The organism is Brevibacillus sp. HB1.4B, assembly GCF_013284285.1.
Taxonomy (GTDB): domain Bacteria; phylum Bacillota; class Bacilli; order Brevibacillales; family Brevibacillaceae; genus Brevibacillus; species Brevibacillus porteri.
In genome coordinates this window covers 173015-288357 of sequence record NZ_JABSUT010000006.1, presented here as the reverse complement: position 1 = coordinate 288357, position 115343 = coordinate 173015, and the positions used below count along the sequence as shown (strand labels likewise).

General features: G+C 47.8%; 118 protein-coding genes and 1 riboswitch (2 of these 119 running past the window's edge). Of the genes, 86 read left to right on the top strand and 32 right to left on the bottom strand.

The genetic code is table 11. The annotated features are described in order from the left end of the window. A protein-coding gene (locus HP398_RS17110) for a bis-aminopropyl spermidine synthase family protein (protein WP_173623210.1) crosses the window boundary here: on the top strand, positions 1-170 show its 3' end. It extends 1003 nt beyond the left edge of the window; only the last 170 of its 1173 coding nucleotides appear in the window; its start codon lies off the left edge, out of view; it ends in the stop codon at positions 168-170. Between the two features lie 53 nt (positions 171-223). Continuing rightward, on the top strand, positions 224-562 hold the full coding sequence (locus tag HP398_RS17105) for a DoxX family protein (RefSeq protein WP_017252007.1): 339 nt from the start codon (positions 224-226) through the stop codon (positions 560-562). 46 nt (positions 563-608) lie between these two features. Here HP398_RS17105 and helD read toward each other — a convergent pair whose 3' ends face one another. From helD to HP398_RS17090, 3 genes are all read right to left on the bottom strand, one after another. Next, entirely contained in the window at positions 609-2969 is a 2361-nt protein-coding gene (helD, locus tag HP398_RS17100) for an RNA polymerase recycling motor HelD (RefSeq protein ID WP_173623209.1), read from the bottom strand. A gap of 253 nt (positions 2970-3222) precedes the next feature. Then, positions 3223-3846, bottom strand: coding sequence for a DUF6143 family protein (locus HP398_RS17095; protein WP_017252009.1), 624 nt, complete (start codon positions 3844-3846; stop codon positions 3223-3225). A gap of 172 nt (positions 3847-4018) precedes the next feature. Continuing rightward, positions 4019-4393 carry a DUF423 domain-containing protein gene (locus HP398_RS17090; protein WP_012684886.1) on the bottom strand — a complete coding sequence of 125 codons (375 nt, stop codon included), beginning with the start codon at positions 4391-4393 and terminating at the stop codon, positions 4019-4021. A gap of 242 nt (positions 4394-4635) precedes the next feature. On the opposite strand from HP398_RS17090, the gene HP398_RS17085 reads away from it, so the two are divergent. Together HP398_RS17085 and HP398_RS17080 are read left to right on the top strand one after the other, a co-directional pair. After that, positions 4636-4818 carry a hypothetical protein gene (locus HP398_RS17085; RefSeq protein ID WP_017252010.1) on the top strand — a complete coding sequence of 61 codons (183 nt, stop codon included), beginning with the start codon at positions 4636-4638 and terminating at the stop codon, positions 4816-4818. A 559-nt stretch (positions 4819-5377) separates the two neighbouring features. After that, positions 5378-6799 carry a SpoVR family protein gene (locus HP398_RS17080; protein ID WP_173623208.1) on the top strand — a complete coding sequence of 474 codons (1422 nt, stop codon included), beginning with the start codon at positions 5378-5380 and terminating at the stop codon, positions 6797-6799. Positions 6800-6863: 64 nt separating this feature from the next. On the opposite strand, the gene HP398_RS17075 is transcribed toward HP398_RS17080, so the two are convergent. Continuing rightward, on the bottom strand, positions 6864-7631 hold the full coding sequence (locus HP398_RS17075; RefSeq protein WP_173623207.1) for an SDR family NAD(P)-dependent oxidoreductase: 768 nt from the start codon (positions 7629-7631) through the stop codon (positions 6864-6866). Positions 7632-7659: 28 nt separating this feature from the next. Then, positions 7660-8361, bottom strand: a complete 702-nt coding sequence (locus HP398_RS17070) for an SDR family oxidoreductase (protein ID WP_017247299.1) — start codon at positions 8359-8361, stop codon at positions 7660-7662. 200 nt (positions 8362-8561) lie between these two features. Here HP398_RS17070 and HP398_RS17065 point away from each other — a divergent pair, with 200 nt between their 5' ends. The 5 genes from HP398_RS17065 to HP398_RS17045 all read left to right on the top strand — a co-directional run bounded on the left by HP398_RS17065 (position 8562) and on the right by HP398_RS17045 (position 14940). Continuing rightward, positions 8562-9494, top strand: a complete 933-nt coding sequence (locus HP398_RS17065) for a 3-hydroxyacyl-CoA dehydrogenase family protein (protein ID WP_173623206.1) — start codon at positions 8562-8564, stop codon at positions 9492-9494. A gap of 131 nt (positions 9495-9625) precedes the next feature. Next, positions 9626-11608 carry a methyl-accepting chemotaxis protein gene (locus HP398_RS17060; RefSeq protein ID WP_173623205.1) on the top strand — a complete coding sequence of 661 codons (1983 nt, stop codon included), beginning with the start codon at positions 9626-9628 and terminating at the stop codon, positions 11606-11608. A 215-nt stretch (positions 11609-11823) separates the two neighbouring features. Next, entirely contained in the window at positions 11824-13803 is a 1980-nt protein-coding gene (locus HP398_RS17055) for a methyl-accepting chemotaxis protein (RefSeq protein WP_017247302.1), read from the top strand. 118 nt (positions 13804-13921) lie between these two features. Then, on the top strand, positions 13922-14458 hold the full coding sequence (locus HP398_RS17050) for a GNAT family N-acetyltransferase (RefSeq protein WP_173623204.1): 537 nt from the start codon (positions 13922-13924) through the stop codon (positions 14456-14458). Positions 14459-14574: 116 nt separating this feature from the next. Then, entirely contained in the window at positions 14575-14940 is a 366-nt protein-coding gene (locus HP398_RS17045; RefSeq protein WP_371736758.1) for a GRAM domain-containing protein, read from the top strand. Between the two features lie 61 nt (positions 14941-15001). Here the strand turns inward: HP398_RS17045 and HP398_RS17040 are convergent, their stop codons facing one another. After that, entirely contained in the window at positions 15002-15271 is a 270-nt protein-coding gene (locus HP398_RS17040; RefSeq protein WP_173623202.1) for a hypothetical protein, read from the bottom strand. A gap of 168 nt (positions 15272-15439) precedes the next feature. Here HP398_RS17040 and HP398_RS17035 point away from each other — a divergent pair, with 168 nt between their 5' ends. The 11 genes from HP398_RS17035 to HP398_RS16985 all read left to right on the top strand — a co-directional run bounded on the left by HP398_RS17035 (position 15440) and on the right by HP398_RS16985 (position 24723). After that, entirely contained in the window at positions 15440-15661 is a 222-nt protein-coding gene (locus HP398_RS17035) for a hypothetical protein (protein WP_017247306.1), read from the top strand. A 37-nt stretch (positions 15662-15698) separates the two neighbouring features. Beyond that, complete coding sequence (locus HP398_RS17030) at positions 15699-15995, top strand: hypothetical protein (protein ID WP_238144674.1); 297 nt, start codon at positions 15699-15701, stop codon at positions 15993-15995. A 103-nt stretch (positions 15996-16098) separates the two neighbouring features. Further along, positions 16099-16800 carry a TerC family protein gene (locus tag HP398_RS17025; protein WP_173623201.1) on the top strand — a complete coding sequence of 234 codons (702 nt, stop codon included), beginning with the start codon at positions 16099-16101 and terminating at the stop codon, positions 16798-16800. A 2-nt stretch (positions 16801-16802) separates the two neighbouring features. After that, the gene (locus HP398_RS17020) at positions 16803-17675 is read left to right on the top strand and encodes a LysR family transcriptional regulator (RefSeq protein ID WP_173623200.1); all 873 of its coding nucleotides are present in this window, start codon (positions 16803-16805) and stop codon (positions 17673-17675) included. Positions 17676-17857: 182 nt separating this feature from the next. Further along, positions 17858-18925 (top strand): AbrB family transcriptional regulator, encoded by a 1068-nt coding sequence (locus tag HP398_RS17015; RefSeq protein WP_017247310.1) that lies wholly within the window; start codon positions 17858-17860, stop codon positions 18923-18925. 202 nt (positions 18926-19127) lie between these two features. Further along, complete coding sequence (locus HP398_RS17010) at positions 19128-20162, top strand: Bug family tripartite tricarboxylate transporter substrate binding protein (protein ID WP_017247311.1); 1035 nt, start codon at positions 19128-19130, stop codon at positions 20160-20162. Positions 20163-20243: 81 nt separating this feature from the next. Further along, complete coding sequence (locus HP398_RS17005; RefSeq protein WP_017247312.1) at positions 20244-20705, top strand: tripartite tricarboxylate transporter TctB family protein; 462 nt, start codon at positions 20244-20246, stop codon at positions 20703-20705. Between the two features lie 12 nt (positions 20706-20717). Then, a complete protein-coding gene (locus HP398_RS17000) occupies positions 20718-22241 on the top strand; it encodes a tripartite tricarboxylate transporter permease (RefSeq protein ID WP_106836398.1) in 1524 nt (507 codons plus the stop codon). A gap of 23 nt (positions 22242-22264) precedes the next feature. Continuing rightward, the gene (locus HP398_RS16995; protein WP_173623199.1) at positions 22265-23050 is read left to right on the top strand and encodes a class I SAM-dependent methyltransferase; all 786 of its coding nucleotides are present in this window, start codon (positions 22265-22267) and stop codon (positions 23048-23050) included. A 235-nt stretch (positions 23051-23285) separates the two neighbouring features. After that, a complete protein-coding gene (locus tag HP398_RS16990; RefSeq protein WP_017247315.1) occupies positions 23286-23738 on the top strand; it encodes an Lrp/AsnC family transcriptional regulator in 453 nt (150 codons plus the stop codon). Positions 23739-23757: 19 nt separating this feature from the next. Next, positions 23758-24723, top strand: coding sequence for an EamA family transporter (locus HP398_RS16985; RefSeq protein WP_017247316.1), 966 nt, complete (start codon positions 23758-23760; stop codon positions 24721-24723). Positions 24724-24751: 28 nt separating this feature from the next. On the opposite strand, the gene HP398_RS16980 is transcribed toward HP398_RS16985, so the two are convergent. Together HP398_RS16980 and HP398_RS16975 are read right to left on the bottom strand one after the other, a co-directional pair. After that, positions 24752-25471: a response regulator gene (locus HP398_RS16980; protein ID WP_017247317.1), complete on the bottom strand. Its 720-nt coding sequence runs from the start codon at positions 25469-25471 to the stop codon at positions 24752-24754. Further along, positions 25464-27092 carry an ATP-binding protein gene (locus HP398_RS16975; RefSeq protein ID WP_254476173.1) on the bottom strand — a complete coding sequence of 543 codons (1629 nt, stop codon included), beginning with the start codon at positions 27090-27092 and terminating at the stop codon, positions 25464-25466. Before HP398_RS16975 ends, HP398_RS16980 begins: the two co-directional genes overlap by 8 nt. Before the next feature lie 266 nt (positions 27093-27358). Here HP398_RS16975 and HP398_RS16970 point away from each other — a divergent pair, with 266 nt between their 5' ends. From HP398_RS16970 to HP398_RS16945, 6 genes are all read left to right on the top strand, one after another. Continuing rightward, entirely contained in the window at positions 27359-27571 is a 213-nt protein-coding gene (locus tag HP398_RS16970; RefSeq protein ID WP_069846390.1) for a hypothetical protein, read from the top strand. Between the two features lie 546 nt (positions 27572-28117). After that, positions 28118-29104 (top strand): cytochrome aa3 quinol oxidase subunit II, encoded by a 987-nt coding sequence (qoxA, locus tag HP398_RS16965; RefSeq protein WP_017247320.1) that lies wholly within the window; start codon positions 28118-28120, stop codon positions 29102-29104. A 23-nt stretch (positions 29105-29127) separates the two neighbouring features. After that, the gene (locus HP398_RS16960) at positions 29128-31098 is read left to right on the top strand and encodes a cbb3-type cytochrome c oxidase subunit I (RefSeq protein ID WP_017247321.1); all 1971 of its coding nucleotides are present in this window, start codon (positions 29128-29130) and stop codon (positions 31096-31098) included. 2 nt (positions 31099-31100) lie between these two features. Next, on the top strand, positions 31101-31709 hold the full coding sequence (cyoC, locus tag HP398_RS16955) for a cytochrome o ubiquinol oxidase subunit III (RefSeq protein ID WP_069846385.1): 609 nt from the start codon (positions 31101-31103) through the stop codon (positions 31707-31709). A 1-nt stretch (position 31710) separates the two neighbouring features. Next, complete coding sequence (gene cyoD, locus HP398_RS16950; RefSeq protein WP_100169655.1) at positions 31711-32028, top strand: cytochrome o ubiquinol oxidase subunit IV; 318 nt, start codon at positions 31711-31713, stop codon at positions 32026-32028. 405 nt (positions 32029-32433) lie between these two features. After that, complete coding sequence (locus tag HP398_RS16945) at positions 32434-32964, top strand: GNAT family N-acetyltransferase (protein ID WP_173623197.1); 531 nt, start codon at positions 32434-32436, stop codon at positions 32962-32964. A gap of 54 nt (positions 32965-33018) precedes the next feature. On the opposite strand, the gene HP398_RS16940 is transcribed toward HP398_RS16945, so the two are convergent. The 4 genes from HP398_RS16940 to HP398_RS16930 form a co-directional block, all read right to left on the bottom strand. After that, the gene (locus HP398_RS16940; protein ID WP_173623196.1) at positions 33019-33555 is read right to left on the bottom strand and encodes a hypothetical protein; all 537 of its coding nucleotides are present in this window, start codon (positions 33553-33555) and stop codon (positions 33019-33021) included. A gap of 184 nt (positions 33556-33739) precedes the next feature. Next, the gene (locus tag HP398_RS16935; RefSeq protein WP_173623195.1) at positions 33740-34270 is read right to left on the bottom strand and encodes a hypothetical protein; all 531 of its coding nucleotides are present in this window, start codon (positions 34268-34270) and stop codon (positions 33740-33742) included. A gap of 50 nt (positions 34271-34320) precedes the next feature. Continuing rightward, positions 34321-34464 (bottom strand): YpjP family protein, encoded by a 144-nt coding sequence (locus tag HP398_RS30960; RefSeq protein ID WP_254476171.1) that lies wholly within the window; start codon positions 34462-34464, stop codon positions 34321-34323. A gap of 7 nt (positions 34465-34471) precedes the next feature. After that, complete coding sequence (locus tag HP398_RS16930) at positions 34472-34852, bottom strand: hypothetical protein (protein ID WP_254476169.1); 381 nt, start codon at positions 34850-34852, stop codon at positions 34472-34474. 190 nt (positions 34853-35042) lie between these two features. Between HP398_RS16930 and HP398_RS16925 the strand changes: the two genes are divergently transcribed. The 12 genes from HP398_RS16925 (at position 35043) to HP398_RS16870 (ending at position 45381) form a co-directional block, all read left to right on the top strand. Next, on the top strand, positions 35043-35612 hold the full coding sequence (locus HP398_RS16925) for an FAD-dependent oxidoreductase (protein WP_007722324.1): 570 nt from the start codon (positions 35043-35045) through the stop codon (positions 35610-35612). Between the two features lie 228 nt (positions 35613-35840). Further along, positions 35841-37610, top strand: a complete 1770-nt coding sequence (locus HP398_RS16920; protein WP_173623194.1) for a BlaR1 family beta-lactam sensor/signal transducer — start codon at positions 35841-35843, stop codon at positions 37608-37610. A 42-nt stretch (positions 37611-37652) separates the two neighbouring features. Further along, on the top strand, positions 37653-38051 hold the full coding sequence (gene blaI, locus HP398_RS16915; RefSeq protein WP_017247434.1) for a penicillinase repressor BlaI: 399 nt from the start codon (positions 37653-37655) through the stop codon (positions 38049-38051). Positions 38052-38291: 240 nt separating this feature from the next. Beyond that, a complete protein-coding gene (gene blaBBI / locus HP398_RS16910; protein WP_173623193.1) occupies positions 38292-39206 on the top strand; it encodes a BBI family class A beta-lactamase in 915 nt (304 codons plus the stop codon). A gap of 27 nt (positions 39207-39233) precedes the next feature. Further along, positions 39234-39917: an FHA domain-containing protein gene (locus HP398_RS16905; RefSeq protein ID WP_017247432.1), complete on the top strand. Its 684-nt coding sequence runs from the start codon at positions 39234-39236 to the stop codon at positions 39915-39917. An 84-nt stretch (positions 39918-40001) separates the two neighbouring features. Beyond that, entirely contained in the window at positions 40002-40796 is a 795-nt protein-coding gene (gene bla, locus HP398_RS16900) for a subclass B1 metallo-beta-lactamase (RefSeq protein ID WP_254476167.1), read from the top strand. Between the two features lie 116 nt (positions 40797-40912). Next, positions 40913-41566 (top strand): hypothetical protein, encoded by a 654-nt coding sequence (locus HP398_RS16895; RefSeq protein ID WP_173623191.1) that lies wholly within the window; start codon positions 40913-40915, stop codon positions 41564-41566. Positions 41567-41677: 111 nt separating this feature from the next. After that, a complete protein-coding gene (locus HP398_RS16890; RefSeq protein ID WP_173623190.1) occupies positions 41678-43195 on the top strand; it encodes an MDR family MFS transporter in 1518 nt (505 codons plus the stop codon). A 12-nt stretch (positions 43196-43207) separates the two neighbouring features. After that, entirely contained in the window at positions 43208-43735 is a 528-nt protein-coding gene (locus HP398_RS16885) for a PadR family transcriptional regulator (protein ID WP_173623189.1), read from the top strand. 96 nt (positions 43736-43831) lie between these two features. Further along, complete coding sequence (locus tag HP398_RS16880) at positions 43832-44122, top strand: DUF3817 domain-containing protein (RefSeq protein WP_017247427.1); 291 nt, start codon at positions 43832-43834, stop codon at positions 44120-44122. Positions 44123-44218: 96 nt separating this feature from the next. Then, on the top strand, positions 44219-44416 hold the full coding sequence (locus tag HP398_RS16875) for a hypothetical protein (RefSeq protein ID WP_238144675.1): 198 nt from the start codon (positions 44219-44221) through the stop codon (positions 44414-44416). A 38-nt stretch (positions 44417-44454) separates the two neighbouring features. Then, positions 44455-45381 carry an ADP-ribosylglycohydrolase family protein gene (locus HP398_RS16870; RefSeq protein WP_173623188.1) on the top strand — a complete coding sequence of 309 codons (927 nt, stop codon included), beginning with the start codon at positions 44455-44457 and terminating at the stop codon, positions 45379-45381. A gap of 66 nt (positions 45382-45447) precedes the next feature. On the opposite strand, the gene HP398_RS16865 is transcribed toward HP398_RS16870, so the two are convergent. Then, the gene (locus HP398_RS16865) at positions 45448-45966 is read right to left on the bottom strand and encodes a DUF3231 family protein (RefSeq protein ID WP_017247424.1); all 519 of its coding nucleotides are present in this window, start codon (positions 45964-45966) and stop codon (positions 45448-45450) included. A 122-nt stretch (positions 45967-46088) separates the two neighbouring features. Then, positions 46089-46445, bottom strand: a complete 357-nt coding sequence (locus tag HP398_RS16860) for a DUF2512 family protein (protein WP_173623187.1) — start codon at positions 46443-46445, stop codon at positions 46089-46091. A gap of 285 nt (positions 46446-46730) precedes the next feature. Here HP398_RS16860 and HP398_RS16855 point away from each other — a divergent pair, with 285 nt between their 5' ends. Further along, a complete protein-coding gene (locus HP398_RS16855) occupies positions 46731-47249 on the top strand; it encodes a DUF2179 domain-containing protein (RefSeq protein WP_017247422.1) in 519 nt (172 codons plus the stop codon). A 78-nt stretch (positions 47250-47327) separates the two neighbouring features. Here the strand turns inward: HP398_RS16855 and HP398_RS16850 are convergent, their stop codons facing one another. Both HP398_RS16850 and HP398_RS16845 read right to left on the bottom strand, forming a co-directional pair. Further along, entirely contained in the window at positions 47328-48314 is a 987-nt protein-coding gene (locus HP398_RS16850; RefSeq protein ID WP_173623186.1) for a hypothetical protein, read from the bottom strand. Further along, entirely contained in the window at positions 48304-48882 is a 579-nt protein-coding gene (locus tag HP398_RS16845) for a sigma-70 family RNA polymerase sigma factor (RefSeq protein ID WP_173623185.1), read from the bottom strand. The genes HP398_RS16850 and HP398_RS16845 overlap by 11 nt, the downstream gene beginning before the upstream one ends. Positions 48883-49070: 188 nt before the next feature. Between HP398_RS16845 and HP398_RS16840 the strand changes: the two genes are divergently transcribed. The 6 genes from HP398_RS16840 (at position 49071) to HP398_RS16815 (ending at position 54366) form a co-directional block, all read left to right on the top strand. Then, positions 49071-49799, top strand: coding sequence for an amino acid ABC transporter ATP-binding protein (locus HP398_RS16840; RefSeq protein ID WP_017247419.1), 729 nt, complete (start codon positions 49071-49073; stop codon positions 49797-49799). 33 nt (positions 49800-49832) lie between these two features. Then, positions 49833-50684 carry a transporter substrate-binding domain-containing protein gene (locus HP398_RS16835; RefSeq protein WP_017247418.1) on the top strand — a complete coding sequence of 284 codons (852 nt, stop codon included), beginning with the start codon at positions 49833-49835 and terminating at the stop codon, positions 50682-50684. Between the two features lie 96 nt (positions 50685-50780). Further along, positions 50781-51434, top strand: coding sequence for an amino acid ABC transporter permease (locus HP398_RS16830; RefSeq protein ID WP_017247417.1), 654 nt, complete (start codon positions 50781-50783; stop codon positions 51432-51434). Between the two features lie 15 nt (positions 51435-51449). After that, positions 51450-52100, top strand: coding sequence for an amino acid ABC transporter permease (locus HP398_RS16825; protein ID WP_017247416.1), 651 nt, complete (start codon positions 51450-51452; stop codon positions 52098-52100). A gap of 76 nt (positions 52101-52176) precedes the next feature. Further along, positions 52177-53445: a sensor histidine kinase gene (locus tag HP398_RS16820; protein ID WP_017247415.1), complete on the top strand. Its 1269-nt coding sequence runs from the start codon at positions 52177-52179 to the stop codon at positions 53443-53445. A 3-nt stretch (positions 53446-53448) separates the two neighbouring features. Continuing rightward, the gene (locus HP398_RS16815; protein ID WP_173623184.1) at positions 53449-54366 is read left to right on the top strand and encodes a response regulator; all 918 of its coding nucleotides are present in this window, start codon (positions 53449-53451) and stop codon (positions 54364-54366) included. Positions 54367-54418: 52 nt separating this feature from the next. Here HP398_RS16815 and HP398_RS16810 read toward each other — a convergent pair whose 3' ends face one another. Genes HP398_RS16810 through HP398_RS16795 form a run of 4 tightly spaced genes read right to left on the bottom strand, consistent with a single transcriptional unit; the run spans position 54419 to position 57843 of the window. After that, positions 54419-55144, bottom strand: a complete 726-nt coding sequence (locus tag HP398_RS16810; RefSeq protein WP_017247413.1) for an ABC transporter ATP-binding protein — start codon at positions 55142-55144, stop codon at positions 54419-54421. Between the two features lie 4 nt (positions 55145-55148). After that, positions 55149-55955: an ABC transporter permease gene (locus HP398_RS16805; protein WP_017247412.1), complete on the bottom strand. Its 807-nt coding sequence runs from the start codon at positions 55953-55955 to the stop codon at positions 55149-55151. 17 nt (positions 55956-55972) lie between these two features. After that, positions 55973-56554: a nitrous oxide reductase accessory protein NosL gene (locus HP398_RS16800; protein WP_017247411.1), complete on the bottom strand. Its 582-nt coding sequence runs from the start codon at positions 56552-56554 to the stop codon at positions 55973-55975. Continuing rightward, positions 56551-57843, bottom strand: a complete 1293-nt coding sequence (locus HP398_RS16795) for a right-handed parallel beta-helix repeat-containing protein (protein WP_173623253.1) — start codon at positions 57841-57843, stop codon at positions 56551-56553. The genes HP398_RS16800 and HP398_RS16795 overlap by 4 nt, the downstream gene beginning before the upstream one ends. 370 nt (positions 57844-58213) lie before the next feature. Here HP398_RS16795 and HP398_RS16790 point away from each other — a divergent pair, with 370 nt between their 5' ends. Then, positions 58214-58525: a hypothetical protein gene (locus HP398_RS16790; protein ID WP_017247409.1), complete on the top strand. Its 312-nt coding sequence runs from the start codon at positions 58214-58216 to the stop codon at positions 58523-58525. 73 nt (positions 58526-58598) lie between these two features. Next, positions 58599-60173 (top strand): FMN-binding glutamate synthase family protein, encoded by a 1575-nt coding sequence (locus tag HP398_RS16785; RefSeq protein ID WP_017247408.1) that lies wholly within the window; start codon positions 58599-58601, stop codon positions 60171-60173. Between the two features lie 180 nt (positions 60174-60353). Here the strand turns inward: HP398_RS16785 and HP398_RS16780 are convergent, their stop codons facing one another. Further along, a complete protein-coding gene (locus HP398_RS16780; protein WP_017247407.1) occupies positions 60354-60884 on the bottom strand; it encodes a peroxiredoxin in 531 nt (176 codons plus the stop codon). A gap of 75 nt (positions 60885-60959) precedes the next feature. Further along, positions 60960-61844, bottom strand: a complete 885-nt coding sequence (locus tag HP398_RS16775) for a hypothetical protein (protein WP_173623183.1) — start codon at positions 61842-61844, stop codon at positions 60960-60962. Positions 61845-62124: 280 nt separating this feature from the next. Here HP398_RS16775 and HP398_RS16770 point away from each other — a divergent pair, with 280 nt between their 5' ends. From HP398_RS16770 to HP398_RS16745, 6 genes are all read left to right on the top strand, one after another. Further along, the gene (locus HP398_RS16770; RefSeq protein ID WP_173623182.1) at positions 62125-64215 is read left to right on the top strand and encodes a TerD family protein; all 2091 of its coding nucleotides are present in this window, start codon (positions 62125-62127) and stop codon (positions 64213-64215) included. Positions 64216-64428: 213 nt separating this feature from the next. Further along, a complete protein-coding gene (locus HP398_RS16765) occupies positions 64429-65277 on the top strand; it encodes a HesA/MoeB/ThiF family protein (protein WP_069846325.1) in 849 nt (282 codons plus the stop codon). Positions 65278-65307: 30 nt separating this feature from the next. After that, complete coding sequence (locus HP398_RS16760; protein ID WP_173623181.1) at positions 65308-66168, top strand: HesA/MoeB/ThiF family protein; 861 nt, start codon at positions 65308-65310, stop codon at positions 66166-66168. Positions 66169-66176: 8 nt separating this feature from the next. Continuing rightward, positions 66177-66626 (top strand): DUF441 domain-containing protein, encoded by a 450-nt coding sequence (locus HP398_RS16755; RefSeq protein ID WP_017247402.1) that lies wholly within the window; start codon positions 66177-66179, stop codon positions 66624-66626. A 36-nt stretch (positions 66627-66662) separates the two neighbouring features. After that, positions 66663-67766: an alpha/beta hydrolase gene (locus HP398_RS16750; protein ID WP_173623180.1), complete on the top strand. Its 1104-nt coding sequence runs from the start codon at positions 66663-66665 to the stop codon at positions 67764-67766. A 13-nt stretch (positions 67767-67779) separates the two neighbouring features. Continuing rightward, positions 67780-69198 (top strand): LeuA family protein, encoded by a 1419-nt coding sequence (locus tag HP398_RS16745; RefSeq protein WP_173623179.1) that lies wholly within the window; start codon positions 67780-67782, stop codon positions 69196-69198. Between the two features lie 94 nt (positions 69199-69292). Here HP398_RS16745 and HP398_RS16740 read toward each other — a convergent pair whose 3' ends face one another. Continuing rightward, on the bottom strand, positions 69293-69985 hold the full coding sequence (locus HP398_RS16740) for a M15 family metallopeptidase (protein WP_173623178.1): 693 nt from the start codon (positions 69983-69985) through the stop codon (positions 69293-69295). A 183-nt stretch (positions 69986-70168) separates the two neighbouring features. Then, positions 70169-70384, top strand: a riboswitch (cobalamin riboswitch). Between the two features lie 164 nt (positions 70385-70548). Here HP398_RS16740 and cobO point away from each other — a divergent pair. The 20 genes from cobO to HP398_RS16640 are packed head-to-tail and all read left to right on the top strand — an operon-like array spanning position 70549 to position 89611. Then, a complete protein-coding gene (cobO, locus tag HP398_RS16735) occupies positions 70549-71097 on the top strand; it encodes a cob(I)yrinic acid a,c-diamide adenosyltransferase (protein WP_017247397.1) in 549 nt (182 codons plus the stop codon). Further along, complete coding sequence (gene cobD / locus HP398_RS16730; RefSeq protein ID WP_173623177.1) at positions 71094-72209, top strand: threonine-phosphate decarboxylase CobD; 1116 nt, start codon at positions 71094-71096, stop codon at positions 72207-72209. Before cobO ends, cobD begins: the two co-directional genes overlap by 4 nt. Continuing rightward, a complete protein-coding gene (gene cobU / locus HP398_RS16725) occupies positions 72206-72745 on the top strand; it encodes a bifunctional adenosylcobinamide kinase/adenosylcobinamide-phosphate guanylyltransferase (protein ID WP_017247395.1) in 540 nt (179 codons plus the stop codon). The genes cobD and cobU overlap by 4 nt, the downstream gene beginning before the upstream one ends. Then, positions 72742-73482 carry an adenosylcobinamide-GDP ribazoletransferase gene (gene cobS, locus HP398_RS16720; RefSeq protein ID WP_017247394.1) on the top strand — a complete coding sequence of 247 codons (741 nt, stop codon included), beginning with the start codon at positions 72742-72744 and terminating at the stop codon, positions 73480-73482. Before cobU ends, cobS begins: the two co-directional genes overlap by 4 nt. Then, positions 73479-74111, top strand: coding sequence for a histidine phosphatase family protein (locus HP398_RS16715; RefSeq protein WP_173623176.1), 633 nt, complete (start codon positions 73479-73481; stop codon positions 74109-74111). The genes cobS and HP398_RS16715 overlap by 4 nt, the downstream gene beginning before the upstream one ends. Next, positions 74108-75058, top strand: coding sequence for an adenosylcobinamide-phosphate synthase CbiB (gene cbiB / locus HP398_RS16710; protein ID WP_173623175.1), 951 nt, complete (start codon positions 74108-74110; stop codon positions 75056-75058). The genes HP398_RS16715 and cbiB overlap by 4 nt, the downstream gene beginning before the upstream one ends. Positions 75059-75085: 27 nt before the next feature. Next, complete coding sequence (gene cobJ, locus HP398_RS16705; RefSeq protein ID WP_173623174.1) at positions 75086-76846, top strand: precorrin-3B C(17)-methyltransferase; 1761 nt, start codon at positions 75086-75088, stop codon at positions 76844-76846. A gap of 37 nt (positions 76847-76883) precedes the next feature. Beyond that, positions 76884-77837, top strand: coding sequence for a sirohydrochlorin chelatase (locus HP398_RS16700; RefSeq protein ID WP_173623173.1), 954 nt, complete (start codon positions 76884-76886; stop codon positions 77835-77837). Between the two features lie 12 nt (positions 77838-77849). Continuing rightward, positions 77850-78623: a precorrin-6A reductase gene (cobK, locus tag HP398_RS16695; RefSeq protein WP_173623172.1), complete on the top strand. Its 774-nt coding sequence runs from the start codon at positions 77850-77852 to the stop codon at positions 78621-78623. A 2-nt stretch (positions 78624-78625) separates the two neighbouring features. Next, on the top strand, positions 78626-79276 hold the full coding sequence (locus HP398_RS16690; RefSeq protein ID WP_017247388.1) for a precorrin-8X methylmutase: 651 nt from the start codon (positions 78626-78628) through the stop codon (positions 79274-79276). 4 nt (positions 79277-79280) lie between these two features. Further along, a complete protein-coding gene (locus tag HP398_RS16685) occupies positions 79281-80417 on the top strand; it encodes a cobalt-precorrin-5B (C(1))-methyltransferase (protein ID WP_173623252.1) in 1137 nt (378 codons plus the stop codon). After that, positions 80380-81609 carry a precorrin-6y C5,15-methyltransferase (decarboxylating) subunit CbiE gene (gene cbiE / locus HP398_RS16680; RefSeq protein WP_173623171.1) on the top strand — a complete coding sequence of 410 codons (1230 nt, stop codon included), beginning with the start codon at positions 80380-80382 and terminating at the stop codon, positions 81607-81609. Before HP398_RS16685 ends, cbiE begins: the two co-directional genes overlap by 38 nt. Further along, complete coding sequence (cobI, locus tag HP398_RS16675) at positions 81606-82316, top strand: precorrin-2 C(20)-methyltransferase (protein ID WP_173623170.1); 711 nt, start codon at positions 81606-81608, stop codon at positions 82314-82316. The genes cbiE and cobI overlap by 4 nt, the downstream gene beginning before the upstream one ends. Next, entirely contained in the window at positions 82316-83095 is a 780-nt protein-coding gene (gene cobM / locus HP398_RS16670) for a precorrin-4 C(11)-methyltransferase (RefSeq protein ID WP_069846293.1), read from the top strand. The genes cobI and cobM overlap by 1 nt, the downstream gene beginning before the upstream one ends. Then, a complete protein-coding gene (locus HP398_RS16665) occupies positions 83095-84240 on the top strand; it encodes a cobalt-precorrin 5A hydrolase (protein ID WP_173623169.1) in 1146 nt (381 codons plus the stop codon). Before cobM ends, HP398_RS16665 begins: the two co-directional genes overlap by 1 nt. Beyond that, the gene (locus tag HP398_RS16660) at positions 84237-85613 is read left to right on the top strand and encodes a cobyrinic acid a,c-diamide synthase CobB (RefSeq protein WP_017247382.1); all 1377 of its coding nucleotides are present in this window, start codon (positions 84237-84239) and stop codon (positions 85611-85613) included. Before HP398_RS16665 ends, HP398_RS16660 begins: the two co-directional genes overlap by 4 nt. After that, on the top strand, positions 85606-87123 hold the full coding sequence (locus HP398_RS16655; protein WP_017247381.1) for a cobyric acid synthase: 1518 nt from the start codon (positions 85606-85608) through the stop codon (positions 87121-87123). Before HP398_RS16660 ends, HP398_RS16655 begins: the two co-directional genes overlap by 8 nt. After that, positions 87123-88163 carry a nicotinate-nucleotide--dimethylbenzimidazole phosphoribosyltransferase gene (cobT, locus tag HP398_RS16650; RefSeq protein WP_173623168.1) on the top strand — a complete coding sequence of 347 codons (1041 nt, stop codon included), beginning with the start codon at positions 87123-87125 and terminating at the stop codon, positions 88161-88163. Before HP398_RS16655 ends, cobT begins: the two co-directional genes overlap by 1 nt. Further along, entirely contained in the window at positions 88160-88942 is a 783-nt protein-coding gene (gene cobA / locus HP398_RS16645; protein WP_173623167.1) for a uroporphyrinogen-III C-methyltransferase, read from the top strand. The genes cobT and cobA overlap by 4 nt, the downstream gene beginning before the upstream one ends. A gap of 27 nt (positions 88943-88969) precedes the next feature. Then, entirely contained in the window at positions 88970-89611 is a 642-nt protein-coding gene (locus HP398_RS16640; protein WP_173623166.1) for a precorrin-2 dehydrogenase/sirohydrochlorin ferrochelatase family protein, read from the top strand. A gap of 41 nt (positions 89612-89652) precedes the next feature. On the opposite strand, the gene HP398_RS16635 is transcribed toward HP398_RS16640, so the two are convergent. Continuing rightward, entirely contained in the window at positions 89653-90432 is a 780-nt protein-coding gene (locus tag HP398_RS16635; RefSeq protein WP_173623165.1) for a GNAT family N-acetyltransferase, read from the bottom strand. Positions 90433-90522: 90 nt separating this feature from the next. Between HP398_RS16635 and HP398_RS16630 the strand changes: the two genes are divergently transcribed. Further along, complete coding sequence (locus HP398_RS16630) at positions 90523-91218, top strand: hypothetical protein (protein ID WP_173623164.1); 696 nt, start codon at positions 90523-90525, stop codon at positions 91216-91218. Then, complete coding sequence (locus HP398_RS16625) at positions 91202-91762, top strand: peroxiredoxin family protein (protein ID WP_017247375.1); 561 nt, start codon at positions 91202-91204, stop codon at positions 91760-91762. Before HP398_RS16630 ends, HP398_RS16625 begins: the two co-directional genes overlap by 17 nt. Before the next feature lie 48 nt (positions 91763-91810). Here HP398_RS16625 and HP398_RS16620 read toward each other — a convergent pair whose 3' ends face one another. Both HP398_RS16620 and HP398_RS16615 read right to left on the bottom strand, forming a co-directional pair. Next, positions 91811-93043, bottom strand: a complete 1233-nt coding sequence (locus HP398_RS16620; protein WP_017247374.1) for a cation:proton antiporter — start codon at positions 93041-93043, stop codon at positions 91811-91813. A gap of 2 nt (positions 93044-93045) precedes the next feature. Beyond that, positions 93046-93543 carry a cation:proton antiporter regulatory subunit gene (locus tag HP398_RS16615; RefSeq protein WP_017247373.1) on the bottom strand — a complete coding sequence of 166 codons (498 nt, stop codon included), beginning with the start codon at positions 93541-93543 and terminating at the stop codon, positions 93046-93048. Positions 93544-93869: 326 nt separating this feature from the next. Between HP398_RS16615 and HP398_RS16610 the strand changes: the two genes are divergently transcribed. Beyond that, positions 93870-94124: a hypothetical protein gene (locus tag HP398_RS16610; RefSeq protein WP_017247372.1), complete on the top strand. Its 255-nt coding sequence runs from the start codon at positions 93870-93872 to the stop codon at positions 94122-94124. A gap of 49 nt (positions 94125-94173) precedes the next feature. Here the strand turns inward: HP398_RS16610 and HP398_RS16605 are convergent, their stop codons facing one another. Beyond that, the gene (locus tag HP398_RS16605) at positions 94174-95466 is read right to left on the bottom strand and encodes a dicarboxylate/amino acid:cation symporter (protein ID WP_173623163.1); all 1293 of its coding nucleotides are present in this window, start codon (positions 95464-95466) and stop codon (positions 94174-94176) included. Positions 95467-95714: 248 nt separating this feature from the next. Between HP398_RS16605 and HP398_RS16600 the strand changes: the two genes are divergently transcribed. The 3 genes from HP398_RS16600 (at position 95715) to HP398_RS16590 (ending at position 98774) form a co-directional block, all read left to right on the top strand. After that, the gene (locus tag HP398_RS16600; protein WP_173623162.1) at positions 95715-96452 is read left to right on the top strand and encodes a stalk domain-containing protein; all 738 of its coding nucleotides are present in this window, start codon (positions 95715-95717) and stop codon (positions 96450-96452) included. Between the two features lie 212 nt (positions 96453-96664). Then, entirely contained in the window at positions 96665-97351 is a 687-nt protein-coding gene (locus tag HP398_RS16595) for a response regulator transcription factor (protein WP_017247369.1), read from the top strand. After that, the gene (locus tag HP398_RS16590) at positions 97320-98774 is read left to right on the top strand and encodes a HAMP domain-containing sensor histidine kinase (protein WP_173623251.1); all 1455 of its coding nucleotides are present in this window, start codon (positions 97320-97322) and stop codon (positions 98772-98774) included. The genes HP398_RS16595 and HP398_RS16590 overlap by 32 nt, the downstream gene beginning before the upstream one ends. Positions 98775-98779: 5 nt before the next feature. Here HP398_RS16590 and HP398_RS16585 read toward each other — a convergent pair whose 3' ends face one another. Further along, a complete protein-coding gene (locus HP398_RS16585; RefSeq protein ID WP_173623161.1) occupies positions 98780-99829 on the bottom strand; it encodes a DctP family TRAP transporter solute-binding subunit in 1050 nt (349 codons plus the stop codon). A gap of 97 nt (positions 99830-99926) precedes the next feature. On the opposite strand from HP398_RS16585, the gene HP398_RS16580 reads away from it, so the two are divergent. From HP398_RS16580 to HP398_RS16565, 4 genes are read left to right on the top strand one after another with little or no spacing between them, the layout of a single operon-like run. After that, the gene (locus HP398_RS16580) at positions 99927-101498 is read left to right on the top strand and encodes an ATP-binding protein (protein WP_173623250.1); all 1572 of its coding nucleotides are present in this window, start codon (positions 99927-99929) and stop codon (positions 101496-101498) included. Continuing rightward, complete coding sequence (locus HP398_RS16575; protein ID WP_173623160.1) at positions 101485-102246, top strand: response regulator; 762 nt, start codon at positions 101485-101487, stop codon at positions 102244-102246. The genes HP398_RS16580 and HP398_RS16575 overlap by 14 nt, the downstream gene beginning before the upstream one ends. Continuing rightward, positions 102233-103603: a sigma-54 interaction domain-containing protein gene (locus tag HP398_RS16570; RefSeq protein ID WP_173623159.1), complete on the top strand. Its 1371-nt coding sequence runs from the start codon at positions 102233-102235 to the stop codon at positions 103601-103603. Before HP398_RS16575 ends, HP398_RS16570 begins: the two co-directional genes overlap by 14 nt. 44 nt (positions 103604-103647) lie before the next feature. Then, a complete protein-coding gene (locus HP398_RS16565) occupies positions 103648-104577 on the top strand; it encodes a S66 peptidase family protein (protein ID WP_173623158.1) in 930 nt (309 codons plus the stop codon). 215 nt (positions 104578-104792) lie between these two features. On the opposite strand, the gene HP398_RS16560 is transcribed toward HP398_RS16565, so the two are convergent. The 4 genes from HP398_RS16560 to HP398_RS16545 all read right to left on the bottom strand — a co-directional run bounded on the left by HP398_RS16560 (position 104793) and on the right by HP398_RS16545 (position 111431). Next, positions 104793-106796, bottom strand: coding sequence for a serine hydrolase domain-containing protein (locus HP398_RS16560; RefSeq protein ID WP_173623157.1), 2004 nt, complete (start codon positions 106794-106796; stop codon positions 104793-104795). A gap of 216 nt (positions 106797-107012) precedes the next feature. Further along, complete coding sequence (locus HP398_RS16555) at positions 107013-107165, bottom strand: hypothetical protein (protein WP_173623156.1); 153 nt, start codon at positions 107163-107165, stop codon at positions 107013-107015. A gap of 74 nt (positions 107166-107239) precedes the next feature. Continuing rightward, entirely contained in the window at positions 107240-109228 is a 1989-nt protein-coding gene (locus HP398_RS16550) for a serine hydrolase domain-containing protein (protein ID WP_173623155.1), read from the bottom strand. A gap of 208 nt (positions 109229-109436) precedes the next feature. Continuing rightward, positions 109437-111431 carry a serine hydrolase domain-containing protein gene (locus HP398_RS16545; RefSeq protein ID WP_173623154.1) on the bottom strand — a complete coding sequence of 665 codons (1995 nt, stop codon included), beginning with the start codon at positions 111429-111431 and terminating at the stop codon, positions 109437-109439. A 265-nt stretch (positions 111432-111696) separates the two neighbouring features. On the opposite strand from HP398_RS16545, the gene HP398_RS16540 reads away from it, so the two are divergent. The 3 genes from HP398_RS16540 to HP398_RS16530 all read left to right on the top strand — a co-directional run. Continuing rightward, positions 111697-112284 carry a sensor domain-containing protein gene (locus HP398_RS16540; RefSeq protein WP_173623153.1) on the top strand — a complete coding sequence of 196 codons (588 nt, stop codon included), beginning with the start codon at positions 111697-111699 and terminating at the stop codon, positions 112282-112284. A gap of 4 nt (positions 112285-112288) precedes the next feature. Continuing rightward, positions 112289-114097 carry a helix-turn-helix transcriptional regulator gene (locus HP398_RS16535; protein WP_173623152.1) on the top strand — a complete coding sequence of 603 codons (1809 nt, stop codon included), beginning with the start codon at positions 112289-112291 and terminating at the stop codon, positions 114095-114097. A 164-nt stretch (positions 114098-114261) separates the two neighbouring features. Then, positions 114262-115343, top strand: partial view of an S-layer homology domain-containing protein gene (locus HP398_RS16530; RefSeq protein WP_173623151.1) — the 5' end (the start) only. It continues 1639 nt past the right edge of the window; only the first 1082 of its 2721 coding nucleotides appear in the window; its start codon is at positions 114262-114264; the stop codon falls past the right edge of the window.

Below are 115343 nucleotides of genomic sequence, written 5' to 3'. Positions count from 1 at the left end.
GCGAAGAGACTCCTTCCAAACGTGAGTATCAATGCAAGCGTTGCAAAAGGTCGATCCAGGTAGGGGCACAGGCAAAAATAGTGACGATTGAACAATTGAAAAAACGCGGCTGCCCTCGTTGCAAGCATCAGAGCTTTGAGCTGTTGTCCCGCCGGAGAGCACAAGACTGATTGTACGCAAGTGGGCATATGGTAGTGGTGGAGGGGAGGGAGAATAAGAGAAGATGGCTTACGAAAAAGCGTTTGTTTTATTACGGATCGGGACGGGAATCTTGTTTTTCATTCATGGCATAGCCAAGCTGCAAAAAGGGATGGCTGTTGTTGTGACGACGTTTGGTGATCTCGGCTTGCCGGGGTGGCTGGCGTATCTGGTTATGATCGTAGAACTGATCGGCGGTCTCGCGCTGATCATCGGAATCGGGGCGAGATATGCTGCCTGGGGATTAGCTGCGATCATGGCAGGGGCGATTGTGACGGTGAAATGGGCGAAAGGCTTTGTGGGCGGTTATGAGCTCAACTTGATCCTGTTGCTTGTCACGATTTGTGTGGGTCTAAAAAGGTGAAAAAGAGATCCGGCTGAACCAGTAAGCGGTCAGCTGGATCTCTTTTTTAAACAAACAGCTCGTAAAGCTCAAGAGAAACGTTCTCTAAAAATGGACTTTTTTCACCCGAATAGTAAAGATGCAGCTCGTGCATGGCTCGTGTGCATGCCGTGTAAAAAAGCTTGCGTTCGCTTTCTTCGCCATAGCATGCGGCGGAAGCATCATAAAGGATGACCGCATCGAACTCGACCCCTTTTGCCAAGTAAGCGGGAATAATCAAGATTCCTTTTTCGAAGGAAAGGGTGGCGGGCTTGATCAAGCGAATCGGCAATCTTTCTTGTAAAGCGTCATGAACGCCTTGGGCTTCCTCTAGCGTTTTTGTGATAACAGCGATCGTCTGATGACCATGATCGGCGAGCTCACGTATGCGCGTTTCGATTTGATCGGTATGAGCTTGAGGTGATGTCACTTTGGTTAGAGTTGGCAAGCGACCGTCGCGCATAAAAGGCTCAATCATATCTCCGTTTCGCAAAAGTTGTCGTGTAAACAAGACGATGGGATAGGTGGAGCGGTAACTTTTGGTCAGGACAAAGGTCTCCGTCTCTTCAGGCTCAAACAGGGATGTGACAGCCTCAAAGCTATTCTGGTGATACGCATGAGCGTAAATCGCCTGATTCCAGTCTCCCAGCACGGTCATTTTGGCACGGGGAAACAAGCTCTTGATGAGAGCGAACTGAAAGGCGGAGTAGTCCTGGGCTTCATCGAGAAATACATGACGGACGAGATTGTTCGTCTGCTTGCCCTCCAATCGTTCCTGCAAATACAAATAAGGAGGGATGTCTTCACATGCCAAATACTGTTGCTCTAAACGCTCTGCTGTCTGTTCGCACACGGCGGGCCAATTGTTCAATACATCGTGGTGGAGAGTATTTGGCGCAAGCGTCCCGAGCAAGTCAGGTGACAAGAACAGCTGACGGTAAATAGCGCGAGTATCAATAAATTGAAGTTCCCGGATAAAATCGCGCAGAGGCTGAAACTGCTTTTTGACGATCCAGTTGGCTAAGAGCTCCTGCTCTCGGTCGAAGTCATCGAACGTATCCTCCCGAAACTGCTTTTTGCGGCGCAGCGATTGATAGGCAGCTACGTAAGCGTCTCGGTCAAGTAGATCCATTTCCTCTTCTACCCATGGTTTTGATCGTTCTCGCTGTTCCAGTTTTTTCAGCTCTGTCAGCAGTGATTTGGCAACGAGTACCATCCGATTGGGGATCGGCAGACTCGTACTGAGAGAATAAAACAGCTCATGGATGTGGGCAGCACTGATTAGTGTCTGGTTTCTAAATGTAACGGGGCGAAACATGATACCAGATTCCTTTAGGATATTCGCGTATTCGTCCATGGCTTGCAAAAACAAGGCGCTTGATTTGAAACGGATTCCTTCCAGACGCGCCTCGTATCCAGACTGATCACTTGCTGTCAGTACATACTCCATCTGTTCAAGCGGGTTTTCCAGGCGGAAGTTGTCACCGAGACGATGCTCCGCATATTCCTGAAAAGTCGTTTGCTGCATATTTTCCTCGCCGAGCTCAGGAAGAACGGTCGAGACGTAGCTATTAAACAAGGAGTTGGGCGAAAACAAAACGATTTGCTCCGCGGTCAATGTCTTGCGATAACGGTATAACAAATAAGCGATTCGTTGCAAAGCCGCAGACGTTTTTCCGCTACCGGCAGCTCCGGAGACGATGACGAGTCGGCTGCGTTCGTTGCGGATGATGCGGTTTTGATCCCGTTGGATCGTGGCCACGATGCTTTTCATCTGCGAGTCAGCCTGTTTGCCGAGTACCTCCTGAAGCAGCTCGTCGCCAATCGTCACGCCCGTATCGAACAGGTGCAACAATTTGCCGTCGCGAATGATGTATTGTCTTTTACACGCAATCTCTCCATTTACGATTCCACTTGGGGTATTGTACTCTGCTGGCCCCGGCGAATAGTCGTAATACAGACTGGAGATAGGTGCGCGCCAGTCGTAGACGAGAAACTCCTCGTCGTTTTTATCCAGCAAGGAAGCAATGCCGAGATAGATGGCTTCTGGCTTCGATTCTAGCTCTTCTTGAAAATCAATCCTGCCAAAATAGGGAGAGTGCAACAATCGCTGTAGCGTACGCAACTGATTTTGGGCATGGCGATGGATGCGTTCACGTTCGGACAGGACTTCCGCTTGCTGCTTGATACTGGCGTAAGTCTCGACAGCTTCGATGGCATCTTCGAAGTTGACTGTCACATCGTCCCAAAAATGCTTGCGAATTCCGATGATATCCTCGCTCACGACATTCACATGCTCTTTGAGGTCATCTATTCGGTTCTTTATCTCTGAGATGACTCGTTCAACACGTTGTTGTTCGTTTTGCCGATCTTGATCAGTCACGCTCATGGTACCGCTCCTTTTTCGTTCCCCATTTTTGATCTGATGGTTTGACAATCGAAAGTGAATGTGGTACTATTATATTGGAGATAAAATAGATACATATTAACAATTGACCAACAGACCAATTCTCATTGTATCACGTGAAAATTGGCTTTTCAACATGGTGTAGGAAAAATACGAATTGAAATGACAGGGAACTCCTTTGGGGGTTCCCTTTTTTGTTGTGACTAGACTTGTCCGTCAAGCGTTCCAGTGAGAGCTACCCATATACGGGTTGTTCCCACCAGTCTATGGAAAGGTAAAAGGCTGTCTTCTCACCAGTGTTTGGAACGCGAACAATGAGCGCCATTCCTGGTCCGAGAATCCACTGTCCGCCAGGGGTCGCCTCAACGGTGGAGGACGCCGGAATGATTCGCGTGGCGGTCTGAATGTGATCAGAAAAGGTATCCGTCATACCGGCGCCATGCAAAACTTGCCCTTGAGCGGCGGGACAAGCGGGGAGTTGAATATAACCAGAAGTCACTTGACGTGAGAGAGTTGCACCAGTGAGGGAGGAGCCTTTGCCAAACAAGAAATGTGCTTCTATCGGGTGCGGGGATGGATTGGTGACCATCCAGTGATGGACAAACAAATGAACACCGGAGCGTAAGGGATTCGACAAGGCAGCGATCCCGATAGCCCCATCGCTCACGATCATTTTTTCCGATTGCCCCATGAAGTATTTGCATTGATCCGCCATCGACATCGCATACGGAATGTGAACACTCCGACTCAGCTGTTCCGTAGCAGAAGGAGTGGGAAACGGATAGTACCCCATCTGCATGTAGACATCTGGTATTCCACCATAAAAGTACGAGGGGCGGGTATAGGAGGGCTTCGTCATGATTTCCTCTCCTTGTGAGTGGGGTAACTGCTAACCCTACAGCATATGGCAATCGTCCATGGAGGGTGTCAGGAGCTGGCGTTATTGGCAGGCAAAGTTCCGCTGAAGTCATGGCGTGGCGGATAGAAAAAAGGCTGGGAATGAAAATCCCAACCTTTTGCAAGATTTTTGTCTACGATACGGTTTTCCAAGCATGAATGGCAAGCAGCGCCCATCCAGCGAGGAACAAAACTCCGCCAATCGGCGTAATCGCACCGAGAACCTTAATTCCGGTCATCGCCAGCGTGTAGAGACTGCCGGAGAAGATCAACGTACCAGCTGTAAAGCACCAGCCCGCCCAAACGAGGCCAGAAGAATCCGGGTACCACTTGAGCAACAGGGCAACCAGCACCAGAGCCAGTGCATGTGTCGTCTGATAGGTCACGCCCGTATGGAAAATGCCCAGCGAATACTCGTCCAGTTTTTCCTTCAGTGCATGTGCTCCGAATGCTCCTAACGCAACCGAAAGAAATCCACTGATACTGCCAAGCATCAAAAACAGCTTCATGAGTGCGTCACTCCTTTTTTCGCATAACCTGTACACTTGTCTGTTCTCTATTCTAACTTAAAAATCCAAGTTCAAAAAGTCGACTTTTCAGCACCGAGAAAGTGGCGAGAACCGCTAAAGCCCAATTGTAATTTGGTGAACGCGCCTTGGACTACCATACAAGCCGCTTGTCAACCTCCGACATAGAGTAAAGTATCGCAGTGGCAACGCTTACAGGCTGCTGCGACGGGAGGTGACGTAATATGAACAAATGGATTTCCAACGTTGGAGGTCTCCTTGGTGGTTACGCATTGCTGAAAGCACCAGTGGATGGTTCCTTCCTTAATGGATTGGACCCGCTGGTAGATGGAGTTGGTCTCATCGCTGTGGTCGTATTCGCGGGAGCTCTTATTTATTCTGGTGTACGCGACTGGTTTAAGGGTTAAGAAGTAAGATGGAAAACAAATCAAGGGTGTCTCCAGTCGGGGATGCCTTTTTTTCTGGATGAATAACAGAGCAAATTTACGTAAACAGCCTTAGTCCGAACTACTACCGGACTAAGGCTGTTTAGATGCATCTTATTTGTGCTTTACTTGATTACTCTTTTTATTCGAGATTAAATCCAATATAACGATCAAGGCTACTATAAAAATAGACTGCAATAGAGGTTTTACATAGCTGGATTGATCGTAAATAAAGTAAGCTACTATTAAGTTGAGTATGAAAGTAATTAAGTACCCAAAAGTTTTAATTATTTCACCTCATCTCAGAACCAAGGGTCTATTATAGTAGATTCTCTTACATCTACTTCAAGATTACCACCTGATAATTGGGAATTAAAGGATATTCTGTATTTATTCTTGCGATGAAGTGATTGAACGACACTTTAGATAGTTGATTATTTGTTTGAATGAAGAGCAATATCTTTTCTAAATGCTGGCGTCTTTTAGCATGGTCCCCCATATACATAAAGTAGACCGACTGCAAAAGGGGGAGGCGAAACGATTGACCAACGACGAGCGAAAAGAACTGGAGCGATCCATTGACGAAATTACGGAGATCGCCAAAGGGTTCAATCTCGATTTTTACCCGATGCGATACGAGATATGCCCGTCTGACATCATTTATACATTTGGCGCGTATGGAATGCCGACACGATTTTCGCATTGGAGTTTTGGAAAATCCTTCTACCGGATGAAGCTGCAATATGACCTGAATCTGAGCAAAATCTACGAGCTCGTCATCAACTCCAATCCTTGTTACGCGTTTCTTTTGGACGGCAATTCCTTGATCCAAAACAAGCTCATTGTGGCTCACGTGCTTGCTCACTGCGACTTTTTCAAAAACAATGTGCGCTTCTCCAACACCAATCGGGATATGGTCGAAAGCATGGCGGCCAGTGGAGAGCGGATTCGCCAGTATGAGATCGAGTACGGCAAGGATGCTGTCGAGAATTTGCTCGATGCGAGCTTGGCGATTCAGGAGCATATCGATCCGAGCTTGCTACGTCCAAAGCTGCGTTGGAAACGAGAGCCAGAGGAGTCGAATAAAAAGACGAGGAACGAACGGCAATCTCCTTATGACGATCTCTGGGGATTGGACCGCAAAGCAAAAGAGGAAGCCGAGCCAGTAAAAGCACCACGCAAATTCCCGCCAGAACCGGAAAAAGACCTATTGCTATTCATTATGGAATACAGCAATATCCTAGACGATTGGCAACGGGATGTGCTTACGATCATTCGAGATGAGATGCTGTATTTCTGGCCGCAGATGGAAACGAAGATCATGAACGAAGGTTGGGCCACCTACTGGCATATGCGCATCCTGCGGGAAATGGAGCTGACGGAAGCGGAGACGATCGAGTTTGCCAAGCTGCATTCCTCCGTCATTCAGCCTTCGACGACGAGTATTAATCCGTATCATTTGGGTCTGAAAATTTTGGAGGACATTGAAAAACGCTGGGATAATCCGACGAAGGAAGAGCAGGAGCGCTTCGGACGAAAGCCAGGAGAGGGACGCGCGAAAATTTTCGAGGTGCGTGAGCTGGAGTCCGACATCAGCTTCATTCGCAACTTCCTGACCAAGGACCTCGTCAGTGATCTGGATTTGTATATGTTCGGCAAGCAGGGCAACGATTGGGTTGTCGCGGAAAAACAGTGGGAGCAGGTACGCGATGGTCTTGCGGGCACACGGGTTAATGGGGGATTCCCTTATGTACTCGTGCACGATGGGGATTACTTACGCTCCGGCGAGCTGTACTTGAAGCATCATTTCGAGGGGCTGGAGCTGGATGTCAAATACGTAGAAAAAACATTGCCTTACATCTATACCTTGTGGGGGAAATCCGTTCACCTGGAATCGATGGTGGAGGATCGACAAGTGTTGTTTACGTACGACGGCAAGAAAGTGCACCGCCGCTTTTTATAGGGGAAAAAAGGCCGCATGCCCGGTGGAAGCTGACCGAGCGTGCGGCTATTTCTACGTGTCCGAACTAGGACAACTGATCCGTAATTCCGATGTGACTGCTGATCCCGCCGTCCATGGTGATGCTGGCTCCGTTGATGTACCCGCTATGTGGTCCGACGAGATGATAAATCATCTGGGCGATTTCCAACGGCTGAGCTACGCGTTTCACCGGGCTTTTGACGATGACTCGATTCATGTAATCCGAAATATCCTCCGGACGTACGCCCATCACGGTATCCACATATCCCGGACAGATGGCATTGCAAGTAATCCCATGCTCTCCCCATTCCGCCGCAATTGTTTTTGTATAGCCGATCATGCCGTGTTTGGAAGCGACGTAGGTGGATGAATGTGCAGAGCCTAGCAAGCCCTGAATAGAAGCGATGTTTACGATCCGCCCGAAGTTCCTTTCTTTCATCTTGGGCAACAGGTTTCTGCAAAACAGGAATACACTCTTCAGGTTGGTATTCATGATCCAATCCCATTCTTCATCGGAGACTTCGTCCACCCGGTGGAATGGACCGCCCACTCCTGCATTGTTGACCAAGATGGTGATATCTCCGAAATGCGATTCCACAAGCTGGATGGCTTCTTCAACCTGCGCTCGTTGACCGACATCACAGCGAATGGGCAAGGCTTGACCGCCTGCCTGATTGATTTCTTCGGCGACTAACTGTGCCTTTTCTTCTTGCACATCAAGAACAGCGACATGGACCCCATGCTGAGCCAAAAGCTTTGCTGCTGCGGCCCCAATCCCATTGCCTGCTCCTGTGATCATTGCTACTTGTTGCATTTGTAAACTCTCCTTATTAATCTGTCATCTAGAGAATGCCTTTAGGAGGAAGGATTTTGACTTCATCGATTCGAACGTGTAGGGGACGGGAGGCGATATCTAACACGGTATCTGCCACATCTTTTGGTACGAGCATCGCACTCGGATCAAAAAAATGCCGGTCCTCCGTCATGTTTGTATGAACGGCGCCGGGAAAAATGGTAGAGACCCTCACATTGTCGTTTTTCCATTCTTCATTGCAAATTTGAGAAAAGCCTTGGACGGCAAATTTCGAAGCACCATAAACGCCGTTTTCCGCAATGGGAATATATCCGGAGACACTCGCGATATTGATGATTCGTCCTCCGTGAGCTTTCATTACCTTGTATCCTTCACGGCTGCAAAGAAAGAGTCCGGTTACATTGGTGCGGAAAACATTCTCCCATTCTTCTAAGCTTGTTTGTTCAACAGGCTTAAACACGCCGACTCCTGCATTGTTGACGAGGACATCTAGACGTCCGTATAACCTTTGTACTTGCGCAAATAGGGCAAGGACACTTTGCTCGTCTGTCACGTCCAGCTGTATATTCGTCACACTTCCAGGTTCAGCGTGTGCGATCTCGTTCGGATGAGGCGCGGATCGAGAGGTTGCCCAAACAATCGCTCCTTCTTTTGCCAGAACATTTGCCATTTCAAGACCCAATCCTCGACTGGCTCCTGTGATGACCACAATTTTATTCAGTAGTTTCATGTGTACCTCCATATACGAAACATCCATCCAATAATTGGATGCTTATATGTTGTTTAATGGTACAGAAATTTGACTTCCCCAGCAAGCGCCATAGGGATGAATTTCGGTAAAAGTAGTAGGAATTTGCTGAGCAGGAACTAGGTATTTGATCGTGGAAAGCTTTGTTAGTAAACCTATTTCACCCCTGGGAGGCTCGTTCTATGGAAAAGCATGCGGCTGTTATCGGATCAGGTGTTATGGGACATGGAATCGCGCAGCTATACGCATTGGCTGGATTTCGTGTTTCTCTTTACGATTTGCAGGAAGCGTTTTTGATGAAAGCAAGATCTAGCATTGAGCACAGCCTTTCTCTTCTGGTTGCAGAGGGAGTGATTGCAGACCAGTCTAGAGTAACGGCGCTCGAGCATATCGTCCTGACCACGGATTTGCGAGCGGCAGTATCTGATGCAGAAATCATCACAGAAGCGGTACCAGAAGTCATCGAGCTAAAGTGGGAGCTGTTTGAAAAGCTGGAGCAATACGCGAGGCCAGACGCGATTATTGCTTCCAATACGTCTACGTTTTCCATTGCACGATTGATCGAAAAAGCAACGACGCCACAACGCTTTATCATTACACATTTTTTCAATCCAGCTCAATTGGTTCCGTTGGTCGAGGTAGTCAGGCACGAGAGCACGGCGCAGGAAGTGGTTCACAAGACGATGCAGCTGATGGAAGAGATCGGGAAGTCCCCAGTTTTGCTGAAAAAGGATGTACCGGGCTTTATCGCCAATCGGCTGCAAACAGCTTTGATGAGAGAAGCTTTTCACTTGCTTGCAGAGGGTGTGGCAGATGCAGCCCAGATCGATACGGTGATGAAGGATGGAATTGGCTATCGTTGGGCTTTTGTCGGGCCTATTGAGACGGCGGATTTTGGTGGACTCGATACGTGGAAGCGTGTGATGGATAACCTAGCGCCAGAGCTGGATGCTTCGACAAAAGCACCCGCCATTATTGAAGAAAGAGTAGCAGAAGGCAATCTCGGTACCAAGACCGGAGCAGGTATATACTCATATATGGATACGTCTGTCTCACAAAAGCTTCGTGTACGTGACGAACAGTTCATCCGCTTGGGGAATATGAAGCGCGGTTGAAGTGACTTACAGAAAAATACTTTATTCGTAAAAAATTCACTACATACTCATTCATTCCTAGCCGATATTAGATTGGGGTTATATCATGGAAAAAATTTCCCCAATACAACCTAGAAAGTAGTTGAGAATGAGTGAGAGTTCGCTTAATAAATTGGAGTAGAAGCTTTAAAACGAGGTTAATCGCATCCTTCCTGTTAATTCTGCTTGTTCCTACTATTGTCGTTGGAACACTGGCTTCCAATCAGGCGAAGCAGGAGATGGAAAAGGAGATCTTGAACAGCGCCAAAGAAAATGTCGGGCTGGTCAATTCGATTGTGACGAGTACGTTTAAACCCAAGCTGGATACTATTGAGTTTTTAGCAAAAACCATTAACAAAAGCATGTATCCAACCAAAGACAGTGCAGCGCTCGTTATGCCGCATCTGGATATTTACAGTGGAATGCTTCCGGACACGAATGGCGTAGGTTTGGGCACAGTGGACGGACAGTATTATCAATCCCCGAAGGTAACAGTTAAGGCTGGCTTTGATCCGCGAACGAGAGAATGGTACAAAAAAGCGATGGAAAATAAGGGGAAGGCTGTCATTACCGAGCCGTATGTCTCAGCAGCATCAGGCAAAGTCATCGTTACCATTTCTAAAACGACGGATGATGGATCAGGTGTAGTCGGCATTGTGATGGGCGTCGAGCAGATCAAAGGTCTGGCGGACATGGTCAGTATCGGAAGTGACGGGTACGTCATGATTTTGGACAGCAACAAGAAGTTCGTTGTTCATCCTGAAAAAGAGTCTGGTACTGTGGCTGAAGAGAGCTATTTTGAAAAAATGTATGAAGGTGCATCAGGTGACTTCCGTTACGACGAGCAAGGTAACGAACAAGAAGTGCACTACACGACGAATGAGTTGACTGGCTGGAAAATCGCTGGAAAGCTGGATCGTTCGGAGATACAAAACTCTGTACAGCCTATCTTTACCTTTACGTACGCGACAATCGCGATTTGCTTGATTGTAGGAGGGCTTATCGTAACCGTTGTTCTGCGTTCGCTTATCCGATCGATTCAAGCGGTCAAGGTACATGCAGTCAAAGTGAGTGAGGGCATACTGACGGAGCCTATCCAGGTTCGATCCAATGACGAGATTGGGGAGCTGGGCCGCGCGTTCAATACGATGCAAGACAACCTGCGCACGCTTATTTCAAATGTAGAGACAAGAGCAGAACAAGTGGCCGCTTCGTCTGAGCAATTAACCGCGAGTGCGCAGCAGACGAGCATCGCCACTGAGCATGTTGCCACAGCCGTGCAAGAAGTTGCTGGCAGCGTAGAGAAGCAAACGAATGGAATTGACCAAAACGTCCACTCTCTCCAAAATATATCAGACGGCGTAGCGCAAATTGTGGAGAGTGTGCATGGATTGACGGATATCGCTGAGCAAACAACCATTCACGCTGGTGAAGGCGGCGAATCGGTTCAGAAGGTGATGGGCCAGATGAACTCGATTCACGCATCTGTGGAACAGCTCAATCACATGGTCCATTCCCTTTCTGAACGCTCCAGAGACATTGTTGCCTTCTCCGAAGTGATCAGTGGAATTTCGCAGCAAACAAACCTGCTGGCACTGAATGCAGCGATCGAAGCGGCGCGGGCTGGCGAGCATGGCAAGGGGTTTGCGGTTGTAGCAACAGAGGTAAGACTGTTGGCAGAGCAATCGCAGGAATCGGCCAAGCAAATTTCCGACCTTATCGTAGAAATTCAACGCGATACGCAAGAATCCGTTGAGACTATGGAGAAAGTCAGACGCGATGTTTCGGAAGGCTTGCGGATTTCCAAAGGTACGATTGATAAATTCGAGGAAATTTTGACAAGCACGAAACAAACAAATCCTCGTATCGAGGAGGTCTCGTCGATCGCTCAACAAATCGTGGCAACTGTTGCGGAAGTGAAGGTAACAGCGAACGAGTTGGCGATGATTGCAAAAGGCAATGCTGAGACCGCAGAGGAAGTAGCCGCTTCTACAGAAGAGCAGCTCGCATCGATGCAAGAGGTATCAGCCTCTGCCCAATCTCTGTCATCGTTGGCAGAAGAGCTAAATGCGATGATTAATAAATTTCGCTACTAAATAGTCAATCAATATCGACCGTCCTGTCTATCATACATAAGCAGGGCGGTTTTTCTATGGCCTCGGGGCGGTATACTCCCCGCTTTTTTTATATCTATTACAGTTCTATATATTTTTTACTTCATTAAGTTTCCTTCGTTACCGATATAAAAAATTAGGACTTCACCAACATGAATCGTTTATCCAAATACAACTTAGAAAGAAGATGAAATGAAGTGAAAGTTAACCTTAGGAATTGGTTCAGAAGCTATCGAACCAAACTTATCATCACATTTCTCTTGATTCTGCTAGTCCCTTCCCTTGTCGTGGGAAGCTTGGCTTACCATCAAGCGAAACAAGAAATTGAAAGACAGATCATGGATAGCGCCAACGAAAACGTCGATTTGGTCAACTTCATCGTCAGCAATACGTTTGAGGGCAAAAAGAAGGATGCTGACTATTTGGCAAAAGATATCACACCTAGCGTGAAATCAGCGGATGTTCAAGAAGAAATCATGCATCATTTGGAGATGTATATGGGTATGCATGTGGAAGCGTCCAGTATCAGTCTGGGAACGGTTGACGGACAGTACTTCCGCGCTCCCAAGCAAGAAGTACAGGCAGGGTTTGATCCGCGTACGAGAGACTGGTACAAAAGAGCGATGGAAAACAAAGGGACTGTCGTCGTGACAGAGCCCTATATTTCGGCGGTATCAGGTGAGGTTTTAGTAGCGGTAGCAAGAACGACGGAGGATGGTGCAGGGGTTATCTGCATTACCGTTGGGATTGAACAGATCAAACAACTGGCAAACTCAGTCAGCATCGGTTCTGATGGAGATGTCATCGTAGTGGACAGCAATAAGAAGTATGTCGTCCATCCGGAAAATCAGGCAGGAACGCTGGCACAAGAAAGTTATTACGATAACATGTATCAAGCAGAAACAGGTAAATTCAATTACGAGGAGCAAAGCATCCCGAAACAGATTTACTATGTGACGAATCCGGCTACTGGTTGGAAAATTGCCGGGTCGATGTACCTGTCTGAGGTTGAGGATGCTGCACAGCCGATTTTCGCGCAAACGTTTTGGACGATTACGATCTGCTTGGTGCTGGGAGGACTCATTGTAGCAGCTGTACTGCGTTCCCTTCTCCAGTCCATCCAGGAAGTGAAGATACATGCGGTCAGAGTGAGCCAAGGTATTTTAACTGACCCGATTAAAGTGCGGTCAAACGACGAAATTGGTGAGCTGGGCCATGCTTTTAACACGATGCAGGATAACCTGCGCGCGCTCATTTCCGATGTCGAGGCCAGGGCGGAGCAAGTAGCAGCGTCTTCGGAGCAATTGACTGCGAGTGCGCAGCAGACGAGCATTGCAACCGAGCTTGTAACGACTGCTGTTCAGGAAGTAGCTGGCAGTGCGGAACAACAAACGAGCGGAATCGACCAAAATGTTCGCTCATTGCATGACATTTCGGAAGGGGTCACACGGATTGTTGACAGTGTCAATGTGTTGTCGGATACTGCTCAGCAAACAACGGTTCAGGCAGAAGAAGGTGGCAACTTTGTCGCTCAAGTCATGAGTCAGATGAAGTCGATTCATGAATCGGTAGAGCAGTCGGATCGCATGACCAAATCGCTCTATGATCGTTCGAAAGAAATCGGCACGATCTCGGATGTCATCAGCGGAATTGCCCAGCAGACGAATTTGCTGGCATTGAATGCTGCGATTGAAGCGGCACGGGCTGGTGAGCATGGCAAAGGCTTTGCGGTTGTTGCTACAGAAGTGCGCCTGTTGGCTGAGCAATCACAACTGTCGGCCAAGCAAATTTCTGAATTGATCACAGAGATTCAGCGGGAGACTAAGCAATCCGTCGACAACATGGAAAAAGTCAGACTGGATGTTGCAGAAGGCTTGAACGTTTCGGAGGAGACGATTCACAAGTTTGAAGGCATCATGGAAAGCACCAGACTGACCAATCCACATATCGCAGAGGTCTCCTTGATCGCGCAGCAAATCTTGGCTGCTGTTCAGGAAGTAACCGCGACAGCCAATGTGCTCGTCACCATTGCGAAAAGCAATGCCGAAACGGCCGAGGAAGTAGCAGCCTCTACCGAGGAGCAGCTCGCCTCCATGCAAGAGATCTCATCCTCCGCTCAATCCTTGTCGTCATTGGCGGAAGAGCTGAAAGTATTGATCAATAAGTTTACCTATTAATCTGTGTCCCTAAACAAACAAAGCGCCCTGTCTCTAGGCATACGAGCAGGGCGCTTCGCTGTATAGATGTGATAACATATGGGCAACACAAGCGATATGGATTTAGGAGATGGGAACGATGAACATGAGGATCAGAATAGAACAGGTAGATGATTATTCCGTTACGGAACAGGTCGTAAAAAGTGCATTCGCGAATGCGGAGTTCAGCGATCACAAAGAACATGAATTGGTGTCTCGCATCAGAAAATCTGATGCATTCATCCCTGCCTTATCTCTAGTTGCGATTGATGAAGAAAATCAAGAAATCGTTGGACATATACTTTTGTCGAAAATCTCCATTCGCAATGACAATCAGAGCATAGAGTCACTTGCACTTGCCCCAGTGTCAGTCCTGCCTGTTTATCAAAGCAAAGGAATTGGAAAGAAATTAATTCTCGAAGCCCTTCAAAAAGCAAAAGAACGGGGATACCAATCTGTTGTTGTTCTCGGGCATTCCGAATATTACCCAAAGTTTGGCTTCCAAAAAGCTTCGCACTGGGGAATAAAAGCACCTTTCGACGTACCGGATGAGGTATTTATGGCTTTGGAACTGCAAGAAAATGCATTGGCTCAAGTCTCGGGCGTTGTTGAATACTCCAGTGCTTTTTTTGAATAGGTAGGGATAGTTAATGAAAAGAAACGCAGTAGATTGGTGAAGCCATCTATTGTGTTTCTTTATTCCTAATTATGGTAATATGAAGTGCCTACCAATTCGAGAAAAAACGGAATCGTATGTCGGAGGGGAAAAAGGAAGAAATGGAACTCAGGCGAAACGAATCGATCGTGCTAGAGAATATACCAGCATACCTATTCAGAAGAATGGAAGGAGTAGGTGGGAGGTTAACGATTACGAGTGAAAGACTTTATTTTCAACCACACAGTCTCAATATTCAAGCACAACCTCTCGAAATAAACTTGAAGGATATGGCGGCAGTTGAAAAGCGGAATACGCTGTTCGTGATCCCAAACGGAATGAAAATCAAGATGCATAACGGACAAGAGCATAAATTTGTTGTATGGAAACGAGCGGAGATCATCGGCATGATTCAGGATACAAAAATGAAGCAAAAAATGACGGTGATCATTAAGACGAGGTAAGCTATCCGTTCAATGAAAATCGCCTGCCACAAGCAATGCTGCGCAAGGCGATTCCTACATCTTACAAGTCCTTTGCAATGTGCGGTTTGCTATAATGACTGGTACCCCCACCGCCAACCAATACTCTTCCACCTTGTCTGAAGATGAGCAATTTCCTAGATCCATTTGAAAGCAGTACAGTGATTTTTGCCCGATTCGCTGTTGCAATATAAATAACGTAACCACTTCTGGAGATTACTGTACGCCAGTTGCGATCGAATTCAGAGCGCACAACCCGATTGGAGTACACTTGGTTTTCCACGCGTCTCGCAGTGATTCTTTTCTTTTTCATCGAGTCTCAACACCTCCTGTCAATCTATCCTATTCAGGGGGGAGAAAAAGGAATGGACGAGAGTTGTAGGCGATTTTACTATTTTCGTTGCAACAACACAGGAAGCGTTCTATGATAACACCAAGGACGGTATCCATTGTAAGAGCCGTAAAAAAGGAGTGAAAGACAATGGCAAAAAGCGCAGCACGCAAGCAACGGGAAAAGCTGGCCCGTGAAGGCAAAAGAAATCCGGATCTCAACAGAAGCATTTTCGCTTTTGCTGACATGAGACAGCGGACGACGAAGACCAGAGCAGAAAAACTGAATCAACAGAAGCACAAAAGGTCGTTATCCTACCAAAGTGATGATGGCCTTTTTTATTTGCGTGCGAAGCTTGCTGCAATCGTTTAACATAAAGTCATCCCGTACCAAAGTGAGGCATGACATCATGAATAATACCATTCATCCCGAATGCGCGAGAGCCATTCAACAACTCCTCCAGCTGAAGGACCCAAAACGCGAAGACTTTTTGGCTCTGAAAACATACGGAAATGATCGCTATTCCGCAATGGGCTGGGAAGAGCTACAGACGTATATCAATGAAAAGACCGTCATCATTGTCGAGCAGTTTGAAAATGAACAAAATATTATGTCTGCCTTGCGCTGGGTAGCGAGAGGATTGCCAGTTTGGCTAGCGATTCGAAAAGTGCGAGCGGATTATTCTGTGTATGGATACAAGAAGTAGCCTGTCTTTTTAAAAAAATATATGCAAATAATAGAAATAATACTGCGCTAACGAAAAGATAGGTCTATTATTGTCAGTATCAGCAACATTGGAGGGAGACATCATGACAGAATACTTACTTAGCTTACTACAAATCATTATGATCAACCTGGTCCTGAGCGGAGACAATGCAGTCGTTATTGCTCTTGCCTGTCGGAACCTGAATCCAGAGCTGCAGAAAAAAGCCACCTTTTGGGGGAGCTTCGGTGCAATCGGATTGCGGATCATTCTTACCTTCATTGCCATCTGGCTGTTGAAAATCCCGTTTGTCCAAGTCGTCGGAGGGATTTTGCTCATCTGGATTGCGGTCAAGCTGTTAAAAGGTGAAGATGAGGACAGTCACATTGGTGGCGGAGTTAGTTTTGTTGAGGCACTTAAAACCATTATTTTTGCCGATCTGATTATGAGTCTGGACAATGTCATTGCCGTAGCGGGAGCAGCGAACGGGAACCTGGTTTTGGTCATCATCGGTCTTACCATCAGCATTCCACTCATCATTTGGGGAAGCCAGTTGCTGATGAAGCTGATGAACCGTTATCCGATCATCGTATTATTAGGGGCGGCTTTGCTTGGATATACAGCAGGAGAAATGATTGTAGGAGACAAAGCAGTTGGCAGCTTCCTAGAAGGGGTAATGCCTTCGTTGCATATGATTTTGCCGGTAGCATTGGCACTTCTGGTGATCGTGATTGGAAACTATTTGAAAAGGAAGGAGAAAAATGTGTTAAATAAAGAAGTGACAAATAATCATGCGGAGACACTATAGCTATGGAATATCGCGATTGGTACATTCTCCAAACCTTGTACCAGGAACAAAACATCACAAAAACAGCCGAAAGCTTGTATTTGTCCCAGCCTGCGCTGACCAAACGACTGCGGCAGATTGAAAAAGAATTTGGCGTACAGATCGTGCAACGGGGGAGTAGAGGCGTCCATTTCACTCCGCAAGGCGAGTACTTGGCCAAATGCGCGGATGAAATGCTGCTCAGACTGCGCAATATCAAGGAGCATGTCTTGAACATGGGAGACGAGGTCAATGGTACGCTCCGGTTGGGGGTTTCCAACTATTTTGCACGGTACAAGCTCCCGATGATCTTGAAAAAGTTCAAGGAAGCCTATCCAAACGTCGAGTACAAGGTAATGACCGGATGGAGCAAAGACGTCTACAAGTCCGTGTATAATCAGGACGTGCACGTAGGCTTCGTCCGAGGAAGCTACAACTGGTCCGACCAAAAGTACTTGCTGTTCGAGGAATCGGTCTATGTCGTTTCCACGGAACCCCTTCATATCGACGACCTGCCCAGCCTGCCGCGAATCGACTATGAGACCGATCCGATGCTGCGGGCGTTAGTGGACGACTGGTGGACCGAACGATTTTCCCAACCACCGCTGATCGGCATGGAGGTCGACAAGGCGGATACATGCAGTGAAATGGTAGCAAACGGTTTGGGGTACGCCATCCTTCCACGAGCCGTGCTGAATGGCAAAGACGATCTGCACATGATTGAGCTGACCAGCGCAGAGGGGGAGCCGATCAAGCGAAGTACCTGGATGTTTTATCATGCCGACTCAATGGACTTGCAAATGGTCAAGGCATTTGTACGCTTCATGGAGCAGGGTGAGATATCATTCATCGATTAATCTGGGAAAAAGGAACTGCTGGGAACTCTCGACTCGGGAGCCAGCAGTTTTTTATTATTCATACAAGGAATCGCCAACGATAACCATTTTGTATTTTTGCTGCGAGCACAATTGTTTTACACTAGGTGTACCCCCACCCTAGAAGCTTCATACAACGTCGGAGAGTAGGAGAGGGAACGCTTATGCTGCTACGTATTCTGTTTACATTGCTGCTCGGATCACTGGGAGGCTGGCTGTTTGCTACCATCCACAGCCCACTTCCTTGGCTGCTCGGAGCGCTAGTCACCACCGTTATCTGTAATATGCTTGGGGTCAAAAATCTTTGGATTCCCCGTTGGTTTCGTCAAGCAGGATTGACAGTGATTGGGATCACCCTTGGTTTGCGAATGACACCTGAAATCGTCGAGACGATGACAGGGCACATCGGTTTGATGCTCATCACCACGATTTTGACCATCTTGATCAGTTTGGTGAACGCTTGGATATTTTATAAGGTCTGCCGAGTAGACGGAATAACGGCGATCTTCAGCAATATTCCCGGCGGATTATCGGAAATGGTGTCGGTGGGGCAAACGGCGGGAGGAAATCAACAAGTCATCACGATTTTCCACTCGATCCGTGCGATCAGCGTCGTGCTTTGTACCCCTTATCTTGTGACATTTCTACCTACCCATGCTGCCATACAGACGGCTACTACAGAACACACGCTGGGGATTGGGCAGACAGTCATGCTTCTTGTGGTTGGTGTCATTGGAGCATTGATTGCGTCACGCTGTTATATACCCGCTCCGTTCTTGCTAGGTGCCTTGCTCGTGACCGCTTTGATTTCGATGAATACATCGCTTGTGGGAGAGAGTCCTGCGTTGCCAAGCATCCTGGTCCAAGGGGCGCAAATATTCATCGGGGTCAGCATCGGTCTTGGCTTCAAACGAGAGGACATCGCCAAAAACCGCCGATTCTTTCTGTTCGGTCTCATGCATTCCCTGTTCTTGTTTGTTATGGTGATCGTGATTGCTATCGGCATTTCTTACGTGACTGCTACCGATATCGTGACGGCCATTTTGGCTACGGTGCCAGGTGGACTCGCCGAAATGAGCTTGACTGCCTTGGCGACAGGAGCCGATCCGCTCTTAGTAACGGCGTTTCATCTGTTTCGTGTGGTTCTTGTACTCACGTTGTTTTCCTTTGGTGCTCGTGCATGGACGAACCGCCACAGCAGGATAAAACAACCAAAGGAGACCAGCGCCTGACGCAGTTTTACAGTCGAATCAATGGCAAGGCCTGTACGTTCCCTAATCGGAAACGGCAGGTCTTTTTGGCGTGAAAAAAATGAAAATAATCATAAATATGGTGTTTATCCAAATTATCTGAACAAACTAGGAAGCGTTTTCATCGAATGCTATGATCTCCTTAACTTATTTGAAAACGCTATCAATCGAGGGGGTTATAAAGATGAAAAAATCAAACAAATGGACAAAATGGACCGGAGTACTCCTCACTACGGCAATGGCACTAAGCCTCGCAGCCTGTGGAGGCGGCGGTGGGCAGACGGCATCCACTGGAGGAGCTTCTACCTATCCAGAAAAACCAATCTCGGTTATCGCTCCGTCGGGGGCAGGCGGCGGCTTGGATAAAACAGCGCGTTCCCTTGCAAAGGTGATGTCAGCAACGAAGCTGGTAGACAAGACGATCTCCGTCGAAAACAAGCCAGGTGGCGGACAGGCAGTTGGCTTGGCTGATTTCGTGACGCAGGACAAGAAGAACAACTATAAGCTCCTGCTTCCCTCTACACCAATCGTCATCAACAATGTGAAAAAAGAAGGAAACAGCCCGCATTCCTACAATGATATGACTCCGTTGGCACAATTGACGAAAGATTACGGCGCGATCGTAGTAGCAGCCGATTCTCCATACAAGGATCTGAAATCGTTAATGGATGCAATCAAAGCGGATCCAACCAAAGTAACGGTTGCAGGCGGTTCTGCTCCTGGCTCGCTTGATCACTTGACCTTTTTGATGCCAGCTGTAAAAGCGGGAATTGATCCGAAATCTGTGAAATACATTTCCTACGATGGCGGCGGAGAAGCGATCGCATCTCTCTTGGGTGGCAATGCTGACGTACTGGCTACAGATGTATCCGGTTCGGGTGAATACTTGAAATCCGGCAAAGTAAGAATCTTGGGTGTTTCATCCCCTGAGCGTTTGAAAGGTATGTTCAAGGACATCCCGACGTACAAAGAATCCGGTTATGACACGGAGCTGATCAACTGGCGCGGTGTATTTGGACCAAAAGACATGACGCCAGATGCTGTTGCTTACTGGGAGCAAAAATTGAAAGCGATGACAGAGACTCCTGAGTGGAAAGCAGAGCTGGAAGCAAACGGCTGGGACGATGGCTACAAAAACGGCGCAGACTTCAAGAGCTACCTGGGTGAGCAAGAAAAAATGTTCAAGGAAATCTTGGGCTTGCTCGGAATGGCGAAATAAAAAGGTTTGATGGGGGATGGAGAAGGAGCGATTCTTCTCCTCCTTCATTCTGGATTCTTGTACGAACAGGAGGGAACATGCGTGAGCAAAACATTTGACCGCTTCGCCAGTCTGGCTTTTCTCGTGTTAGGCGTAGCATTTGTGGTCGGGAGTCAAAACATCTCGGCGAGCGCTTACGGCAGCAATGTCGGACCAAACATTTTTCCGATGGGACTCGGAAGTCTTCTGATCCTGCTCAGCCTGCGATTATTTTATGAAACGTTCAAATACAAGCAAGAGGGCGAGAAAGAGAAGCAAAAGCTCGATTACAAACGGTTCCTCATCATTCTTGTCGCGGCATTATTCTACGTATTGCTTTTAGAGGAAATCGGCTACGTGATCAGTACCTTCCTTTTCCTTTTGGTTGGATTCCAGACGATGCAAAAAGGAAAATGGCTCAATAGCGTGATCATTTCCGGTGCGTTTTCATTCGGTGTCTACTTGTTGTACGTGGAAGTTCTCGATGGCACGTTGCCCGGTTTACCAACATGGTTAGGCTTGTAGGAGGTGGATGAAATGGGTGCGATTGATTATTTGCTGGACGGATTTGCCACTGCCCTGCAATGGCAAAATATTATCTTTGCGTTTGTCGGCGTCTTGATCGGGACAGTAGTCGGGGTATTACCAGGGATTGGGCCAATCAGTGGCGTGGCCTTGTTGATTCCAGTGACAGCTTCGTTGACGAGTGGACTGCCGCCAGAAGCAGCGGCGACCAGCGCCATTATTTTGCTGGCAGGGGTTTACTACGGAGCGATGTACGGCGGCTCTACCACTTCGATTTTGTTGAATACACCTGGTGAGTCATCTTCTGTTGTTACTGTACTGGACGGATACCCGATGGCCAAGCAGGGAAGAGCGGGAGTTGCTCTCTCCATCGCTGCGATTGGTTCGTTTTTTGCCGGGCTTGTCTCGCTTGTCGGTCTGGTATTTTTGGCAGAGCCACTCTCTGAAGTAGCGCTCAAGCTCAGTCCAGCAGATGAGTTTTCGCTGATGATCTTGGGGTTGTGTGCACTGAGCGGGTTGGCAGGCAAGTCCGTCACGAAAGCATTGATGATGACGGTTTTCGGCTTATTGATCGCGACGATCGGGCTGGACAATGTATCTGGCGTGGCGCGTTTTACCTTTGATATGCCAGAGCTTTATTCCGGTTTGGAATTCTTGACGATTGCCGTTGGGGTATTTGCACTCGGGGAAGTGTTCAAGACGATCCTCGAACGTGATATCAATGAGGGGGAGATCGCCAAAATCTCCCGAATTTTACCGACTAAGCAAGACCTGAAGGAAAGTGCCGGACCGATTCTCCGTGGATCGCTGGTTGGATTCTTTAAAGGTATTGTTCCTGGTTCTGGTGCAACACTGGCATCCTTCCTTGCCTATTTGTTGGAAAAGAAAATCAGTAAAACGCCTGAAAAATTTGGCAAAGGGGCAATCGCTGGGGTAGCGGCTCCAGAGTCGGCGAATAATGCAGCATCTGGCGGGGCGATGATCCCACTGCTGACCTTGGGGATTCCGGGTACAGGAACGACAGCGGTATTGATGGGCGCACTGATTATGTACAACGTGCAGCCAGGTCCGCTCTTGTTTGAAGATCATCCAAGCATCGCTTGGGGCTTGATCGCCAGCATGTTCATCGGAAACGTGATGCTCTTGATCCTCAATATGCCGCTCGTAAAGGTGTTTGCGAAGCTGATTGAGACACCGCCTAAATATTTGATCCCGATGATCGTTGCCATTTCCGTGTTTGGTGTATACGCAGTCCGTGTCTCCGTATTTGATCTAGTCTTGCTGCTCCTCTGTGGACTCGTGGGTTACTTTTTGGCGAAAAACGATTTCCCAATGGCTCCACTCGTTCTTGGCTTGGTCTTGGGTCCGATGATTGAAAACAATTTGCGACGCGCGTTGACGACGTCCAATGGTGATTTTTCTATCTTTATTCAAAAGCCAGTATCGCTGGTGTTTCTGATCATTGCGGTTCTCTGGATCACCGTTCCCTTGATCATGAAAATGAGAGGGAAGAAAGTAATCGTGAACGAAGAATAGAAGAATAGGGGAGGGCGATTCTCATGCGCGATGACAAAAAGATCAAAGAGGAAGTCAGACAGCAGTTCGGTGCGAATGCCGAAAAGTATGTGAATAGCCAGACGCATGCTACGGGAGAGGATCTCGCTCTCCTGAAGCCTTGGCTGAAACCTTCGCCTGATTGGGTATTTCTCGATGTGGCAACGGGTGGCGGTCATCTTACCAAGGCAATCGCTCCACATGTCGGTCAAGTCTTTGCGACCGATTTGACGCAGCCGATGCTCGCAGCGGCGCGAAACCATCTGAAATCTCACGCAAGCAATGTCTTTTATGTAGTTGCGGATGCGGAAGCACTTCCGTTTTTGAGTGAAACCTTTGATGCAGTCGGGTGCAGAATCGCGGCTCATCACTTCCCGAACCCAGAGGCGTTTGTAAAAGAAGTGGCCCGTGTCCTAAAGCCGGGTGGAAAATTTGTGCTGATCGACAATATCGCAGCAGAGGATGAAAAGCTCGATCAATTTGTGAATACGCTGGAAAAACTTCGAGATCACAGTCATGTACGAAGCTACTCACGGTCCGAATGGTTAGCATGGATAGAGCAAGAGGGACTGGTGGAGAGTCATTCGCGCATCCGTAAAAAGACGTTCCCGTATGCGACTTGGGTCAGACGTACGACTGAGACTGAGGAGCAGGTTGAGCAAGTAACCGCGCATATCACAAGCGCCGATGAAGAAATCCAAGCCTACTTCGCAGTTGAAAAAGAAGGAGAGCAAGTCGTTTCCATCCAAGTGGATGAGTGGATGGCGTTGTTTGAGAAGAAACCAGAATGATCAGGACGATGCTTCTAAGCTGGTCCCCGCTTACAATCAAGCGGGGGCTTGTTCTTTTTTGTATGGGTACCTAAGTAACGATTCGTAATGATAAGGGGGCTTTCAAGACGGTTTTATTGCATTATATTTTTGATATCTTGCTTCTGTATTTACTATTCGTTTGAATTCGGTCAATATAGAGTACGAATGGTCTATATGAAGGAAAATATGCTACTATAACCACAGGAGGTATGTGATGGATGAGGTTGACCTGAGAATTGTTCAATTGCTCGAGGAAAACGGAAGGATATCTCACGAGGAAATCAGCAAGCTGCTGCACATCTCGCGACCAGCTGTCCACCAACGGGTTGCCAAGCTTGAAAAGAATGGCGTTATCAAGGGATACCGTGGCATCATTGACTGGAGAAAATTAGAGCAAAGACTGAAGGTATTGATCTTCGTCAAAGCAAGATGTCAGGATTTCAAAGAAATCACAGCAAAGATTGTGAACGTTCAGGTACCAAACGTGACCATCATCGAATGCCAGCGGCTCGCGGGAGAGTGGTGTATGATGCTAAAAGTACGTGCGACGGCACCGGAAGACATCACCAATCTGATCGATGAAATGGTCCAGTATGACGAAATACTGGAAACCTCCACGACCTTCATCTTGTCGACGATCTACGAGGATGGCAGGAAAGAAATTTGAAAGCCAAGGTGGAAACACAATGACAGAAAAAAAAGATTCGAAATTATTTGTCGTTACGATTGCGTTGCTAGCGGTCTACCTGTTTTGGGGAGGCACTTATCTCGGAATGAAGATCGCTATTGAATCGATGCCACCCTTTATTATGGCGGGGGCGCGATTTTTTCTAGCGGGATTGGTCCTATTCCTGATTGGGCGTTGGAAAGGAGCAGAGCTGCCAAGTGCAGCAGAATGGAGAGGGGCTGGAATAGTTGGGGCGCTGCTGCTTCTCGGTGGGAACGGTGTAGTTGCATGGGCACAACTCAAGGTACCGTCAGCAATCGCGTCCTTGTTAATCGCTACGGTTCCATTATGGATTCTCGTTTTCAACTGGATCGGTGGCAGCAAGCAAAAGCCAACTGTTGGAGTCATGGGAGGAATCCTGTTTGGCTTGGCGGGGATCGCTGTGTTGGTTGTCCATCCCGAGGGAACAGGCAATCAAGGGATCGACACGATCGGAATCGTGGCGCTTCTGTTTGCCTCGATCTGCTGGTCAGTGGGATCGCTGTATTCGCGCAATGCAAAGCTCCCAGCATCGCCTGTGATGGCGACGGCCTTGCAAATGATCGTCGGAGGAAGCTTGCTGGGGATCGCGTCGCTGTTTCTCGACGATTGGACGAAGCTGCATATAACGGAGATTTCCCTGCGTTCCTGGATTGCTTTTGGTTATTTAGTTGGATTTGGTTCTATTGTCGCCTACACGGCGTACATTTGGCTTTTGAAAAATGCAGAGCCTTCTCTGGTTTCCACGTACGCCTATGTGAACCCGATTGTCGCTGTATTTCTAGGCTGGCTGATCGCTGATGAACAATTGACAAGCCAAACCTTGATTGCTGCTGTCATGATCATCGCAGCCGTTGCCATCATCACGATGTTTCGGGAAAAGAGTCCAGGTGCGACAAAACCAGTAGCAAGAAAAGAAAAAGGGAAGCTTCAGGTTCATAAATGAAGCTTCCCCTTCTTTTTGCCATCAGGCATTATTTGGCCGTTTTTTGCGGTACCCAGCGGTATTTTCGTTCCGGACGCCCGACGGTTCCATAGAACGTCTCGACAGTCACCTCATTAATAGAGACGAGAAATTCGAGGTATCTGCGCACCGTCGAATGGCTCATGCCAGCAAGTGCAGCCAAATCATCGGCATTCATGCTTTGGGTGGTCTCCTGCATCTTGTCCCGGATCAGCTTTAACGTCAGCTTGTCGATGCCTTTCGGGAGTGTAGTGACAGTCTCAACGGTTTTGGTAGCAGGAGTGTGTGCGGCTTTTGTAAACAGCTTGTCCACTGCTGTTTGATCAATGGTTGTATGCTGCTGCAGCTGACGTCGCGTATTGGCATATTGCTCTAAGGTAGACATGAATTTATCGATCATAATCGGCTTGATGATGTAGCTGTATGCCCCGCCACGTATCGCTTCTCTCACGGTTTCCACATCGTTTGCGGCTGTGATCATGACGACATCGATCCCGCGAAAATGATTCCGTACTTCACGCAACAGGTCAATCCCGTTCATATCTGGCAAATAAATATCCAAGAGCAGAACATCCGGCGTAACGACGTGAAGCATCTCCAATGCCTGTTTTCCAGTCGTGGCCGTGGCAATAATCTGGAATCCTTCCAGTTTACTTGTGAATTGTTCATAGATTCTAGCTGCAATTTCGTTATCTTCCACGATCATGACGGTAATGGGTTTCTCAGACATGGTGGATTGCCTCCTCTCTACTTACTTCGTCCCATTTCTTGGGGACGACGACGGTGAAACGCGCTCCGCCAAGATCACTTTTTCCGAGTGAAATTTGCCCCTCTAACACCTCGATGGCGTTTTTCACAATAGCCAAACCGAGTCCTCGATTTTCACCTGATTTCGTAGTGACACCGCTTTCAAAGATGCGGGGCTCCAATTCTTTTGATACCCCATGTCCATTGTCTTCGATGTCAAAAATGATATCGCCACCTAAATCAGTAAAGGATACGTGGACCATTGCGTCAGAGCCTTTGTATTCGAGGGCAGCTTCCATCGCGTTGTCGATCAAATTGCCGAGAATAGTGACCAATACCTTTGTATCCAAGCTGTCAGGTACATTTCCCAAATAGCTGTCCTGATCAATTTCGAGTAATACCTTCAGCTCTTTGGAGCGATTGATTTTCCCTAGCAAACAAGCTGCGATGAAGGGCTCTTTGACTGAACTCATAATAAAGGCGAGAATATCCTGCCGTTCCTTTACTTCATCGGTGATGAGTTCGATTGCTTTGTCGTACTCCTTTAGTTTGAGGAGACCGTAAATGGTGTTCAAACGATTTAAATATTCGTGATTTTGTGCACGCATATTGTCCGAAAAGGAACTGATTTTCGTAATTTCTTCGGTGAGTTGCTCGATTTCAGACTCTGGACGAAATGTGAAGACCACGCCTCTGATTTCATTATTGCTCAAAATAGGAGAGTAGTCGGTTATAAAAATTTCATGCCCTAGCAAAATTTTGTAGTTCATTTCTTGTGTATTTCGATTGACAGAATGAATGATGTCGCGCAATTGCGGGCTAGCGATCGATTTGCCTACGGTCAAATCTTCTTGGAGGAGGGAACGTGCGCGTTTGTTCATCGAGACGACACGCCCTTGCATATCGACTGCTACCGTAGCATCGCGAATCGATTCAAGAATAGCTGCTTTTTCCGTAAACAAAAATGAGATTTCTTCTGGCTCCAGACCAAAGATCAATCGCTTGACTCGTCGGGCAATGATAATCGCGCCAATAATTCCGATAACCAGCAGCACCAGGGATAAGGAAACGACCCTTTCCTTGTATTCTGCGACCTTTTTCTCTACATCACTCATCACATAGCCGACAGAGGAGACGCCGATTGTTTCGCCTTTCTTATTGACGATCGGTGTTTTTGCTTTGATGGCTGGACCTGAAATGCCTGTCCCCCGATAAATGACCGAGCGATTTTCTAAGAATACGGGGTCATTGCTGGTTCCCATCGGTAATCCAATCTGCTTTGGGTCGTAGTGAGAGTACCGAATACCGTCCTTGTTTCCAATCACGACATAGCTGGCGCCCGTTTCCATCCGAATGGTTTCGGCTATCGGTTGAATTGTCTTGGAAGGGTCATCCGTTTCAAAAGCTGCAATAATGCGTTCGTCCATGGCAGATAGCTTGGCGACCGTCATGGCTTGCTGTCCAATATAACGATCCAAAATGTCATCTAATATGAAGGAAAATAAGGCATTTCCTATCCCCATACTGATCAGGACAACGATGGAAATGAGCAGAACCATTTGGGTTAAGAGGCTGATGCGGGCTTTTTTGGGTGTATGAACCATGGGCAAACCACCTTCGATGACAGTTCAAGATGTTAGGAATGTATGAAACCGTTTACTCCATTCATTATAACAATAACGCTTTCACATTTGTGACACAAAGTAAATTTGTAACAACACGATAGCCAATAGGTTTATGAAAAAAGTTTTGACAATTTTTTTATAAAAAAATGAACAAAATATGAACAACAAGTGAATATTGTGTTACAATAAGAGCATCAAACAAAAACGGTCACGCAAAAAATCTATGATGATAGGGGTTTTGTGTTATGAATAACGATCGAAAAGCAGCAGATGTATTAAGATGGATGGCTTGGACAGTACTATTTGTTGGTGCTGCTATTATGGCTTTCACTGCAAGCGATTTCAGATCGCAGAACTTGCCGTTGATGGTGTCGATCGGATTTTTGATCGCTGGCATGAATATCTTCATTATGAGCACGGTGTTTCGCTTAATGACACTAAAAAGAACGGACGCCTAACAAGATAAAAATAGTCCCGTTGAGAACCTCTCATTTTCTTCATTTATAAATGAGAGGTCTTTTTATTTATATGGAATTTTGCCGTCAGCCAAATGAGCTGGCGTTTTTTTGATTTTTTTATTAAAAGTGAAAAGAAAACTTGACATTCATAATTGGGCGAGATGACCAAAAATGGGTGATGGACTTCATTAGAGGAGAATCCTAACAAGAATATGATCAACTCGTGACTGCAATGTGAACACTTTGTAACAGAAAAGCTACGAAATATTGAACGTCGTTAAAAACGAGTACAAAAGCTCGCTGACTCTGATAGTATGTATATGCGGCAAATAGTGAAGTTCACTTGTGTTAAAAAACCTCTATTGTGAGGAACTCTCGAAAAGTGTGAATGCACGTTAAAAAAGAAGGTTTTCCAAAGCCTCGTTCGAGACCTCTCCATAGAGAGTGACTGCACTATCGACATATGTGAGGCGAAGTTCACCTGAAAAGAACTGCGCTCTCAAAGTATTACATGCTTGTTGTTTGTGACTAGGAGGGATTAGGAGAATGAGCGGAGGAAAAATGCTGAGGCATATCCAGTTTTGGATCTTGGCAGTGTTGGGCACCGTTCTGCTGACAGGCTGTGGTAGCGAATACCTCGTCTTGAATCCAAAAGGACCTGTAGCAGAAACGCAGTACAATCTCATTATTATTTCCACGATATTGGTCGCTGTCATTATCGTTCCGGTTATTGTGCTTACCGCTTTCATTGTATACCGCTATCGGGATACACCGGGCAATAAAGCAAGTTATAAGCCGGAGTGGGCACACAGTACAACCCTAGAGGTAATTTGGTGGATTATTCCTATCGTTATCGTTGCATTGCTGGGTTACTTTACTGTCCGTGATATTTATTTGTTAAAAGAGAACCCGAATAAAGAAGTTGCCCCTATGACCATTCAGGTTACGGCTTTGGACTGGAAATGGATGTTTACGTATCCAGAACAAAATATCGCAACTGTTAACCATCTGGAGATTCCAGCAGGCGTACCGATTCGCTTCCAGGTATCTGCTGATGCACCGATGAACTCTTTCTGGGTTCCAGAATTGGGTGGACAGATTTATGCGATGGCGGGAATGGCTACCGAGCTGTATCTGCAAGCAGATGAACCAGGTACATTCGCTGGATTTAGCTCCAACTTCTCTGGTGAAGGCTTCGCCAAAATGCAGTTTAATGTAGTGGCAAAACCGAAAGAAGAGTTCGATAAGTGGGTTAAAGAAGTAAAAGGTACGACTCCAGCTATGACGAAGGCAGATTATGAAGAACTTCGCAAGCCTGGCGTGACAGATAAGTTTACGTATTCTGCATTCCCAGAAGGTATGTTTGAAGAGATCGTTGCCAAATATGGCCATGGTCACGATATGGACTATGTGATGGAGAAACTTCCTGCGCCTGCAGGTGACAAGTCTTCTAATGAGACTTCGCAAAATACGCAGCAAAAGACTGAATCGCACAACATGCCTGGAATGAATCATTCCAGTATGAACCACTAGGCGAGAGGGAGGAGGAATACCACGTGTGGGAGAACATTAAGGATTTTGCATCCACGTTCTTTGTAACAGGTGACCCGCTGATTTACGGTGCGGACGTATCGATTGTACTATCTATGGTTGCGATCGTATTCGTTCTGACTAAGTATAAAAAATGGGGTTGGCTATGGCGTGAATGGTTGACGACAGTTGACCATAAGCGTATTGGTATTATGTATTTGATCGCATCGCTTCTGATGCTGTTCCGCGGTGGGGTTGACGCCCTGCTGATGCGTTTGCAACTGGCATTCCCGAACGTAGAGTTCCTGAACTCGGATCACTATAATGCCATCTTTACGACTCACGGTACGATCATGATTTTGTTCATGGCGATGCCGATGATGTTTGCCTTGTTCAACATGGTAGTACCGCTTCAGCTCGGTGCTCGAGATGTAGCGTATCCGTTCTTGAACGCACTCAGCTTCTGGCTGTTTATGCTCGGTGCGATGCTGTTCAACATTTCGTTCGTAATCGGGGGCTCCCCGGACGCTGGTTGGTTGTCTTACCCGCCATTGTCACAAAATGAATTCAGCCCTGGGCCAGGTCAGAACTTCTATATATGGGGGATTCAAATCTCCGGTATCGGTAGTTTGGCGACAGGGATTAACTTTATCGTAACGATTCTCAAAATGCGTGCACCTGGCATGAAGCTTTCCAAAATGCCATTGTTTAGCTGGTCCGTATTGTCCAGCTGCATTATGATTATCTTCGCTTTCCCAATCTTGACTGTAACACTTGCACTGTTGTTCCTTGACCGTTTTGCAGGTGCTCACTTCTTCACGATGGACGGCGGCGGTAATCCGATGATGTACCTCAACCTCATCTGGATGTGGGGTCACCCAGAGGTATATATCGTAGTAGTACCAGCTTTCGGTATCTTCTCTGAAATCGTGGCTACGTTCTCACGCAAAAAGATTTTCGGCTACAAATCAATGGTTTGGGCGATGATGATCATTGCCGTTGTATCGTTCTTTACATGGGCTCACCACTTCTTCACAATGGGTACGAGCGCAAGTGTTATCGCCTTCTTTGCGATATCAACGATGGTTGTTGGTATCCCGACCGGGGTTAAGGTCTTTAACTGGCTGTTTACAATGTACCGTGGTCGGATATCCTTTAAACAACCAATGCTGTGGACCATTGCCTTTATCCCGTGCTTCGTTATTGGTGGAGCGACAGGGGTAATGCTAGCAGTAGCTCCAGCAGACTATCAGTATCACAACAGTTACTTCTTGGTTGCCCACTTCCACCAAGTGTTGATCGGTGGGGTAGTATTCGGTTACTTGGCTGGTATTTACTACTGGTGGCCAAAACTGTTCGGCTTCAAGCTCGACGAGAAGCTGGGCAAATGGGGCTTCTGGTTCTGGAATATTGGTTTCTACGTGTGCTTTATGCCGCAATACGCGCTCGGTTTCATGGGTATGACTCGCCGTTACTACACGTACGGTTGGGACCGCGGCTGGGCAGATATGAACCTCGTATCCACTGTTGGGGCATTCATGATGGGTATCGGTTTCATCTTCCAAGTATGGCAAATCGCTTACAGCATCAAGAATGGTGAGCGCGACACGACAGGCGATCCATGGAATGGTCGTACGCTGGAGTGGTCGATTCCGTCACCTGCACCGTTCTACAACTTTGCTGTTGTACCACAAGTGAAAGAAATGGATGACTGGTGGGCAACAAAAGAAGCAAAAGCAAATGGCACCTATAAAGAACAACCGGCGAAACTTGAGCCGATTCATATGCCGAAGAACTCTGGAATTCCATTTATCATGGCGAACTTCTGGTTCTTGGTAGGTTTTGGTTTCACGTTTGGTTGGGTTTGGATGGCCGTCATTGGATTCATTGGAGTATTCGCATGCATGTGGGCACGCTCCTTCCAATACGACACGGATTATTACGTACCGGTGGAGGAAGTGCGTCGCACTGAGGCTTCACTGGGGAGGGTGGTGTAACGATGGCGCAGCATCATGACCATGGTCACGGCCACGACCACGACCATCATGAAGAGCATGAACAATTAAAGGTTCTTGGTTTTTGGATTTTCGTTGTAACAGACTGCGTGCTGTTCGGTACATTGTTTGCAACATATGCGGTAATGATGAATAGCTTTGCTGGCGGACCAACTGGACAGGAATTGTTCCAGCTGCCAGGTGTTATTGCTTCAACCTTTATCTTGTTGACAAGTAGCTTTACCAGCGGTCTCGCTGTTCTGGCGATGAACAAAGGCAATGTTAAGCAGCTGATTGCTTGGCTGGCTGTAACTGGTCTTTTGGGACTGTCTTTCGTAGTGTTGGAAGTCACTGAGTTTATGCACTTGATGAGCGAAGGCGCAACCATGGCGACTAGCGGCTACTGGTCCGCTTTCTACACACTGGTTGGTACGCACGGATTGCACGTAACGCTTGGTCTGTTCTGGATGACTGCGTTGATTATGCAGCTGAAGCGTCGTGGAATCTCTGCGGTTACTCGCCGCAAAATTACCAACTTTAGCTTGTACTGGCACTTCCTTGACGTTGTGTGGATCTTCCTCTTCACAGTCGTCTACTTGATGGGGGTGATGTAAGGTGGCACAACATCAAAACCATGGCGGACATCATAGTCACGGATCGATGAAAGAGTACGTAATCGGTTTTATCCTGTCGATCGTGCTCACCATTATCCCACTCGTGCTGGTCATGAACTCGATTTTGAGTAAAACGGCGACCATAATCGCGATCTTGGTAATGGCGGTCTTGCAGTTCGTAATTCAGTTGGTCTTCTTCATGCACATCCGCGAAGGAGAAAAACCGCGCTACAACGTGCAGACATTGATTCTTGGACTTGTGATTGTATTTACAATCGTTGCAGGTTCCCTCTGGATCATGTTGTTTAACAAATATTAATCAGTTAAGAGCGTGGCACAAGCGATTCGATGCTTGTGCCGCGTTTTTTTTGTTTTTTTGATAGTAGCGGTAGTGAAGGGAAGAAGCGCATTTCCAGTCTACGCTTCGGCCTACGCCCCGCAAGGGGGATTGACTGTCCGCTTCGGAAAAAATAGCGGGAGCGCTTCAAACGTTGTAGTTTCGATGAAGGATTCCATAAATGAAGCTGAAATTCCCCGCCATTTTTACCGAAGCTGAGTTGGGATCCAGAGGCGCTTGGACTGGAAATGCGCTTCTTCCTACGCGGCATTTAGTCAACCAGTGGAAGTGATTCAAGAAGTAAAAGATTGTTTGGCTAGTAAACCTCTCTTCTTGGAGATATAATAGAAAGAATTTTACGCCAAAATGTGCAAGGGGAGTGAGACGATGGCTGGGCAACTGTATGTAACGAAGCCTTGTGCAGAACTTCAAGCAGAGTATATTTCCTTCTACGAAGAGTGGAAAGAAAGTGGAGAGCCTATCGTACCGTGGGTAGTGGATCGGGAGCCCTATGATTTTCCTGCGTATCTGGAATTTCTGGAGAGTGAAAGCAACGAGGAAAATCTTCAGGATGGCTATGTTCCTCATTCGACGTATTGGCTCGTGAATGAGGAGCGACGCATAGTGGGGGCGGTGAATATTCGACATCGTCTCAACGAGCGTTTACGAAAATACAGCGGGCATATCGGATACGGAATCCGGCCTTCCGAGAGACGCAAAGGATATGCGACGGAAATTTTAGCGCAAGCCCTAAACATCACGAACGAGCTGGGGATAAACGAAGTATTGGTGATTTGTGATTATGATAATGTTGGATCGGAAAAAACGATTCGGAAGAACGGGGGCGTCTTTGAGTCGGAATGTACAGACGAGGATGGATTGGTCATTCGCCGCTTCTGGATTACACGACCTTCGTAAAAGGAGAGGGCTATCTCATTGTCCGTTTACAAGACGTTTGAGATAGCCCTTTCCCTATTTATTATCTACCTCATATGCAATCAACTTGCGAACCCATTGCTCCATCTCATCAAGAATATAGTCGGGGGGTGGAGTTTTGCCGTCCTTTTTTGGTAGGACGAGCCATTGTAATGGTTTGGGGACATGGCAGATTTTCTCAAGCAGTTGTATCCCCTGATCGTCACTGATGATATCTCGTAAAAAGATGAACATTCTCTTGTCTAACGTATGGATTAGTTTCCCTTCATATTCTGTTTCAGAGATAGTAACACTAGGATGGCCGTGCCTCTCAATGCCCCCTAATACTTCAACCCACACAAAATCGTACAACTGGGAAAGCTCAGCTTCAAGGAGGTCGGGATCTTTAATAGGGACTGGATAAGTGGAAGAGAAGGAACGATCTAAGAAAATCTCTGGGTCCATTTCCATAAAGTCTAATACTACCTTACAAGATGCATCTTGTTTGTTTTCATGGGTGTATAAAATATCCCGGACTTTGTTGCAATCAATTTTTTTGCCAATCACAAAGCCGATTCGCAGTTCGATTATCATTCACTCCTTATTGAAGAAGAGAAAATCGAAGTACCTCAATTATCTATCCATTAATCTTCTCCCCAATGTTCTAGAAATTGATTTTTTCTTGTAATTTTAATCTGGATTTACGCGAGATTGTGAAAGAAGAGGGCTATCTCAACGTTAGTTTGCATGACGTTTGAGATAGCCCTTTCCCTATTTATTAATCTACCTCATATGCAATCAACTTGCGCACCCATTTCTCCATCTCGTCAAGAATATAGTCTGGGGGTGGGGTTTTGCCGTCCTTTTTTGGTAGGACGAGCCATTGTAATGGTTTGGGGACATGGCAGATCTTCCTAAGTAGTTCTCTTCCGTGATTGTCAATAATGATATCACGTAAAAAGATTAGCACTCTATTGTCTATCGCATGGATGAGCTTACCTTCATATTCTATATCAGAGATAGTAACGGAAGGATGCCCATGTCTCTCAATACCGCCTAGTACTTCAACCCATACAAAATCATATGACTGGGAGAGTTCAGCTTCCAGGAGATCGGGATCTTTAACGAGTACCTGTTCTGTGGAAGAAAAGGGACGACTTAAAAAAATATCTGGGTCCATCTCCATATAGTCTAATACGACCTTACAAGATGCAGCTTGTTTGTTTTCATAGGTGTATAAAATCTCTTCAATTTTTTCGATATTTAATTTTTTTCCAATCACGAAGCCTATTTGCAGATCGATTGTCACTCACTCCTTCATGAAGAAGAGAAAATCGTGTTAACACGATTTCCTGTCCATTAATCCTCTCCCCAATGTTCTGGGAATTGATTACTTTTCGTAATTTTAGTTTGGCCATGATGCCACTCGAAATTATCATCCTTTTTATGCCAATGGAAGTCAATGCTTCTACCTTTGTCCACTCTTTTCATATGAAATCTCAATAAGTGTTTATTTGTCCTCTTGTGAATAATATTGAAAACCTTTTCTCCTTGCGTGATTAGCGGAAAAATACTCCTCCAAATCTCTTTTCACATCATCTTCAAGTGAAGTATTTTCTAAAAATGCTTCTTGAAGATTCCTATCGGATTTCATACCTTTTAGAACAAGGTCCAGGTTGTCGAAAGTATCGGTAAGTGATTTTTCAAGATCATCTTTGTCTACTGACATGACTTCACTTGAAAATTCGTATTGAAGCATTTCATTCACGGATGATTTGGATAATACATCAGTCTCTGCAGCAAAACTAGATGTCAGAACAGTGCTGAATAGCATCATGGAGGCAAGAGAGGTTAAAAACAACTTTTTTCCTTTTTTAATAAAATCGATCATTTTAATCCTCTTATTTCAAATATTTACCAATTAATAAGATAATATAAGTTTATGGTTATATCAATTGTTTTTTTAATAATTTGTTCGAAGCTAAAAATCACTGGATAAACTAGTTAAAAGATATTGCTACCTTTATCATACTTAGTATATAATTATGTTGTGAAAGTTATTTTGGAAGGGAGAGATTTCTTTGTTTGATATCGTAATTATTGGAGCAGGCCCGGCAGGAGGAAGTGCAGCGTTGTTTGCTGCAAAAGCAGGTAAGAAGACGTTACTGATTGATAATGACAAAAGCATGACCAAGCGCGCGTGGATGGAAAATCACTACGGCATCATGGAAATCTCAGGCCCAGACCTCATTGAGATCGGTAAAAAGCAAGCAGCGAAATTCGGTGCGGAGCTGGTAGCCGACCAAGTAAGCAACATTACCAAAACAGAGCAAGGCTTACTCGTAGAGACAGCGGAAAAAGGCAGCTTCGAGGCTAAGCATGTGATTCTTGCAACGGGAGCACTCGTGACTTTGGCAGAAGCGATTGGGGTAAAAACCAAAGAAGGTACAGAGCCACGGATTAAAACCGTTGTCGATGTCGATGCACAAGGGAAGACGAACATCGAAGGAATATGGGCAGCAGGTACGTGCGCGGGAGTAAGCGTACATACGATTATTACATCTGGTGATGGCGCCAAGGTTGCAATCAATGTCATCAGCGAACTGAATGGCGAGCGTTATGTCGATCACGATGTTTTGAAAACAAACTAAAGCAGGTTCGAAACACCTTCTTACCATTTGGAAGAAGGTGTTTTCTTTTTTCTTCCAATCGACGATAGCTTGTATCGTGATCTCGTTTTTGACATAATGAAGCTAATTGTGCTAATTGACGTGAAGAATCCTGTCAGGTTGAAGAGCGTTCCTGTTGCTCTGGAAAATTGATACGGATTCTATTTTTATCTAGATTGCCCTATGTAAGAAGGGAGGGAGACAGGTAGCATGTTCGTCAATCATGTGGTGATTAGCTTGATCGTTTCTTCCTGTACGATCGCACTTATTTTCTTGATTCGAAAAGTATTTCGCTCACAGATGTCGGCTAGATGGCAGTACAATTTGTGGTTTCTCTTGCTGGTCGCTTTGACGCCAGTTTTTATTCCGAATTACTTTTTTGATTTTGGAAATGTTTTTGTTTCAGGGATGAATCAGCGCAATGAAGCTGGCAGCTCGATGCTCGCTGCGAAAGCTCCTGTGTTTGAAAATGCGAATTGGGTACAGGATTTAACGTTGTCCGTAAATCGCTATACACCCGACTCCTTTCCTACGATTCTCGTCGGCATATGGGTAGTCGGCATGATCATTTGTGCTGCTATCACGTTATCAGCCTGGTTAAAAATCCAGCAGATCAAGCGGACAGCATCTGTGATCACCAATCAAGAAATCATCGAGTTGTTTGAACAATGCAAGAAGGATGTAAAAATAACGCAGAACATCGTGTTAGCAGAATCCAAGCACGTCAAATCTCCGATGACGTTTGGCGTTTTTACGACGTATGTTGTTCTTCCCAGTCATTTTGATGAATGGCTGTCGATCAATGAAATGAAGTATATCTTTTTGCATGAGCTCATGCACAAAAAAAACAATGATATCGTCATGAACTACGTGACTGTCGTGTATCAGCTTTTGTATTGGTTCCATCCATTGGTCTGGCTGGCTTTTCGGGAAATGAGAGTAGACCGTGAAATTGCTTGTGATGTAGCTGTATTGAACTTTTTAGACAAGCGAAATTATCCGGAATATGGTCATACCATCATTAAGTTTTTGGATAAAGAAAGTCGAGCCGGAAATGTCGTTTTGGCCAATCAGTTAAACGGTTCCAAGAAAGCAGTGAAAAAACGAATCGAGAAAATTGCATCCCATAATGCCGAATCAATGCTGTTACAGTTGAAAAGTACAGTCATTTTTTCCATGATGGTCATCTTGGTTGCCAGTCAGGTTCTTGTTGGTTCCGCTTTAGCTGACGATCGCAGCCGCTATCATTTTCAAGATGATCGAACCATTTACGAGAATTTAGACAACTATTTCCGTGGCTTCGAAGGCAGTTTTGTCTTATATGATTTGAAAGCAGATCAGTATCGGATCTACAACGAGGCAAGAAGTACACAACGAGTTTCACCGAACTCCACCTACAAGATTTTTCTCTCCTTGTTTGGTTTGGAGGCCAATGTGATTTCGAGCGAAGATACTCTGTTAAAATGGGATGGAATTCACTATCCATTTGAGCAGTGGAACCGGGATCAAGATTTATTTACAGCGATGCGAAACTCCACGAACTGGTATTTTAAAGAGATGGATAAGAGCATCTCTCCGGATACGTTGCAAGCTTTTCTGGAGCAATTGAACTACGGGAATTACAATACATCTGGTGGAATCGGCGAATATTGGATAGAATCTTCCTTGAAGATTTCTCCGGTGGAGCAGGTACAATTATTAAGAGCGTTCTATGAGAACCAGTTTGGTTTTCAAGAAAACAATATCCAGACGGTGAAAGATTCCATCCGGTTATCGGAAAAGGCGGGTTCGATTCTTTCCGGGAAAACAGGTACAGGCAGCGTCAATCAAAAAAATGTGAACGGTTGGTTTGTTGGATATGTAGAGAACGAGGAAGGCACCTACTTCTTTGCTACAAATATACAAAGCGAAGATGACGCGAATGGATCTGCAGCAGCAGAAATCACCTTGTCTATTTTGAAAGCGAAAGGTCTTTTCTAGCCTTTGTTGTTTCAGTCATGAATATCGAAAGGGGGAGACTTCATGTCTACATCCATGCCAAGTATTTCAGAAGCGGAATGGCGAGTGATGAATGTGCTATGGGAAAGGTCACCGCTGACAGCCAACGAAATTATTTCCTCCTTGGAAGGTCAAACGGATTGGAACCCAAAAACAGTACGTACTCTTTTGAATCGTTTGGTTCAAAAAAATGCCGTTGGAGTCAATCAAAACCAAAGAGTCTATACGTTTTATCCGTTGTACTCACAAAATGAATGCCAGCACGCCGAGGCACAGTCCTTTCTGGAGCGGATTTACAGCGGAGCTCTAAAATCGATGTTAGTTCAGTTCATCCAGAAGGAATCCTTATCGGACGAGGAGATTCAGGAGCTGCGTTCCATATTGGATGCGAAACAAACATCGACTGATCCTCCTAAAAAATAAAGCACGCCCTTTCAAGCTGACTTGGAGAAACCATTTACGGTTATCCAGTTGTCTTGAAAGGGCGTCTTTTTTATTTTTTAGAAAGAATGGATGTAGCTCTGTTCCTTAGCAAGAAAAAGGAGATTGACACTAGTGGATTACGCGTGTAATATAATCGTGAAATCAGTTGATTACAAACGTAATACGGTATTACGAGAGTAATCTATCGTTGTTATCTTCCTAGAAAGAGGTACGTCATCCATGAAAGTTCACCAATCTAAACGGATCGGATTCACAGTGAAAACGATTATTCTCACACTTCTTACGCTCACTGGTTGCTCTTCTCCAGAAGCACCTGTCGTTAAAACGGAAACGCCAGCATCTGCCATGGATCAAAAGTTCGCTGCGCTGGAAAACAAGTTTGATGTAAGACTCGGCGTATATGCGATCGACACCGAAACCGATGTGGTAGTTGCTTATCGCGAAGATGAACGATTCGCTTTTGCCTCTACGTACAAGGCTTTAGCCGCAGCTGCAGTCTTGCATCAGAAACCGTTGGAAGAGCTCGACAAAGTCATCACCTACACGAAGGACGATCTCGTTACTTATTCACCCATCACAGAAAAACACGTAGCGACCGGGATGACTCTTCGTGAAGTTGCAGACGCCGCGGTTCGCTATAGTGACAACACGGCGGGAAATCTGTTGTTCAAAGAATTGGGTGGACCGAAAGGCTTTGAATCAGCCCTTAGACAGATTGGCGATAGTGTAACGACGTCTGAGCGCTATGAGACAGAATTGAATGAGGCTAAACCAGAAGATATTCGCGATACAAGCACACCGAAAGCACTTGCAACGAACCTGAGAGCCTATACGGTAGGGGATGTGCTGTCGTCGGACAAGCAGACGATTCTTATCGAGTGGCTGAAAGGCAACACAACGGGAGACAAGCTGATTCGGGCGGGCGTCCCTAAAGACTGGAAGGTCGGAGATAAGACGGGAGCCGCAAGCTACGGAACACGAAACGATATCGGTATCATATGGCCACCGAATAAAAAGCCCATTGTCATTGCAGTGCTGTCTAGCAGAGATAAGCAGGACGCCACTTATGATGATGCGCTCATTGCTGAAGCTACCAAGGTTGCTGTTGAAGCACTGACGGCTGTAAAACCGTAATAGATCAACAAGTGAGGTGATCACCAGATGATAGACAACGGTGCATACTTACTCGTAAAAAAAGGGGATCCCAACCTATTTACCACACGCAAATATCTCACCAAGGATCGCTGTACAATCGGGCGGAGGGGAACTGGTTTTCAACTGGACATTACATTTTCCAGTCCGTACATTTCGAGAATGCATGCAGCCTTTCAAAGGATCGGGAATGATTACAAGATTATCGATCTGGAAAGCAAGCATGGCACAGAGGTAAACGGGACGCCCCTTCATTATTCCTCTCACATTCTGCGCCACGGGGATCAAATAAGCTTGTCAAAAGGGGTAGCAGAGCTCGTCTTTTTACGAGAGGCCAATAGACTGGATGATACAGTGGAGCTCCCTTTCACGCAGTCAAAGAACACGTCGCTTTTGCCAGGATTGGAGTTTCATTTGGAGAGAAGAGAAGTTCGTCTCGATGGGACTAGACTGCATTTGACCGGAAAAGATATGGATTTGCTGAAGCTTCTCTACCAAAAGGCGAACAGCGCCGTTAGTTTTGAAGAAATCATGCTGACAGTATGGCCAGAGCGAATGCTGCATGAGGGCAATGTCCCGGATGTCGGACGAGTGGAAGTCAATGCGCTCGTCTATCGATTAAGGAAAAAGCTTCGGCGCTACGGGCAGCAAATCACGACGATTCCGCGATATGGATATCGCTTAGATGTTTGAAACAGGGAAAAGCAAAATCCATGCTTGAAAGGTGAGATTCATTTGAAGATTCATAAAGGATGGATAGGGAAAGCTGTATGTAGTATGTTCCTGACAGTCGCCGTTGCTCTGACATCTTTTTCTCATCAAACGATTGCCCAATCTGTAACAGCATCTCCCACTCAGATTACCAATCCAGAGAAGAGCATTGTATTAACAAAATTGAATGACAAAGTATGGTTACATACAACCTATAATGAATGGAATGGCACAACCTATGACCACAATGGGTTAATCGTTTCTACGTCCAAAGGGATCGTCCTGATTGATACAGCATGGGGGGACACCCAAAAAACGGAAGAGCTATTACAGTTGATTAAGAAGCATTGGAAGAAAGACGTTGTGTTGGCGCTGATTACACATGCACATGATGACAGCATTTCAGGTATCCGTGCGTTACTCCATCAAAAAATAGATGTACGCAGTACACGTTTGACGGCAAAATTAGCGAAAGAATATGGATATCCTTCGCCCAATCCGACACTCGATGAAAAGCCCGTAATAAAGGTAGGCGACACGATCTTAGAAGCCTATTATCCTGGGGAAGGGCATTCGAGTGATAGCATTACCGTTTGGCTTCCCCAATCCAAAATATTATTTGGTGGATGCTTCGTCAAAGCATTAGATGCCAAGGATCTCGGAAATCTTTCAGATGCCAATGTAGAACAATGGGATGACTCCGTTCAGAAGGTAATCGAAAAATATCCACAGGTCGAAACCGTTGTACCTGGACATGGAAACACGGGAGGCAAAAAATTGCTTGATCACACCATTGAGCTAATCAAACAACATTCCCAGAAGCAAGCAGCTAAAACAAACTCCTTCTCAAGACCAACATGAGAAGGAGTTTATTTATGTAAGGTGTTTTCTTTTTTCTTCCAATCGTCTAAACTTTTGATATAGGCCAGAAGTCATTGCTCTATTACCACAATGATTCAGTCATAGGAGTCCTCATTATGAAAAAAATCGTAGGTATTGCCTTGATGATCGCTTTACTAGGCTTCAACGCCTATTTGTGGCCGACCCTGATTCACGCCGTAAAAACAGATGGACGAACCGATGTGAAAACAGCATCTGTCTCGCAAAAAGCAGGTACGGCAAAGCCCGCTATGGATTTGGCGAATCAAGGTCCGCGCGCCGAAAACGTTTCTGCCTATCCGGTTGAAAAGCCTGTGGCTGTGTCAGCACCTGTACCAGCACCAGCGCAGAAACAAAGCGAAGGAAAGCCAAAAACAAAAGCGGTAGCAGCTGCTAAAACGAACACACCGAAGAAGAAAACACAAAAGACGAAAACCGCAACAAAACCAGTCAAAAAACAGACGGCACGTCCTCCGGTACATAAGGTGCCAACGTATCCGGCCTGGGATGATAACGGCCTCTATGTCGTAGACGATGGAGGACCAGGAAGCAATTGGGTGAGGCTGTCGGATGGTTCTTTGTTGCGTAAGAGCGACGGGACACGGACATTTAACCTGCCCTATGATAAGAATCCATTCACTGGAGAGATTAAGCCGACAGTGGAACCGATGTCAGAAGCGGCGTATAAAATGTGGAAGGGCAATCAAGCCCAGCAGCCATCGCCATTCAGCCCGTCACCGTTCGGGCGATAATGAGTCGCGAAAAATTGCTCCGAGAAAAGGAGCAGTTTTTTTCGATAAGTAGTCAAATTTGAATATAATAATGTATAGTACTTTGATTTGACCACTCAGGAGGGTGAAGCAATGATTGCAAGAGAAAGTAAAGTGAATAGGGTGTTGGCGGGGCTTCTGCTTGGTCTCCTGATGGCTTCCATGGACAATACGATTGTCGCGACGGCGATGGCTACGATTGTCGGTGAGATGGGCGGCATGGATAAGTTTGTTTGGGTGACATCAGCGTACATGGTCGCTACGATGGCGGGAATGCCGATTTTCGGTAAACTCTCCGATATGTATGGGCGAAAACGTTTTTACGTATTTGGTCTCATTGTATTTTTGTTAGGGTCCATTTTATGCGGGACGGCAAACAGCATCGTTGAGTTGAGCATTTATCGGGCGATTCAAGGGATTGGCGGCGGAGCGCTGATGCCTATTGCCTTCACGATTATTTTTGACGTATTCCCGCCGGAGAAGCGTGGAAAGATGACGGGACTTTTCGGAGCTGTATTCGGTACGTCCAGCGTATTTGGACCTTTGCTGGGGGCGTATATTACCGAATATGTCAGCTGGCATTGGATCTTTTACATCAATGTACCGATTGGTGCTGTGTCCCTCTGGTTGATCTCCATGTATTACAAGGAGTCACTGGAATATCGCAAGCAGAGCATTGACTGGTGGGGAGCGATTACGCTGGTCGGAGCTGTAGTGAGTCTGATGTTTGCACTGGAGCTGGGCGGCAATCAATACGCGTGGGATTCGATGCAGATTATTGGATTGTTCTCTTCCTTTTTCTTGTTGTTTGTGATTTTTCTATTTGTCGAGAAGCGGGCGTCTGATCCGATTATTTCGTTCTCCATGTTCAAGAAGCGGTTATTTGCCACGACAAATGCGATTGCACTGTTGTATGGAGCTGCTTTCATTATCGCTACGGTGTACCTGCCGATTTTTATCCAAGGGGTATATGGCGGGTCAGCGACGAATGCCGGATTGCTATTGACACCGATGATGCTCGGTTCGGTTGCTGGAAGCCAGCTAGGCGGATTTTTGACGACGAAGACCAGCTTCCGCAATATTATGCTTCTGTCCGCAGTCTTTTTCATACCAGGTATTTTCCTTTTGAGTACACTGACGCCTGATATTCCTCGTTCAATCGTTACGCTTTATATGGTGATTGCAGGGTTTGGTGTGGGCTTTTCTTTCTCCACCTTGGGAATTTCAGCGATTCATGGCTTTGATATGCGTCAAAGAGGATCGGCCAGTTCGACGAACTCTTTTTCCCGTTCATTGGGGATGACATTGGGGATCACGGTGTTTGGTATCTTGCAACGCAACTCGTTTGAAAACGGCATGTTCTCTGCCTTCGGGGGACAAGAGATGACGAATGCCATTACGGATCCGCGAGCGATTTTGACACCAGAAGCGCGCGAATCCATTCCGGGTCCTGTTTTGGATCAAATGATCGATATTCTCGCGTCATCGATTGCGAATACGTTTACGTGGGCGCTCGTTCCTGCTGTTCTTGCTCTCGTGTGCATTTTGCTAATGGGAAATGATCGGGCGCTGGCGAAATCGCCTTCCGCACCGAAACCGGAACGCGGGTAGAGGAGAATCGTCATGAGTCTAAAATTGCTTGTTCTGGGATTGCTGATGGAAGGGGAGAAGCATCCCTACGAGGTTCAGCAGCAGGTGAAGGCTAGGGGAATGGATTGTTACATGAAATACGCCAAAGGCTCCCTCTACTATGCCTTCGACCAACTGGAAAAGAGCGGGATGATCGAGGTCAAAGAAATCATTCGTGAGACTAACCGCCCAGATAAGACGATGTATGGGATCACGGAAAAAGGCGAAGAGCAATTTCAACAGCTTCTCTTGGAAGAATTGCAAAAACCGATGCAGCTGACCCATCCGATCTACGCGGCTCTTACTTTTGCTTCGTACGGTGATCCACAGAAAATGGATGAGGCCTTGGAAGTGAACATCCAGGAGGTAAGACGGTTAGCTGGATTATTGGAATCGATCCAGGAGGAAAAAAGAGAGAGGCTTAGCTGGGGAGCACGAACGATTCTGATCGGTGCCATTGAGCATTTGCACGCAGAGATGCGCTGGATGGAACGTATCCGGGAAGAAGCTTGGGGCCGTTGATTTTGAATATATTATGAACATTGGACTATTTTCATCATTATGATAGTTTTTCGTTTATAATAGTGGTAATTTCAATGGCAAGGATGGTACCCGCACATGATGAAATCTGCCCTCGGACGTTTCCGTCTCATCGGCCTGATCGAAGGTATCTCGTATTTGGTACTTCTCGGAATTGCTATGCCGCTTAAGTATTTTTGGGATTATCCAGCCGCAGTAAAAATTGCCGGCTCGCTTCATGGATTGTTTTTTGTCCTGTATATTTTGGCGTTGGCACATGTTACAATGACCAATAAGTGGTCCTTTTTGAAAGTGATCGGGGCATTTATTGCTTCATTACTGCCATTCGGCAACTTTGTTCTGGATGCACGCCTGAAAAAAGAGCAGTAAGTATACAAATTACACATTATGTAAGGCATTAGAAGGCGGGTCATTGTACCCGTCTTTCGTACATATTCAAAAGAGAAAAAAATGGAGGGGATCTGTGTGGAGACCAGAATTTTAGCAGGAATTCTTTTGTGGGACGAAGAGGAACAGTACGTTCTTGAAACCGTGATGGAGGACCGTTTCAAGCTGGTTCTGCCGCAGATTATCACGCTTGCAAGCACAGAAGAAAAGGTAGCGACGGATGAATTGAACGAACAATACTTCGGTCAAAATGTCATTGCCAGATGCTTTGTTTGATATGAACAGATAATTCAGAAAAAAAGGTGTGGATAGGTGTGGAACTGCGTGACCGCTATGCTGGAAGTTTGCTAGGGTTGGCCGTTGGAGATGCACTCGGCACAACTTTAGAATTTCGTAAACCGGGTACCTTCGAGCCGCTTACAGAAATGATCGGGGGAGGACCATTCGATTTAAGGCCAGGAGAATGGACGGATGATACGTCGATGGCCCTGTGCCTGGCTGAGAGCTTGATTACGAAAAATGGCTTCGATCCGGTTGATCAGATGAACCGATACGTAGCTTGGTTTCGAGAGGGTTATATGAGCTGCAAGGATCATTGCTTCGATATCGGGAATATCACCAAAGAAGCACTGTGGCGTTTTGAGCAGACGAAAAATCCATACAGCGGATCGGATCACCCGATGTCGGCAGGGAATGGCTCCATTATGAGGCTAGCACCAGTCGCACTCTATTATGCCAAACAGCCGGAGCTCGCCATCGATTACTGCGCGCAAAGTTCTCGAACTACACACGCAACGGCAAAGGCAGTAGACGGCTGTCGTTTTTTCGGGGCATTGCTCCTGGGGGCTCTACAGGGTATTTCCAAAGAGGAGTTGCTTGCTGATTCGTTCTCTCCTGTAGGCGATCTATGGGAAAAGCAACCGCTTGATCCTGATATCGCCCGTGTCGCGAATGGCTCCTACAAAGAGAAAACTAGAAAAGAGATCAAAGGATCTGGATATGTCGTCGATTCGCTTGAAGCGGCGCTTTGGGCATTTCATTCCAGTCGTTCTTTTGAAGAAGGCCTTTTCCTAGCGGTAAACCTCGGTGATGATGCAGATACGACAGGAGCTGTCTACGGTCAAGTGGCAGGTGCTTATTACGGAGTAGAAGGCTTGCCTCAACGGATGCTTGCGCTGTTGGCCAAGCGGGAGTTGATGGAGGAGTTCGCGCGGAAATTGTACGAGCACGCTAACCACTAACCGACAAAATGGAAAATAGGTGAAAAACGATAAGCACTACCAATCAGGCAGTGCTTATCCTCAAGTTTAGGCATGGACAAGTTCTGGCGCTTGCATATGAAGTGGAGGCGGAACCAACCAGCCTTTTTCTTTTAAAATCCGTAGCAATCTGAGACCAAATTGAGCTTTTGCAACATGGTACTGACCAAAGAGCATTCCGATATCTTCTCGAATGGATTGAGCCATTATTTGACTGCAAGTAAGCATGCCGGCTGCAATATCTCTTGAAACACCGGTAGCGATCTCAGGGTCATTAAGACGGGCACCGGCCGGAATGCTTTCCAGATTCGCTACCGGGCGATCGGGTGGTGTAGGAGGCAGTCCAATCCCATTTACTTTGAGCAATTCCTCCAGTTGTTCCACCTCTTGTTTCATGCCTCGCGTAATGTCTTCGAGGAAGCTTTTCAGATCATGATCACCAGTTTGGTTGAGTGCTGTTTGATAAGCAGCAATCAATCCCTTTGTTGTTGCAAGATACATCCATACTCCAAAAACCTCGCCATAATGCATAGGTTCATTTTGCGGATTGCCTGATAAAATCCCCATTAACGTCCTCCCAGTACTCAGTAGAGTTTTGATATCCATTCGGGTTCTCCTAACTTTGTGATGTAACCCAAAGATAAGATTTACAAGGGGGACAGGATATATTCCCAAAGGGAAGAGGAGAATTATTTTCCGGGTTCTTTCTTGATACGATTATGATCGTATATCCCCAGAAAGCGATGGTACACAAGTTCTGCTACACCTAAAAGGGTTACCGTAATGATTAACTCGCCAAAACTGAGTGGCCAATCCAGCCATCTGGCAACTGCCCATAAGTAAATAGCAGCGATCACTGCATCTGCAATCGTAGCCGTAACATTATTGGTAGCTCGTAATATCAATTGATCGCCAATCAGATATGCTATGACGGTCAAACCGAGTGCCGTTAAAATAGCGGATGTCCAGGATGCATTTGCAAACCACCATAAACAAGCGACAACAATAATGCCGTTAACAGCAGTCTTGATTAAAAATCGATTCATTTTTTTACTCTCCTCTACTACAGTCGGAAACAAAGTGATTTTCAGCCAGCTTTCCTATAGGAAAATAAGTGTTCTCCATGCTTACTGTTTTACAAAACAACAAGGTTTATGCGGATGCTGTTTGGCCTAATCAAACACCCTTATCATAGAAAGGATGTTTGAATTTATAGGAAAAAATTCTTTGATAGCCGAATTTTACCGCTGTTATAAAAATACCTTCAATTATATGATTATCACGATTACAAAATCATCATAATACCCGGTCTGGGTGGGGGTAGGAGAGCAATGGGCTTGGCGTTTGTTTTGATCATCATCGGGATCAACATTTTGTACGTTTCGTTTTTTACGCTGCGACTACTGATGGTGATCAAGGGCTATCGGGTGTTGGCATCCCTATTAGCGATGGTGGAAGTATTCGTGTATTTGAAAGGGTTGGAGATTGTTCTGGACAACCTGGACAATCCGATCAATCTCGCAGCCTACTGTATCGGTTGGGGAATGGGTGTATTCATCGGCAGCAAGATCGAGGAGTATCTGGCCTTGGGCTATGTCACGCTGCAAGTCGTTGTGGATTCCGTTGACTTGGAGGTTCCTGTGAAGCTGCGTGAACACGGCTTTGGCGTTACTTCCTGGATAGCAGAGGGACGCGACGGACATCGTCTCATGATGCAAGTGTTGACGAAGCGCAGCAACGAGAAAAAACTGTGGAATCTCATTCATGAGATTGCGCCAAAAGCATTCGTGATCTCTTTTGAGCCGAAACATTTGAAGGGCGGCTTCTGGGTGAACCGCCTACGGGGATAATCCCTTGTGACGAAAACAAAAAATCAGCCAGCCCTCTTTTGCAGATACAAAGCAAGAGAGGGCTGGCTTTTCGTATGGTTACTGCTGGCTTGCTTTAGCAGCCTGGAGCAGCATTTCTTTGGAAACTGTTGGCGAATCGGTAGCTACACGATACATAATCGGTTGCTCTCCATCTTGATCCAACCAAGACAGCTCTTGATACTGACCGGATTCACTAAACAAGAACTGATCGTTTTTTGTGTAATGCGCTTTTTTTCCGCTAACAGTTACTGCGTCGTATTTCGTTGTTTCTGGCGTGCTCAATTGTACATCTAGCTGTTCCTTCGGGAATTTCTCAACCGTGACAAAGATGCGTTCTTTTTGCTTGTTCTCATACAGGCTCGTATACGCTTCGATAGGTGAAGTCGCTTGTGGAACGACTTTCCATACGACACTTTTACCTGTTTCCTTGCTTTCTTCTTGAAGTTCATGCAGCCACTGCTGTCCTTCTTGACCCATCATGACACCGTAGGGGGTGCCTTGTTTGCCCTCAAGGAATGAAAAGCTGTCAGGAAGCTGGTGTGGCAAGGCATGTGAGAGAGAAGCTTCTTCACTGAGGACGGCAGTCCATGCTTTCCAATCTTTCACGATATCCGGCTTTTCTATGCCGATCGTGGGGTTTTGTTGAAAGAGAGGGTGCTTCTCTTTTTCCAGCGCTGCGAAATAGACGAGGGCTGTTTCGCCTGTTGCCAGTTTGTTCTCTACGTTTGCCAATCCCAGCCGTATTTCTTCAGGGGTTATTTGCGTCAATGTAAAATCCTTGTGAGCTTGAACTTCCATACGGACAGAGCCTTCATCAACTTTGTACAACAAGCTGTGTGTCGCATAACCAAAACCAGTGAGCAGGGCGAACGCTGCTGCAACATGTACCAGCTTTGGACGAAAGCGCATCCCTTTGTGCAAACGCCACTTGCCAGCCAACTCCATTTTGGCTACTCGTTCGATTTTGCTGTCCAATGCAGGATCAATGTGTAGCTTCCCTGCAGCGTATTCATACTCATTTCTCACCTTTTTTTCAATGAACATGAAAAGATGCCTCCTCACGATTGATTCGATGCTCAAAATGCTCTCTCAATTTTTTCATCGCCAAGTGGTGTCTCGATTTTACCGTTCCGAGCGGGATTTGTAGAATCGCTGCAATTTCCTCCAAGGAACAGTTTTGATAGTAACGCAGTACGACGATTTCCTTGAGCTTGAAGGATAATTTCTCTACGGCGGGAATGACCTCCAGCTCATCACTGATTGCCCCCAGCTTATCCTCCATACCCGCGACAGGTGCTTCGTAGCCTTTTTCCTTAACCCGCTCCAACAGACGGAATCTTCGCCAAATGCTTCGATTCCAGTTGCGAACCTGCCGCACAATCAATCCGTTGAACCATGGGATAAAGGGTTGCTCCACATCGTACCTGTCGATGCTTCGAATCAACTCTACGTACACTTCACTCATCATGTCGTCTACATCTTGTTTGTGCGGCGCCAGAAAATAGATCAGGTTGTAGGCGTACGTGCGAGTTGCTCGATAGACTTCTTGAAAAGCTTCTTCCTCTCCTCGGCGCATCCGGATGAGCCAAGGCTTTACGTTTTCCTCTTTCATAGGCCGGCCTCCATTCAGGTGTTACATGATATATTGGCTCCCATTCAACTGGTAGGTTCACTTTATTTTTTTATTGCTCGTTATTAGAAAATTATAAACAGAAAAACTTTTCTTTGTCTTTTTCAGTAGTTTTGGGTAGTTCGACATTAGTATACAAAATAAGACATAGAGCAAGGGGGGATTTAAGGTTGATCAGTTTTCATCAAGTAAATAAACACTACGGAAGTTTTCATGTCCTCAAAAACATCAACCTGCATATCAACCAGGGAGAAGTCGTCGTGGTCATTGGCCCGTCAGGATCGGGTAAAAGCACGATGGTTCGTTGCATCAACAGATTGGAAACGGTTACAAGCGGAGAACTGGTGGTAGACGGGGTAAAAGTGAACGATAAAAACACCGATATCAACAAGCTGCGTCGGGACATCGGTATGGTGTTCCAGCACTTCAATCTATACCCGCACAAGACCGTACTGCAAAACATTACGCTGGCACCAACCAAGGTTCTGGGCGTATCGCAGAAAGAAGCCGAAGAAACGGCTCTCTACTATTTGGAAAAGGTAGGGATTCCGGAAAAGGCGGAAATGTTCCCAACGCAACTATCTGGCGGTCAACAGCAACGCGTGGCGATTGCACGCGGACTGGCTTTGCGACCAAAAATCATGTTGTTTGACGAACCGACCTCTGCGCTTGATCCCGAGACGATCGGCGAAGTGCTCGACGTCATGAAGAAGCTGGCAAAGGAAGGCATGACGATGGTGGTCGTGACGCATGAAATGGGCTTTGCCCGCGAGGTGGCAGATCGCATCGTGTTTATGGATCAGGGCACGATTCTCGAAGATTCTACACCAGAAGAGTTTTTCGCAAGTCCGCGTGAAGAGCGTGCGCGTTTGTTCTTGAGTCGGATTTTGAATCACTAAATATATAAAACGATAGAGAAAAGGGGTATTCAGATGAAAGCAAACAAGCTGTGGAAAAAAGTAGCAGGTATGGGTCTCGTTCTGATGTTGAGCGCAACTGCGTTGGCAGGCTGTGGTGGAGGTAGTAAAACAGAAGGCGGCGCACAAGGCACACCAGCCGCAGCAGGTGCGGGAACATTGGCAAAAATCAAAGAAAGAGACAAATTAGTAGTCGGAGTTAAGTACGACCTGAACCTGTTTGGGTTGAAAGACCCGGCAACTGGAAATGTAGAAGGCTTCGATATCGATATTGCAAAAGCAATTGCGAAGAAAGTACTCGGGGACGAAAACAAAATCGAGTTGAAGGAAGTAACCTCCAAAACGCGTATCCCGATGCTGAAAAACGGAGAAATTGACGCGATTATCGCAACGATGACCATTACAGAAGACCGTAAAAAAGAAGTAGACTTCTCTGACGTGTACTTCCTGGCAGGTCAATCCTTCTTGGTGAAAAAGGACAGCTCCATCAACGGTCTGAAAGACATGCAAAAAGGCATGAAAATCGTGACCGCGAAAGGCTCTACTTCTGCGAAAAACATCAGAGCGAGTGCTCCTGATGTAGAAGTACTTGAATTTGAAAACTACGCGGAAGCCTTCACAGCACTCAAAGCTGGTCAAGGTGACGCGCTGACAACTGATAACGCTCTCCTGTACGGCATGGCGAAGCAAGATCCGAACTACCGTGTAACAGAAGAGACCTTCACGGAAGAGCCATACGGTATTGCAATCAGCAAAGGTGACGCTGAATTCGTGAAAACCGTGAACGATTTGCTAAAAGAAATGAAAGAAAACGGCGAATACGACAAGATTTATGAAAAATGGATCGGAACAAAACCTAAAAAATAATGCGGTTCGACTCCATAAAGAATGAGCGGTTTACTCTGCCGCTCATTCCCTTATATTCCTAACAGAATTTTGCACACAAGGGGGATCGCATAAGAGATGATCGATTTTTCTATCTTGTTTGATCACATGGATATGTATCTCGAAGGCTTTTGGAACACCTTGCAGGCGAGCCTGCTTGCTCTCGTCGGGAGCTTTGCACTGGGGACGCTCTTTGCGATCTTTCGGATTTCTCCGATTCGACCACTCAAGTGGATCGCTACGGTTTACGTCGAGTTTGTACGTAATATCCCGCTGATTCTCGTCGTTTTCCTCTTTTTTGTGGGCTTGCCGGCAATTGGTATCGTACTGGAGCCCTTTATTGCAGGTACGCTTGGCTTGACCGTGTATACGGCAGCATTTATCGCGGAGACGATCCGCGCAGGCATTTTGGCGATTCCAAAAGGACAGACAGAAGCCGCTCGCTCCTCGGGATTGACGTACGGACAAACGATGCGCTATATCATTTTGCCGCAAGCGATCAAGGTCGTGATCCCGCCGATGGGCAACCAGTTTATCAATCTCGTTAAAAACTCCTCGGTATTAGGTGTGATTGCAGGTCTTGACCTGATGTATTTTGGAGATCTGATCGCGGCTGATACGTTTGTTACCTTTGATGTGTACATTTTTGTAGCTGTTTTCTATTTGATTCTGACCCTTCCGTTGAGCGCGTTCGTCAGTTATTTGGAGCGACGCTTGGCTGGAAGCCGCTAAGAAGGAGGGGACATCATGGACTTTATCGGAGCCTATACGCCCAGTCATTTGACCTTCCTGCTCGAAGGCTTTTGGGTCACCTTGCAGGTCGCTTTCTTGTCTATTGTCTTCAGCTTTTCCATTGCGATTGTCGTAGGGGTTTTGCGTTACGCAAAAATTCCTGGAGTTTCACAAGTTCTCGGGACAATCGTAGAGCTGATTCGCAATTTACCGCTCTTGTTGATTATTTTCTTTACGTATTTTGCTCTCCCGGAAGTGGGAATCAAGATGGACAAGTTTTGGGCCGCTGTTCTGGCGTTGGTTATTTTCGAAGCAGCAATGCTATCGGAAATCGTGCGAAGCGGTTTAAATTCGGTCGAAAAAGGACAAATTGAAGCTGCACGTTCTTCTGGTCTGAATTATGTCCAGACACTGTGGCATGTTGTTCTGCCACAGGCTCTCAGAAGAATGGTCCCTCCGATTGTGAGCCAATTTATTTCGCTCTTGAAGGATACGTCGCTGGCAGTCGTAATCGCTTTGCCAGAGCTGATGAACCATGCGCAAATCATCAACGGACGCAATGTCAATTACGTCATCCCGACCTTCCTGATGGTGGCAGTGATGTACTTTGTCGTCAACTACGCGTTGTCAGTCGTCTCCAAGCGACTGGAAAACAAGCACGCTTAATCGTTCTATCTTTGCAGATCTCCGATTCTTAGTAAAATAAGAATAGGAGATCTTTTTCCGTAGGAAAGGAGCAGCTATGCGAGAACGCCTTTTGATCCTGTTTATTATCATGCTGGCAACTGCTTTTTTTGGAGAGATGAAGGTAAACCCCGTAGGCGGGTCATTTCGTTTTTCCTTGGGCATCGCTGCTTTCTTTTTCGGGTTGCTGTGGTTTTCGTCTGTACCTGTATTGTTGACGGGATTTTTTACAGGGACGTTTATCTTCGGATTTCGCGTCGGAATGGATGTCTTTTTTACATACCGTCCGTACATGGAGAGTGTGGCTGCCCATCTTCCCTCAGCCTTTTACTATTTCACTTTTACCGTCCTGTTTTATTTGCTCCGAGCACGTAGCTATCGTGAGTTCCCCCTGTGGCTGGGGTTGATAGGTGCATCTATTGATTTCGTCTCCAATGTGGTAGAGATCCAGGTACGACAGTATTTCACTGATTTTCCGCCGATCACTTGGCAGAGCTTTTTGATGCTTCTCTTCTTTGGAGTCTTGCGCAGCTTTTTTGCTGTCGGCTTGTACAACAGCTTTTCGATCAGGCAGTTGCGGGCAGTGGGAGAGGTGCGTCAGCAGGAGCTGGAGCGTCTGCGGATGATTAATACGGAGCTGTATGAAGAAGCCTTTTACTTACGCAAATCGATGACGCATTTGGAAGAAATCACGCGCGAGAGCTACCAGCTCTACAGGCGTCTGCTCACCTCGGATCATGCGGAATCCCCGACGGCCTTGGCGATTGCCGAGAATGTGCATGAGGTGAAAAAAGATTCGCAGCGGATGCTGGCGGGCATTTCCAAGCTGATTAATCAGGAGGGGCTAGCACCACAGCTGCCGATCAAAGAGCTGTGTGAGTTGGTTGCCCGCGCGAATCAGAAATACGCAGAGATGTTGGGAAAAGATATACGAATTGAGTGGAGCTGTAACATTAACCTGTCGACCAGCCAAATCTATGCACTGCTCTCCGTGCTAAACAACCTGGTAGCCAATGCGGTAGAAGCGATTCCCACGTCGGGACGGATTGAGCTGAATGCGAAGCTGATTCATCGTCATCTGGTGTTAAGTGTACTTGACAGCGGTCCGGGAATTCCGCTAGAAGAGCAGGAATGGGTGTTTCAGCCCGGGTATACGACCAAATACGATGAACAGGGAAATGCATCTACCGGAATTGGTCTGACGCATGCCCGTGGAATTGTCCAAAGCCTACATGGAAGCTTGCGTATTTTACCGGATCAGAAGCAAATGACGCACTTAGAAGTACAAATTCCGACCGACCAATTACTCGGAAAGGAGGGAGTGTAAGCCATGATACGTTTCTTTTTAATTGAAGATGATGCTGTAGTGCGCCGCATGCTCGAACGGATTATTCAAGACAGCGGGTTGGGCGAAATTGTAGGGCAAGCCAGCGATGGTAGTCACGTATCGATTGATCAACTGTATGGGGTCGATGTCATTTTGATCGACTTGCTAATGCCGGGGCTCGATGGCATCCAAACGATAAAAAAGTTGCAGGCAGATGGCTTCGCGGGCCGCTTCATCATGGTGTCACAGGTGGAAAACAAAGAAATGATCGGGGAGGCTTATTTGCAGGGGATTGATACCTTTATTCAAAAACCGATCAACCGCTTGGAAGTCATGGCAGTGCTGAAGCGGGTATCGGATTACTTGTCGCTGGAAGCATCTCTGCAAACCATCCGCAAATCATTGCAAATCCTGGATGTCAAAGCAAAAGACCCGCATACCAGCGGCTTGAAAGGTCAGTCTTCCGATCAGGACAACCTGGCACAAAAAGCGAGAAAACTGCTGTTGCAGCTAGGGATCGCGAGTGAAGCCGGGGCTCCCGATCTACTATTGATCATGGAATGGCTCGTACAGGATGAGCGACAGGGAGACAAGCTGCACGAATTGCAGCTCAAGGAACTGTATACACAAATTCTGCTGAAGGTGCATGCCAGTCTGGATGAGCATGGGATTACTAAAGAGGTGCGTGCCATGGAGCAACGGATTCGCCGGATGGTCCTGCAAGCCTTTACGCATCTTTCCTCATTAGGGTTGACCGACTATGCCAACCCGACCTTTGAACACTTTGCACCACGACTGTTTGACTTTCAAGAAATTCGCCAGCGGATGCAAGAGCTGGAGGCGGGCGAAAAAACAACGAAGTGCCGGATTAGCGTGAAAAAGTTTTTATCTGTTTTTTATATGGAAGCAAAGACGCTATAAATAAAAAACGCGGGAGCCGATCATAAGGATCAAATCTCTCGCGTTTTTTTATTTATGCCTTGGCCTGATGAACAAGCTCGGAAAAGGCACCATACAAACCAATTGCTCCATACTGCTGTTGGTACTCCTCTATCGACCCATCACGCACGATTTTTCCGTTCATCAGAAAAATCGCCCGATCGGCTACTGCATCTGCCACCTGCAACTGGTGAGTCGTAAAGAGAACGGATTGACCCGCGAGCTTTACTTCCCGCACGAGATCGACGAAGGCATCCATCCAATACGGATCGAGTCCATTGGTCGGTTCATCGAGGACGACGAGTGCAGGCTTTGCCAATATCGCTTGGGCAAACAAGAGGCGCTGCTGCATACCTTTGGAGAACTGAGACACCCGTTTGTTTCTCACATCATGCAGTCCCACCATTTTCAGCAGTCGATCCGCTTCTTCTGGGGTGCGATTGCGCAGGGAAGCGTAAAATTCGAGCGTTTCTTTCGCGGAAAGTCCGGCAGAAAACGTAAAGTGATCCGGCATATAACCGATTTCTTGAAGATACTCCACACGATTATCGTTCCAGTTCAACCCGTTTAGCTGAATGGTTCCCGAAGAAGGTGGGAGAATACCGACCAGCATCCGCAGGATCGTACTTTTCCCTGCACCGTTACCGCCGCATAAGGCGACGACCTGACCGGGTGCAATGTTCATACTGAATGGGTGAACGATTGTTTTCCCATTGATTTCCTTGGTAACCTGGTCGATGGTAAGTCCTGACATATTCATCTTATTACCTTCTTTCCCATACCCGGATGGCTATGAACAAGGTCGCACTGATCCAGAGTAGACTGAGTGCGACAAAGATGAGATCACCAAGCGGAGAATCAGCCCAGTACACCCATTTGTAGTATTCAGGTCCAAAGATCGAGCCACCGCCTAATCTGGCAACGGAAAAGATTCGTACAAACTCCGCTGGGTTGAGAAATGTTGCGAGCTGAAGCAGAGGCTTGATCCATGTATAAGGGACGAAGCTGAGCACAGAGATGAGTAGAGTAGGCCATGCCAGAATATAGAAGAACCAGATGCTGACCCCCATTGTCAAAGCCTGCCAACGGTTTTTACTGATGGCGCCAATCAGCATGGCAATTCCCAAAAATAACAGAATGAGACAGATGGAAAAGGCAAGCAAAAACAAGAGAGTCGAAAATGCAAAGCTTTTTCCTAACAGCATGCCAGCTACACCAGACAACCCATACCCGAAGCTGACGATCGCGACTAATACGAGTGCTTGTCCCAAGTATTTCCCCACCAAGAAGGAGAAGGTTGTCATAGCGTAGGTAGAGAGGAGCTGCCAGCTACCCTCTTCTTTTTCCGCCGTCAAAGAAAAAGAAGAGAGAAGCATCGTCATTAGTGGCAGCAAATACAAAATCAGATTCAGCATGGTACCTGTCGTATACGTATAACCCTTCATGTAGGACTGCGATTGGATGATCAAGAGTCCCAAACTAAACAGGGAGAACAGAGCCATAAACGAGTAGGACCATGGATTGCGAAAGCCTACCTTCACTTCTCGTTTGGCAATCAGATTGATGTGCAAAGACTCCACTCCCTCTGTTAGTTGTGTGTGGTTGGGGTAGTACTGTTGCTTCCGTGATCAGCTGGTTTGCTTTCGTGACCGCCATTGTGTTGACCTTCGGAAGACTGACCGTCTTTGTTCATGTGCTTGCTCATGCCGTTTTCCCAGCTATGATTTTTCAATTCCGCTGCACTCATGACAATGCCTTTCTTTTGCTCTTGAACAAAGCTGTCTGCAGCAGACTTCTCTTTGAAGGAATAGATGCCATACGTCATTGGCGTTTTGAAGTCTTTGTCGTAAGCGTAGGTAGCTTGCTCTGCTTTTGTCCATTCTGCTGTGTAGTAATCGCGGACAAATTGTACAGCCACGTTATCGGTTCCATTTTCTTTCGTCCAGTTGTGCAGGCAGCCGAGATCATCGAACTTCAGGGCTTTTCCATCTTTTAAGACGATTTCAGTAGCATTGTGATCGTTAGGGACATGCATTTTGCAAAGGTCGCATTTGTCTACGCCTTCCGCGATATCTACTGGTTTCGGCTCTTCGCTTCCGCAGCCGACCATTAGCAGGCTGATACCGATAATTGCTCCGACTGTTGTGCACCATTTTTTCATTTTGTTCATGATTTTTTCACTCCTATATAAATGATAGAACAGCTTCCTATTAACAAGATAAGTCCAAGAATGCCAGCACCCCAACCGCTCGTTTCCCCGGATTCAATGAGCATGGTGTCCGAGGGTTGCATTAAAGGAGATGCGTCCTTGATTGCTGAGCCGGCTCCACTTGTAAACAAGCCTTCCAGAAACACGAATCCCGGGGCTTGGAAAAACAGCTGATAGGCAGGAACCGCATCGGTCAAACCCAGATAAAAAGGATTCATCTCGTACGGCAAATCACTGCGGGAATCTCCGTTCACATCAAGTCCTTGCAAATTGTCCCAGTAGTTTTTATTTAAGTTGTTGTTCTGACTATCCTGAGCTTGTGCTTGGATGACGTTGGAGACAAATTGGTTATCGGTTAATACGTTGTCAGAAGAGGACAAAAACTGCATGCCGATAAAGTTGAGACTGAGTAAATTGTTTTTAACCGTAATTCCGGATGATTGCTCTAAATACAGTCCAACGCGGTTCCCCTCAATCGTGTTGTTTGCAACCAGCGTATCCTGTACGGTAATGAGAAGAATTCCTTGCGAACCGGGATTTTTTTGCTGCTTCAAAAATTGATTCCCAGTAACCGTCAATTTGCGCGACTCCATAAGCTGGGAGCCCGTCACATTTTCCATTCCAATGTTGTTGATGACCGTCGTATCAGAGGTGCCCATGAAGTGATAGCCGTACCGCGAATTCGTCACCAGATTTTGTTCCAGATGGTTTCGATCGCTATTTTCGACGTAAAAGCCATCCTCGACATTCGTTACCTGATTTTTAATGAAACGGTTATGATGCGATTCACGCACGTCAATTCCGTTTCCTCGTTTCGCTTTTTCCGTTTGCTTTGGCTTTACTTCAGGCTGTGCTCCGTGATTATGTCCAGTACTGGTCGTTGGACTGCCATCGCCTTTGATTTTTCCGATGACTTGAACGTTGTGCAGCGTGTTGTAGTCTGCTTGCCGTAATTGAATACCGATCCCTTTCGTTTCAACGATGACATTCTCGAGAAAGTTTTGATCACCACGGATGACAAGAGCGGCTACGTCACTGTTGATTCGCTTGTCCACGATATGGATTCCTTGTAAGCTCACATTGTCGCTTTCAATCGTGAGCGTTGCCTCCTCCTCGGTCGGATTGATGATCTTCACTGGATCATTGGCCACCAATTGAATCGGCTTGGTAATGCGGATAGGACCTTTGTACAATCCATACGGGATGGTAACAGTATCGTTAGGGCGTGCTTGATCAATCATCGCCTGCAAGGAGTCAGAATCTGCAGGCGTCGCCTTGGCTGTGATAGGCAGCTGTAGGGCAACGATACAAATGACGGAGACGAAAAGTAGCGGGAGAGATAATTTTCGATTGTTCCATCGCAATGACAGGGTGCATCCTCCCCTATTCCACTAGAGAGCTCTCTCGTTTATTGCCGGATAGTCGGCTGCTAGCTACATTTAGGATAACAGCCTCTTTTCATTTTCGTATGACTCAACCGGGCTATAAAACGTGTCAAAAAACGCAACGATTTTTAAAAAATAGAAGGTTGCGAGCGGCTTGCACCTGAGGTGGCATTGTGAAATCAAAGCGGTCATACTAAAGGGAAGAGAAGGAAGAGGCGAAAAGGAGAGACGATAAATGGATACAAACATAGAGAAAGCACTGCGCACGACACTGGAATATTGGGATCGGATGAAAAAGAGCCACGAGGACGACGCGGAGGATGATGCGAATCAGTTTGAGGCTTCGTTTTACCGCATGATGGAGCAAATCCGCGAGTGGTACGATCAACTGGAGACGAAGCCTGATACGATAGAGGATGCACTGCTTCTGCCGGACATGGCAGAGGTTGCGGAGCAGTTACCTGTAGAGATCATGCTGAATTTTGAAACGGAGCTGGAATTAATCGTAGATGGGCAAATACGGGAGGATGATGAGAAATACGATTAAAAACAGAGAACTTGTTGCATCCTATCCTTGACATGATTTACTAGAATATGGTGTTTGGGGAGGGTAAGCACAAGTGGTACCTACTCTGTTGTGCGTCATTATCTTCATCATTCTTTTACCACCCATTGTATTTTTCGGTTACATGTATGCCTTGTCTAAACAGCCAAAGCACTCCATTATTCGGTCCCATCCATTTTTGGGGTGGATGCGTTATTTGCTGGAAAAGCTCGGGCCAGAGCTTCGCCAGTATTGGTTTGACGATGATACAGACGGTAGACCGTTTTCCAGAGCAGACTTCGTGGGCCTCATGTATGCGTCAAAATACCGGACGGACCTGATCTCGTTCGGAAGTAAACGTGATTATGAGAAGCCCGGCTTCTATTTGTCCAATGCGATGTTCCCGAAGCTGACGAGTGAACTGCGTATGGATAATGAAAAAGTCGTCCCCGGCAGAAAATACGAGATTACCCACGAAGGGCTGTTCACGAGAAGGGAAAAATTTATCGAGGAACAAGAGGTAAAGCCGTGGTTGCTACATGATGAGGACGTCATTGTCGTGGGAGAAAACAGAAGGCAGCCTTGGCGGCTGAAAGGGATGTTTGGTGCTTCGGCTACCTCCTTTGGAGCAGTGGGAGAGAACTATATCATGTCCACAGGGTATGGGGCACGTATGGCAGGCGGCTCTTGGATCAATACAGGAGAGGGTGGCGTCGCAGAAGTTCACCTCTCGACAGGCGCGGATATCATTTCGCAAATCGGGCCGGGGATGTTCGGCTTCCGTGATGACAAGGGCAAGTTTTCGATCGAAGAATTCAAGAACAAGGCTAACATTTCTAACATCAAGGCGTTTGAGCTGAAGTTCCATCAAGGGGCCAAAATACGCGGAGGTCACCTCGAGGGCTCCAAGGTCACGGAAAAAGTCGCGGCAGCAAGGCTGGTACCAGTGGGACAAACGGTCAATTCACCGAACCGCTTCGAGTTTCTCACCAATCCTGAGGAAGCCTTGCGATTCATCGGCAGTTTGCAGGAGGCGGGGGGTAAGCCTGTCGGTGTGAAAATCGTCGTCGGCGATCCGAAGCGATTGGAGCCGTTTTTTGAGAAGATGGTGGAGCTGTCGATTTATCCGGATTTCATCACGGTAGATGGCTCTGAGGGCGGGTCGGGTGCGATGTATAAGGCAATGGCAGATGGCATGGGCTTGCCGCTTTTCGCCGCGCTTATCATTCTCGATGATACGATGAGGAAGTTCGGCGTACGGGACCGCATCAGAATTTTTGCTTCCGGCAAGCTCGTTACTCCTGACAAAGTAGCGATCGCCATGGCATTGGGAGCGGATTGCGTCAACTCCGCGCGCGGCTTCATGATTGCAACTGGCTGCATCATGGCGATGCAATGTCATACGGGTAAATGTCCCACAGGGGTCACTACGACGGATTCCAAGTACCAGGAGGCGTTGGTTCCGGCAGAAAAGCAGTGGCGTGTCATGAACTATATTTTGCAGTTGAGGGAAGGCTTGTTCTCCCTGGCGGCAGCATGTGGCTTGGAGAGTCCGACTGAGCTGAGAAGAGAGCATGTCGTGTTTACCAATGAAAGCGGGGAGACCATGCGTGTCGTTGACTTGTTTCCGTACCCGGTCGTGTCCAGATAAGTATTTACAAAGAAGATAAATAATGGTATGGTGAATCAATCAGGCTATAGTACACCTTCCTTCTAACCCAATCCGATATTAGGGGTACTGCTTTCCTGATTTTTTTATGCCTATTATTAAAATGAAAAGGCCGTATGATCCTGTGTAAGCGATCATGCGGCCTTTATTTATGTCTATCGATTAGGATATCGTGTTTTGCCCAGGCTTCCAGTCCATTGGGCACAATCCGCCTGATTGCAGAGCTTCGATCACACGGAGCGTCTCATCTACGCTTCTGCCAACCTTGGAGTTGGAGATGACTGCGTATTGCAGGATACCTTCTGGATCGATGATGAAACTGCCGCGCAGCGGAGCTTTGGTTGCTTCGTCCAGCACACCGTATGCAATGGTCGCTTCTTTGCTGTAATCAGAAGCGAGCGGGAAGGAGAGCGGCCCGATGCCTTCACTCGATCTCATCCATGCTTTGTGTGTATGTATGCTGTCGCCGCTAATGCCAAGCACCTCGACATTTAAATCCGCGAACTCCTTGATCCGGCGGTTGAGGCTGAGGATTTCCGTCGGGCATACTTTCGAAAAGTCAAAAGGGTAAAAGAACAAAAGAAGCCATTTTCCACGATAATCTACCAAGCTCTTTGGCAGGGGAAATCCGTTGTCAAACGTTACGGTGTCCATCGTAAAATCAGGTGCAGGAAGTCCAATACGCGCTGTCATAGATCGATCTCCTCGTTTCTGATACCGTATGTCAGGTACTGGTATCAAAGTATCACGAAAGATCGAGACAATCAATTAGTTCTGAATATCAGAAGTATGGTGGAGGTTTTTTGCATTGTTCTTTTGTTGAAGGAAGAAAACGATTGGAAAGAAGGCAACCAAGAAACAACAGGCGGCGAGAATCGGAAATACGGATATTTCCAAAACAGCACGACCGAGATAGGTTTGCCAGCCGATTGCACCTAAACCGAGCAAGTAGGCGATACCTGCGAGATGGATGAAGCCAGTACGAGCAGTGGACACATGCTTTTTACGTTCAGCTAACCAAGCGACAAAAGGTACTGCTTGCAGAGCATGAAAGCCAATACCATGGAGCCAAATGATATTCCCTTGTTGCCCGACCACTCGACCATCATTGAATGAAATCCAGAGACCTGCCGCAAACGATAGCATAACCGCAATCATTGCATAGCGGATGCCAACTGCCAGCTCTGGGTGTAGGAAATAAGCTTTTCTGCGGAAAAACTGAATGGCAATGAATACATAAAAGAGGACCAAGAGAAGAGCCACAAAAGTAAAAATGGAACCGACAGTGACGTCAAAGGATGTGCCATTTTTGACGAACCTCGGGTCTACGCCGCGGAAGTTTTGTACGGTTTCCGCTCCGTACGAATAGAAAGCAAGCAGGATATAAGACCAGCGAAAGAAAGCTCTACTACGCGTGCCCAGGGCAGATAACGGAATGATGGCAGCTGTCGACAATAAAAATATTCCGAGTGCCGCATTAAAGGAAAACGCTTTCGAGACATCGCCATTAGGAGCGACGGGTCCTCCGTAAAGCATGACCCAGAGTGCGCATATGGCAGCTAGTAAGAAGCCAAGCAAGCCGGTATACACTAACCATTTCTCTCCTTGAAAGAACGGGGGGGCTGTATGATTTTTCATAACAGATTGATTCATGAATCGAGTTCTCCCTCCTGTAAAGTTTTGGTACTCTGGTATTCACTTTACAGGGATGAAGAATAGGGAATAACGGGCAGCGGATTGAAATCGAATTAGGTCCGGGGACGGATTTATTTCTCGTTCCTCCCGGAAAGCTTTACCATCTGGCAAAATTGAAGTAAGATGGTGAAAAATTACAAAAAGGAATAAAAAATCAGGCTATTGTACACCTTCCTTCTGAGCTAAAGGTTTGGTTCACCATTAGGGGTACTACTTTCCTGATTTTTTCGTGATGCCAATGAAAAATCAAATCTACCTTCGCCGGAAAAATAAAATCATCGTACATCAGGGGCAGCAACATGAACTGCCTACCTCTTATTTAGCTGCGGCTTTACGTAATATTGAGAGCTTGGGCTATACCTTTTCACTGGAATTGCTAGAAAGAATCCGGACGCTGTCGGAAGGAGAGTTTTTTGCGCTCTATTCGGACGTGGTAGCTGTGCTCAAGGTAAAGATCGGGGCATCCCGACAGTACAAGCCAATGTATCCGAATTTTCCTAAGCAAGTCATGGAGGCCAGCGAGGGTGAGCTGTTTGTAAATGCGATCATTCACTATTTGACGTTGGACCTTCCTGTGCACGAAGTGAAAAAACGTTTGCCTTTGCTGCGAGAATCTCGCCTGAAGTTGATACATCTGGGCACAGACGAAGAGCTGCTACAGATAGGAATGAACTTGCTCCGCTCCAATAGCTCGCTCTCTGCTACTGACAGGGAAGACTTGGAGGGCTTGATTCAGGCCTATGAAGGAATCGCAGAAGCTCTCCCAGCCGAGATTCCCCAAAAGGAAAACGTGGCGATTGCTGCTAGCCTGTTGCTCAAATATGACAAGCTTCCTGCTACTTTTTTTGCCCACTATTGCAAGACAGCGACAGATGTACTACGTCTGGCAGTGGCGCTGTCTGACGGGGATGTGAGCTTGGCGGAGCCTGCGAAGTTTCGCAAGTTTAAGCGCGGCGAAAGAAGACTGCTCCTCGGCCTGCTGGAAGCCATCTCGAATATCGTAGAAGACATGAATCGATACAAAAACAGATGGATTCGTCTCGGGGAAATCTTGCATCCGTTTGAATATAAGGATCACTATCCAAAAGCGGCAGAAGCATTCGATATTTTGCGCAACAATCACAAGGTCGAGACGTTCAATAGCCAAGTAGAGCAGGCGTTGGTACGTGCGGATGTGAATATGGCGATAAAGCTGCTCGAACAGCGTCCAGGGGAATTTGCCCGTCGTCTGGATCATTTGTTGCGTTTGACGGAGCAGGGGAGTTCAGTCCTTTCTGCCTTCGAGAAAATTGCGCACGGTGTATCGACTCCAGTTCTTTTGCAAGTCATGAATCACTTCGACAAACGGGATAGTTACGGGGAATGGCGGACCTTTTTTCCGAAAGGGCAAGTGGCGAAAGTACAGGCAATTGAAAACCGAGTGCCAGGGCTGCAAGAGGACATTAGACAGAAGGCAGCGGATATTTGCCGGACATCGTTGTTGAACCGTTTTGCCCAATTGCCGTCGCTGGGTAACATCTATATCGACCCGCGGCTACAGGAGCATCTCGTTCCGTTTTCGATGCGATCCGCCAGCAAAGCACTACGCACGATTGCACGCGGCTCCCGGTTATCGATCCCGGATGGAGGGACCATTCGCTTTTTCCTGTGGTGGAGGGAAGGGATCGTCAACGATGTCCCTACAGGCAGAGTCGATATCGATTTGTCTGCCGTGCTCTATAACGAGGATTGGAAGTACATGGAGCATATTTCCTATACCAATCTGCGTTCCGACAAGTATCAAGCGTGCCATAGCGGGGATATTGTGGAGGCTCCCAATGGCGCGTGCGAATTCATCGACATCGACATTGATTCTGTCATCCGCTATGGCGGTCGATATGTCGTCATGAACCTGTATTCGTTTACGAGTCAGCCTTATTGCGATTTGCCCGAATGCTTCGCAGGCTGGATGATTCGTTCGGCGCCACAGACAGGGGAGATTTTCGAGCCGCAGACGGTACAGGACAAGGTTGATCTCGCCGCAAACACGCGGATTTGTATCCCGGTTATTCTGGATCTCGTGGAGAGAAAAGTGATTTGGACGGATATCGCCCTGAATTCCGATCCACGGTTTGCCAACAATGTGGAGTCCAATGCGGGAGGGGTGGAGCTGATGGGAAGAGCGCTCACCTCGTTGGTGAAGCCTACCCTGCATGAGTTGTTCATGCTTCATGCGCAGGCGAGGGGGAAGCTGACTGATCAAGCGGAAGAGGCAGATACAGTATTTTCCTTGGAGGAGGGAATTACGCCCTTTGATACGGAGATCATTATGGCGGATTTCTTACAGTAAGATTAGGGGAGTGTAAGGCTTGGGTTCGGTATTGTACCGGACTCAAGCCTTTTCATTTTGTCTATTCTAGCTAAAAATATTTCTCTTTTGTTCATGAAAATTTCAAATAAAACCCAATTAATAGTCAGAACGAGCTATTTTTTGCTAGTAACTGGAACTCTATAATGGCAAATGTAATTGGTCAATTGAAATTGGAAAGAGGAGGAAGAAGAATTGGAAATGGATTCGTTTTATTGGGAAATGGTCAAGAAAAATATTGGCGTGTATACCACTGAGGAACAAAACCGCTTAAAGGAAGGAAGGGTCATCATATTTGGACTCGGCGGGGTTGGGGGGATGGAAGCGATTCTTTGCGCCCGCATGGGGATCGGGCAGGTCACCGGAGTAGATCCTGATGAATTCGAAGTTTCTAACATTAATCGTCAAATGCTGGCAACGGTACATTCATTGGGTAAATCAAAAGCAGCGACGGCTGAAGAAGTTCTTCAGTCCATCAACCCATACATATCTGTTCGATGCGTCCAAGCAAATGTTGATGAAGACAATGTGCTTGAACTGATGAAAGGGCATGATCTGGTGATTGAAGCAGTGGACGATATACCCTCCCGCGTCATCATCCACCGGACCGCGCGTGAGTTGGGCATACCAAGCGTGGGCATGTCAGGGAGCCCCCCAACCCGCGGGTTTGTCTCTTCCTTTTTTCCAGACGGCATCTCGTACGAAACAGCATTGAACATTCCAGGAGCAGGGGAAAAGTTGACCAATGAAGCGTTACGCCAAGAGATTGCTGACATAAAAAAAGCCAGGGCCTGGCACTCTGTCAAAGAAGGAGCTCCAAAGGAATGGGCAGAGGATTTTTGTGAGGGAAAGGCTGGCTGGATTATTACACCAGTTCGTGCCCATCTCATAGCGCTTTTCAGCTTTCATGAAGCTGTGCAAATCTTGACGGGCAGAGAACCGTTGGCACGTGCACCCAAAGGAGTTCTCATTAATCTAGATACGGACACACCGGTAAAAGTGACAACTCCCCCTGATGGAACGTGGAACTATGCAACACTATAACGATTTTGAAAGAACGAAGGAGATGATTGTATGTCATTGATAGAAAATAACGAATTATATAACAACAGTTTTACCCGCAATTTCGGAATCATTACGAGTGAGGAGCAAGCCAAACTGCGAAATGCTAGAGTAACGGTGGTAGGTGCAGGCGGCGTGGGAGGAATCACATTGATTCAACTCGCCCGGATGGGTGTAGGGAAGCTACATGTCATCGATCAAGACTCGTTTGAGGAAAGTAATCTCAACCGCCAAATGCTCAGCTTTGTCAGCAAAATCAACTCTCCCAAGGCGGAAGTAGCGAAGGAAATACTTCACGATATCAATCCAGAGCTGGAAGTAAAGGTAACAAGGGAGTTTGTTACCGAAGAAAATGCACATGATCTGCTGGGTGATACAGATGTGATTGTAGATGCTACGGATAATCTGGTTGCACGGGTAATCATCCATAGAACAGCAGCCGATATGGGTATTCCCTCCATCTGGATTGCGGTAACACCACCTTTCCGCGGAGGAGTCATGTGCATGACACCCGACTCCTTGCCCTATGAGGTCGCCATGAGACACCCTTCCTATCAACAGCCTCTCACGCCAGAGATGCGTGAAAAAATTAATCAGATCAAAGACGAGCGTGCAAAGTATTCCGTATCGCAAGGCGCTTTGCCTGAATGGGCAGATGCCTATGTAAAGAGAGAGGCTCCATGGGCAGTGCTTGCTCCGGTAGCGAATATCGTCGGCGTATTGGCTAGCTTTGAGGCATTCAAACTAATCATTCAGAGACCAGACCTATTGCCAGCCGTTGCTCCCAATTTAGTCAAAGTCAATTTAGCTTCCGTCCAAATGGTACAGGTGGAAGCCCCGGCAGAGGGAAGCTGGGATAACACGCTACTATAAGGACTCCTATGTTGCATACCACCATTATCTTACTGGTAATCGCCCTCTTGTCATTAGTGGCAAAGGATCTGGTTCTCGTCTACGCTTCCCTCTTGCTGCTCGGATTATCTTTGCTAAAAGCAGTGCCTGTCATGGATGCAATCCAAAAACCAATTTTCCATGTGGGTCTGTTTTGTCTAATGGTATTCTTGTTGATTCCGATTGCCAAAGGAAAATATGATTTCATCTCCCTTGGCAAGGAAATGGTCAGTTGGAAAGCAACGATAGCCATTTTAGCAGGTTTTATCATCTCTTATGTCGGGGGAAAAGGCTTAAGTATTTTGCCAGATCAACCGGTTGTTTTCATAGGCGTAACACTTGGAACACTTTTGGCAGTGCTACTGACAAATGGGTTGCCTGCAGGCTTAATCATTGCAGCAGGATGCATTGCGTTGCTGTCAAGAATCTTCAATTTCTAGCACCCTCTAAATCTACTTTGAAAGAAGTGCCAAACTATGAATCTCAATCATCAAATGAAAAATCATTTTCTTATGCTAGTCATATCTTTAGGGCTGCTTGTTCAAGGGTGTTCAACTCCTGATTCCCCCAATCAAAATAGTACAACACAAGCTCAATCCGTAGTGGAATCAACCAGTGAGATCGTAACGGAAGAGCTGAAAGTGCCAAGTATCGATCAGGACGTCTCCTTATATGTGAGGCATATGAGTACCAAAAACAAGGAAAAGTTCACCAATAATGAGGTTGTATTGTTTCTTGAACCGTTTAGCGTACCTACCGCCCAAGCATTTGATGTTCCGGGATACTCCTGGATGGAGGAATACGCAAAGCAAGGTTACGACACATGGGCGATGGACTTCCGAGGGTTTGGGCATTCTACCCGACCAGTTGAGATGGATCAACCACCTGTAAAGAATGCTCCTGTCGTCCGTGCCACTGAGGCGGTAAAAGATCTGGAGGCTGTCGTCCAGCACATAAAGAAAACGCGACAAGTAGATAAAATCAGTATCGTAGGATGGTCTTGGGGTGGAGTTGTTGCGGGGATGTACGCGACTGAACATTCCGATGATATTGAAAAACTCGTGCTTTATGGTGTTATGCATGGTTTTTCTTTGCCTTTGATGGCAACTCCATTTGAAGCAAAAGGGAAGGCAGGTGAAATCAATCCCCAATTACCAGCGTACCAGGTTGTCCAGTTTGACAAGGCCATGCACCATTGGCACATGATGCTAGATAAACGTGATCTGGTTTCCGGTGAGGCAATGAATGCTGTATCCAAGGTCTTCGTAAACTCTGATCCTAACAGGAGCAAGCAACCTGAACAATCCATCCGCCGTCCAATGGGACCTTTGGTAGATCTGTATTACATCTGGACGGACAGACCCATTTTTGATGCAACGAAAATTTCGACGCCAGTGTTGATCATTCGAGGAGATCTGGACTTTTTTGCCGATAAGTCCCTCTTCCATAAGCTGACCCATGCATCTGCAAAACAAGAAGTGGTTATCAAAGATGCAACACATTGGGTGTTGTATGAAAAAAATCGTGATCAACTCTTGCGTGAAACAGACGAATTCCTGAAAAAGGAAGTAAACCCGTAAGGATGTGCTGGAAATGAAGCCGTTTCAAATTTTGGATGCAACACTGCGAGAAGGAGAGCAGCAATCAGGCGTGCGCTTCACATGCGAAGACAAGATTCGCATCCTGCATCTCTTGGAAAGCTATCAGATAGACCTCATAGAAGTGGGCCATCCTGGAATTTCTGCCGTGGATGAAGAAATCTGCCGAAAAGTGGCTCAATCGGCAAGACGAGCACAAATATTAATGCATGCGAGAGCTACTGTTGAAGAAGTACATGCAGTAAAGCGCGCCAAAGCAGACTGGGTGGGGATTTGGGCTTCCATTAATGATGTGTCTATCCAAACCAAATTCAGTCATCACCAGGAAAGCTATATACAAGAGAAAGTCCAACAAGCTGTTATCGAAGCAAAAAAGCTTGGCTTACAGGTTAGATTCACGATTGAAGACGCTTCACGGACAGAGTGGGAAAAGATATCCAGCTTAGGTCATGTTGCTTTGCAGGCAGGCGCAGATCGCATTAGTTTGGCAGATACTGTCGGGATATGGGAGCCTGATACATGCAAAAAAATTGTAACTCGTGCCATTGAGGAATTTGGATGCGAAATTGAAGTTCATCTGCATAATGATCTTGGTCTTGCTCAAGCGAATGCGCTGGCGGCTATTGATGCAGGCGCTTCTGTCATTGATGCGACAATTTTAGGAATCGGCGAAAGAGCTGGTATTACTGACTTGATCCAGCTTACTGTTGCGTTGCAAAAGCTTCGAAATGATCATCGTTATTCTTTGGATAGAATTCCCGAGCTTGTACAAGCGATACGTCTGACGACAGGGTATAGACCGGACGGACTGCGCCCTATCGCTGGGCAAAATGCTTTTACGCATACATCGGCTTACCATGTCCAAGCCGTAAAGAGGAATTCCAAAGCGTATGAGCCATTTCCTCCCGAAACAATTGGAAGAACACGGCTTCTCGAAGAAAAGCGTCCTCCATTAGGAAGCCCAAAGCTGCCTGTTTCCTTACAGGTAGGAAAGCCGTTTCCAAAAGGTGCTTCAGAGCTACAGTATCATCGTGACGGTCCAGGGATACGCTGGGTTATGATGGATTCGCGTGTTGATGAGCGAGCCTCATTCTATGTGATCCAAAGGATATTTGGATTATGCGATTTGTCCGGTATTCCTGAAAAACATGTAGACAGACATGCGCATCATTGTGACAGTGCCTTCCTCTTTTGGGGAGATGCACCTGATGGCACTGGTCTGGTGTGTCATGTTCAACTTGGTGAAGAAGAGAAGACTGTTGAGAGTCCAGCAGCTATTTTTATCCCAGCAGGCGTCGAGCATTCCTATCACTATGTGTCAGGGCACGGAACTTATACAAATATTGTATTGTCACCTGAATACAACAAAAGCCTTTTGGTTTCAGCAGCATCTTCTGAAATACCAGTGACCTAAGAGGTACAGGAATTTGTTGAGTTTGAAGAGTGGGCGGCCATCTGGGCATGAGTACGGTATCGACCGGGCTCATGCCTTGCTCGATTATTTGTGGTTACATCGACAAAACCCCGCCATAAATCGGCTCTTTCTGCGTTTTTTGTCCCCAAGTGCGCGTTCCGTATTCGAAATGCCACCATTCTTTCGGATAGTTGACGAATCCGGCAGCCGTCATCAAATGATAAAGCAGTCGGCGATTGTCTCGAATTTCGATGTCTTTTTGCTTAGACTGTGCCAGCTCTTCATAATAGCGAGTGGAAGCCAGTTCACTGAAATCATCGAAGACGGTCCCCATCTCCAGCCAGCCATCAGGCCCTGCGATAGTTAGATCCACTGCACCGCCGGATAGGTGAGGGGACGGTTTGGAGAGGTCTGTTGTTGGATAAGCGACGAATTTGCTCAATTCTTCCGTGAGGGCGGGTCCTTCCTGCCAGCCTTGTAATAGCAAGGCTTCACGGAAACGATCATACAAGGATGCCTGTACCTCAAATGAGCGCCAGCCGTCCAACACGACGAGCTTGTAGCCAACAGGCAGTTGCGCGGCTGCCGTGGCGAGCTTGTGTGCTGCCCCTTCTCGCAAAAAGGCTTCTGGCTGTGTTCCGGCATAGCCCTTGTGGTAGTAGGCTGGATAGACTGTGATTTGAGCTGAAAGGGAAGAGAGGGGAATCATCGGTTCGCCGCATTCCTTGATCGGCAGTGGGCTGGGCAGGACCATGTCTGGTATTTTTGGAATCGGAGGAAATAGCATGACTGCACACCACTTTCGATTGTTTTGCCAATAGGGTAACGAAAAACATCAGGCATGTAAACGGTCATTATCTTAAATTTTCTGCTAATAGTCACCAGCGACGAATCAGCAGCTTTTGCTTGAATCCTCGGTAGCTTTTGCTATTATTAAAGCAAGTGCTTGTCAACGAAACGAACGACATTTACATATGGAAGAGAAACAGGTCCTTGTTTTTGCGAAACCGATTCGCAGGAGCAAGGTTAAAAGGGAAGTTTGGTGAAAAGCCAACGCGGTCCCGCCACTGTAAGAGAGTAGCTGTTCTTCAAGGCATCATGCCATCCACTGCCCATTCGGGAGCGGGAAGGAGAAGAAGAGCGATGATCCTCGAGCCAGGAGACCTGCCTGTTTTTATGTTTACACTGATTTCCTTCGGGTCAAAGGAAGAGGTGAGGATTGTTGCTTTTCAGCTATCCGCGCTTTGTTTTTCCTTACGTACTGGGGGAAACAGAGCGCTTTTTTTATGCTTCGGAAAGTATTTGGAGGAAACAGCGGAGTAAAATACGTCACTTTTTGAGGTGGTCACGATGGAGAAAAACGATAAGAAGCGAGGATTGACCCTCGTTTACACAGGAGACGGCAAAGGAAAAACGACAGCAGCAGTCGGGTTGGCTGTGCGGGCGACAGGGCGCGGGAAAAAGGTGCTGATGGTTCAATTCATCAAGTCGCCAGAGCGTACATACGGAGAAAAGATTATTTTCGATAAATTGGGCATTGAAATTGTGCAAATGGGCGTCGGCTTCACATGGACGAAAACACCGGAGGAGCATCGTCAGGCATTGAAAGAAGCTTGGGCGTTTGCGAGCGAAAAGCTTTCTTCCGGAGCGTACGATGTCGTCATTTTGGATGAGCTAAATAATGCATTGGCGATTGACCGCTTCCCGATTGATGATGTGTTGCCATTGTCCGATGTGTTGGAAGCGATTCAAAATAGGCCAAGTCATATTCACCTCGTGATTACGGGACGGGCCGCAAAGCAGGAGATTTTGGACATCGCAGATTTGGTGACAGAGATGAAGCCAATCAAGCATTACTACGATGAAGGGATTCCAGCTGTGCTGGGGGTAGAGTTTTGACAAGCGCAGGTGTAATAGAGAAGTACGGTCATGGCGGAGACTTGCTGACCGCAGCGCAGCGCTTTGGTCGAGAGCCCGGGCAGTTTCTGGATTACAGTGCCAATATTAATCCGCTGGGGATGCCAGCAAGCGTTCGTGAGATGCTGCTGGATTCGCTGGCTGCTGTAGCGCATTACCCAGACCCTGGACATCGTGTGTTTCGGCGTGCGCTGGCGAAGCGGCTGCAAGTGCCGGAGGAATGGTTGCTGCCTGCCAATGGTGCAGCGGAGGCGATGGCACTGGCCATTCTCGGTCTTTCGCCGCAAACGGTTGGTGTGGTATATCCTTGCTTTTCGGAATACACGCAACTTTCCGAGCAGTATGGTGCCCGTGTCATTGGCTGCTACGGGAAGGAAGCGAACGGGTACAAGCCCGATCCTATAGAGCTGCACACTCTTTTTACGCAGTCTGATCTCGTATTTGTCGGGTCGCCAAACAATCCGACGGGAATCATGTATCAACCGGATGAGCTTCGCCAAATGGCGGAATGGACGAGTAAGACCAACACGTGGCTCATCGTGGATGAGGCTTTCCTCGATTTTGTGGAGGAAGATCGGCAATATACATTGGCGACGCAGCTCGAGCGCTTTCCCCGTGTGATCTTGATGCGCTCGATGACGAAAATGTACGCGATCCCGGGATTGCGCCTGGGTTATGCGATTGCGCATCCAGATGTCATTGCGCGGATGCGCCAGAAGCAAGTGAGCTGGAGCGTGAATGCACTGGCCCTTTTAGCTGGAGAACTGTGCTTGCAGGAGCAGGCATATGAGGAACAGACGCGCAGGCTCATAAAAGCAGAACGTGCGTATTTGATCGATTGCATCAGCGGTGAGTTGGGCTGGCAGGTATGGCCGGGGGAGGCAAACTTTTTGCTGCTGCGCTCACCAGAAGGATTGCCAGCGGAACAATTGCAGGCACGGCTCGGCGAAAAAGGCGTTCTGATCCGCAACTGTGCGATGTATCCCGGTCTGACGGCACATGATGTGAGAATCGCAGTGCGTGGACGAGAGGAAAATGAAAGACTTCTGGCAGCGCTCCGCGAGGTCCATGCGGAAGGAAGTGAACAGCGATGAGCTTGGTGCTGGTAACAGGCGGTGTCCGTTCAGGAAAAAGCCGCTACGCGGAAGAGCTTGCGATGAAGTTGGGCAGTCGAGTCCTGTACGTGGCGACAGGCAAGGCCTGGGATGATGAAATGAAGCAGAGAATCGAGCTGCATCAGGCACGTCGTCCGCTGGAATGGGGCTGTGTGGAGGTAGGAGAGCGATTAACCGATTACCACGCATTCAGTGAGCAGTATGATGTGGTTTTAATCGATTGTCTGTCCACCTGGGTGAGTAATCGATTGATGAGTATGGACGAGTCTGAATGGAGAAGTCCTTCACACACGCAATCCCTGCTGCAGGAGGCAGAGGCATGGCTGTCCCTCGTTCACAATTCCCCGCAAAAAGTCATTGCCGTCACAAGCGAGGTCGGATTGGGCGGTGTAGCCTTGAGTCGTTTGGGCAGATGGTTCGCGGATGTGCTGGGCGATGTCAATCAGAGAAGTGCGCGACAAGCGGATGCCGTCTACGCGGTTTTGTCGGGAATACCGTGGAGGATCAAAGGATGAATGCATTTCTACACGCCATCTCGTTTTTTACGCGTATTCCGGTTCCATGGCTTCGTCCTTCAGAGGAGGCGTGGAGAAAAAGCGTCAACTGGTATCCCGCAGTTGGTTTGGTCATCGGTTTATTGCTATGGGGTGTATATCAGGCAGGACTGGTGCTGTTTAGTCCATGGATCGCCGCTATTTTGACGCTGGTCGCATGGGTCTACGTGACCGGTGGTCTTCATATGGATGGGTGGATGGATCTCGCGGACGGTCTTGGCAGCAGCAGACCGAGAGAGCAAATCCTTTCGATTATGAAGGACAGCCGCGTAGGAGCGATGGGCGTTCTTGCTGCGATTATGCTGTTGCTGATCAAGGCGGGTGCAGTCGCAGAGCTCGCACATCCGGGATGGGGCAGCTTTTTGATCGTAGCACCAGTAGCAGCGCGGACACATGTGCTTTTGTCGATTAAGCTCTGGCCGTATCTTTCGGCAGATAAAGGGATCGGAAAAGGCATCAGTGCTGGGCTTTCCGTTTCCTCTATCATCGTGAGCTACATCATCGTGTTTGCCGCAGGTTGGTATCTTGGGGGCTTGCAGGTCATCACAGCCATTTTCCTGTCACTGTTGTTCGCTCTATTGTTTTCACGCTCGGTTTCAAAAAAATTGGGTGGACTAAATGGAGACTGCTACGGGGCTGTTATCGAAAGCAGTGAAGCAGTCGTTCTCTTGGTGTTAGTCGGGAGCTGGTGGTTATGAAGCTAGTTTGGATACGTCACGGGGAGACAGACAGCAATCGTGAGCATCGATATTTGGGGCATAGTGACGTTCCTTTGAATGAACACGGGTATCTGCACGCGAGTGAGTTGGCAAAGGAATTACCTGTGCTCATCGGGCAACCTGCTGTGATCTATTCCAGTGATCTGCTCAGATGCATCCAGACTGCCGAACCGCTCGCAGCTGCTTGGGGATTATCAGTTATTCCGGAGCCAGCACTGCGAGAGCTGTCTTTTGGTGAGTGGGAGCTGATGACCTACGATGAGCTGATGCAAACGGACCCTGTGCGAGCTACAGGCTGGTACGACGATCCTTTTCGAAATCGACCTCCACAAGGGGAGAGTCTGGAAGAGCTGGGGATGCGCGTGGATGGTTGGCTACGGTCCTTGTTGGAGAGAGTGGGCAAGGAGGAGGCATCCGATACATTCGTCATCGTCACACATGGCGGCGTGATCCGCTGGTTTCAGGCCGCGTGGCTCGAAAACAATCCTGACCGATATTGGCAGGTCGATGGCATTAAGCATGGGGAGGCTCTGGTAGCGGAATGCTTGGATGCGGAAGGACAGAGCTGGATGCGACAACCCCTGAAGAGTAAGAGAGGGACAACATGACAGAAGTATGGATTTTATGCGCGGCCTACTTGATTGATCGAGTTGTAGGAGACCCCCGGAGCCTGCCGCATCCAGTGATCATTATGGGCTGGTGGATTACACGATTGGAGCGGGTCATACGTTCTCTCGTCAAAGAGGAGTCGCATTTGAAGCTGGCAGGAGTCCTGTTCCCGCTTGTGATCGTAGGCGGCAGCTACGCTGTTGTTTGGCTGCTTTTGTGGGGAGTCACGTTCATCCATCCGGTGTTTGCCTGGATCTTGGGTGCCTGGTTGATATCCACGACGATTGCAACAAAAGGCTTGGCTGATGCCGGGATGGAGATTGCCCGTCATCTCGTGGCTGGGGATATGGAAGCGGCGAGACGGTCCTTGTCCATGGTAGTCGGACGCGATACAGAGCGGTTAGATGAACCGGAAGTATGTCGGGGAGCGGTAGAAACCGTGGCGGAAAACATCGTCGATGCGATCGTCTCTCCGCTGATTTTCGCAGCGATTGGGGGAGCGCCGTTGGCAATGGCGTATCGTGCCGCCAACACTCTCGACTCCATGGTTGGCTATAAAAACGAGAAGTATAGGAATCTCGGCTGGGCATCCGCCCGCTTTGACGATGTACTGAACTACATACCCGCCCGTTTGACAGCTTTGTTGCTCGTTGCCGCAAGCTGGCTGCAGCGATTGGATTGGAAGCAGTGCTGGGCAATGATTAGAAGAGATGCACACTTGCATCCGAGTCCTAACAGTGGTTTGCCAGAAGCCGGAGTCGCTGGTGCATTAGGCGTGCAGCTCGGGGGACTGAATTATTACCAAGGTGTTGCATCGAATCGGGCAAAAATGGGAGATGCGAAACGACCATTACAGGCAAGTGATATTGTCGCGACGATTCGTTTGATGTATCTCGTCTCGCTCTTATGTCTGCTCGTTAGCGTGATGATATCAATTTTATTATAAATAGGAAGCGAAAAGGGGAGGGGCCTTATGAGCGGCAAGTTGTTTGTGATCGGATTTGGTCCAGGAAGTTTTGAGCATATCACCAAGCGGGCGCGGGAAGCCCTGCAGGAGTCCGATATCATTATCGGCTATTCCACTTACGTAGATTTGATCCGCGGACTTTTGACGAATCAGCAAATCGTCAGCACAGGGATGACGGAAGAAGTGACGCGTGCACGGGAAGCCGTTCGTCAGGCGGAAGAGGAAGGCAAAAAGGTAGCGGTCATTTCCAGTGGAGACTCAGGTGTTTACGGGATGGCAGGTCTCGTATATGAGGTGTTGGTGGAAAAAGGCTGGACAGAAGCAACCGGTGTACCAATCGAAATCGTGCCGGGCATCTCGGCGATCAATTCCTGTGGGGCAATTCTCGGTGCGCCTATCATGCACGACGCATGCACGATCAGTCTGAGTGATCACTTGACGCCTTGGGAACTGATTGCCAAACGGATTGACGCAGCAGGGATGGCTGACTTTGTAATCGCGTTGTACAACCCGCGCAGCGGACGACGTACCCGCCAGATTGTGGAAGCGCAACGCATTCTTTTGCAGTACCGCTTACCAGATACGCCAGTCGGCATTGTAAAAAGTGCTTATCGCGACCGGGAAACGGTTGTCGTGACGACCCTGGCGCAAATGCTGGAGCATGATATCGGCATGTTGACCACCGTGATTATTGGAAATACATCGACGTTTGTATACGACGGCAAAATGATTACGCCGCGCGGCTACCAGCGCAAATACACGCTGTCTGCCGATGAGCAGCCACTGAAGCCGCATCAGCGTCTGCGTGTAGAAAATGAGCCGTGGTCGCTCGAGGCCTCCGAGGAGAGCAGCCTTGCGTCAGCTCCGGAAGCACCAGCGACACCGAAGGCAGAAAGACCAGTAGCCGTTACCGAGGACAGAGTAACTGCTACAGAACCAGCAAATTATGCTGCAACAAGCACGGCCGTACTGGAAGCGCTGCCTGCAACAGAGGTAGAGGCACCAAAAGCTCCTTTCGCATGGGCGATGGAGGCGTTGACTGCTATCAATGCGGCGAAAGGCATTGAAACCAAGTCCGCTTCCGGCCAAGTCCATCGTCCGGTATCTACCTTTACGCCAGAGATGATTTTCGAATGCGCGATAAGTCCGGGTGTTGCTAACAAAAAAATCACGCCGCTGCAAATGATGGCGATTGCCGAAGTGGCTGGAGAAAAAGGCGAGATCGAATACACCCCACACCACCAGATGATTTTGCGCGTGCCGACGGCCAATCCTGCCAGCATCACTAGCCGCTTGCGAGAGCTTGGACTGATTCTCAGCCCGATCGGAGACGTTTTGCAGGTAAAAGCTTGCGATTTCTGCGACGGTGAGAAAAAAGACAGCATTCCTTATGCCGACGAGCTGCACCAAAAGTTGGGCGGAAAAGAAATGCCGAAGGAACTGAAGATCGGCTTCAACGGCTGCGGGATGGCGTGCTACGGCGCGGTTCAAGAGGATATCGGGATCGTATTTCGCAAAGGAAAGTTCGATTTATTCCTGGGAGCAAAAACGGTGGGGCGCAATGCACACTCCGGTATTCCGGTAGCAGAAGGCATCGAAAAAGAAGAGATTGTTCCACTCGTGGAGCGAATCGTGAACCGATTCAAAAAAGAAGCATTTCCGAACGAGCGGTTCCACAAGTTTTTCCAACGTGTAGGTGAGCTGGAGGGCTACGCATGGTACGAGCCAGCAAAAGCTGAAATCGAGAATGCTGCCTGCGGAGATTAATGCAAGAACACTGAATAAAAAACGAGGGGGACATAAAATGGACGCAGTATTATTTGTAGGTCATGGAAGCAAGGACCCGGAAGGTAATGAAGAGATTCGCCAGTTTGTGGCGACACTAACGCCTGACTTGGATGTTCCGATTATCGAGACGTGCTTTCTGGAGTTTGCCCGTCCTGACATGCTGCAAGGATTGAATACATGCGTGGCACGGGGGGCAACCCGAGTGGCGGTGATTCCAATCATTCTGTTCTCTGCCGGACATGCAAAAATTCATATTCCAGCTGCCATCGACGAGGCAAAGGAGCTGCACCCACACGTTCAGTTCATCTACGGACGCCCGATCGGCATTCACGACGAAGTGATCAATATTTTGACCGCGCGTATGGAAGGGGCAGGCTTTGCCTCCGGGGAAGACCATGATGACCTGGCTGTACTCGTAATCGGACGCGGCAGCAGCGATGCAGATGCCAACAGCGATATTTACAAAATGTCCCGACTGTTCTGGGAGCGCTACAAAGCCAAGTGGGTAGAGACTGCCTTCATGGGCGTGACGTATCCGCTGTACGACGAGGGCGTTGAGCGGTGCCTGAGGCTGGGTGCGAAGCGCATTGTTCTCTTGCCGTACTTCTTGTTCACGGGTGTGTTGATCAAACGGATGAGCGATCAACTGGAGAAGTTCCGTGAGCAATATCCAGAAGCCCAGTTCGAAATGGCCGAGTATTTTGGCTTCCATCCGTTGTTGAAAGAAGTGCTCAAGGATCGTGTGGTGGAAGCGTTGCACGGGGAAGTGAAGCTGAACTGTGATACCTGTCAGTACAGGCTGGCAGCGATGGAACACATCGACCATCACCATCACCACCACGATGACGAGGATGGACATCATCACCACCATGGTCACCACCACCACCATCATCATCACGACCATGATCACGATCACGACCACGATCATGACCACAAGCATGATCACAAGCACGACCACGTTACCAAATAGGAGGGAGACAGCATGATTCTGGTACTGGCTGGAACGAGCGACGCGCGCGAGTTGGCTTTGCAAATCAAGGATAAGGGCTACGAGCTGTTGACGACGGTCGTCACTGACAATGCTGCGAAAAGCATGGAGGAGGCAGGCGTGCCTGTTCAGGTCGGACGCCTGACCGCCGAAGATATTCAGCAGCTGATTCAAGAGAGAGCCGTGCAATGCGTGGTCGACGCGAGTCATCCCTTCGCAGAGGAAGCCTCCAAAAACGCCATGGCAGGAGCACAGGGCGCAGGAGTCCCCTACATTCGCTACGAGCGTGAAAGCCTCTCCTCACCTGGCAGCGAGAAGCTGATTGTAGTAGAAGACTACGTACAAGCGGCTGAGCTGGCGGCAGAAAAGCGTGGCATCATCATGCTGACGACAGGAAGCAAGACGCTGAAAACGTTCACGGATCGTCTGTTGGGCCTACCGGATACTACGGTGGTCGCCCGAATGCTGCCGCGTCTTGACAATATGCAGAAATGCGAAGAGCTCGGTGTTGAGCAAAAAAACATCGTCGCGATGCAAGGTCCTTTTTCCAAGGAGCTGAACAAAGCGCTCTACGATCATTATGGTGTTACGCTGATGATCACCAAGGAGAGTGGCAAGGTAGGCGCTTTTGACGAAAAGGTGGAAGCGGCACTGGAAATGGGCATCGAAACAATCGTCATCGGTCGTCCGAAGATCGATTATGGAACGAAGTTTTCCGATTACGCAAGCGTGCTGAGCGAACTTAAACAAGCGACTGGAGGAAACTAACTATGGATTTCAAAACGGAATTTAAACCAATGACCGTACAACCGCAAGAGATTGAGGAATTGAGCTTTCAAATCATTACAGATGAGCTGGGCGAGCATTCTTTTACGGAAGAACAATATCCGGTAGTACAACGCGTCATCCACGCATCCGCAGACTTTGACCTTGGACGCAGCCTTGTTTTCCACCCGAACGCAGTAAAATCGGGAATCGAAGCAATCCGCAGCGGCAAAATCGTCGTAGCAGACGTACAAATGGTGCAAGTCGGCATCAGCAAAAACCGCATTGAAAAATTCGGCGGAGAAGTAAAGGTGTACATCTCTGACCGCGATGTGATGGAAGAGGCGAAGCGTCTGAATACGACCCGCGCGATCATTTCCATGCGCAAAGCGATCAAGGAAGCAGATGGCGGAATCTTTTGCATCGGAAACGCACCTACAGCACTCCTGGAGCTGATCCGTATGGTAAAGGAAGGCGAAGCAAAGCCAGGACTCGTCATCGGGATGCCAGTTGGCTTCGTATCTGCGGCAGAATCCAAGGAAGAGCTGGCGAAGCTCGATATCCCATTCATCACGAACATGGGACGTAAAGGCGGAAGCCCAGTAACCGTAGCAGCATTGAATGCCATTTCGATTATGGCGGAACGGTTGGGCTAAGCAGATGGCAGCCAAAGCAGCAACGGACGAAAAAGAGGCAAAACCCCTCCGCCACGGATATACGACTGGATCATGTGCAACGGCGACGACCAAGGCTGCTTTGATCGCGCTGATTACTCAGGAAGAGCAAAGCCAAGCGACGATTCGCCTGCCAATCGGCGAGGACGTCACCTTTCAGATGGAGAGCTGTGAATTTTCATGGGAGAGGGCGACAGTAGGTACGATCAAGGATGGAGGAGACGACCCTGACGCGACACACGGTGCCCTTATCCTTTCTACCGTAGAATGGTCGGATGAGCCCGGCATTATTTTGGATGGCGGACTCGGTGTGGGACGGGTGACCAAGCCAGGTTTGCCCGTTCCGATTGGCGAGGCAGCGATCAATCCCGTCCCGCGCAAAATGATCAGGGAAACCGCGCAGGCTGTTCTGGATGAGTACGGGACGAAACGCGGGATCAAAATCGTCATCTCCGTGCCTGCGGGCGAGGAAATCGCCAAAAAAACATTGAATGGACGACTCGGCATACTCGGCGGCATCTCCATTTTGGGGACGCGTGGAATCGTGGTGCCGTTTTCCACTTCTGCCTACAAGGCAAGCGTGGCGCAAGCGGTCAACGTCGCCAAGGAAGCCGGCTGCGATCATATTGTGCTGTCGACGGGTGGAAAGAGTGAATCCTACGGGGTCGCTACTTATCCAGAGCTGTCGGAAGAAGCATTCGTGGAAATGGGCGATTTCGTCGGCTTTTCCCTCAAGCAGTGCAAAAACAAAAAGATGCGCAAAGTGACCTTGGTCGGGATGATGGGCAAGTTTTCCAAGGTAGCGCAGGGCGTCATGATGGTTCATTCCAAAAGCGCACCCGTCGATTTCGGCTTCCTCGCCCAAATGGCAGCAGATGCGGGAGCTTCGCAGGAGCGTATTGACGAAATTTTGGGAGCCAACACCGCTTCACAGGTAGGCGATATGATGGTGGACACGCCCGCCTTTTTCGAGATCATGTGCGAAAACTGCTGTCGTGCTGCACTAAAGGAAGTGGGCGGCGGCATCGAGGTTGAAACCATCATCATCACAATGAAAGGGTCCCTGTTGGGAAGGGTGACGATCAATGACACAGGCGATGAAAGTAATTGGAATCGGGGATGATGGACAGCAGAGCCTGCTGCCGTTGTACCGGACATGGATAGAAGAAAGTGAACTGTTGGTTGGAGGAGAGCGACACCTCAGCTTTTTCCCGAAGTATACAGGGGAAAAGCGTGTGCTGAAGGGGGGGCTGACTGCCATGGTGGAGGAGCTGCGCACAGAAACGCGCAAGACGGTCATTCTGGCGTCAGGTGACCCGCTCTTTTACGGCATTGGCAGCTTGCTTGCCAAAAAACTGGACGTGGAGATTTACCCGCACCTCAGCTCCATCCAGCTCGCTTTTGCCAAAATGGGAGAAGCATGGCAGGATGCGACACTTGCCAGTGTACACGGGCGTAGTATCAAAGGTCTGGCACAGCGGATCGACGGAAAGGAAAAGGTCGCGCTGTTGACGGATCGGGAGAACTCGCCAGCAGCGATTGCCAAGTACCTCCTTTCGTTTCAGATGACTGAGTACGATGCGTTTGTGGCGGAGAATCTGGGCAGTGCCGAAGAGCGGACGGGCTGGTATTCCCTTGAGGAAATGGCGGACGGTGTCTTCTCTGATCTGAATGTCGTGATTTTGAAAAAACGCCGTCCAAGCCCAGTATGGCCGTTCGGAATCGCAGACGAGGAGTTCTCTCAGCGCAAGCCGGACAAGGGACTCATTACGAAAAAAGAAGTGCGTATATTAAGCATTGCCCAGCTGCAATTGCATGCCAAAAGCATCGTCTGGGACATCGGCACCTGCACAGGCTCTGTCGCCATTGAAGCGGCACGAATTGCGCGTGAGGGTGAAGTGTACGGGGTAGAGAAGAACGCGGACGATCTGGAAAACTGCCGCCAGAACATGGCGAAGTTTCGCACGGATTTGACAGTGGTCAATGCACGCGCCCCACATGGCCTCGATCAATTCCCAGACCCGGACGCTGTATTCATCGGAGGTAGCGGTGGAGAATTGCGTGAGCTGTTGAATATCTGTTGCACACGACTGCGCCCGAATGGCCGGATTGTGGTGAACGCAGCGACCATTGAGACATTGTACGAAGCGACACAAGCATTCGCGCAGGAAGGATTCGAGACATCGGTGACACTGGCGCAGCTATCGCGCAGCAAGCCGATTTTGTCCCTGACACGCTTTGAAGCATTGAATCCGATCTACATCATTACGGCTTGGGCCAAGCAGGCAGAAGAACAAGGAGGAGACATCAAGTGACTAAGATCGGAACATTGTACGGACTGGGCGTAGGTCCCGGCGACCCTGAATTGATTACCGTCAAGGCATTTCGTCTATTACAGCAATCGCCAGTGATTGCGTACCCGAAAAAACGGATGGGCAGCAAAAGCTACGCGCATCAAATCGCGGAGCTGTATGTGCAGTCCCCAGACAAGGAAATGCTCGGACTCGTATTCCCGATGACGCGGGACAAAGAAATTTTGGAGCGCGAGTGGAACAACACGGTGGAGATCGTCTGGGAGCGTTTGTCTGAAGGCAAGGACGTCGCTTTTGTAACGGAAGGCGATCCGATGTTTTACAGCACGTTTATCCACATGATGCGCGTCATGCATGAGGAGCATCCGGAAGTGCCAGTCGTGTCGGTGCCAGGTGTGTCTTCGTTTTTGGGAGCAGCTTCCCGCTTCAATCTGCCACTGGCGGATGGCGACGAGCAGATCGGAATCATCCCGGCAACAGAAGACAAGGAAGCCATGCGCAAAGCGCTTGAGAACCACAATACCGTCGTGTTCCTGAAGGTAGCAAAAGTACTGCCAATGATCATTGGCTTGCTGAAAGAAATGGGGCTGGCTGAAAAGGCAGCGGTAGCAACCAAGGTTACTTCCTCCGAGGAAATGGTTTGGACCGATATGCGTGAACTGGAGCGGGCAGAGCTTAGCTATCTTACACTGATGGTGGTGAAAAAGTAATGAAACTGTACATAGTAGGAGCGGGTCCCGGCGACCCTGATTTGATTACGGTAAAAGGCTTGAAGCTGCTGCAAAAGGCAGACGTCATTATGTATACAGACTCTCTCGTGAATGAGGAATTGGTAGCAATGGGCAACCCCGAAGCAGAAGTACTGCAAAGCTCGGGTATGGCATTGGAAGAAATGGTAGAGCAGTTGGTAGACCGGATTAGCAGTGGAAAAACAGTCGTACGCTTGCATACGGGCGATCCATCGATTTATGGCGCCATCATGGAACAAATCGCACTGTTAAAGGAAAAAGGCATCGAGGTAGAAATCGTACCGGGTGTGAGTTCCGTATTTGCGGCAGCGGCAGCAGTAGGAGCCGAGTTGACGATTCCTGATCTGACACAGACGATCATCCTCACCCGCGCGGAAGGTCGCACACCAGTGCCTGAAAGAGAAAAACTGCGTGCACTCGCTGAGCATCATTGCACGTTGGCTCTATACCTTAGCGCGACTTTGACGAAAAAAGTAGTCCGCGAGCTGGTCGAAGCTGGCTGGAGCGAGGACACACCTGTCGCAGTCGTACAACGTGCGAGCTGGCCGGATCAATTGATCGTTCGCACGACGTTGAAAAACTTGGACGAAGACATGGGGAAAAACGGCATTCGCAAACACGCAATGATTTTGGCTGGCTGGGCATTGGACCCGAACATCCACGACAAGAGCGAGCAGTACCGTTCCAAGCTGTACGACAAAACCTTTACGCACGGGTTCAGAAAAGGTGTGAAGGAATAATGAAGATCATCGAACTGATCGAGGGAGAAATCCCTGTCATCGAGCAGCGCGGAGACTATGCGATCGTCGCCATCACCAAGCACGGAGTAGAGATGGCGCGTGATTTGGCACAAAAATTTCCTGGAACAGATCTGTACTACATGAGCAAGTTCGAGCGGGGAGACGAGGAAGCGCGCGGCATCCAGCTTTTTTCAAACAGCGTGCGGATGCTGTTTCCAGCTCTCTGGCCTGCGTATAAAGGTTTAATTATCATTATTTCTCTGGGTGCGGTTATTCGGATGATCGCACCTTTGCTTGAAGATAAAAAGAAAGATCCGGGTGTCGTCGTTGTCGATGACCGTGGGGAGAATGTCATCAGTGTGTTGTCCGGTCATTTGGGCGGTGCCAATGAGCTGGCTCGCGAGGTAGCGGCAGTCATGGGTGCTCGTCCGATTATCACGACAGCATCTGACGTACAAAAGACGATTCCGGTCGATCTATTCGGTAGACGTTTTGGCTGGGAGTGGGATTCCGCTGAAAAGCTGACTCCTGTCAGTGCTTCTGTCGTCAATGAGGAGCGCGTAGCTGTCATCAATGAATCCGGTGAACGCGACTGGTGGATGCATGATACACCGATGCCACCATCCATCAAGGAATACGCGACAATCGCTGAGGCACAAGCCGATCAGCCGCAAGCTGCTCTAGTCGTTTCTCATCGCTTGCTCACACCGGAGGAACAATCGATTTTGGACAATGGTGTCCTTTATCGTCCGAAGGTCATCGTGCTCGGGATGGGCTGCAACCGTGGAACCTCCGCAGAGGAGATCGAGGCAGTCATCAAGGAAACGCTGGATGAACTGCAATTTTCAATCAAAAGTGTCAAAGCATTGGCGACCATCGAGCTGAAAAAGGATGAAGCGGGTCTGATCGCCGTTTGCGAAAAATACGGCTGGCCATTCGTCTGGTATTCGCCTGAAGAGTTGAATCAGGTAGAAATCAGCGATCCGTCTGATACCGTCTTCAAATTCACCGGAGCGTACGGAGTGAGCGAGCCCGCCGTGAAGCTGTATACTGGCGCAGACGAACTCGTTTTGACCAAGAAGAAGTCGGGCAACACCACCATTTCGGTCGGATTGATGCCCTATCATGAGGAGGAGCGCGCATGACGGACAGCCGCCGTATTGTGATTGCCGGAACAGGCAGCGGAGCGGGTAAGACAACCGTTACCATCGGACTGATGGCTGCTCTGAAAAGAAAAGGGCATACCGTACAGGGCTTCAAGTGCGGACCTGACTACATCGATCCCACGTATCATACGGCTGTAACGGGGAGAGCTTCGCGCAATCTGGACAGCTTTATGTTGGAGCACGAGATCGTGAAAGAGATTTTTGTCCGTGGCAGCGAGGGTGCAGACATCTCGATTATCGAGGGCGTTATGGGCATGTACGATGGCAAGGAAGCGACCAGCGATAAAGGCAGCACGGCCGAAATCAGCATCCTGACTGGCACCCCGGTTCTGTTGGTGGTCAATTGTCAGAGCATGGCTCGCAGTGCGGCTGCGATTGTCAAAGGCTTTCAACTGCTCAATCCACAGGCGAGAATCGTCGGTGTCATCGCGAACAAGGTCGGCAGTGAAGGCCATCACAAAATCGTGAAGGCAGCGATCGAGCAGGAGTGCGGGATTCCGGTCGTGGGCTACCTGAAACGGGAGAACGAGCTGGAAATACCGGAACGTCATCTCGGATTGGTGCCATCTGTTGAGCGTGGAGAGCTGACACCGCTGTTTGAAAAGCTGGCTGATCTGATTGCGGAGACAGTCGATTTGGAGCAAATCTGGGAGCTGGCAAAGGCAGAGCCGCTGCAAGCAGAACCTACGTTGTTTGCTCCGCGAAAAGCATCTGCCGATGTCACCATTGCTGTTGCGAAGGACCCTGCTTTTCATTTTTACTATCCGGAAAATTTGGAGCTGCTCGAAGCATATGGCGCGAAGCTCGCGTTCTTTTCTCCGCTGGCCGGAGAGGGAGTGCCTGAGGACGCGGATGGCTTGTACATTGGGGGAGGCTTCCCGGAGGAATTTGCAGCAGAGCTATCGCAAAATGAAGCGGTGAAACTATCGATCCGATCTGCGATCACAAAAGGCTTGCCTACCTTGGCTGAGTGCGGCGGCTACATGTTTTTGACAGAGGCAATCGTGACGACCGAGGGCGACAGTTATCCGATGGTGGGGCTCATCCCAGGCAAGGTGACCATGCAAAAAAAGCTCGCAGCGCTTGGCTATCGGGAAGTGCGCGGCATGGAAGGCAATTTCTTGCTCGGCACCGAAGAACAGGCAAAAGGGCATGAATTCCATTACTCGACGTATGCTTCGGATCAACAATTACCAACAGCCTACGAAACAAAAGGACTTCGCGGTACGAAGCCGGAGGGCTATGCCCAGGGGAATCTGGTCGCAGGCTATACTCACTTGCATTTTGGCTCCAATCCCGAACTGGTTGAGCGTTGGTTGAACCGTTGCGCGGAGGTGGCCGCTCGTGCCTAAAACCCTCCCGTTGATGGTGCAAGGTACTAGCTCGGATGCAGGAAAAAGTGCGATTGCTACAGCGCTGTGCCGGATTTTTGCCCAAGATGGCTACAAGACAGCTCCGTTCAAATCGCAAAATATGGCGTTGAATTCCTACGTGACGTTGGATGGAAAAGAAATCGGCCGGGCACAGGGCGTTCAGGCAGAAGCAGCAGGAATTCTGGCGACGACCGACATGAACCCCATTTTGATCAAGCCGACGCGAGATTCCGAATCGCAAATTGTCGTCAACGGCGAGCCATATGGCAACATGAAAGCTTTTGCCTATCGCACGGAATTTTATCACGAGGGCTTGCGGATCATTGAGGAAGCGTATCAACGACTCGCCAGCTCCTATGAGCGGGTCGTCATTGAAGGGGCTGGCAGTCCGGCAGAGGTTAATCTGAATGACCGCGAGCTCGTCAATATGCGGGTCGCTCGTCTCACGAACGCGCCCGTCATTTTGGTGGCAGACATCGAGCGTGGGGGTGTGTTTGCTAGCTTGGTCGGTACCCTCCAGCTGCTCGAACCCGAAGATCGGGACCGCGTGATCGGAGTCATCATCAATCGTTTTCGCGGTGATTTGACACTTTTGCAGCCGGGGCTGGACTGGTTCGAGGAATACACAGGCAAGCCTGTCCTTGGAGTCGTGCCATTTATTCCAGACTTGTGGATCGATGCGGAGGATTCGCTGATTTTGCACCGTTATCAAGGTCAGCGTGAGACACCGCGAGAGATTGACATTGCTGTTTTGCGTTACCCGCGAATTTCCAACTTTACAGACGTGGACCCGTTTTTTGTAGAGCCGGATTGCCGGATGCGCTTTGTGACACGTTTGGAAGAGTTGGGTGAGCCCGACCTGATTGTCTTGCCGGGCAGCAAGAATACACTTGAGGATTTGCAATTTCTGCGAGAGACAGGTCTTGCCGCGGCGGTCAAAGACCTTCATCATAAAGGGAAGACGTATATCGTCGGTTTGTGCGGCGGCTATCAAATGCTGGGAGATTCTATTCACGATCCTGCTGGGGTCGAGTCTCCGTTGCAGCAGCTTGATGGGCTGGGTCTCATCCCGATGATCACGACGATGGAGCAGAAGAAAACGACAGTTTTGTCCCGCGGTGAAGCAGTATTTGCGAAGGAAAAACTGACGGTGGAAGGCTACGAGATTCACATGGGGCAATCTGCTTATTCGAGCAATGAGTTTCCTTTTATCCAGATGGAGGGGCGTACGGAGGGCTATTGTCAGGAGGAGCGTCAGATGATCGGCACGTATTTTCATGGGCTGTTTCACAATGACCACTTCCGCACTCTGTTGCTGAATACCATCCGTGAGAAAAAAGGTCTCCCACCCATCACGGAGCGCCCATCCTTTGTCGCTCTGAGAGAGCAGGGATACGATCTGTTGGCGGATACCGTTCGTCGCCATGTGAAGTTGGATACGATCGAAGAGTACATGAAGGCTTTTCAAGAAAAAGAGGTGCAGGTGTAATGTCAGTCATTTATCCGGCGATTGAGCCACGAAATCAGGAAGCAAGTGAGCAAACGAGACAGCATGTGGATCAGTTGACCAAGCCGCTTGGCAGCCTTGGTCGCTTGGAGCAATTGGCTATTGAGCTGGCTGGGATGACAGGTGAGACGATGCCTGTTGTGACACCGCCGGGCGTGCTTGTTTTTGCGGCCGATCACGGTGTGGCACGGGAAGGTGTCTCTGCCTATCCGCAGGAAGTGACAGCGCAAATGGTGCTGAATATGGTTCATGGCGGAGCTGGAGTCAACGTCTTCGCCAGACAAATCGGAGCCATCCAAAAAATCGTAGATGTCGGTGTATCGGTCGAGGTCGAAGCACCGGGTGTTTACAACAAACGAATCAGAGCAGGCTCGGGCAATATGCTGAAAGAAGCAGCGATGACAGCAGACGAAGCGCAGCGCTCCATCGCAGTTGGCCTTGAAATGGCAGAAGCGATTATCGGGGAAGGCGCCAAAGTCCTGATCGTCGGTGAAGTGGGGATTGGCAACACGACAGCCAGCAGTGCGATTCTGTCAGCTTTAACCGGAGCTGATCCTGAGCAAATCGTCGGAAGAGGAACAGGACTGGATGACGCAGGCTGGCAGCGTAAAAAGGCAGTTGTTCGTGATGTGCTTGCGCTGCATCGCCCGGATGCAACCAACCCATTGGACGTTTTGGCAAAAGTCGGCGGACTGGAAATCGGAGCAATGGTAGGGGCGATCATGGGAGCAGCTTCTCGCCGTGTCCCTGTGCTGCTGGACGGCTTTATCGCTACGGTAGCGGCTTTGATGGCTGTTCGCATGGAGCCACTCGTTGCTGATTACTTGATCGCGGGTCACCGTTCTGAGGAGCCGGGGCATGACTTTGTCCTGCAAGTATTAGGCAAGGAGCCATTGCTCAGCCTGAATTTGCGACTGGGCGAAGGAAGCGGAGCAACATTGGCGTTTCCAATCGTGGAAGCAGCGACACGGATGGTTCGTGAGATGGCGACATTTTCATCAGCAGGAGTAAGTGACCGATGAGCGGCGCGGGCAAAGTCTATCTCGTAGGAGCTGGCCCTGGTGATCCAAAGCTGATTACTGTAAAAGGAATGGAATGCCTGCAAAAGGCAGAGGTGGTTGTGTATGATCGTCTCGCAAATCCAGCTCTGCTGGAGTACGCGTCACAGACGGCAGAACGCATCTACTGCGGCAAGCTGCCGGATCATCACACGATGAGACAGGAATCCATTAACGAGCTGTTAGCGGAAAAGGCGCTGGAAGGAAAAGTTGTCGTTCGGTTAAAAGGTGGCGATCCTTGTGTGTTTGGTCGTGCGGGAGAAGAAGCGCAGCATTTGGCTGAGCGAGGAATTGCCTTTGAAATCGTCCCGGGAGTAACAGCTGGAATTGCAGCCTCGGCGTACGCGGGTATTCCGGTAACACACCGCGATCACGGCTCGTCATTCGCTGTCGTGACGGGACATTTGCGAGAAGACAAGCCGGAGTTGGCTGTAGAAAAATGGCGTGCTCTCGCGAATGGCATCGACACCGTTGCCTTTTACATGGGGGTAGCCAATCTGCCGTTGATCCGCACCCAGTTAATCAAGCACGGACGCGATCCGCATACGCCAGTAGCTGTCATCTCTTGGGGAACACTCCCGCAGCAAGCGGTGGTCACGGGGACCTTGGCTGATATTGAGGAACGTTTGGCCCAAAACAGTCACATCACGAATCCAGCTATCATTTTGGTCGGTGATGTCGTGAAGATGCGTGAGAAAATCAACTGGTTTGAAGCTACGCTTGGAATGGAGCAAGTGCAATAATAGGAAGCCGAGGGGGAGGGAACGCTGGTGACGCACTATGCCATGATGGTCAATCTAGAAAACAAGCGTTGCTTGGTGGTCGGTGGCGGGCAGGTAGCCGAGCGGAAAATCGGCAGTCTGCTTGCTGCTGGTGCGGATGTCACCGTTGTGAGTCCCTCCTGTACGGCAACCATCCTTGAATGGGCACACGCTAAGAAGCTGATGGTAGCACTGCGACCCTTTACCCCACAGGACGTAGGGGAGGCAGTGCTCATTATCGCGGCGACGAGTGATCCCGCCGTCAATCTGGCTGTATACGAATCGTGCCGTCCGCAGCAGTGGATCAATATCGTTGATCGCCCAGACCTCTGTTCTTTTACCGTTCCATCCGTCGTTGCACGTGGAGACTTGCAGATTGCCATCTCTACGGGTGGGAACAACCCGGGTCTGGCGAAGAAAATGCGCCGCCAGCTCGAAGAGTGGGTGGGACCAGAATACGAGGACTACACGCTTTTTCTCGGCAGCATGAGAAGACAAGTACTCTCGCTGGCGGTGAGCGAAGCGGACAAACGGGCAATCTTGGCAGAGCTTTTGGACGACCGATTTTTACAATGGACCAAAAACAGCGAAACCGACCGAAGGGATCGGGAGGCAGAAGCGCTGCTAAACAAAAGACTAGATCAACGCTGAAAATAGGATGGCTCTCACTAAGCTACTTGGTGGGAGCTTTTTTAGTTCTTTAGCCAGATCATTTCCAAATGCCTCACGACCTCTTGAAAGCCGAGCTTGCTGTACATTTCTTGCGGCGTATCATCTGCATAGGTCGTCAAGTACATATGGGTGGCGCCGAGTTTTTTGGCGTCCTGCATCATGACCCGAATGATTTCCGTGCCGAATCCTCTACGCTGCCAGTCATCCAGTATAAAAAATTCCTCCATTCGAACAAGCTCCTTGTAAAGATGCCATTCACATGCACCGACTGGCTCCTGATCGACAAAGCATACATACGGTATGATCTCGCCGCTTTCATAAATCTCTCTTTTCCGGTTCGCTTTTCGGACAGCAAAATCAGGATTGATCGTGACGGAATCACTAGCAGTAAGGCAGCGAATGCCTGCTTCCATGACTTCGAGTGAATCCCCACGTAAAACGGAGCATTGTGGATTCGGCGCCAGTTTATCGGCAACATCCAACGGTGCAAGCATGTACAGCATCGTATTTACTTCAAACCCAAGCTGAGTGGCAAAAGACACGAACTCTTCTGAAAAAGGTAGCGACGGGTGTAGTTCCAGCTTCAAGTGGCGGAGCTGCTGGTCTTTGGCATGTCGTAGCTCTTGCTCAATGTAAGCTCGTAACCAGTCTTGCGTGGGGATCGACATAATTTCTGTATAATTATGGCTATACATGTCTGGAACCGATTCATCGCAATATACGCGCACTTGTGGATGCTCCGTTCGCGTAGAAAAAGCAAGGGCATAGCGCTCCTGCAAAGTAAAAATATTCGTGAGCATTCCTTTATTCCCCATTTCCTGATATGGTGATAATTGTTTAGATACTTGTCTTCCTTAATGTAAGACATTTTCTTGAAGGAGGAAACGAAAATGTCCGATGCTTTTCAAATGGGTCCCTTTTTGTTGAAAATGAGCATGCTGGCGGTCATTGTTTCGCTTTCGCTCGGCTTTGTGGCCATTTCCGCTCAGCTTACACATAACCGAAAAATGAAATCAGCCATTATTGAGCTGTTGAGTAATGCGCTGGTGCTGGCATTTCTCGTTTGGAAGTTCAGCTACGTCCTGTTTCATTTTTCAAAAGTGGTGGAAAATCCCTCGTCCATTCTTTATTTTTCAGGGGGAGAAAACGGAGCCATGCTGGCAGTCGTGGCAGTTATCATCTACCTCACCAAGACGGTACGCAAAAAAGCGATTCCTGTTCATTTCGTCGCCTTGGGGATGGCGACAGGTTTTCTTACTGCAACTGGTGTTTACCAGCTGCTCACGGTCGTGTTAGAACAGAGCAGCATGTGGTATCACGTACAACAGGTCGCGATATGCGCCTTCTTTCTTTGGTGGCTGCATCGGGCAAAGGAAGGACTCATTCATCTTGCGGCTTGGCTTGCACCCGTGATGTGGTTTGCCATTAGCCAAGTCTATGTGCACTTTTTTGTTCCGAATCGAGAATCTATGTTTGCAGGACTTTCCGGCTATCAGCTTATGTACTATGCATTCGCTCTCTTGCTGCTCTTTTTGTCCAGACGAGTGAAGCCGTTAGGGGGAACGACCGATGAAGAAATATCATAATGCATGGGCGATCGTCGTACTCTTGGGGCTTTTGGGATGGGGCATTTTTGATGCGGAATTCTTGAACAGGCAAGAGCCCATCGCTTCATCTGGCGAGCAAGGCAACGGGCAGATTGGGATTGAAAAAGGAAATACCGCTCCGGATTTTGAACTGCAGCAGATAGGTGGCGGTACGGTCAAGCTGTCCGATTTACGGGGGAAAAAAGTCATTCTCAATCTGTGGGCAACGTGGTGTCCTCCTTGCCGTGCAGAAATGCCGGACATGCAGCGTTACTACGAAGAGAATAAGGAAAAAGGCGTAGTTATTCTCGGAGTCAATTTGACTGATACGGAGACGAGCCCGGAAGCGGTGGCGGATTTTGTGAAGCTGTATGGCATTACCTTCCCCATCTTGCTCGATCCCGAGAAAGAAGTGGCGAATGTGTACAAAGCCATTTCGATTCCGACCAGCTACATCATTGATTCGAACGGCGTGGTCCAGAATAAATACATCGGCCCGATGAGTGAAGAAATAATGGAGAACATGTTGTCTGCGATCAAATAGAAAAACCGACAGCAGGCATATCTGCTGTCGGTAGTCATGTCTCTCCTATTATCCAGCGTCTGCTTTGTTATCTGGTTCTTTGAGTGGTGCCTTTCGATCCAGACGAAACACAGCATTGAGCAACTTGTAAATGTGCTTAGATTCCTTGGTCAACAATGGACCTAAAATGGCGAGAATCAAAACGTAAAGAGCCGCAAATGGTTGCAAAATTTCCATGAGTGCGCCCGCTTTTCCGAGATTAGCCATGATAATGGAGAACTCACCGCGAGAGACGATGGTTAGTCCAATATTGGTAGAAGCCTTGGGAGACAATCCGGCACTGCGTCCAGCCAAAAGTCCGGCTACGACGTTACCGAAAAGGGTGATGGCGACTGCCGCAATGGACAACCATACGGCTCCACCCAGCTCCAATGGATCAATTGTCAAACCGAAGCTGAAGAAGAACATGGCTCCGAAGAAGTCACGAAACGGCAGGATGAGATGCTCGATGCGCTTCATGTGTTGTGTTTCTGCCAAGACGAGACCTACGAGTAAAGCTCCGATGGCTTCGGCAACATGGATCGTTTCGGAAAAACCCGCAATCAGAAACAGAGCGGCAAACACCGTAATCATAAACACTTCGTTTGATTTGATGTTCAATGCCCGATTCAGGAAAGGTACGAGTTTGCGGCCTACGATAATGAGGAGGAGCATGTAGCCGAGTGCAATCAATGCGGATGAGAGTACGCCAGCAAGAGAGGTTGCACCGCTTAGCACCAAGCCGGACACGATCGAGATATAGACGGCCAAGAATATGTCTTCGAACATGATGATCCCCAAGATCATCTCTGTTTCGCGATTTGCTGTACGTTTGAGATCCACCAGTACTTTTGCCACAATGGCACTGGAGGAAATAGTGGTAATACCGGCGATAATCAATACCTCTTTGAGAGGGAAGCCAGCGGCCCAACCAAATACGAGGCCGAGGGTAAAGTTAATCACGATGTAGATCGTACCGCCTACGGCAATGGATCGACCAGCCTTGATCAGACGGCCTACCGAAAATTCCAGTCCGAGGTAAAACAACAGGAAGAGTACGCCAAGTCTGCCCATAAATTCGATGAGCGGGGCGCTTTCAATAAAGCGGAGATCAAACAAGCCGATGTCGGGAGCGTGTGGACCCACGATCATCCCGACGAGAATGTAGAAGGGTACGATGGAGAATTTTAACTTCATGGAGAGGAACCCCGCAATTGCTATGAGTGCGAGGGCAAGACCGACTTCAAAAACGATGTGCTCCAATATCACTCACCTCCGTTGCTGAGAATAGTCTTGAGAGCCTTCACCTGCTTCCGTTCACCTGCAACGACCAACGTAGATCCTGTACTAAGGACATACTCGGGGCCGGGATTAATCGTTTGTTTATGGTCTTTTTCGATAACAGCGATGATGGTAGCGCCTGTTTCTTGACGAATGTTGAGTTCCCCAATCGTCTTGCCAATGGCAGGAGCGTTCGATTCAATTTTGTACCATTCGATCATGAGTTTGTCTAAAGCAACCTCGACTGTTTCCAGTGCAGATGGTTTGTACGTCAAGCCGCCTACGATGGCAGAAATTTGTCTCGCCTCATCATCGTCAAGGGTAACCATGGAGATTGTTTCGTCCATATCATCACGGTCAAAGTGATACATTTCCCGACGGCCGTCATCGTGAATGACGATAACCAGCTTGTCGCCACTTCTGGTTTCGACCTGGTACTTCCTACCGATTCCTGGTAAATCGGATTCTCTAATAGAGAACATATAAGATCCTCCTTTGCGCAAAACACTGTATTGGCATAGATAGCTGCTCTTTTTTTCAGTGAGCAACAAGTCGTCAATAATTATTTGGAATTATATCCATTCCGGTGATATTTTAGTAATAATCCCCCCTGTTATGCGGATTATTGTCGACATTCATACCTACATCCACTATTATACACGAAATGACGTCATTTTTCTTCAAAATGAAACAATTTCATTAAAAAATGACACACTTATAAATGGACAGGAATATTAACTTTCCTCTAAAACAAGGTCACTCCTCATGAGTGGGCTTCGTATAGAGGTTATTTTAAGGATGATGAAACATGGCGAACAAACAGTATCGATTAACAGAAGCTGAATGGGTCTTTATTCAAGACATGCGGTCCATGGATATGGATGAGCTATTAGACATCGTGATCGCATTGCGCAATGAGGTAAAGGAACTGGAGAAAAAGGCGGAGCTGATTAGAGAGCGCGAGAAAGAGGGCTGGCAGGAGGAGTATCAGGCAGCACAGAAGCGAATTAATCACCTGCGCCAATTCGAGGTTGAGCTTCGTAAGACATGGCCAAATGACTAAAGCAAAAAGAGGTTCTCTCTGAAGTAGGAGAACCTCTTTTTTATATGGACTAGGCCGTGATCGGTTTTGCTTCTGAATCGTTGTCCGACTCGATGGCGGTTTCGTCTGTTTGTTGGACGCGTCCCGGATGGAACTCATTTTCATGCTTGGCTATGACCACGGTAGCTACGCCATTTCCAATCAGATTCGTAATGGCACGAGCCTCTGACATGAAGCGATCAACGCCGAGCAAGAGCGCAATGCCCTCGACCGGAATGACAGGGAAGGCTGCCAAGGTAGCGGCGAGTGTAATGAAACCAGAACCTGTTACACCGGCAGCCCCTTTTGACGTAATCATCAGGATTCCTAAAAGGGTGACCTGTTCCCAGAAGCTGAGCTCGATGCCATAGGCCTGGGCGATAAAAATGGCAGCCATAGATAAATAGATGGAGGTACCATCCAGGTTAAACGAGTAGCCCGTCGGTACGACCAGACCGACAACGGATTTGGAGCAGCCGTACTTCTCCAGCCGATCCATCATTCTCGGAAGAGCGGATTCTGAGGAGGAGGTGCCAAGCACGAGCAGGATTTCCTCTCGAATGTATTTGATAAACGCGAAGATGCTGAATTTGTAGTAGCGCGCGATCCCGCCCAGTATGAGAATAATGAACAAAAACATCGTGATGTAGACAGCCGTCATCAAAAGGCCCAGTCTGGTCAGCGAACCGATGCCGAATTTGCCAATCGTGTACGCCATTGCGCCAAATGCAGCTAGCGGAGAAACCTTCATGATCATGTTGACTACACCGAAAAATCCGTGCGCCAGCTTATCAAACAGCTTGATGACAGGCTGGGACGCTTGCCCCATGGCAGCGAGTGAAAGACCAAACAGGACAGCGAAGAACAGAATAGGCAACAGCTCGCCATTAGCCATAGCCCCGACGACATTTTCCGGGATGATCCCCGTAATAAAATCAATAAAACCGTTGTTACTCTGAGCAGCAGCCTCCGTGTACTTGGAGACGTCCCCGCTGGTCAGGCCCGTTTTGTCAAAGCCTACCCCAGGCTTGATCAGGTTGACAACCAACAGTCCGATCGCCAATGCGATTGTGGTAACGATTTCAAAATAGAGCAGTGCTTTGCCGCCGATCTTTCCGACCTTTTTCATGTCTCCCATACTGGCGATTCCATTTACGACAGTGAAGAAGACAATCGGTGGGATGATCATTTTGATCAGTTTGACAAAAATGTCGGCTAACACCTTCAGCTCTGCGCCAAATTTGGGTGCAAAATGACCAACTAGGATACCGAGAATGATGGCAATTACAACCTGTACGGTCAGATTTCTAAAGTTGATCCGCATGAAATTCGTTCCTCCTCCAGGTTTTGAAAACGCTTTATTCCTCTTTTTCGCATTGTATAAATTGGCTGGAAAATTGAAAATAATGCGGTCATATTGGTTGTTTTGGTCCTTTTGGTCACAGAAATCCCCTCAAATTGGAAAGGAAAAAATCAATTGTTGACATACTCTCGACACGAACGATAGGTAAAGTAGGAAATGTACATAGTGACACGAAAGAAATAGACAACCGGGAGAATGGAGGATTTTCTATGTTCAAGAAGCAATATCTGGCGATTGCCTCAGCGTTGATTCTGACTACCACGCTTATTCCGACGAGCTCTCAAGCAGCGACTGGAACGAAGAATCTGCAAGCTAAGTACAACAATATTAAAGTTATTTATAACGGCGCAGCTGTTCCAACTACAATCGAACCATTCATCGTAAACGGAACCACGTACATTCCACTTCGCATGATGGCTGGCGTATTCAACAAGGATGTAGCATGGGATGGCACGAAGTACACCGTTACGGTAAAAGACATGCCTAACTCCCAACAAGCAAACGAGTTGGCTGCACGTGATGCTCAAATCAGAAGCCTGCAAGGCACAATTGACAGCCTGAACAAACAGATTACTGATTTGAAAAACAGCAAGAGCAACAGAGATGATGACGATGATGTCCAAGATGACCTGGACGACCTGGAAGATCAACTCGACAAGGACTACGATGACTTCAAAGATATCGAGTGGAAGTTCACGCTGAAGGGCGATGAAGATGATATCGATGTAGAAATTGAGGTTGACCTGGATGAGTTCCAAGACGAGTACGATGATCTGGATGATTCCGATTTCGAAGACCTCGTTGAAAGTGTAGTAAAAGACATTTGGGATGAGTTCGAAGATGCTGACATTGATGGCGAAATCGTTGACGAGGATGGCGACAACCTGCACGATTTCTCCGCTGATGCCAGCGATGAAGAAATCTTTTTCGAAGATGACGAAATCTAATTAATTTCTTCATTATGGGGACGTTTCTCACAAAAAAAGCCTTGCTCCTTTACATGGGATGCAAGGCTTTTTTCCTATTTTCCAAAAACATCAAAGGCAAATTTTAATACAAGGTTGTAAACTGATAGAATAGAAGTACGTAGAGTATAGAGGACCATGCGAGAATTCGCGAATAGGAATGATTATATGTCTGTAAATCAGGTAGGGAAGATATGAAAAGTATTTTATTGGTAGAAGATGAACTAGTGATATCGCGCGTGCTGAAGGCTTACTTGCAAAAGGCAGGGCATGAGGTCTGGCAAGCGAATGACGGGATCGAGGCCGTGCAGCTTTTTGATGAAAAAAAGCCGGATTTGGTTCTATTGGATGTCATGCTCCCTGAACGCAATGGTTGGGAAATCCTCCAGTATATTCGTGAAAAGAGCTCCTGTCCGGTCATTATCATGACAGCGCTCGGCCAGACAGACCAAAAGCTCAAGGGCCTGAATCAAGGAGCAGATGACTACATAACGAAGCCTTTTGTCGCGGACGAAGTAGTGGCGCGAGTAAATGCGGTGCTGCGGCGCTCTGTTATTTTGGTGAAAGATCAAGAGACCCGACTATTTGGAAGCTTGAAAATAAACTTTCAGTCCCATCACGTGACGTTGCATGGTCTCGAACTGACGTTTCACCCGCGAGATCTGTCCTTGCTGCTTTTTCTGGCACAAAATCCGAATCAGACCTTTACCCGTGAGCAATTGATTGAACAAGTATGGGGAATAGACTACGGGGGAAGTGACCGTGCCGTAGACCTGGCGATCAAGCGAGTCAGAAAGACTCTGGAGAATTGGCCGGTTCATGAGGGCGAGATCAAGACGCAAAGAGGGGTTGGGTATCAATTCTGTGTTTATAAAAAATAATGAGCCTGTATCGCTGCTGCGTTATTGGACCACACGCTATCTGCTCACCCTCGTGATCGGATTGCTCATCATTGGGGCTGTCTCTGCTTATTGGATCAAGTACGCTGCGATTGAAAAGCAGATCGAGGTCACGCGATTGTTTGCAGAGGAAGTAGCTGATCGAGTCGTCGATGATGTTGGAAATATTCTGGTGGGGGAAAAACTTCATCAGGTATTAGATAATCGGCGTAAGTTTATGGGTGTTGATCGCAACCTGATTTTGTTCATTGAAGATGTAAAAGGAGAGGTCGTTTACAGTCGACCAACCAAGCTTCCCCCTCCCTTGCAGCAGGCAGCACCTGAGTTGTTGGAGCAGGCAGATAGGTGGGATAAAGTGAGGCATCCGTCAGGTGAGACACTGTATGTAGTGAGGAAAAATTTGGAATACAATGATCGAGTCATTGGCAAGGTGATCTTGCTTTTCCCAGAAACAGATATCAAAGTAGGTAAAGAAGAAATCCAATATTTGGTTATCATGCTGGGCAGTTTGGGTGTGCTTGGTTGGGCGGTTATTTATTTTCATGCGCGGAAGCTGTCTGAGCCGATTCAAAATGTGGTGATGTCCGCTCGCCAGATCGTAGAAGGAAACTACGACGTCTTGATCAATAAAACGATCAAGGAAAAGGAAATTCACGAGCTGGTGCATACGTTTGCGGAAATGGCCGACCGTCTTCGGCAGCTGGAAAGTATGCGAACAGAGCTTTTGGCTGGAGTAACACACGAGCTGAAAACCCCCGTTACGTCGATTAGTGGATTAATCCAGGCAATTAACGACGAGGTGGTTTCCGGTGAGGAGCAGAAGGAGTTTTTGGAAATCTGCTTGAAGGAAACGAAGCGCCTGCAAAAAATGGTAGAGGATTTGCTAGACTTCAATTCATTTGCCGTAGGAGCGATCACCGTTTGTCAGGAAGAGCAAAACGTGAACAAGCTGATCCGCGAGATCGCCTCACAATGGCGGATTGTCCACGACCTCGGTCACGTCACGTTTACCGTTGAGGTTCTGGAAAAGCAGACGATGATCTATGTCGATCCGGGCCGTGTACAGCAAATCTTGATTAACCTTTTGAACAACGCAAAACAGGCTGTTGGTGAGAATGGGAGCATAGCGCTCACTCTCTACGAGACGGACACGGATTTACGAATCGACGTCAAAGACGATGGGCCGGGAATACCCGCAAAGGAACAGCCACTTGTGTTCGAGCGTTTCTTTCGGGGAAGCAATAAAAAAGACAAAGTACGTGGGCTCGGTTTGGGGCTATCCTATTCTCGCATGATGGCGAAGGCTCTTGGCGGAGATCTCCTCCTCGCAAAAAGCACGTCAGAGGGATCAGTTTTTACGCTGATTGTGCCCATGCGCAAGGAGCAGAGCGAGGAGATTGATTGAGAGCTTCACCGACGTTGGTGGAGCTCTCTGATTTTCTGCATCAATGGTTCTCCGATACTCGGAGCGAACTGGTCGTAGACTGGCTGCAACGCTGTGATCCAGGCCGCACGTTCTTTTGCTGTCTGTAAGTGGATGTGCATTCCCCCATTTTCTTGGAGCAAGCGCAGCTGTTTGTCATTCATCGAAACAGTCAATTGATTATTGTAAGCTGTCGCTTCTTGCATCGCTTCCGATATAGCCTGCTGAATATCGGCGGGGAGATTGTTCCAAAACGTTTTATTAATCACGACGGCGTAGCCCAGATAGCTGTGATTGCTGATGGTCATGTGCTTTTGTACTTGGTAAAGCCGCTTGGTGTACACATTGGAGATCGTATTTTCTTCGCCGTCTACTTTTCCGGCAGCTAGCATGCTGTATAATTCATTGAAGGAAGAGCCTACAGGGATTGCCTGAAGCGTGCGAAACTGAGCTTCGATCACGTTGCCTGGAATGATACGCAAACGTTGGCCGACAAAATCGGAAGGCATGATCAACGGGCGATTGGCTGTCACTTGCTTAAAGCCGCTTCCCCAGAAGGCTAGTCCTTTCATATCAGAATCTTCAAGCTTGTCGAATAGTATTTGGCCGATTTCCCCATTGAATACCGTTTCGACATCCTCTTGCGATCGAAACAGATAAGGCAGATCAAGGACAGCCCACTCGGGAATCGTGTTTGACAGATAGGAGAATGCAGGGGCGATCATCTGGATTTCGCCGTTTTGCAGGGCAGCCATCTCAGTTTTCTCCGTGTGGAGGATACTGTTGGGAAAGACCTGTACCTCAACACGTCCGTTTGTCTTTTCCTTCACTAGCTGGGAAAAGCGTTCGATAGTCAGACCCTTTGGCGTGTTTTCCGCAATCACATGGCTAAACTTGATGATAATTTGATTGGACAGCCCCACCTGTTCTTCGTCGTATCCTCTGTTTTCCATCAGGAAATCTGATCTGAAGCCTATAATGACAGCGCTCACAAGTCCGAGCAGGACAATGAATGTACTGGTTACCAACGATTTCATTTTCATACACCTGCTTACGTTTAATGAATTTGAGTATAAACCCAATGGAAAGGAAAGAACGAACCTGTTTGAACGATTAACAATCAAATGGAAGATAATGCTACTCTCCGTCGGAATCGTTCTTTTTTCCTTGATCATCGGAAACTTGATCATGGCCGGAGGGATTATTCGGATTACGGAAACCCAACTGGGACAACGGCTGATGACCACAGCGCGCACGGTTGCGACGATTCCCAATGTACAAAAAAGCATTCAGGAACCAGACGGGTGGAAGGTCATCCAACCGACAGCAAACAGCCTGCGCGTCGTCAATGATGTGACGTATATCGTCGTACTGAATAGGGAGCGTGTCCGTTACTCAGACCCAATAGATGAGCGGATTGGTACCGTGTTTATGGACCCTGCGGTTGATGAGGCCTATGCCGAGCACTCCTATTTTCAAAAAGTCAAAGGAGAGATGGGAACGGCTCTGCGGGCCTACGTGCCGATCATGGATGACCAGCATCAGCAGGTGGGTGTTGTCTTGGTCGGACGTGTGATGCCGGATGTTTGGGGGATCTTGTACAGTGAGCGAAACAATATCGCGCTGACCTTTTTCTTCTCCTTATTGTTCGGGGTGTGGGGCTCTTATCAGTTGGCCCGTCACATGAAAAAGCAGATGCTCGACCTAGAGCCGGACGAAATCGCACGAATCCTGGTAGAGCGAACCGCGACCTTCCATGCCATGCATGAGGGAGTTATCGCCATCGACAATCGGGAGCGAATCACGATCTTTAACGACAGAGCGAAGCAAATTTTTGGCATAGAAGGAGAGGTGCTCGGCAAGCACATACGGTCTGTCCTGCACGACACCAGATTACCAGAAGTGCTGGAGCTACGCCAGAATTTTACCAACACAGAAATTCACGTTGGCAATACACTGCTCTGGTCTAACCGTTTTCTGATCAAGGTCGATGAAAAGATCGTCGGCGCGATTGCGATTTTTCAGGACAGAACAGAGGTGGCGAGAATGGCGGAGGAGCTGACAGGCGTAAAAGAATTCGTAGGTGCACTGCGGGTACAAAATCACGAGCACATGAACCATTTGCATACCATCGCAGGCTTGCTCCAGCTCCATCAGCATGAAAAGGCACTCGCGTATTTGTTCGAGGTCAACGAGCAGCAGGAGGAACTCACCTCCTTTTTAACGACGCGGATCATGGATGAGAATTTATCTGGGCTCTTGATTGGCAAAGTAAGTCGCGGAAGAGAGCTGGGCATCCGTGTCGTCATTGATCGCAGGAGTCATCTGGAATGCTTTCCACCGTACATGGATCATCATAATTTCGTGCTCATTTTGGGGAATCTGATTGAGAATGCTTTTGATTCACTGGAGCGAATCGAACGCGAGGATAAGGAGATCATGATCAGTATCGAGCAAGACGAAGAGATTTGCTCCATTCTGGTGGAGGACAATGGAATCGGCATGGACGAAGAGACGCGCCGACGCATGCTGGAACGGGGATTTTCTACGAAAGAACGTGCGCACCGTGGACTTGGTCTGCATCTGGTACATCAATTGGTCAATAAAGGGGGAGGAGAGCTGGTATGCCATTCAGCACGAGGAGAAGGGGCCAGCTTTCTCATTACGTTTCCGATGGGGGAGGTGGAGAGCCATGGAGAAGGATAACGACAACATTCGTGTACTGATAATGGAAGACGATCCGATGGTACAGGAAATCAACAAGCAGTTCATAGAGCGCGTTCCGGGCTTTGTCGTGGTCGGAATTGCAGCCAACGGGGCAGATGGACTCAAGCTAGTGAATGAGCTCACACCTGACTTGGTGATCATTGATATTTTCATGCCGATCCAGGACGGGGTGAAAACGCTGATGGAGTTGCGCGCCGCCAAACATGCTGTGGACGTCATCGTTGTGACAGCTGCAAAGGACAAGACCACGATTCAGTCCATGCTGCGCAATGGGGCGATGGACTATATTATCAAGCCGTTTCAGTTTGAACGGATCAAGCAGTCGCTGGAAAACTATCGAGAGTTTCGCCGACGGATTGATTGGGAGGGAACCGCATCCCAGGATGAGGTCGACCAGCTGTTATTCCGCAAAAGTCCAGAAAAAGAACAAGCCGATGCCACTACAGGCAGGGCAGTGCTACCGAAGGGACTGCACGCTGTCACCATGGAGCAAATCATGCGCCAGATCGAGAAAGAGAGTCAGCCGCTCTCGGCAGATGACGTGGCCGAACGCGTAGGGATCGCGAGAGTGACGGCCAGACGGTATTTGGACTATCTGGAGAAGAGCGGGAGTGTCAGAATGGATGTCAGCTATGGTGGGGTAGGCAGACCGACGAATCGCTATGTACGTGTCACTCCACAAGATGCGGGGGGCACGGGAGGTAGAGAGCGCCATGGTCGATTATGAAGCCCTGATAGGTTCGCTGTTTGATATCGTGCACGTAACAGACGCAGAAGGCAGGACTTTGTATGGCTCGGAACGATATGAAGAATTTTTCGGAATCGATCCCAGGGAGATGATGGGCAAGCGTATCGAGGAGTTTCATCACCTCGGCTATTTTGCTCCAACGATTACGATGCGGGTCATTCGCGACAAGAAAAAGGTACACACGATTCAAACCACCCGTAAAAATCGCAAGCTTTTTGTGGAAGGCACACCGATTTGGGATCAGGACGGGAATTTTAGCGGAGTGATCCATACGTTCATTGATATCACGAGCCAGGAGCAACTCCAGCAGGAATTACATGAAGTCAAGTACGTCAGCACGGTCTTGCAGAGTGAAATGACGAAGGAGAACAACAGACAAAAAGGAGAGACGAGCTTGATCTACCGCAGTCAGTCCATGGAGCAGGTCGCGATGATGGCCAAAAAACTGTCGCAGGTAGAATCATCCATGATCCTTCTGGGAGAATCAGGTGTCGGAAAAGGCGTGCTGGCAAAATACATCCACGAGTGCAGTCCGCGGGTGGACAAGCCATTCGTGCATATCAACTGCGGAGCCATTCCTGAGACATTGCTGGAGTCAGAGCTGTTTGGCTATGAAAAGGGTGCTTTTACAGGAGCGTTCAAAGATGGTAAGGCAGGTTTAATTGAGAAGGCAAACGGAGGCACGCTGTTTTTGGACGAGATCGGGGAAATGTCACTCTCCTTGCAAGTGAAGCTGTTGAATGTGTTGCAAGAAAAAACCATTACGCCCGTAGGCAGCTCTGTTTCGCGAAAAGTAGATGTAAAGCTGATCACAGCCACGAATAAAAACCTGCGGCAAATGGTCAAGGAAGGCAAGTTTCGCGAGGATTTGTACTATCGTATTCACGTGGTACCATTGGAAATTCCGCCGCTGCGCGAACGGCAGGAAGAGATACCCGTGCTTGTTCATTACTTTCTCAATGTTTTTTCGCAAAAGTACTGTTTGGAAAGACAGCTCGCAGATACCTGCTATCGCATCCTCAGTGAATACGATTGGCCTGGCAATGTGAGGGAGTTGGAAAATGTGGTGGAACGGCTCGTCGTCACGTCTCACGATGTCCTCATTACGCCCGCGCAAATTCCGCGTTATATTCATAACCAAGAGACTAGTGTGAACAAAGGGATCAAGGTCGATCGTGTAATGCAGATGCAGGATGCCATGGATGAGGTGGAACGCCAGCTCGTGCACCGGGCGTATGAGCAGCATAAGACGACGACAAAGGTAGCGGAAGCGCTCGGAATCAGTCAGCCGTCTGCAAGTCGCAAGCTGCGAAAATGGCTACACCATGTGACATAGATGTACGATAATGGGGAGAGAACCCGGAGGAGGAGACTGGACAGATGAACAAAGGGAAAGCATTACGAGCGGGAGATACAATCGGAGTAGTGGCAACCTCTAGTCCTGCTACAGAAGAAGTGCTGAACAAAGCAATGGCAGAGCTGCAAGGTTTGGGATACAAGGTGAAAATATCGGATACGTGCCGAGAAGCGTACGGTGGGTATTTGGCGGGAACTCCTGAGCACCGGGCGGCTGAGCTGAATGCCATGTTCGTCGACGAGGAAGTAGACGGGATCATGTGCATGCGTGGCGGTTACGGTTCCCCGCAAATACTGTCCTTGCTCGATTATGACCTCATCGCCCAAAACCCGAAGCTGTTTATCGGCTACAGCGACATTACCGCGCTGCATACCGTTTTCGGACAGCGTGCGAATCTGGCTACCCTTCACGGACCGATGGCAACCTCAGACATCGCACATGGACTGGATGACTGGTCCAAGCAATATTTGCTGCGTGCCATGACTCGCCCCGAGCCATTGGGAGCGATCATTAATCCGCCGGGGGAAGAAATCGTCTGTCTCGTCGAAGGTAAGGCAGCTGGACCCGTAGTCGGCGGGAATCTCGCCCTCGTCTCTGCTTTGATGGGGACGCCTTACCAGCTCGATACGAGAGGCAAGCTGTTGTTCCTCGAAGATATCGACGAAGAGCCGTACCGGATTGACCGCATGCTGACACAGCTTGCTCAAGGCGGCTTGTTTGATGATTGTGCGGGCGTCGTCATCGGGACATGGACCGATTGTGAGCCGAAAAAGCGCGAAGGCTTCTCTGTCTGGGATGTGTTTCAAAATATCGTCGTGCCGTACGGAAAACCGACCATCTGGAACATTCAGATCGGGCATGGTGCATGCAACATTGCTCTCCCTCTGGGCGTAGAGGCTAGTCTCGATGCGACAAACGGTGAACTGGTGATTGAAGAGAGTGTAACGATATAGTGAGAATGAGAGTGTGTTCTAAATACCTGTTCGTTGGGAAGCGCAGCAATTACTAGAAAATGATAGGTACTGGCGAGAATCCGTCTTCTATAAGCGGATTCTTTTTTCTGGACGAAGAAAGGCTGCCGAGTTTCTCGACAGCCTTAAAATAGGGGAGAGTAGTTATTAATCTTTCAACTCAGTCATCACTTTTGAAGCGCGTTTGCCATAGATGCTTACCGCTTAATCGGCAAAGAATGGTAGCCAAACGCTAAATCAATCAAGGCACTTGCTTCTTGACGCTTCAGCAAATCTTTTGCGCGGAATGTGAAAGAGCCATCTGCGCTTATCTTCGTATCAGGATCGACGATGCCTTGTGAAGCAAGCGTAGTGATCGCATCTTTTGCCCATGTATCGGCTGTGTCTTGTAGCTTCACATTGCTGGTTGCCACAGGTTCAAGCTGCTTCAAAGTTTGGATCATGACAGCAGCGGTTTGTCTTGAGATAGGTGCCGAAAGGTTCAAATCAGGGATGCTTGCGGCCAATTGCTTTCTATTGATGGCTTCATCCCCGGGAAATCCGTACCAGCCATGTGCTTTGATCAGAGCGTCAATAAATTCGCCTTGTGTCATGGTCCCTGTAGGATCAAATTGACTTCCTGTTTTTGCTCCCATAATGGAAAGCGCGCTGAGATTGTTGATATAGGTCTTATAGCTACTGGTGTTAGAAACGTCTGAGTAAGTCTCTTTCCTATCCATTTTTTGTGAATGGGCAACGGCATGTGTGACGTTATTTGGCGTGGAATAATAGAAGTATGTAATGTTACCGTTTTTCTCTTCCTTGAACGCGATTTTATTGCCTTCCTCATCTACAAACAGCAGTGGATGAATCATGCGTAGCTTTTGTTTTCCACTTGTAGCATCTTCCAGCATGAGTGAGCCATTCTCGTAGGCAATAGAAGTGCGGGTCCAAAAGCCACGCGTATTTTCGTACAGTCCGATATATTTTTGGGCATCCTTTTCACTCAAGGGCAAATACACAGGCTCTGCTTTTTCTTTTTCCGGGAAATAATGATCCATGAATTCTTTGAAAATATCGGCTCTCATGTCCGAATCATTGTTGTAGGACATATAAAAGGCGGTTTTTTGTTCAGGGATCAATACGATCAGGGAAGCATGTCCAGGAATGTTTCCACCCTTGAAAAAAACGTGCTGACCATTTGCCAGCTCTCTATAAAGGTTTTCAAAGCCTACTGTCGTGACCGGCATGTCCTTTTCCGCGAAAATCTGGTAAGAATGCATCAAGTTGATGCTTTTCTTGCTGACGATTTCCTTGCCATCAAATTTTCCGTTTTGCAACTGCATGATCAAGTAATTGGCCATGTCTTCTCCCGTTGATAGAATGCTTCCCTGCGGAGCACTACTTGGAATGAATCCTTCTGCCGGATGTGGCTCGCCATTAGGTCGGTAATGAGCAGCCATTCTCTTCAAGAGCTCAGGCTTCAAGCGTACGCTACTCGAGGACATTCCGAGAGGCTTGAACACTTTTTCATCCATATATTCGTCAAAGGGGATTCCACTTGCTTTTTCCACGGCGTAGCCAGCGAGTAAGAATCCTGTATTATCATACGAATAGACCTCGCCAGGTGGTCGGATGACGGACGGCATATTATTCTTTGAAACGAATTCAGCCAGCGAGATGTCCTGCTCGATGTATTGTGGACCGAGAAAGGTAGTGATGTCAGGAGAATCGAAGCCGCTTGAGTAAGTAAGCATGTCGTACAGAGTGAGCGGTTTTCCCGTCTTATTGGGAATCTTTAGCCCGCCGAGATATGCCTCTACATTATGATGCAGGTCTATTTTGCCCGCATCGACTTGCTGCAAGACGGCCATGGCGGTAAAGGTTTTCGTTACAGAGCCAATTTGGAACACCGTGTCTTTATCAACAGGGATATTCTTTTCCTTGTCAGCGAAGCCGTATCCTTTGTTCACGAGGACCTTGCCATCACGGACGACAACAAAGTTGGAACCATTCACATTAAATTTTTTCATTTTCTCTGCAAACAGTTGATCGGTAAACGCTTCTACTTCTTTGGCATCCAGAGGTCCTTTTATGTTGTTGGCAGCAATGGAAGCAGTCTGATTTATTTCCATTGCACCGAGCGGCTGCGTGCATGCGGCAATCAAGGTCGTGGAGAGAAGAAAAATCGTGAGACTCATTTTTTGAAAAACCTTTTTCATGTGGGATTCTCCTTTGGGTTTTGCTAATACGTTTTGGCGCACCGACTCCGAGAGTGAGCGCTTAAGTACAGTATGGCAAAGCTCGCGTCATATTCGGTAGTTACTTTGTGTCATATGACATTTTGGCACTCGCTCATGTCATGCTCAGCGGATTACGGAGCAAATGAAAAAAGCTGCCGAGTTGCTCGACAGCCTTAAAGTGGGGGAGAGTAGCTATTAATCTTTCAACTCGGTAATTACTTTTGAAGCACGTTTTTCATCTGGGGTAGGGAACATTTGATATTGATGCTGAAGCTCGATTTCCTTCTCATTCAAGTCACTCGAAACTCTTTGCTCAGCTTGTCCCCTGTGTTTATCGCTATTTTCCACGACCAGTCACCTCCCTCAAAGGAGTAGGGTATACAACAAATCCCTACTTTATCCCAAAAAGAGGAAAAGGATGCTTATCGTTTAATCGGCAATGAATAGTAACCAAATGCTAAGTCAAGCAAGGCACTGGCTTCTTGACGCTTCAGTAAATCTTTTCCGCGGAATGTGAAAGAGCCATCTGCGTTTACCTTCGTGTCAGGATCGACGATGCCTTGTGAAACAAGAGCAGTAATCGCATCTTTTGCCCATGCGTCGGCCGTGTCTTGCAGCGTCACTTTGCTGGTTGCCACTGGTTCAAGCTGCTTTAAATTTTGGATCATGGCAGCAGCGACTTGTCTTGTGATTGGTGCCGATGGGTTCAAATTAGGGATGCCTGCGGCCAATTGCTGTCTAAGCACGTCTTCACTCCCGGCCAAGACGTAATGGCCCTCTGCTTTGATCAGGGCGTCAGCAAATTCGCCTTGTGTCATGGTCCCTGTGGGATCAAATTTACTTCCTGATTTCGCTCCCATAATGGAAAGGGCGCTGAGGTTGTTGATATGGGTCTTATAGCTGCTAGTGTTAGGGACGTCTGAGTAGGTCTTTTTCATTTCCATTTTTTGTGAATGGGCAACAAGGCTCATGCCGTTCATCGCTGTATAATAGAAGTATTTGATGTTACCGTTTTTGTCTTCCTTGAACGCGACTTTTTCTCCTGCCTCATCTACAAATAGCAATGGGCGAATCATTCGCAGCTTTTGTTTTCCGATTGCCTCACCCTCAAGCACGAGTGATCCATTCTCATAGGTAATAGAAGTGCGTGTCCAATAGGCACGCGTATTTCGATACAGCCCGAAATATTTTTGCGCATCCGCTTCACTCAAGGTCATGTAAACAGGCTCAGCTTTTTTTTCTGTTTCTGGGAAATAATGATCCATGAATTCTTTGTAAATATCAGCGCTAACCATTGAATCATTGTTGTAGGACATGAAAAAGCCGGTTTTATGTTCCGGGATCAATACCATCAGGGAAGAATGGCCTGGCATGTTTCCGCCCTTCAAAACAACGTGCTGACCATTTGTATACTCTGGAAAATAGTTTTCAAAGCCTACGGTTGTGATCGGGATGTCATCCGCGAAAACCTGGTGCGTATGCATCAAATCCAAGCTTTTCTGGCTGACGATTTCCTTACCGTCAAATTTTCCGTTTTGCAGCTGCATGATCATGTACTTTGCCATGTCTTCTGCTGTTGATATAATGCTTCCCTGTGGACCATCAGTTGGAGCGTGTCCTTCTAGCGGACGTTGCTCGCCATTAAGATCGTAATTGGCAGCCATTCTCTTCATGAGCTCAGGCTTCAAACGTACACTGGTCGAGGCCATTCCGAGAGGCTTGAACACTTTTTCATCCATATACTGGGCAAAGGGGACTCCACTTGCTTTTTCCACGGCGTAGCCAGCGAGTAAGAATCCTGTATTATCATACGTATAGACTTCGCCAGGTGGTCGGATGATGGTCGGCATGTGCTTTGGAAGGAATTCATCCATAGAGATGTCCTGCCCGATGTATTGTGGACCGGTAAAGGTAGTTTCGTCTGGCAATTCGAAGCCGGGTGTGTAGGTGAGCAAGTCGTACATGGTGACTGGTTTTCCTGTCTGATTAGGAATTTTTAGCCCACCGAGATATTCCTCTATATTTGCATGCAGGTCAATTTTACCCGCATCGACTTGCTGCATGGCAGCCAAAGCGGTAAAGGTTTTCGTTACAGAGCCTATTTGGAACACCGTGTCTTTATCAACAGGGATTTTCTTTTCCTTGTCAGCAAAGCCGTAGCCTTTGTTCACGATGACTTTGCCATCACGGACGACAACAAAGCTGGAACCAGTCACATTATGTTCTTTCATTTTTTTTGCAAACAGTGGATCGGCAAACGCTTCTATTTCTTTGGCATCCACCGGTCCTTGGGCAGCAATGGAAGCAGCCTGAGTGGATTCCACAGCACCGAGCGACTGCGTGCATGCGGAAATTAAGGTTGTGGAGAGAAGAAAAACGACGAGACTCATTTTTTGTATCACTTTTTTCATATGCGATTCTCCTTTTTGTGTTGGCAACACGGTTTGACGCACCGACTCTAAGAGTGAGCGCTTGAGCACAGTATGGCAAAGCTCGTGTCATACTCGGTAGTTACTTCTTGTCATCATTTTTCCGATATACTAAATAGTTGTTGTCTCTGTGATGAAATGACATGACTTGACATGCCATATGACGTTTTGGCACTGGCTCAGAGAGGAGTTAGTTTCGTTTAATCGGCAGCGAATAGTAGCCAAACGCTAAATCAAGCAAGGCACTTGCTTCTTGACGCTTCAGTAAATCTTTTGCACGGAATTTGAAAGAGCCATCTGCGCCAACCTTCGTATCAGGATCAACGATGCCTTGTGAAACAAGTGCAGTGATCGCATCTTTTGCCCATGCATCGGCTGTATCTTGCAGCTTCGTTTTGGTGTTTGCCATTGGTTCAAGCTGCTTCAAATTTTGGATCATGACAGCAGCGACTTGTCTTGTGGTTGGTGCCGATGGGTTCAAATTAGGGATGCCCGTGGCTAATTGTTGTCTAATCCCGTCTTCACTTCCGGCAAATACGTACTGGCCTTGTGCTTTGATCAGGGCGTCAGTAAATTCGCCTTGTGTCATGGTCCCTGTAGGATTAAATTTGCTTCCTGTTTTTGCTCCCATAATGGAAAGAGCGTTGAGATTGTTGATATAGCTCTTATAGCGACTATTGGTAGGGACGTCTGAGTAGGTCTGTGTCACCTCCATTTTTTGTGAATCAGCAACGAGTGCAGCACCTTTTGGTGAAGCATAATAGAAGTATTTGATGTTACCGTTTTGGTCTTTCTTGAACGCGATTTTTTCGCCTTCCTCATCTACAAACAGCAATGGGTGAATCATGCGCATCTTTTGTTTTCCGTTTATCTCATCCTCAAACATGAGTGAGCCATTCTCATAGGAAATAGAAGTGCGGGACGAATAAATACGCGTATTTTGATAAATCCCGAAATATTTTTGCGCATCTTTTTCACTCAAGGGCAAGTAAACAGGCTCTACCGTTGCTTTTGTTTCTGGGAAGTAATGATCCATGAATTCTTTGTAAATATCGGAGCTTAAAAACGAATCATTGTTGTAGGACATAAAAAAGCCGGTTTTTTGTTCCGGGACCAATACCATCAAGGAAGAATGCCCAGGCATGTTTCCACCCTTCAAAACAACGTGTTGACCATTTGCCAGCTCTGGGAAATAGCCTTCAAAGCCTACGGTTGTGATCGGGATGTCCTTATCCGCGAAAACCTGGTACGTATGCATCAAGTCCATGCTTTTTTCGCTGACGATTTCCTTGCCGTCAAATTTTCCGTTTTGCAGTTGCATGATCATATACTTGGCCATGTCTTCGCCTGTTGATAGAATGCTTCCCTGTGGACCATCAGTTGGAGTGCGCCCTTCTGGAGGACGAAGCTCTCCTTTACGACCGACGTAATTGGCAGCCATTCTCTTCAAAAGCTCAGGCTTAAAGCGTACACTGGTCGAGGTCATTCCGAGAGGCTTGAACACTTTTTCATCCATATACTCGGCAAAGGGGATTCCACTTGCATTTTCCACGGCGTAACCAGCAAGTAAGAATCCAGAATTATCATACGTATAGGCCTCGCCAGGTGGTCGGATGACAGTCGGCATATGCTTTGGAAGGTATTCATCCATCGAGATGTCCTGATCAATGTACTTTGCACCGGTAATGGCAATGCCATCAGGCAAATCGATGCCACTTGTGTAGGTAAGCAAGTCGTACATGGTGACCGGTTTTCCTGTCGTATTAGGAATCTTTAGCCCACCGAGATATTCTTCTACATTGCCATGCAGGTCAATTTTGCCTGCATCTACTTGCTGCATGGCAGCCAAAGCGGTAAAGGTTTTCGATACAGAGGCAATTTGGAACACCGTATCTTTATCAACAGGGATTTTCTTTTCCTTGTTAGCGAAGCCGTAGCCTTTGTTCACGATGACCTTGCCATCACGTACGACAACAAAGCTGGAACCATTCACATTGTATTTTTTCATTTTCTCTGCAAACAGTGGATCGGCAAACGCTTCTACTTCTTTGGCATCCACCGGTCCGTTTATGCTGGAAGCAGTCTGATTTGATTCCATGGCACCGAGCGGCTGTGTGCATGCGGTAATCAAGGTGGTGGAGAGAAGAAAAACGACGAGACTCATTTTTTGTATCACTTTTTTCATGTGCGATTCTCCTTTTTGTGTTGGTAACACCGCAGCGACTCCTAGAGTGAGCGCTCGAGCACAGTATGGCAAAGCTCGTGTCATACTCGGTAGTTACTTCCTGTCATCACTTTTCCGACTTACAAAATGATTTTGATGAAATGACATGACTTAGCCTGTCATATGACATTTTGGTACTGGCTCATGTGACGCGCAGTGGATTACGGTAAGGGCAGACCGTCATCATCGTGTCGGAAAAGGTATAGATAGGAGAGAATTAGCTTAGATGAAAAGGGCGATTATGCGTAACGTTCAAAATGTTATCTTTTTGCTGTTTACATTCGTCTCGGGAGTATTTTATTTATGTTTTTACTTGGTCAGTATCATGCTTGGCTTGGCCTTGTCATTTACCGTAGTGGGAATTCCTTTGCTCACCAATGTGTTGCGTACAACTCAAACCTTTGTCCAGTATGAACGTATTCAGACGAAGATTTATACCGATATTTCCATAGAACCGTTGGCAATGAGACAAAGAGCAGCGGGAAATCAATGGAAGCAGGCAAAAGCGGAATTAACGGATGAGAGAAACTGGATATCCATTTATTGGCTGATGAAGAAATTTGTCATAGGCTGTATCTGCCTGGTGGTCGGAGTACTTATCTACATTGCACCCGTATGTTTTGCGATCGTACCGTTGCTCTATCATTTCATAGAGATAAATTTTTTAGGGAGCGTAGTGGATTCAGAGCTGAAGGCATTGCAAATCATGAGTTTAGGATTCATACTCATGATCGGGTGCTCCAAGATTGGGAACGGACTGGTAAAATTAATTGGAGGGTATACTCGCTTGATGTTCAAAGCAATTAGGAGATGATGGTTTGCTAGAGATCGTAAAACAATGGGCATGGTATGACTGGGTGATGCTTTTTTTACGTCTGCTCATTTGCTTTTCACTCACCGTTACGACAATACAATGGGGAGATTCTCTTACGCTGCCCTTATGGATTGTTATTTTGTGGCAAATAATGGTGTTTTCCGTCCCGTGGATTTGTTTAATGCTGAGCTATCGCTACTATCTGATAGCTGAAATGCTCTTGTTTGGCGGATTATCGATTTATCTCACGTCTTTGTTTCCGGAGGCGTACCTTACTTTTTTGATGCCAGCTTTTTTGATTGCCGCCAATAGTGCGGAGAAATCGTTTCGCTGGTCGGCTCCCATTACGATTGTTTTCCTTCCACTGCTGATTGTGCTTTTCTCGCGGAAAATTGATGTGTTCGAGATTTTTCCGCAAGTCGGGCTTGCTTATGTGTTGGGGTTTGCCTTTCATTTGCTCATTGTCAACCATCGGCAAAATGAAATTATTCGCAAGCAAAACAGTGTGCTGGAGCAATACCTCACCCAAATCGAGAGAGTGACTCTGCTGGAGGAGCGGGACCGACTCTCCAAGGACCTACATGATACAATGGGGCATTCCTATGTCTCGATCATCATGGGGCTGGAAACCTTGCGTCAGGATGTGGTGTCGCTGGAAGGGACGCAAAAGCTCGACTCCCTTTTGAAGCTTGCGAGAAACGGCATGAAGGAAGTGAGAGGGTACTTGCATCAGATGGGGTCACCGCAAGAAACGCTTCCCTTCGTTCATTCGCTGAAGCAGCTTGCGGAGGAGTTTCAGACACATGCAAAGGTAAATGTACGGTTTCGTGCGATCGGAGAAGAGTATCCTGTTGGTAAGCAGGTGAAAATGACTATGTTTCGCTGCTTACAGGAATCTTTGACGAATGCGGTACGCCACGGGCAGGCTACGGACATCGTCGTTTCTCTCTATTTTGAGCCGCAACAGACGAGGCTGGAAGTACAGGATAACGGTCACGGGATGGAAAATTGGAAGGATGGTTTCGGGATCACGACGATGAAAGAGAGGGCCGCTCATTTGCAAGGAAGAGTATCCGTATACTCAGAGCGGGGAGAAGGAACGATCATTACTTGTTTTGTGCCGAGGCTGGTAGAGAGCGCGGATGAAATCATTCGTTTGTTTATCGTCGATGATCACTCGTTTATTCGGGAAAGCTTGCGCACCATACTCGAGGGACAGCGAGACCTGCGGGTAGTCGGGATGGCAGAGGATGGGGCGCAGGCTATGGAGCTGTGCGAGGAGCTGGAACCAGACCTGGTGCTGATGGACTTGGAGATGCCGAATATGGACGGGATCACTGCGACAAAACGAATCAAGGAAAAATGGCCCGGTATTCGTGTTCTTGTCCTGTCTACGTTTCAAGATACGGAAAAAGCCAAGGAAATTATGCGCAGTGGTGCAGACGGCTATCTCTTGAAATCGATTGAATCACGTGAGCTTGCGGAAACGATTCGCCTCGTCCATCGCGGTGGTACGATGATTGCACAGGACCTGTTTCATAAAATGCTGGATGCACAACCAGTAAACGAACAGGAAGATTTACTCGTTGCATCGAAAATAAGCGAAAAAGACGAGAATGTTTATGGTTTAACGAAGCGGGAGCAGGAGATTTTGCAGATGCTCTCCCAAGGCATGCGCTATAAAACGATCGCTTCCAAGCTGTATTTGTCAGATGGGACAGTGCGTAACTATGCGTCTGCCTTGTATGACAAGCTCGGTGTGCGGAATCGGGATGAAGCGGTACAAAAAGGGCAAGAGGAAGGACTTCTGTAACGTATGACAGCCAGGGAGAGTAGCCCTGGCTTTTTGCTTTTCCTGATTAGGTAGTTCATTGTAAATATTTCTTGTTCTGTTAATATAAAGCGTGGTGCAAATTATGGAAATCTAAAGAGACAGAGCAAGGAGACTATCAAGGAGAGTATTGGTGGAGGAAAACTATGAAACGATGGATGGCAGCATTGTTAAGCCTTGTGTTAATCCTGACGGCGCAATCTAATACGGTTCAAGCCAAAGGGAACGACACAAGAGACGTTTACGAACAGCAGTATACACGTATCGGGGAGGATTACCACATCCTGAACGATAATGTGCTACTGTCGAAAAAAGATGGAAGCGTATGGACTTGGTACATCTATGGACATCCTCTGAGTGCTTCAGATCCATTCTATGAAGCCAAGCTGATGCAAATTCCGGGCTTGCAGGATGTCAAAGAGATGACAGTCAAAAGGAAATCGGCCCGGGGTAACTATATTGTTAACTATGCGGCGCTAAAAAAAGACGGTACGGTGTGGTATTGGGACGCCGCCCCCGTCACTACCCTTGAAACGAGTTCTGCAAGTGTTCCGCGGCAAATCAAAGACTTGAAAAATGGAACGTCACTAGTCGCCCATTATACGGGTGCCTACAAAGTCTTGTTCGTCTTAAAATCAGACGGTTCCGTATGGAGTTTGGGAAGTGAAATAGGTACCACTAAGGGTGGCTCACCTACTACAGTCCGAACAAAGCTACTAGATGATGTCGTATCCATAAAAATGGCGAATGGCATCGTATTCGCTGTGAAAAAGGACGGTACGGTTTGGAGGTGGAAGGCAAACTCGTATCTGCCGAATAACCGCTCGAAAAACACAAGTCCAGAGCAGATGAACGGATTTGCTGATATCGTCAGGATAGAGCCGGGCATTTCTACCAGCTATGCTTATATGAAAGATGGCACAGTCTTGTCTTGGTCAACCGCTGATACGAATAAGCATCCCTTGTATTTGCATGCAGCAAAAGACGCGCGAACGATGGTCCAATTGGATTCCATTCGAGATCGGAATATCGACGAAGCTTATGCCCTCCGAGAGGACGATCAGCTTTGGTCAGTGGACAACAACCATAAAGTTTTCCCAGAGCTTACGGACATCGCTTCTATACATCATAGCGACTTTTCCCCACCCAAAAGGTATTACTATGTAGTAAAAAAGGATCAGACTTTGTGGGCTTGGGCAGATTCGATTGCCTTGCCGAAGCTAGTTGT

Coding starts and splice junctions, on each gene's coding strand:
- HP398_RS16920 (WP_173623194.1), top strand. CDS start 35,841: ATGTTCGTCAATCATGTGGTGATTAGCTTGATCGTTTCTTCCTGTACG.
- HP398_RS16685 (WP_173623252.1), top strand. CDS start 79,281: ATGGCAGCCAAAGCAGCAACGGACGAAAAAGAGGCAAAACCCCTCCGC.
- qoxA (WP_017247320.1), top strand. CDS start 28,118: ATGAGCGGAGGAAAAATGCTGAGGCATATCCAGTTTTGGATCTTGGCA.
- HP398_RS16830 (WP_017247417.1), top strand. CDS start 50,781: ATGATCGATTTTTCTATCTTGTTTGATCACATGGATATGTATCTCGAA.
- HP398_RS16990 (WP_017247315.1), top strand. CDS start 23,286: ATGGATGAGGTTGACCTGAGAATTGTTCAATTGCTCGAGGAAAACGGA.
- HP398_RS16550 (WP_173623155.1), bottom strand. CDS start 109,228: ATGAAAAAAGTGATACAAAAAATGAGTCTCGTCGTTTTTCTTCTCTCC.
- HP398_RS16815 (WP_173623184.1), top strand. CDS start 53,449: ATGATACGTTTCTTTTTAATTGAAGATGATGCTGTAGTGCGCCGCATG.
- HP398_RS16835 (WP_017247418.1), top strand. CDS start 49,833: ATGAAAGCAAACAAGCTGTGGAAAAAAGTAGCAGGTATGGGTCTCGTT.
- cobS (WP_017247394.1), top strand. CDS start 72,742: ATGAATGCATTTCTACACGCCATCTCGTTTTTTACGCGTATTCCGGTT.
- HP398_RS16880 (WP_017247427.1), top strand. CDS start 43,832: ATGATGAAATCTGCCCTCGGACGTTTCCGTCTCATCGGCCTGATCGAA.
- HP398_RS16930 (WP_254476169.1), bottom strand. CDS start 34,852: ATGATCGATTTTATTAAAAAAGGAAAAAAGTTGTTTTTAACCTCTCTT.
- HP398_RS16755 (WP_017247402.1), top strand. CDS start 66,177: ATGTTGCATACCACCATTATCTTACTGGTAATCGCCCTCTTGTCATTA.
- HP398_RS16855 (WP_017247422.1), top strand. CDS start 46,731: ATGGGCTTGGCGTTTGTTTTGATCATCATCGGGATCAACATTTTGTAC.
- HP398_RS16985 (WP_017247316.1), top strand. CDS start 23,758: ATGACAGAAAAAAAAGATTCGAAATTATTTGTCGTTACGATTGCGTTG.
- HP398_RS16770 (WP_173623182.1), top strand. CDS start 62,125: ATGAAAAATCAAATCTACCTTCGCCGGAAAAATAAAATCATCGTACAT.
- HP398_RS16540 (WP_173623153.1), top strand. CDS start 111,697: ATGAAAAGGGCGATTATGCGTAACGTTCAAAATGTTATCTTTTTGCTG.
- HP398_RS16565 (WP_173623158.1), top strand. CDS start 103,648: ATGAACAAAGGGAAAGCATTACGAGCGGGAGATACAATCGGAGTAGTG.
- HP398_RS16825 (WP_017247416.1), top strand. CDS start 51,450: ATGGACTTTATCGGAGCCTATACGCCCAGTCATTTGACCTTCCTGCTC.
- HP398_RS16845 (WP_173623185.1), bottom strand. CDS start 48,882: ATGAAAGAGGAAAACGTAAAGCCTTGGCTCATCCGGATGCGCCGAGGA.
- HP398_RS16660 (WP_017247382.1), top strand. CDS start 84,237: ATGACGGACAGCCGCCGTATTGTGATTGCCGGAACAGGCAGCGGAGCG.
- HP398_RS16790 (WP_017247409.1), top strand. CDS start 58,214: ATGGATACAAACATAGAGAAAGCACTGCGCACGACACTGGAATATTGG.
- HP398_RS16995 (WP_173623199.1), top strand. CDS start 22,265: ATGCGCGATGACAAAAAGATCAAAGAGGAAGTCAGACAGCAGTTCGGT.
- HP398_RS16860 (WP_173623187.1), bottom strand. CDS start 46,445: ATGAATCGATTTTTAATCAAGACTGCTGTTAACGGCATTATTGTTGTC.
- HP398_RS17025 (WP_173623201.1), top strand. CDS start 16,099: ATGACAGAATACTTACTTAGCTTACTACAAATCATTATGATCAACCTG.
- HP398_RS16750 (WP_173623180.1), top strand. CDS start 66,663: ATGAATCTCAATCATCAAATGAAAAATCATTTTCTTATGCTAGTCATA.
- HP398_RS16820 (WP_017247415.1), top strand. CDS start 52,177: ATGCGAGAACGCCTTTTGATCCTGTTTATTATCATGCTGGCAACTGCT.
- blaI (WP_017247434.1), top strand. CDS start 37,653: ATGTCTACATCCATGCCAAGTATTTCAGAAGCGGAATGGCGAGTGATG.
- HP398_RS16595 (WP_017247369.1), top strand. CDS start 96,665: ATGAAAAGTATTTTATTGGTAGAAGATGAACTAGTGATATCGCGCGTG.
- HP398_RS16760 (WP_173623181.1), top strand. CDS start 65,308: ATGTCATTGATAGAAAATAACGAATTATATAACAACAGTTTTACCCGC.
- blaBBI (WP_173623193.1), top strand. CDS start 38,292: ATGAAAGTTCACCAATCTAAACGGATCGGATTCACAGTGAAAACGATT.
- HP398_RS16970 (WP_069846390.1), top strand. CDS start 27,359: ATGAATAACGATCGAAAAGCAGCAGATGTATTAAGATGGATGGCTTGG.
- HP398_RS16715 (WP_173623176.1), top strand. CDS start 73,479: ATGAAGCTAGTTTGGATACGTCACGGGGAGACAGACAGCAATCGTGAG.
- HP398_RS17040 (WP_173623202.1), bottom strand. CDS start 15,271: ATGAAAAAGAAAAGAATCACTGCGAGACGCGTGGAAAACCAAGTGTAC.
- HP398_RS16600 (WP_173623162.1), top strand. CDS start 95,715: ATGTTCAAGAAGCAATATCTGGCGATTGCCTCAGCGTTGATTCTGACT.
- HP398_RS17030 (WP_238144674.1), top strand. CDS start 15,699: ATGAATAATACCATTCATCCCGAATGCGCGAGAGCCATTCAACAACTC.
- HP398_RS16605 (WP_173623163.1), bottom strand. CDS start 95,466: ATGCGGATCAACTTTAGAAATCTGACCGTACAGGTTGTAATTGCCATC.
- cobK (WP_173623172.1), top strand. CDS start 77,850: ATGATTCTGGTACTGGCTGGAACGAGCGACGCGCGCGAGTTGGCTTTG.
- HP398_RS16775 (WP_173623183.1), bottom strand. CDS start 61,844: ATGAATCAATCTGTTATGAAAAATCATACAGCCCCCCCGTTCTTTCAA.
- HP398_RS16890 (WP_173623190.1), top strand. CDS start 41,678: ATGATTGCAAGAGAAAGTAAAGTGAATAGGGTGTTGGCGGGGCTTCTG.
- HP398_RS16800 (WP_017247411.1), bottom strand. CDS start 56,554: ATGAACAAAATGAAAAAATGGTGCACAACAGTCGGAGCAATTATCGGT.
- bla (WP_254476167.1), top strand. CDS start 40,002: ATGTTCCTGACAGTCGCCGTTGCTCTGACATCTTTTTCTCATCAAACG.
- HP398_RS16975 (WP_254476173.1), bottom strand. CDS start 27,092: ATGGTTCATACACCCAAAAAAGCCCGCATCAGCCTCTTAACCCAAATG.
- cyoC (WP_069846385.1), top strand. CDS start 31,101: ATGGCGCAGCATCATGACCATGGTCACGGCCACGACCACGACCATCAT.
- HP398_RS16850 (WP_173623186.1), bottom strand. CDS start 48,314: ATGTTCATTGAAAAAAAGGTGAGAAATGAGTATGAATACGCTGCAGGG.
- HP398_RS16570 (WP_173623159.1), top strand. CDS start 102,233: ATGGTCGATTATGAAGCCCTGATAGGTTCGCTGTTTGATATCGTGCAC.
- HP398_RS16560 (WP_173623157.1), bottom strand. CDS start 106,796: ATGAAAAAGGTTTTTCAAAAAATGAGTCTCACGATTTTTCTTCTCTCC.
- HP398_RS16940 (WP_173623196.1), bottom strand. CDS start 33,555: ATGATAATCGAACTGCGAATCGGCTTTGTGATTGGCAAAAAAATTGAT.
- HP398_RS16630 (WP_173623164.1), top strand. CDS start 90,523: ATGTCCGATGCTTTTCAAATGGGTCCCTTTTTGTTGAAAATGAGCATG.
- HP398_RS16905 (WP_017247432.1), top strand. CDS start 39,234: ATGATAGACAACGGTGCATACTTACTCGTAAAAAAAGGGGATCCCAAC.
- HP398_RS16610 (WP_017247372.1), top strand. CDS start 93,870: ATGGCGAACAAACAGTATCGATTAACAGAAGCTGAATGGGTCTTTATT.
- HP398_RS17085 (WP_017252010.1), top strand. CDS start 4,636: ATGAACAAATGGATTTCCAACGTTGGAGGTCTCCTTGGTGGTTACGCA.
- HP398_RS17095 (WP_017252009.1), bottom strand. CDS start 3,846: ATGACGAAGCCCTCCTATACCCGCCCCTCGTACTTTTATGGTGGAATA.
- cobO (WP_017247397.1), top strand. CDS start 70,549: ATGGAGAAAAACGATAAGAAGCGAGGATTGACCCTCGTTTACACAGGA.
- HP398_RS17015 (WP_017247310.1), top strand. CDS start 17,858: ATGCTGCTACGTATTCTGTTTACATTGCTGCTCGGATCACTGGGAGGC.
- HP398_RS16615 (WP_017247373.1), bottom strand. CDS start 93,543: ATGTTCTCTATTAGAGAATCCGATTTACCAGGAATCGGTAGGAAGTAC.
- cbiE (WP_173623171.1), top strand. CDS start 80,380: ATGACACAGGCGATGAAAGTAATTGGAATCGGGGATGATGGACAGCAG.
- HP398_RS16780 (WP_017247407.1), bottom strand. CDS start 60,884: ATGACAGCGCGTATTGGACTTCCTGCACCTGATTTTACGATGGACACC.
- HP398_RS16575 (WP_173623160.1), top strand. CDS start 101,485: ATGGAGAAGGATAACGACAACATTCGTGTACTGATAATGGAAGACGAT.
- cobA (WP_173623167.1), top strand. CDS start 88,160: ATGAGCGGCGCGGGCAAAGTCTATCTCGTAGGAGCTGGCCCTGGTGAT.
- cobU (WP_017247395.1), top strand. CDS start 72,206: ATGAGCTTGGTGCTGGTAACAGGCGGTGTCCGTTCAGGAAAAAGCCGC.
- HP398_RS16740 (WP_173623178.1), bottom strand. CDS start 69,985: ATGCTATTTCCTCCGATTCCAAAAATACCAGACATGGTCCTGCCCAGC.
- HP398_RS16635 (WP_173623165.1), bottom strand. CDS start 90,432: ATGCTCACGAATATTTTTACTTTGCAGGAGCGCTATGCCCTTGCTTTT.
- HP398_RS17010 (WP_017247311.1), top strand. CDS start 19,128: ATGAAAAAATCAAACAAATGGACAAAATGGACCGGAGTACTCCTCACT.
- HP398_RS17045 (WP_371736758.1), top strand. CDS start 14,575: ATGTCGGAGGGGAAAAAGGAAGAAATGGAACTCAGGCGAAACGAATCG.
- cobM (WP_069846293.1), top strand. CDS start 82,316: ATGAAACTGTACATAGTAGGAGCGGGTCCCGGCGACCCTGATTTGATT.
- HP398_RS16810 (WP_017247413.1), bottom strand. CDS start 55,144: ATGAATATGTCAGGACTTACCATCGACCAGGTTACCAAGGAAATCAAT.
- helD (WP_173623209.1), bottom strand. CDS start 2,969: ATGAGCGTGACTGATCAAGATCGGCAAAACGAACAACAACGTGTTGAA.
- HP398_RS16665 (WP_173623169.1), top strand. CDS start 83,095: ATGAAGATCATCGAACTGATCGAGGGAGAAATCCCTGTCATCGAGCAG.
- HP398_RS17090 (WP_012684886.1), bottom strand. CDS start 4,393: ATGAAGCTGTTTTTGATGCTTGGCAGTATCAGTGGATTTCTTTCGGTT.
- cobJ (WP_173623174.1), top strand. CDS start 75,086: ATGAGCGGCAAGTTGTTTGTGATCGGATTTGGTCCAGGAAGTTTTGAG.
- HP398_RS17000 (WP_106836398.1), top strand. CDS start 20,718: ATGGGTGCGATTGATTATTTGCTGGACGGATTTGCCACTGCCCTGCAA.
- HP398_RS17020 (WP_173623200.1), top strand. CDS start 16,803: ATGGAATATCGCGATTGGTACATTCTCCAAACCTTGTACCAGGAACAA.
- HP398_RS16865 (WP_017247424.1), bottom strand. CDS start 45,966: ATGGGGATTTTATCAGGCAATCCGCAAAATGAACCTATGCATTATGGC.
- HP398_RS16580 (WP_173623250.1), top strand. CDS start 99,927: ATGCTACTCTCCGTCGGAATCGTTCTTTTTTCCTTGATCATCGGAAAC.
- cbiB (WP_173623175.1), top strand. CDS start 74,108: ATGACAGAAGTATGGATTTTATGCGCGGCCTACTTGATTGATCGAGTT.
- HP398_RS17070 (WP_017247299.1), bottom strand. CDS start 8,361: ATGAAACTACTGAATAAAATTGTGGTCATCACAGGAGCCAGTCGAGGA.
- HP398_RS17065 (WP_173623206.1), top strand. CDS start 8,562: ATGGAAAAGCATGCGGCTGTTATCGGATCAGGTGTTATGGGACATGGA.
- HP398_RS16895 (WP_173623191.1), top strand. CDS start 40,913: ATGAAAAAAATCGTAGGTATTGCCTTGATGATCGCTTTACTAGGCTTC.
- HP398_RS17075 (WP_173623207.1), bottom strand. CDS start 7,631: ATGCAACAAGTAGCAATGATCACAGGAGCAGGCAATGGGATTGGGGCC.
- HP398_RS16885 (WP_173623189.1), top strand. CDS start 43,208: ATGAGTCTAAAATTGCTTGTTCTGGGATTGCTGATGGAAGGGGAGAAG.
- HP398_RS16585 (WP_173623161.1), bottom strand. CDS start 99,829: ATGAAATCGTTGGTAACCAGTACATTCATTGTCCTGCTCGGACTTGTG.
- HP398_RS17050 (WP_173623204.1), top strand. CDS start 13,922: ATGAACATGAGGATCAGAATAGAACAGGTAGATGATTATTCCGTTACG.
- HP398_RS16945 (WP_173623197.1), top strand. CDS start 32,434: ATGGCTGGGCAACTGTATGTAACGAAGCCTTGTGCAGAACTTCAAGCA.
- HP398_RS16700 (WP_173623173.1), top strand. CDS start 76,884: ATGGACGCAGTATTATTTGTAGGTCATGGAAGCAAGGACCCGGAAGGT.
- HP398_RS17035 (WP_017247306.1), top strand. CDS start 15,440: ATGGCAAAAAGCGCAGCACGCAAGCAACGGGAAAAGCTGGCCCGTGAA.
- HP398_RS16745 (WP_173623179.1), top strand. CDS start 67,780: ATGAAGCCGTTTCAAATTTTGGATGCAACACTGCGAGAAGGAGAGCAG.
- HP398_RS16980 (WP_017247317.1), bottom strand. CDS start 25,471: ATGTCTGAGAAACCCATTACCGTCATGATCGTGGAAGATAACGAAATT.
- HP398_RS17105 (WP_017252007.1), top strand. CDS start 224: ATGGCTTACGAAAAAGCGTTTGTTTTATTACGGATCGGGACGGGAATC.
- HP398_RS16545 (WP_173623154.1), bottom strand. CDS start 111,431: ATGAAAAAAGTGATACAAAAAATGAGTCTCGTCGTTTTTCTTCTCTCC.
- HP398_RS16625 (WP_017247375.1), top strand. CDS start 91,202: ATGAAGAAATATCATAATGCATGGGCGATCGTCGTACTCTTGGGGCTT.
- HP398_RS16690 (WP_017247388.1), top strand. CDS start 78,626: ATGGATTTCAAAACGGAATTTAAACCAATGACCGTACAACCGCAAGAG.
- cobT (WP_173623168.1), top strand. CDS start 87,123: ATGTCAGTCATTTATCCGGCGATTGAGCCACGAAATCAGGAAGCAAGT.